The organism is Pseudoalteromonas porphyrae, assembly GCF_001298125.1.
GTDB lineage: Bacteria > Pseudomonadota > Gammaproteobacteria > Enterobacterales > Alteromonadaceae > Pseudoalteromonas > Pseudoalteromonas neustonica.
Window position 1 is genome coordinate 57672 of sequence record NZ_LHPH01000009.1, and the last position, 89784, is coordinate 147455.

Genomic DNA, 89784 nt, shown 5'->3' on the forward strand with positions numbered 1-89784 from the left:
GATTCAACGTATTTCTGAAGTAGGGCTTGACCAAGTTACTCGCGAACTGAGTAGTAAATAAGCACTTTTATCCCGCCTCCAACCAGAAGCGATAAGTTACGAAAGTGACTTGTCGCTTTATATTAATACCATTATTATTCTTTTAAAATCACACTCTTTGCGCTAGCGTGTCGATCAAGGTGTGCTAGAATAAGCGTCTATAAATTATTATATTAAGCGCAGTGTCAGTTTGGTGTTGTTAAACTCGCGAACTGACCTTTATACCTGAGTAAGATAGACACTGGAGTTATGTTTTTTTAATGGAAAATGTACTTATTTGGCCTAAAGAATACCCGTTGTTAGTCAAAGGACTTATTGAGCAAAACGGTGCATTCATTTTGGATGCTTTAGAAGCATGGCCAGCCTGTCGCTCTAATGAAGAAGACGATGGCGTTTGTACCACTGTATTACCTCCCATCTATTATTTAACTTGGTTAACGCCACTTGAGCCATTTGAAGAGTGTTATTTTCAGCATATTTGTGAATATGACGATTCAGCACAGCATTATATTAACGCTGCAAAAAATCATTATTATGATAATGAATATACCCCAGAAAGCTTAGTGCTTATGCTTTGTCAGCGTCTTGAAAAGTATGCGAGTGTTGCCGGACAAGCTGCAATTAAAACGCCAATATCGTTGATTTCTCAACTTTTTTCTAAACGCTATTTTACGGTTATTGAGCATGCTTTATCATCAGCAAGCAAAGTGAGTGCGCAAGATGCGTTAGCTTTATGGAAAGAAGTTGATTTTCGTGAGCGTTTTAGCTGTTTTATTCCTGACTCAATTGATTCTGTTTCGCAGCTAAGTGAATTGGCGGCTAAAAAAGTCGCAGGTGGTAAAGACTATTTTACTTTGCTGACTCAAGTTTCACCGGATGTTGATTCGGTCATGCTATTAGAGCAGGCCTTACTTGCTCATTTGAGTTTTAAAACTGCAAAACAGACAATGGCGATGCGCTTTATTGAACAAGGTGCAACGGGGACGTTAGCTGATGAGAATGGAAAAACGGCTTTTATGTGGGCTGTTGAGAAAGGGTATGTAAATTTGGTTCAAACGCTCTTGGAGCAACAAGATAAAAAGCAGCAAGATAGTTTAGGTAATACGGCACTACATTATGCCGTGTTTGCTAAAAATGAGCCTCTGATGGTGCTATTACTTAAATCAGGTTATGATTTTAGGACTAAAAATATTGACGGGTTAAGTTGTTATCGACTTGCTGTTAGTATAAAAGCGACACAATTAGTAAAATGCTTGGAACGTGATTTTGGTATTAAAGAGTTATCGCCAGATGGTCAGTTTACGCGAATAAAGAAAGTCCACGGGCTACATGCGATAGTTACTTTATTATTACCATTTCAGTTGTTTTTCTTCTTTGATGATTCTTTGTCAGGTAAAAGTGAAATAACGCTAACATTGACGATGTTTTCATTAGTGTGTTTTTTCTTTGCGATGAGCTTAAAGCGGTGTGCATTATATCCACATATTAAACATCCTTGGGGATTGTTTGTATTAAGGTGTTTTTCATTATTTAGCTTAGTAGGGCAGCTAGGTTTAGCGAGTATTGTCGCGCTAGCAACGTTAAGCGGGCTCGTTTAGTTAGGGCGTGTTGACCTTTGTGGATTGAAATTTGTTCAATCTAGGGGCGATTTAATCGCGGCGCGAGGTTTGTAACCTAGCGGGCTCGATAACTGCTCCTGCGTTATTCTACTGGCTCACATCCATGTGAGAATAAGTAAAAACCGAGCAAAGCTTCCGCGTCCTGCTCACGTCCCTTACCTACATCCGTGTAGGCAACAAAGAGTCAATCGCCCCTAGGAAGAACCCTTTGGGCAGCGCATGTTTGGCATTTATACTGCGTTATCGCCTATTTATGGGGAACAACCACACGACATAGGCTCTGCCTTGCCTAAATACCAAATAGACTGCTGCAAAATCAATCACGAAAGGTCAACACGCCCTAGCTTCTAAAATTAAAAACGCGCCAAATGGCGCGTTTTTAATGAGAGTATTCGAAATATATTTACTGATTTTTTCGATCGTATTCTTGCTCAGCTTTTTCTTGTGCTAATTCATCTTTTAGCTTTCTAATTTTCAATCCTAGCTCTTGGCCTCTGTGGCGTGCGTAGTAAGTGCAGCCTACAAACATCATACTTGCAAACAGCAATTCTAATAATACCCATAGCAGTTGATCTTGAGCAATCCACAGTAACGTGAGGCCATGAATGAAATACAGCATGACAATGAAATTTGCCCATGCATAAGTGTAGGGTTTATCCTGGATAATGCCTTTGAGTGGTAATAGGAGCGGTAAAATATAAACAACAAAAATAAACCCGTTGCTATAGCCTTCTCGTGGTGCAATTAGAAATAACCAAATAGGCATTAATACTAATAAGCCAATATAGCCGATAATAGCAGTGCGTTGAAAGCGTACTGTAATCACTTTTTTAGGTATGGTTTGAGGACTTAAATCGCTTTGCGATGTCATTGTAATTTTCTCGTTATTTTGACTAAGCGTTGACCAACACTTTGACAAATTTTTATTTCATCTTTGCTCAATTGAGCGCTATTTTGAGCACCAGCAACATGAGTTGCTCCATAAGGAGTGCCACCGGTTTGAGTTGCAAGCAGTTCCGGTACTTCATAAGGCACGCCCATTAGCATCATACCATGATGCAACAAGGGTAATGATAAGTTGAGCAACGTTGCCTCATTGCCACCATGCATACTACTGGATGATGAAAATACACAGGCTGGTTTATCAATTAATTGCCCTTTTAACCACAATTCGCTGGTGGTTTCCCAAAAAGCTTTCGCTTGTGAGGCCATCATACCGAATCGAGTCGGGGTACCAAAAGCTAGACCATCGCACTTAATCAAATCATCTTTACTGATCACGATATCGTGCGGGTCTCTTACTTCAAATGTTCGCAATAATGCTGTACCACCTTGAGATTCAATGGACTCAGCAATTTCATGAGCCATTGCTGCGACAGAGCCATGGCTTGAGTGGTACAAAACAACAATGGTTACACTCATTAAAGTATGCTTAGTACATGTTCTGGTGGACGACCAATCGCCGCTTTATCGTTATTGACGACAATAGGGCGCTCAATTAATTTTGGGTGCGCAACCATAGCAGCAATTAGAGTATCTTCATTTAGCTCATCTTTAAGGTTAAGTTCTTTATAAATATCTTCTTTGGTGCGCATTAGTTCACGTACAGAAGAAAAACCTAACTGTTTAATCAAAATGCAGATCTGCTCTTGGCTTAATGGAGTTTTAAGGTATTCAATAATATCTGGTTGAATCGATTTTTGTTCAAGTAGAGCAAGTGTTTCACGCGATTTTGAACAACGCGGATTATGAAAAATAGTAACAGGCATAGTAACAATCCAATGAGATAAAGTAGGGCTATTTTAAGGTAAGCGGCGCGAGACTTAAAGCCTCGCGAGTTCTTTTTGCATTTGTCGGTATTGCGTAAGTAATGCTTTGAGACGCTGCTGCTTATTTAATTCTTCAGGTTTTACAAAATTTAATGCTTTTTGGACTTCGTCAGCAGCTTTCAAATAAGCACCATATTGAACATATACGTCGGCATTTGCTTCATGGTAAGCGGCTAAATTGTCTTGTTTTTTAAATGTGTCAGTGATTAATTGCTTACCTAAGTTATGATTTGGTTTTTCTAATAAAAATGACTTTAATATTCGTTCGGCAACATCATATTGCTTAGCTTCTATTGCGGCATTGGCATAATTTAGTGTGATTACTTGGTTATTAGGACGATTTTGATGCAGCGGTGCTAAATATTTAACGGCATCAGCCGCTTTTTCTTGTGCAATAAGTAAGTCAGTATACGTATCAATGTAAAATAAATTCTTTGGATCGCTGGCTAGTAACTCATTTAAAATTGGTGCAGCTTCAGCAAGCTTTTTTTGATCGAGCAAACTAATACCTAAACCATAATTAAGTGCGGCAGTATTATAAAAACTGTTTTCACGAAGCAGTTTTCTAAATAAGTTTTCAGCTGCAACAGGTTCATATTGATAGCGGGCAATAGCGCGGCTTTTTGCAAGGTTGAAGTTTAAGCTATCAGGTAATTGACGTTTATCAAATTGTTGGGCTCGTAGGCGTACATCAGACACGCGACTTTCAGGTAAGGGGTGTGTAAGTAAAAAGGCTGGGGGTTTATATTTGTAACGAATTTGTGCTGCGAGCTTAGTTAAAAACTCACTTGAGGCGTAAGGGTCAAATCCCGCATTATTTAGCGTTTGCATACCAATACGATCGGCTTCTTGCTCGGCTGAGCGGCTATGAGTCAATTGGCTGAAGGCCGCTTGTGTTTGATTGGCTGAAATAATCGCTAGGCCAGCATCAGGAGACACGACAGTTGCAAGAATACCAGCGATCATCCCCGCTATTGTTAGGGCACTATTATCTTGTTGTTGCTGGATCCGACGTGCTAGATGGCGTTGGGTTACGTGGGCTATTTCGTGGCCAAGTACAGATGCAAACTGACTTTCGTTATCTGATTGTGCTATTAAACCTGTATGTACCCCGACATGACCACCATAAAAAGCAAAGGCATTTATTTCGGGGTTATTTATCCAAAAAAATGAAAATGGAAAACGTACATCACTGGCACTGGCAACTAATTTACGGCCAATTGTTGTTAAGTATTCATCTAAAACGGGATCACTTACTACCGGTGATGAACCACGAATTTGCATCATCATTACTGCACCGATTGCTTGTTCTTTTTCAAGCGGTAAAGCTTGCAGCGCTGATGTGCCAAGATCAGGAAGTTTAAAGCTGGTTTGCGCCTTTAATGGTTCACTGATCAGGATACTAAACGTTAAAAAGGCACTGAATAGTGTAATAAAGACTGATTTTAGCTGCATTTTATTCCTTGTTAAGATTTTCACCGAGCATGAGTTTAGCAATATCAATTTCATCACTGCATGCGCGACTGTCTTTTTCGCATAATTGGTATAACTCTTTTATTGTGACTCCATCAAGCTTTACTACGTTCAATTCTCGTTGTAAAAAATTAATAATTTTATGGACTACCTTATGCGCATGAAGGATGACGGCTTTATCGGCTTTGTCACCACGCTCAAAATAAAAACCAATAAATTTATGTAACTGGTTAATGCGGATCAGGTTTTTCATTGAATGGGGATCCCATACATTAAATTCCATAAAACGATTGTCTTTGACATATTGAACAATGGTCACATCTTTAGCATAGGGTAATGCCCATAATTCAAAACCACGATCTGTGAATACTTGATGTAATGCAATTCGAGGTTTTTTGTCGCAGTGAATTTCGCCAACAGAGTCCTCATGGCCATCGAGTAAATCGATATTCCAATTACGTTTATCAATTAACCTTTTCACCGCATTGTCAAAGCCGTGTTCAAGAATACCTTCCGCCTCACTCACCGAGGATGCCACAAGATGATAAAAAGGGGGAAGCTCTCCCCAGTTTATTTGTTTTTTATACCAGTTAATCTCTTTGAGAGTTGGATTACTGGGTAGTTGCGCTTTATTATGCGTGCCAGGCATTAACCTATCCTTACTACAAACTATGCTATAAGGATAAACCATTGTGATGTTTGTTTTAAGGAAAAGTTACTTTTGTTATTGTCAGCTATGGTATAAGGCGTGTGGTTACTTAAGTTATGGGACTAATTGTTTATTTCAGCAGGTATAATTATTCACTATGTTAAAGCAGGATTTACGTGTATTTAAATGCCCGCAGCAATTTATTCAGTTTAAATTAGGGTTACGGCAGGCATTATTAGCTCAGCAAACTATTGAATTTAGAATATTGGAACAACAACCGATTCAAGATATTGAACGGTTTTTACAGAAAAATAATTATCAATATAAATTAGAACAACAGCATGGGTTGTTAATCGTGGAGCCAAATTGTGTTTGAATATGTAAAAACGTGGTACGAAAGGAAGTTCTCAGATCCACACTCTGTTACCTTGCTATTTTTATTAATCGCTTTAATGGCGATGTTTTATTTTTTTGGCGCATTTATTGTTCCGGTGTTAGTGGCATTGGTAATTGCCTATTTACTTGATTGGCCAGCTGCACATTTAGAACGACTTGGCTTACGTCGCTTTACGGCCACGGTTATTGTAATGCTCATATTTACGGGCCTTATGCTAACTCTGATCATTGGTATTGGTCCTGTACTTTGGCAACAAACAAGTAACTTGGTACAAGAAACGCCGCATATGATTGAGCAAGGAAAGTCATTTTTGCTTCATTTACCACAGCAATACCCAAGTTTAATAAGCGAAGAACAGGTCAAATCAGTTGTAACAAGTGTTGAAGCAAAAGCAATCGATTTTGGGCAAGTGCTGCTCTCTTTTTCGCTGACGTCATTAAAAGATGTTGTTGCTTGGCTTATTTATTTAATTTTGGTGCCACTATTGGTCTTTTTTATGCTCAAAGATAAGCTTGAGCTAGTTAAAAGTGCAGAAAAATTAATCCCCAAACAGCGCCGTTTAATTTTGCAGGTTTGGCATGAAATGAACCAGCAAATCATGAATTATATTCGCGGTAAGGTATTTGAAATTCTTATAGTTGGTTCGGTATCGTTTGTTGCATTCACTATTTTTGATTTACGTTATGCAGCATTACTAGGTGTATTGGTGGGTTTTTCTGTGTTGATCCCGTTTGTGGGAGCTGCACTTGTGACTATTCCTGTCGCTGCTGTTGCGTTATTTCAATTTGGTTTAGAAACCCACTTTTGGACTATACTTATTGTGTACGGCATCATACAGGCACTTGATGGTAATGTTTTAGTGCCATTGTTGTTCTCTGAGGCTGTTGATTTAAATCCGGTGTTTATTATTGTAGCCGTATTATTTTTTGGTGGGTTATGGGGTTTTTGGGGCGTGTTTTTTGCTATTCCATTGGCATCGTTGGTAAAAGCGTTGCTCAATGCATGGTCAACTAAATATGAAGACCAAGAGAGCGAAAAAACTAATCAGCTTTAGTCTTAAATAGCATAGAAAACGCACTTGACTAACTAATTGATTCTTACGCGGCCCATTAATTTTAGGTAGAATGGGTTATAAGATATATCTTTTAGTAATATGGTGCGTTTTTAATGTCTGACTTATTATTACCTACTGACTCATCGTCACAAATTTACCTTGATGCAAACGCAACGACGCCGGTACTTCCGTGCATTGCAGAAGTCGTCTCACACACTATGCAAATTTGTTTTGGTAACCCCTCATCCTCACACATCACTGGTATTCAAGCTAAACACTTATTAGAGCAAACACGGCAAAAAGCGCGTGATGTTATAGGTGCTCAGCTAGGTGATATATTATTTACGTCAGGGGCTACGGAAGGTATTCAAACGGCCGTTGTATCTACCCTAATAGCGGCTAAACAGCATACTAAGAAAAACCCTGTTTTACTGTATGGGGCAACAGAACATAAAGCGGTACCAAATACCTTATTGCATTGGAATGCTGTTTTGGGTATTAACGCCACTTTGCTGGCAATCCCGGTATCGAGTGAGGGGATTTTAGATTTAGATTTTATTGCACAATACGCCAGTGATGCACTGATGATTTGTACTATGGCCGTTAACAATGAAACAGGCGTTTATCAAGATTTAAGCGCAATTGAAGCAGTGATACGTGCTCACAATACAGAAGTCGCTTGGATGGTCGATTGTGTCCAAGCTCTAGGTAAAACCGCCTTAGCACTGAGTGATACAACGATTGACTATGCACCTTTTTCAGGCCATAAACTATATGCTCCCAAAGGAATTGGCGTGTTATACATTCGCCAAGGCAGTGCATATACACCTTTTATTGCTGGTGGCGGACAAGAAAGTGGAATGCGCTCGGGTACAGAAAACTTACCTGGGATCGCCGGACTCAATAAACTTTTTTCGTTATTGCTCGACAAAGCAGACAATACATTTAAATCTATCGAGGTTTTAAATAGTTATCGTAAACAGCTGCATCAGGCATTGGTGGATACCTTTGGTAACTTAACCTTTAATCATGCTTTTGAATTGTCGGTGCCAACGACGTTAAACTTTTCCATTGACGAGCTCACGAGTAAAGAAATTATGGATTTATTTGATGCCGCAGGGATCCGTATTAGTGGTGGCTCCGCGTGCAGCTCTGGTGCAAATCGTAGTTTTGTGTTAGATGCTATGGGGGTAAGTGATTGGCGCAGTGAAAACGCAATTCGCTTATCATTTGGCCCAGCCACAACGGCGGCTGAAATTGATCTTGCGTGTGAGAGAATTCGATCATTAAAACCAATTCTTGAGGCCAACTGTTTAGTGGTTTCTGATTCAGCATTCCCGTTGCAAGAAGCATGTGCATTAGGGCTAACACAATTTAGACATCAAGGAGCGTGTTGCTGGCTTTACGTTAGCCAAGACAAGCAAGCGGTCATTATTGATCCTATTATTGAGCTTATTCCACGTCTTGAAAAAATAGTCCATACACAAAATTTAACGGTGGCAGCTATTTTAGATACCCATGCCCACCAAGAGCGCAGTGGTGCAATAACCTTACTCGCACAAGCGCTGAGATTCAGCCTTGAGGCTGAACATCAGCTAGGGTGGCCTGTGCATCAAACTGCCATAGAATTACCTGAGTGCACAATTGAACGAGTCGCGACACCAGGGCACAGTGTAGATAGTGTTAGTTATTTATTGCGATGTAATCAATCTAAGCAAGTACGTTTTTGTTTTTGCGGTGATTTACTGTTACCTGCGGGACTTGGTAATACCGCAATAGATGGTGGCGATGCCTTAGTAATGGCGTACTCTTTACGCCAATTATCACAACGTTTAGATAATGCGACGGTAATGTGTTCTGGTCATGATTATCAACAATGTTTTGCGATTAATTGGCAAGTTCAGCAACAGCAAACACCGCTATTGCATGCATTGTTAGTTAATGAATTAAGTGATGCTGAGTTTGCTAGTAAAAAAAGTCACAGCGATGAATCTAACTTATCGAAATTTGCAACCTTGTGTGGGTATGCTGATAGTTTGCAACATAGCACTGCGTATGAACTAAATGCGGCACAAGCAAAAGACATGTTAGCTACAAATGATGTTACCTTAATTGATACTCGTGAACCGTACGAACATGGTGCAAATAATATTCCTCAATTGTTTTCAATCAAGCCTGCGCGAGTGATGAATATACCGCTAAGCAGGATGGCAAACGCGTTAGTTGACGGGCAATTAAACCCACGAGGTAAATATATCTTACTGTGTCGCAGCGGTAATCGTTCAAAGCAAGCCGCCACTAACTTATCTCAGCTTGGTTTTACGGATGTTTATAATCTCAGCGGTGGGATGGCATTGCTATAAAATAGCAAAGTGTTAATAATTAAGACGCTTAAAAGCGTCTTAATTATAGTAGTGAAGGTTTATTGTTTTGGTCCAGAGCTTTCACGGATCACGATTGACGGTGTAAATGAGGTAATAATTTCTTTATCTTGATTACGTGCGCCACGCGTTTTAGTAAACAATAAACGCGCTGCGTGCTGCGAAATAACATCATTTGCTTGATGCGCAGTGGTGAGCTTTGGCCAAGTTTGACGTGAGAATGGCGAATCCTCAAATCCTGTGATAGATAGTTGCTCCGGGATTTGAATCCCCATTAGACGAGAAGCAAAGAGCGCGCCAGCGGCCACTTCATCATTGCCGCCTAAGATAGCAGTAATTGCTAATTCATTATTGTCTTTAAGTAATGCTTTAGCACCCTCGACCCCAGATTCAAAAGAATATTTTCCGTCATATAAAAAAGCAGCATTGAGCGGCGTATCAAAATCGACGAGTGCTGCTTTATAGCCTTCAAGGCGTTCACTGGTTGACTTATGTTCTTTATCACCACAGATAAAACCGATGTTTGTATGGCCATGCTTTAGAAGATGTGTCGTAATTTCATAAGCTGCTTTATAATCGTTTACATAGATACAGGTATCTTGATCATCATCCGTAGGGCGACCTGAAAGAACGCGCACATAATGAATTTTTAATTCATCTAATAAATTGGTAATTTTACTATGCTCAGAAAGCGGTGGTGTAAGTACGAGCCCTGCCAAACGAGAACGTTTGATCATCGTAATAAACTCTTCTTCCATTTGAGAATCTGTGTAGCTGCATGGATGGATAACTAATTCATACCCTTCTTCTTTACAACGTGAAAGTACACCATTTTGCATATCAATTACATAGTAAGCATTAGGGTTGTCATAAACTAACCCGACAGTAAACGACGAAGTACCCGCTAGGTTTCTTGCTGCTAGGTTAGGCTGATAATTAAGTTCTTTGACAGCATCCATGACTATATCGAAGGTTTTTTTACGAACAGAAGGTTCTTTATTAATTACTCGCGATACGGTTTTCATTGAAACCCCCGCGAGTTTTGCTACATCATTTATAGTTACTTTCATACAGTTGCTTATTAGGTTGTTGTTTTAATGTTGTCATGAACGCGAGAAGAAAGCAGATCGCGTATTTATACTCGTACGCGTCATCAATTCTTCATCAGAACCAGTTAGTGTATCTAAAGTTAGTAGAAAAGAGCAGTAAAATAATTGAGATAAATTATATGATACCGGTGTCAAAAGAGTAAAAGTACGTTATTATCTCGATTGTAAAATTTAAAAGTAGAATATTGACAGCGTTGTCATTTTAACTTATCGTTAACTTACTTTGTAGGTTAATACACTATCATTCTAGTCTTTCTATATAAAGATAGTTATAAATCAGATTGTTGCAAGTTTAAGGGGATGTTAAATATGAGTTGTCGTTCACAGTTAGCTAGTTGGCAAGCATTAAAGTTAAGTGCAAATAAGATGAAAGAAACACATCTTAAAGATTTATTTGCTAAAGACAGCACACGGTTCGAGCAATTTTCAACTCAGATCCCAGGTGTTTTGTTTGATTATTCAAAACAACAAATTGATAACAATGTTTTTGAACAGCTTATTACACTCGCAAAAGAGTGCGACATTACTCGCTGGCGCGAAAAAATGTTCAGCGGTGAAAAAATCAATATTACCGAAGGTCGTGCAGTCCTTCATACTGCACTGCGCAATCGTGCAGAATCATCATTAATTATAGATGATGAAAATGTCAGTTCAGTTGTCAATGCTGAATTACATAAAATTAAGTTGTTCGTTGAAAAAGTTCGCAACGGACAGTGGTTGGGTTATACAGGCAAAACAGTTAAAGATGTAGTGAGTATTGGCGTAGGTGGTTCAAACCTTGGGCCTCAAATGGCTACTGAAGCCTTAAAAAGCTATGCTGATGACACCTTAAAAGTACATTACATTTCAAATGTTGATGGTGTACAAATTGCTTCAGTGCTTAAAAACATCGATCCAGAAACCACATTGTTTGTAATATCATCTAAAACATTTACAACATCAGAAACGATGACCAACGCCAAAACGGCCGTTGAATGGTTTTTAGATTCAGCCAATGATAAACAAGCAATAGCCAAGCATTTTGTCGCAGTGAGCACAAATTTAGAGAAAACCGCTGCATTTGGTATTGCCAATGAAAACGTATTCACTATGTGGGATTGGGTAGGCGGTCGCTTTTCATTATGGAGTGCGATAGGATTACCCATTGCGTTATATTTAGGCTTTGATGCATTTGAAGCAATACTAGAAGGTGCGTTTGAAATTGATGAACACTTTCAGAGCGCAGCATTCGAAGAAAATATCCCCTTACTCATGGCGTTACTGAGCGTATGGAATACCAGCTTTTTAGGCTATGAGTCGCAGGCTATATTACCTTATGATCAGGCGTTACATATGTTGCCTGCATATTTGCAGCAAGGTGAAATGGAAAGTAATGGTAAACATGTAAATTTTGAAGGTAACAAAGTTGCATACACGACTGTGCCAATTATATGGGGTATGACAGGGATAAATGGCCAACATGCTTTTTATCAATGTTTGCATCAAGGTAACGTCGTTGTCCCAGCTGATTTTATTGCATCTGTAGAGCCTCAAGTAAGTGTTGGCGAGCACCATGATATATTATTATCTAACTTCTTCGCTCAAACAGAAGCGTTGATGATGGGTGTTGATGCACAACAAGTGCATTCAGATTTAACCGCAAAAGGTAAATCAGAAGCCGAAATAGCACAGTTATTAAACCACAAGATACATCAAGGTAATCGTCCATCGACATCGATGTTATTAGATAAAGTAGATGCTAAAGCGGTTGGCCGATTGATAGCCTTATACGAGCATAAGATTTTTTGCCAAGGCATCATATTAAATGTTTGTTCTTTTGATCAATGGGGTGTTGAACTCGGTAAAGGCCTAGCCTCAAAAATTGAAGCCGAGTTACTTGATGATCATATTAATCATCCACATGATAGTTCGACAAATGGCTTAATGGCGTATTACAAGCAACATCGAACGCAGTAGAAAATTCGCACAGTTCACAACTGTGCAACCAAATACCTTTGAACGGGTAGCGCTGGAGTTCTTAGGGCCTGTATATTTGTGAGAGGATATACAGAGCCCCTAAGACTCATTTTATAACAGCTATAATAACAAGCGAATTCAACAGGCTTTTTCTCGAATATGATGCTAAAAGCTGACATCACCTAAACAACAGAATATATGCCTGAACTGTTAAATGAGCAGTCGACAACAGGGCATAGCAAACGTAGAGAGTCAATTATGCTAAATCCTTTTGATATTGTAATTTTTGGGGGCGGCGGTGATCTTGCATTGCGCAAATTACTACCTGCAATGTATCGCGCATATCAAGAAGGCAACTTACCACAAGGTTCGCGTATTTTACCGACCGTTCGTGAAGAAAGTAAACGTGCAGAATATATAGAGACAGCGCACGAAGCGCTAAAAGAATTTTTGAGCAAAGGCGAGTTTAATGCTAAAGACTGGAAAGCATTTTCAGCGTGCTTAGTACCAGTTGTAACAAACGTTACAGAAGCGGATGATGACTGGGATAAGTTAAAAGCGATACTAGATGAGCACGATGTAAGTAAATCACGTGTATTTTATCTATCACTTCCACCTGCTGTGTATGGTAGCTGCTGTGAAATACTATCAAGTAAAGGTCTGATCACTGAGACGTCTCGTGTAGTTGTTGAAAAGCCAATCGGATATTGCGGTAATTCAGCAGAAGAGATCAACGCAAAAATTGCTGAATTTTTTAAAGAAGATCAAATTTTCCGCATCGATCATTATCTCGGTAAAGAAACAGTACAAAACTTAATGGCACTGCGTTTTTCAAATTCATTATTTGAAAATATGTGGGATGCTAAATCAATTGATAATATCCAAATTAGCTTATCAGAGACCGTTGGTCTTGAAAGCCGTGCAGGGTTTTATGATAAAGCTGGCGCTTTGCGTGATATGGTGCAAAATCACTTATTACAATTACTATGCTTGGTGGCTATGGAGTCACCAAATAAACTTAATGCGAATAGTATCCGTACTGAAAAGCTAAAAGTATTAGAGTCATTACGACCACTGATGTCTACGGATGTAGATGACAATATTGTTCGTGGCCAATATGTCCCAGGTGACTTGGATGGAAAAATTGTCCCAGGTTATTTAGAAGAGCTAAATGAAGGTTCAAGTAAAACAGAAACTTTCGTTGCCATTCGTGCGCATATTGATAATTGGCGTTGGGCTGGTGTGCCATTTTACCTGCGTACAGGTAAACGTATGGCAAAGCGTTGTGCCGAGATTGTGGTTGAATATAAAAAAGTATCACACAATGTATACGGTGATAATGTTGGCAAAATTGAACCTAATCGATTGGTTATTCGCTTGCAGCCAGAAGAGACTATTCAGCTAACTTTGATGTCGAAACGTCTTGATAACTTAGAGATGCAATTAGAGCCGGTAACGATGAACATTGAGCTTTCACAAGCTTATAGTAATGGCTTTCATTCTGATGCGTACAAACGTTTAATGCTTGATGCTGCAGCCAATAACCCATCGCTATTCATTCACCGTGATGAAGTTCGTCAAGCCTGGAAGTGGATTGATCCTATTGTTGAGCGTTGGCAAGAAAAAGGGAATCCATCATTATACCGTGCAGGTAGTTGGGGGCCTGATGATGCTGATGAATTATTAGCTGAAAAAAATCATGTTTGGTTTAACACTGGCGATAAGGCGTAAGTAATGGCGACTATTGTAGAGAAATTTTTTGATTCAAAAGATGCATTAACAGCAGAGCTCTCAGCAACGCTTGAACAAAGTTTGATCAGCGGAATTGAGGCTGATGGACGTGCTGTGCTTATGGTATCAGGGGGCTCATCACCTGCTCCTGCTTATAAGCACTTATCAAACCTAGAACTAGATTGGAAAAATATTGATGTTGCTATGGTTGATGAGCGTTGGGTTGATACAGAACATGACAAAAGCAATGAAGTGTTTATAAAAAGCACTTTATTACAAAACCATGGGGCAGCAGCTAACTTCGTGACTATGAAAAATAGCGCAGTAACTGCTGAGCAGGGCATCGCAAAATGTGAAGCGGCATACCAACAACTGAAACGCCCATTTGATGTAACTATTTTAGGAATGGGGCCGGATGGCCACACCGCGTCATTGTTTCCACATGCAGATGGTTTGCAAAATGGCCTGGAAACTCCACAATTAGTGTGTGCAATTAATGCCATAAAAAGTGATGTGACAGGTGATATTACACAGCGCATGACTTTAACGTTATCAGCAATTGCACAATCGAAAGTTGTTAAACTTTTGATTAGTGGTGAAGAGAAACTAGCAGTGTATAAAGCCGCGAAAGCAGGTGGTGATGTTAATGATATGCCACTTCGCGCTATTTTAAATCACCCAACAATTAATATTGAAGTTTATTGGGCCCCTTAACTTGCTGTATTACCCAAGCCACCGCAAGGTGCGAGTTCCAGTTGGAATTAAAAGCGATTTAGGCAAGGCATTGATTGCAAGTAATAGTGGCGCTATTGTTAAAATCAATCCCTTATAAAAGTAACGCAGTATAAATCGCTTTTAAACCAACCCGTTGGGCGTTTCACAGGTACTTACTCTCATCGTTGTTACTTCTTAAAAGGGATTGCCATTGTTGCTAAGTAACGCCCTGATATTAAGCCCCTGTGAAACGTTGAATTCTGCATCTTGAGGTGGCTTGGGTATATTAGCCTGAGCTAGATTAATTATTAAAAAGCAGACCCGCAGGTCTGCTTTTCTATTTTAGCGTTACAGTTCTTTTCTTTGTAGAAAACCCAAAGTGTTTCTGAATTATTTAAATTAACTACAATGGATAACCGTTCTCGTAGGTGTTTTTATTTAATTATTCGATACTACTCTAAAGTTTTAACAACAGTCGATCAACCGTCCAATAAGTAAACATCAAGTAGCCATACCCACTGAGCTGTAATTAACAGCTTTAATGCTGAGGTTTTATTTAGATTCAACCAGTTAAGTGTCCTTAAATTGGATAAAGTATCGTTATGTTAACGCCTATAAGCCTCTTGAGTATAACGAAAAGACAATTGCAGAAAAGGACCAACAAAAGGTTGTATTTTTTGTGGAAATAAAGGTAGACATAAGTCGAATAGGAACCTATAATTTAAAAATGACAACGCTGTCATTGGTAATGATAATTATTTGCACCCCTTGAGTTATTTTATTTGCCCTAATCTAACTATTTATCATATAACCATGAAGCAGTGGACTTTTTGAATGAAAGACACAGTTACACCCTTCCAACTAGTTAGTTGATGTTTCATTTTATGTGTGAAAGCACATCAAAATGGAACGTTTTTTTTACACTTTAGTCAGTTTTTCCTTGTTTATTACCTTAAATCACTCCATATATTTTCTCTTTTTGAACTTAATCATGGTATATTTGTCACGTTAAAATGTAACAAATCATAAATACTCTATTTTAAATTTATTTATTTTCAATTGGTTATGTTTTTTAGGTTGCTTTTTTTTCAAAAACTCACCAAAAAGATGTAGCACAATTGTAATTTAGAGTGTATGGTTTGTTACTAGATGACAACGCTGTCATCATCACTGGGCAGAAGTGATAAATAAAAAACCAACAAAATGATTCAAGGGGAATCCTGTGTTAGCTAAAAATTTTAAAAAAAGCTTATTAGCAGTAAATATCGGTCTTGTAATGAGTGCCGGATTCACTGGTGCTGCATTCGCAGATGAAGCGCAAGTTAAAGAAGGTGTTGAAGTAATCGAAGTGCGTGGTATTCGTGGTTCATTGAAAGCTTCAATTAATGGTAAGCGCTTCTCTGATGCGGTTGTTGATGTGGTATCAGCTGAAGACGTTGGTAAATTTCCAGATGGTGACGTGGGTGAGTCATTAGCTCGTATACCTGGTGTTACTGTTTCTCGCCAATTTGGTCAAGGCCAACAAGTATCTATTCGTGGTGCATCTTCTCAATTAACTCGCACACTACTAAATGGCCATACAGTTGCATCAACTGGTTGGTATGACCAACAAGCGATTGACCGTAGTTTCAACTACGCAATGTTGCCTTCAGAAATGGTAGGTGGTTTAGAAGTTTATAAATCATCACAAGCAAATCTTGTAGAAGGCGGTATTGGCGGTACAGTTATTGTTAAGTCACGTAAGCCATTAGATTTAGATTCTAACTCTGTCTTCGCAAGTGTTAAAGGTGCTTACGGTACAACCGCTGAAGAGCTTAATCCTGAAGTTTCTGGTTTATACAGCTGGAAAAATGATAGTGAATCATTTGGTGTGTTAGTTTCTGGTGCTTATTCAGCTACTGAATACCAACGTAATGGTGTAGAAACATCAAGAAACTGGAGTGGTGGTATGGCTCCAACAACATTCCAGCAAGATCGTGATCGTAAAGCATTGAATGTTGCTCTACAGTATCGTCCTACTGATCAATTAGAGTTTGGTTTAAATTTAATGTCTTTAGACTTAAATGCAAACAACGCTAATGGTCAGATTATCATGTTTCCAGGTGATGACTCGTGCGTTAAGGTCGATCCTACAAATGACAACTGTATTGTAAGAGAAGCAAACAACACAGGAGTTAGTTACGCCAATGGTAATGCTGGTACTAAGTATGCATACGCTTATCCAGATTTTGGTGCTGGTTATTTTCAAACTTGGGCTCGTGAAGCCTCAATGGATTCAAAAACAGTTGACCTAGACTGGAAATATGAAGCTGATAGTTTTACTTTTTCAGGTCGTGTAGGTAATACAAAATCTGAAGGTGGCGCCAGAACCGCACTAGTTGGTGAATATACAAATAATTTCGATGGACAAGTTGGTACTTGGGATATGACTGGAGACCAAGCGAAATTTGATGTTGTAAATAAAAATTACGATTCGAGTATCCTGCCTTCAATGATTGGTATTCAGACTTGGGCTTTAGGCGACTCACCAAATTCAGATGAAGAAACGTATGTAAATTTAGATTTTGATATTCCAGTTGACTTTGGTGTGATTACTGCCATCAAAACAGGTTTACGTTATGCTGATCACTCAGTTAAAAAGCAAGGTTTTAAAGGGCAGCTAGCCGATAATTATAATCATGAAAGCACTTTTAGAGCAGCAAGTGAATATTTCCCTGGAGTTGTTTCATCAGGTGCAGGCTTTACTATTCCAGAAGCGAATGGAGAACTAATTCTTTCTGACTCGCTTGCAGCAACAGATCACTATACAGAGAAAAAAGATGCGTATGGAACTGTTGAAGAAGAAAACTTTGCATTATACGCAATGGCTGATTTCAGTTCTGATGGTATTAGAGGTAACTTAGGTTTACGTTATATATCAACAGACGCATCTTCAGACTATTATGCTTTTAATTCAAAGGGTGAGTATGGGACAACGCTTTCAACTGATACTGCAAGCTATAACGAACTATTACCAAGCGTGAATGTAGTACTAGATTTGTCAGAAGATGTAATCTTACGTACTTCAGCAGCACAAGTAATTTCTCGTCCTAATTACTCTGATATGTTTGCGACAACTTCACTGTCTAACTTTGATAGCACACAACCAAATACCCAAGTCGCGAGTACTGGTAATGTTGCACTTAAGCCATTTAAAGCTTTCCAAGCTGATATTTCAGTAGAATGGTACTTCAGTGAAGACGGTATGGTTAGTATTGGTTATTTCATGAAAGATGTTAGCTCATTTATTTCAACACGTGATGCTAACAATCAACAAATTGGTCTTGAAATACCAATTTATAAAAGTACGCCTGAATCAAGCCCATGTGGTACAGAACAAGCAGATTGTTGGTCGGTAAGTCAATCAACAAATGTTAGTGGTGGTTCTATCGAAGGTATTGAGCTACAAATTCAAGATGCCTTTGATAATGGCTTTGGTTATAGTGTAAATTATACTTATGCTGATGCAACTTCGCCAGGCGAGAACTATCCTGATGGGAATAACGTTTTTTCTGATTCATCAGAGCATACAGTTAACACTGTTGGTTTCTATGAAAATGATTTCTTCTCGGCACGTCTTGCATATAACTGGCGTTCAGAATACATCATGCGTGAAGCCCCAGGTTGGTACTTAAACCGTACTCATAAAGATTTTGGGACATTAGACTTCAGTGCTACTTGGTCTGCAACAGACTACCTTGATGTTACATTTGAAGCTGCAAATATCTTAAAAGAGGATAGCTTGCAAACAGGTGTTTATCAATATGGCTCAGCGCCTTCTGACGATTTAGAAGGTGGTTTCCCTGCATGGAGCTTTGAAGGTGAAGCAACATATAAAATGGGTGTTGCCGTTCGTTTTTAATATGATTTAGATAAACCTTTTAATAAAAGCCCAGCAATTGCTGGGCTTTTTGATTCAAAGATTGTCTATTATACCAGCTGCACTAAATTAGTTGGAATGGTCACGTTTTTAATAAAATTTGTATTAGTAAAAAACAGTATTGTTGAGGGCTTATGGATATTAAAAAGGTTGCTATTATTGGTGGTGGTACCGCAGGGTGGTTGGCTGCAAACCATTTAGGTAAAGCACTATGTAATAAAGATGATATCTCGATAACATTAATTGAGTCACCTGATGTGCCTCCTATCGGTGTTGGAGAAGGCACAGTCCCAGATATAAAAAAGACGCTGCTTAGTTTTGGTATTAGTGAAACTGATTTTATCCGCGAGTGCGATGCTACATTTAAGCAATCAATTAAATTTGTTAATTGGATGGATAAAAAAGAACATGGAGAAAATAATTTTTTCCATCATTTATTTGATGTTCCCTTACGAAATGAAGCTAATCTTTTAACATCACATTGGTTGTCTGAGAAAAAAGACGTATGTTGCTATGCAGAGATGTTATCGTCACAACATAAGATATGTGAGGAAGGTTTAGCTCCAAAATCAATCACTACACCTGAATATCAAGGTGATTTAGCTTATGCATACCACCTCAATGCTGCGAAGTTTGCAAAACTATTAGCAAGCAACGCTAAAAGTAAGTATTTTGTAAAACACTTACTTGCTAATATTACGGGTGTAAATTTATCAGAAGATGGGAGTATTTTTTCACTGACTACAGATAGTCAAGGTGAACTTGAATTTGATTTCTATATTGATTGCTCAGGATTTGATTCAATATTGATCAATAAGGCACTAAAGGTACCTTTTAAAGATGTTTCTAAAACTCTACTAGTCAACCGAGCGTTAGTAGTCCAAGTGCCTACAGCAGCAGATGCAGAGATCCCTCCTTACACAGTTGCAACCGCCCACCAAGCTGGTTGGATATGGGATATTGCTTTATCTAGTAGACGCGGTGTCGGTTTGGTTTACTCAAGTAGTCATATGAGTGATGAGGAGGCAGAAGAAAAACTTGATAACTACTTAGGTGAAAGTAAACAAAATCTAACATATCGTACTATCCCAATGAAGATCGGTTACCGAGAAAAGTTTTGGCATAAAAACTGTGTTGCATTAGGTTTAGCACAAGGCTTTTTAGAGCCACTTGAGGCAACGTCGATTTTGTTGACTGATTTTTCGGCTGAAATACTAGCACAGCGTTTCCCTAGTTCAACAGCGCAGCTTGCGCAATTAGAGAAGCGTTTTAATCACTCTATGGTATATGCGTGGGATCGAGTGGTTGATTTCATTAAACTTCATTATTGTATATCTGATCGTACAGATTCAGAATTTTGGGTAGATAATAAAAAAAGCGCAACTATACCGATGTCATTACAGGAGAAACTGGCACTATGGGAAAGCTACATTCCAATAAGTGATGACTTTTTTAGCCATTTTGAAGTGTTTTTTTTGGAGAATTTTTTATTTGTACTTTATGGTATGGGTTTTAAAACCAAACTAAAAAATGATAGGCTCCCAGTATGTAAAACGTCTTTAGCTATGATAAATCAAAGAAAAGAGATTACAAATCATCTGCAAAAGATGCTGCCCCGCCATAGAGATCTTTTAGATAAAATCAAACAGTTTGGTTTGCAATCATTATAATAATTTAGAGAGGTGTTTTGATAAACTCAGTATTTTATGCTGGGTTTATTTTTTGCAGTTAAAAAACTACTGTGCTTTTTATCACCTTTTTATCACCTTTTTTAGCTTTTATAGATCCTAGTTATCGCATCATTTTTAAGAGCAAGTAGCTATTAAATTAGCCCTAAGGTCTCACTTCTGGTTATCTAATGTCCTTTAAAATGATGTCTACAGATCGTTCACATTAAGCTAGGTAGTAGCTGAGTTATTACCTAGATTACTCAAAACTCGATCCCGTTCTGACATTAAATTACCTGTTTTATTTAGATAGATAATGACTTTTAATTACTCTTAATACTAGCAAAAGATGCTATTGATAATCGGCCTTGCTTGGGGTTGTTACTGTAACTTTTTGTACATGTAATATTTGCACTATGCAGCAAGTTTCCTTGATAAATTATAAGACGATTGAATTTAGCTTTGATAGTTAAAACTTGTTCAAATAAGCTCGTTGTAGAATTAATATAACCATGATGTTCTTCTTGGCTATTTTCAACTTTTGGCATCATATGCTCTAGTAGATACCTATGCTCTTCTGAGAATTGAATTAAGTTTTCGGGAGTATATTTATATATGCTTGTCCCACCGAGTTCCGCTGGTGATAAATAATGGACGAAAGCATAATCATCTCCATCGCATGAGTCTATATGGGGTATTTTCTGCTCTAAAAGTAAACTTGAAGGCTCACAAGTAATTAATGATAGTAAGCACTTATGTACAGTCGCTGAGTAATCATTACCTAGCTCTAGTACGGGCAACATTGTATTTTGAAAAAAGGTTTGCAATAAGTCGAGATATGGCTGAGGCATGTTATCACGCTTACCAGGGTAGTATGAGTTATCAGAAAACATAGGATTAAAGTAAGCGATATTATATGCAAAATTTATTACACTCGCAGCATCTAATAAGAAATCATCAATAATATACACGCAAAGCGTAGTGCCAGGGATTAATTTCTTCTCTATACTCATTTTTGGGTTTAGCTTTAAGTCTCTCATTTACCGAATTCTACTTTATTGTGAATACGTATATTGCTACGATTACAGTTAGTTAATAATTAATATACTGATCTTGGACAGCGCTGTCAAAATCTAGTGTAGTAACTTTAATAGCTGTTACAAACAACCTAGCCGAATGAATAATAGGCGGTGTTCTTAAATCAATTTAATTATGTGCAAATTGCCACAAAATTTTCACTTCCTTTTTGCCGTCAAAACCTTTAGCCTTAGGTACTAACAGCAAAAAAATTAATTTATATATAACGGAGCAGTAACATGGCGGAGCAACAAGTACAGCCTTTACACAATGAAAAACATGCCAACACTAAAATTCAAAACGGCATTAACGTAGAATTTTTAAAAACTCAACACTTAGTGCCTGTAGTTGCACATGAGTTTGCGCGTGTTGCGAATGAATTCCCAATGTCTTTCGTTAAAAATAACGAAACAGGTCAATTTCAGGCCGTAGCTATGTTTGGTTTAGAGCCAGGCGAAAATCTTTTTGTGCAAGATGGTAAGTGGACTGCAGCGTTTGCACCTATGGCAACAACACGCTACCCACTGGGTCTAGTAAAACACCCAGAAGAAGATCAATACGGTATCGTTATTGATGAAGCTAGTCCTTTAGTGGGTGATGCTGAAGGTAATGCATTATTTGAAAACGGCGAAGAAACTGATTACTTAAAACGTCGTAAAGAAGCGCTAGTATCATTTATTGAATTTTCTCACGTAACTGAAGCATTCACTAAATACCTTGCGGATAAAGAGCTTTTAGTAGCACAAACACTAACAGTTGATATTAAAGGCGAGAAAAAAGACATCAACGGTATTTACCTGATTGATGAGAAAAAACTGAATGAGTTAAGTGATGAAGCTTTCTTAGAGCTTCGTAAACGTGGTTATTTAGCACCAATTTACTCATTTTTAACGTCTACTCACCAAGTAGCACGTTTAGCTCGTTTGAAAGCGCAACAAGCGTAATTTCACCGAAACTGAGAAAAAGCGCCTTTAGGCGCTTTTTTTGTGCCTTTTATCTAGTTAAGGTTGTAATTCATCGCCAATTTATTCACATTATAATTACTTATTTTAAATGTTACTGGCCAGTATGAAACTACCTCTCTTAAATGCTTTTATTAGTGTGGCAGCCATTGCTTTAAGCACTCACTCCATTAGTACAATTGCGAACACATCAACTCCATTTGCTATCGCTATTCATGGCGGCGCAGGCACAATTGAAAAAAGTCGTTTTACCCCAGAGCAAGAAAAGGCCTATCGAGCCAAACTACAAGAAGCGGTAGAAACAGGCTATAAGGTGCTTGAGCTGGGCGGTGAAAGCCTAGATGCGGTGACGGCAGCAATTAATGTGTTAGAAAACTCACCTTACTTTAATGCTGGGCGCGGTGCTGTTTATACATATGACGGTAGCCATGAACTTGATGCTTCTATTATGGATGGGCGGGGCCGTCAAGCGGGCGCTGTAGCGGGTGTAAAGCACATTGAAAACCCAATAAACCTAGCGCGTTTGGTGATGGAAAAGTCAGTTCATGTAATGCTTAGTGGTCAAGGTGCTGAAGAATTCGCGAAAGAACACGGTATTCCGTTGGTAGAGAATAACTTATTTGATACAGAGAACCGTTATAAGGCATTGCTAAAAGCAAAAGAAAAGTTAGATAAAGCCAAAGTAACGAGTAAAAATTATCAAGCCGCACATCATGCGTTACCTGTGAACTATAAAATGGGCACTGTTGGTGCAGTCGCACTTGATAAAAAGGGTAATTTAGCTGCAGGTACATCAACAGGCGGTATGACTGCTAAGCGTTTTGGTCGTATAGGAGATTCGCCAGTGATTGGTGCTGGTACTTTCGCTGAAAATGAGTCGTGTGCAGTATCTGCAACTGGGCATGGAGAGTATTTTATTCGCTACAATGTAGCTGCTGATATTTGTGCTCGGGTTAAATATCAAAATAAAACGATTGATCAAGCGGGTGATGAAGTAATTAATGATGTGTTAAAACCAATAGGTGGCACGGGGGGAGTGATCATCGTTGATACTAAAGGTAATATTAGTTTACCTTTTAATACAAGTGGTATGTACCGCGCTAGTAAATCAAACACCCAACCTACGTATGTTGCTATATTTAAAGGGGAGTAGGGCTAAGGAGGTGTTAGCCAGCTTAATGCTGGCTTATTGAATTAGTTTTTTTTCGTAGTCGTTTTTTATGATCTCAAGGGCTTTTAGTACATCTTCAGTTGCTACATTGTGCTCTTCTAGTAGCATGATTAAGTCGACTGCTAATTTTACATGTTCAGGTGCTTGGGTTAACTCTTTACTCATGCAGACTCTTTTTTTTTGCTATTTGTTCAATGGCAACGTTAATAGCAATGGCTACGCGTTCTTCCATTTGTATACGTTCGGCTTGCGGTAGATAAAACGCCATATCTACATCATAACGAATATATCGAGGTGGAAGCTGGTTTAGTACAGTGCAGCAAAAGTCGGCCATAACATCTTCGTTATACTGCTTATCGAGCTCGCGTTTGATTATTTCCTCTATAACTATCTTTTCATAAAAGTTATGAATATCGTCATGTAATCGCACTAGTGTTGCTCCAAATTTATATTTCAGCTACTTCAGTTTATACCACGCGACAGGATAAATCGACAAACGCTATATTATTAAGAGGGCTAAGGAACGGGTGCTAGGTCATGTTGACCTTTCGTGATTGATTTTGCAGCAGTCTATTTGGTATGTAGGCAAGGCTGCGCCTATGGTGTGTGTTGCTTCTCCTAGATTGAACAAATTTCAATCCACAAAGGCAACACGCTCTAGCGTAGTTGCTGTTTCTCTACGATTTGAATTTTTTCTTCGGTGGCTGATATGGCTTTGCGACAACGACCAAGGCGCGCGTGCAGAGCCAGTATCTCCAAGTTTATGGCTTTGGCTTTTACAGGGCCCATATTTTGCATTCGCAGCTTACACTCTTCGACCATCAGTACTAAGCGGCGCTCGAATTCGTGATTTTGTTTAAGCTCGTCGTATAACTCATGGGCAGGCTGCATAATTTGCTTTACAGCTTGCTGATAAGGTAGCGATTTACTCACAGGCTTATTGCGGGGCTTATACGTGCTTTTGTTTTCTTTTTCCCAAATAGGCGTAGATTTAATGACATTAAATACCGCTTGTACCTGATTGCCAATACGCTCTAATGCATAATTGTGAGCATGGCGACGTTCTAATGGCGGAAGGCTATTTACTTCATCTTCAATTTCCAGCACGTAATCAACTAATTTCATGCTTTTTGTAGTGAAAACACCCCGATCAAATAGGCTTGGTTGTGCCTGCATATACCTATTTTTAGCGAATAACTTAGCTTTATCAAATTGTTCAGCATGTTGCTTTAATGTTGTTACTTGCTGGCAAAGTTTATCAAAAGAGTCTGCACGCATTTATAAATACGCCTCATAAATTAGTTTTAGCGCTAGGATTATCACAACGGTATTAAATACCGGGCGAATAAATTTACTGCCAAAGCGTATGGCTGAATGAGCACCTATCCATGCACCTAACATTAAAAAGAAGCCCATGGTGATGCCCAATAAAAAGTTAACATGGCCAAGTGCTATAAAAGTAATGAGGGAGACAAAATTTGATACAAAATTCATTGAACGCGCTAAACCACAATTCAGCAGCAAGCTCATTTTATAGAGTAAGCTATTAGATGCTGTCCAAAAAGTCCCCGCTCCAGGACCGGCTAATCCATCAAAAAAACCTAAGCTTAGGCCTTGTAGCCATTGTTTGATTTTAGTCGCTCTATTTAGTGGCGGTAATTGGTTGTGTTCTACTGTGCTTAAACTACCAAATAGGCTGTAACAGGCTACCATAATGATCACAACAGGAAGTAACTTGTTTAAAAATTCAATACTGAGGTAATCAACAATCAGCGTACCAAGTAATGCACCGATAGCAGTTGCAACAATAGATGCGGCCCAAAATCGAGGGTTAAATAGTTGCTTCCGAAAATAAGTGACACTGGCGGTCAGTGAGCCAAAACTGGCAGCGAGTTTATTTGTGCCCAATGTTAAATGCGGAGGCAGGCCTGCGGTTAATAGTGCGGGTACAGTTAGCATACCGCCGCCGCCGGCAATTGCGTCTATAAAACCGGCGGCCAGAGCCACGGCGCAAAGGAGTGCCCAGGTTGTTGGGTCAAGTGCAAGTTCAAACATTAATAATCAATTTGTCTTTTAAAGGGTGGTAGTGTATCAAGCATGGCTTTACCGTAGCGCTTGGTCACTAAACGGCGATCTAGGATGGTGATCCGTCCCTGATCGTTCTCTTTACGCAGCAGTCTACCACAGCTTTGTACTAATTTCTTGGCTGCATCAGGCACGGTAATCGATAAAAATGGGTTCCCTCCTTTGCTTTGTACAAATTCAGCTTGTGCTTCTTCAATCGGGGAGGTGGGTACGGCGAATGGAATTTTAGTGATCACTAAATTCTCAAGGTATTTACCCGGCAAGTCGAGCCCTTCAGATAAGCTTTGCGTGCCAAACAAAATACTGCCTTTACCTGCGTCGATATTTTTAGTGTGTTGCTTTAATAGCGCTTCGCGCGACATTTCACCTTGGACTAAAATATCAAGATTTCTAGTGCGTAACTCTTTGACTACGTGATCCATTTGCCAATAAGACGCAAACAATACTAAGTTAGCTTGTTGTTTATTTAAATGATTGGGTAATACCTTAGCTAAATGATCACTAAACTCTTTATGAGTTGGCTCTATACTTGAGGTTGGAATATGTAACGTGGCTTGATTAGGGTAATCAAAAGGCGAAGGCACTTTTAAATATTTTACGCCTTCTTCTTTAGTTAATCCTGTTTCATAGGCAAAGTGATCAAATGATCCAAGCGCTGTCAGTGTCGCTGAGCATAAAACAGCGCCAGCGCATTGTCTCCATAATTTATCTTTTAAATAGTAGCCAACTTCAATGGGGCAGTCGCTTAATAAATGATCGTGATGGTTTTTGTACTCTAAGCGCTTTATCCAACGGGCATGCGGCGTGCTTTCACCTTTAGTGGCGTAGCTGTACCATAGTTTATTGAGTTGCTCTAAGCGATTTATGTAATGGCCGCTTTCACCTAAGATAGGATCGGCAACATAAGGTTTGATATCGCCATCACTGACATCTTGCACCAGGGTGTCGTGCATTTTATTTAAACAACGAAGGGCATCGAGCGTAGCTTCACTGATATCTTTGGCTTTAGTGTGTAATGACTCAGGAATTTCACCATGCTCAAAGCGGTATGTATCGTCTTTTGAATAGTTAAAATCGGCATTATCTAAAATATCACGCACGACTTTTAAGTCTTTATTGGCATCATTTATACTGTCGCACAGTTTAAAGTTTTGGCCAATGGCTTTTTGGCCCACGAGTACTTTGGCCATTTTACCACTGAACTTGGTGAGTTTATCAAGCCAGTCAATGGTGCCTTTAATTGTTGCAGCGGCAGATGAAAAGTCGCGAGTAATGTGTGCAAGGTGATGCGCTTCATCTATAACATAAATCGAACTATCAGGCTCAGGTAAAATTTTACCGCCCCCTAAATCTAGATCAGCCAATAGTAATGAATGATTAATTACTAACACATCCATTTGCATTAAGCGCTGGCGGGCGAGTTGAAATGGACAGGTTTGGTGCGCTTTCATTTGCCGTTGGCATGCATGTTTATCACAGGCAATTAATCCCCAAACGCGGTCGGGAATAGTATCAGCCCAGCTATCTCGATCGCCTTGCCACTTTTTCTTGGTGTAAGCATCGTATAATTGTTGCAAGCATCTAGTTTCCATTGCGCTCAGTGGCGAAGCAAGGGTTGGCATAAACTCCATTTGTGTTTGATTATCACCATTTATGGCGTTATGTAGTTTATGCGCACATATATAGCGCTGACGACCTTTCACTAAATCAAATTTAAAATCTAAGCCTGAATGCTTTTTAAAAAATGGCAGCTCTTTACTTATTAGCTGCTCTTGTAGTGCAACGGTGGCGGTAGAAATAATTAATTTCTTTTTTTGTGCAAGCGCCAGTGGTAATGCCCCTAAACAATACGCGAGGGATTTACCGGTACCCGTGCCGGCTTCAATAACACAAATGCGCTGTTTTTTGTGGTATTCACCCGCCAGTGTTTTGGCTATTTCGGCGACTAAATAATTTTGACTGCTTCGAGGGCGATAATCACTGAGGTTATCAGCCACATGCTTATGAATTTTTCTTATCGTCGTTTTTAATGCATCAGAAAGCATGGGGGAATAACCTAAAGTATGTATATAATTACAGTGCTGTATATTAATTGGGATCGAACATTGACACAAGCAATCTATCAAGGCTTTATACTTTCAAGGCAGCAATATGCTGCAGACAAGTATAGTCGCCATTGCGGGATCACACTGTGCTATTGGCTAAGCTCTGATCACGGACCGATAAAAGTGTTAGTACCAAATCAACACGCTGTATTTTTTATTCCTAGAAAGCAACACGCTTTAGCACAGCACTTGCTATTAAAACAAAATATAAGCGCCGAGTTTAAAGATGTTTCCATCAAACATTTCAGTGGTGAAGAATGCATAGCCTGTTATTTTTCAAGCTCACACGCGCTATATGAAGCAAAACAGCTGTTTGAAAGCCACACTTTAGATGAACACATCACAGTATATGAAGGCGATGTGCGCCACAGCGATCGCTTTTTAATGGAGCGTTTTATTCGTGGTGGAGTATGGGTTACCGGAGATGTGACTCAGCAAGCAGGTTTTATTCAAATTGATAACGCACAACTAAAAGCAGCTGATTCTTATACTCCACAGTTTAAAACGCTGTCACTGGATATTGAATGCAGTGGTGAAGGTGTATTGTTTTCAGTTGGCTTAGTGGGTCAGGGCATTGATTACGTGATTATGGTTGGTGAGCCACAACACAGTGAACAAACAATTTGTTGGTGCCATGATGAAATCGATTTATTAAATCAGTTAAAAAGCCTGATACAGCAAGTTGACCCTGATATTATTATTGGCTGGAATGTCATTGAGTTTGATTTTAATGTACTCAATAGGCGCGCGGATGCTCTTGGTGTTAAATTGTTGTTTGGTCGAGGTAATGGACAACTACAGATCAGAAAAGGGCATTTTACCCGCTTAACCTTGCCCGGTCGCTGCGTTATAGATGGTATTGATACTTTAAAAAATGCCACCTACCATTTTGATAGTTTTTCGTTAGCAAATGTAAGCCACAAAATACTGGGCGAAAAAAAATTAATTCAAAGCGATAACCGCCTGAGTGAAATTATTCGTCAATACAATGAAGATAAACTCTCACTCGCAGCCTATAACCGACAAGACTGCGTGCTCGTTAATCGTATCTTTGAAAAGTTAAAGCTTATTGAATTTGCTATTGTACGTACGCAACTAACAGGGCTTGAATTGGAGCGAATGGGCGGCTCTGTCGCTGCGTTTACTAATTTATATTTACCTTTATTACATCGCAGTGGGTACGTTGCACCGAACTTAGGTGATCATGGCTTATCGTTTGAAAGCCCTGGCGGGTTTGTAATGGAATCAATCCCTGGGCTTTATAAAAATGTGATTGTGCTGGACTTTAAAAGCCTGTATCCATCTATTATGCAAACCTTCTGTATTGACCCTCTGGGGTTAATTCGTGGTTTAGATGATCCTGATAACGCAATCGCGGGGTTTGAGGGGGCGTTATTTTCCCGCACAGAACACCATTTGCCAAACCTAATTAAAAAGTTAGCATCCTCAAGGCAACACGCAAAAAACACAGATCAACCCATGCTGTCACAAGCGATTAAAATTATCATGAACAGTTTATACGGTGTGCTAGGCTCCAAAGGTTGCCGGTTTTATGATCCACGCTTATCCAGCTCTATTACTTTGCGCGGTCATGAAATTATGCAAACTACCAGGCAATGGATTGAAGAGCTTGGTTACACGGTTATTTATGGTGATACGGATTCAACGTTTGTGAGTTTACCCGATGAACTTGATCCACAGGGTTGTAAAGCAATCGGCAAGCAACTCGCTATAACAATTAATGAAAAGTGGCAAAATACTATAAAACAACGCTTTGCAACGCAAAGTTATTTGGAAATAGAGTTTGAAACACTTTATAGCCCATTTTTTATGCCAACCATACGTGGTAAAACCACCGGTTCAAAAAAACGCTATGTTGGTCAAGTACAAACAGGCGACGAAAAAAAACTGGTGTTTAAAGGTATGGAAACCGTGCGCAGTGATTGGACACAATTAGCACATGAGTTCCAAACTGAGCTTTTTGAAACGTTATTCAGCGACACTTTTAACGTTGCAATGTTACACCCTATTATTGAAAGCTACATTAGCCGGTTATATGCCGGAGAATTTGACGATAAACTCGTATACAGGAAAAAACTCGGTCAGCATTTGGCTGATTACCAAAAAAACATCCCTCCCCAAGTACAAGCCGTTAAAAAGCACCAAGCAACTCACCCAGAGTTTGAGATAAGTAAAGGTCAAATAGTTGAATATGTATATACAACGTCAGGTGCTCAATTATATCTCGTTGACCATAAGTTTGATTATGCAATCTACGTAGAAAAACAGATCAAACCAATTGCTCAAATGATATTAACTCCCCTCAACCAAGACTTTATTAGTTTAAAAAAAGCGCAATTAAACCTTGGTATATAATATCAAATGTAGGGATAGTGTATCTTTTACGGTAACAAAATAAGAACATTTGGTTTGAGTCGGTTTGTTTATAGTCCCTAAAACAACATCATTTGTCCCGTTTTTGTTTATTATTTGGTGTTTATTTACAATTTAGTTTAAATAAAAGTAAACAGATGTTGGCAGTATTCGTTTTTTTGTTTAGTATCTTTGTGTGTTCGAAACCTAAATGTTTCGATAGTTCACAAAAACGAAACAAAAATAACCACAAGATAGTGGTCCCAGGGAGAATCAAATGTTAAATAATAAAATTTCAAAAGCTGTTCGCTTAGCGATTGCTTTTGGTGCTGCATCAACAGCTGTGTTTTCTGCAAGCTCAATTGCTGCTGAAGAAGGTGCAGAAAAAGTTGAACGTATTCAGGTAACAGGTTCACGTATCAAAAGAACAGATTTAGAAAGCGCTAGCCCTGTACTTGTACTTGATCGCTCAGATATTGCTGCAAGTGGTCAGATTAGTATTGGTAATATTTTACAGCAAATTCCAGCTGCGGGTGCTGCATTAAACACTGCTTTTAACAACGGCGGTAATGGTGCTACTAATATGGATTTACGTAACCTTGGTGCTCAACGCCTACTAGTTTTAGTAAACGGTAAGCGCTGGGTTTCATCTTTAGGTTCAACAGTTGATTTGAATACTATTCCTGCTGCTTCAATTGAGCGTATTGAAGTTGTAAAAGATGGAGCTTCAGCAATCTATGGTTCTGATGCAATTGCAGGCGTTGTAAATATTATCACACGAAAAGATTTTGATGGTGTAGAGCTTTCAGTTTATGGTGGCGAAAACTTAAAATATAATGATGGTCGTCAATATTCAGCTGATTTAACTATTGGCACCACCTCTGATAAAGGTGGATTAATGATGAATGTTAGTCACGTGACTCAAGCTGAAATTTGGGCTGGTGACCGTGATATTTCTTCGAAAGGTAATAGTTCAACAACAGATAAAGGTCGCCTTCGTTTAACCTCAAGTGCGATATCTTCCTCGCTTAGAGATGACTTACTAGCACAGGGATATACCGAGAATAATGCTGGAAAGTCTAATGCTGGATTTGACTTGGTTCCTAATGGAGCAGGTTCAACTGTAGGTATTGGTTCATTTAGAGATCGCGATGGTGATGTATACAACTACGCACCTGAAAACTATCTATCAACCCCACAAGTACGTAATAGTATGTATGTCCAAGCATTTTATGATTTATCTGATGATGTTAGGGTTGTTTCTGACTTTATGATGACGAACCGTGAATCAACTCAGTTATTAGCTGCTATGCCTCTTACTATTGGTGCATCTTTTGGTGCTGCTGCAAGCCGCGTTGATATTCATAAAAATAACATCTATAACCCTTTCGGTGAAACTTTATACGGTGATTCTGCACGTTCAGGCGTTGACGGATATGTACCTTATGCTGGGCAACGTCGATTTGTAGAAGCTGGTAATCGTATTTATAGACAAAATGATACAACATACCGTGCAATGGTTGGTTTAGAAGGCAGTGTTGGTGATACATCTTGGGTGTGGGATGCGTCATACATTTATGGTAAAAATAGCCAAGATGTTTTGACCACAGGTTTACTTAATTTAACACGTATCAACCAGGCGCTTGGAGATAACTGTAATGTGTCTACATCATGCGTGCCACTTAACTTATTTGGTGGTTTAGGGTCTATAACACCTGAAATGGTCGATTATGTAACCTTCGATAGTGTATCTCGTCAAGGTCTAGAACTAAAAGATTATACCGTAAACTTCGCAGGCGATGCATTTGAGTTACCAGCAGGTGTGGTTGGCATGGCTATTGGTCTAGAGCGTCGTGAGGAAAGCGGTTACGATACTCCAGATCCATTAACACAAAGTGGTGAATCATCAGGCAACCAGCGAGATGCTACTGGTGGAGGCTTCCGATTAGATGAAGCTTATATTGAGCTTTCAATACCTGTGCTTGAAGGGTTAACTATTTCACCAGCAATCCGTTTTTCAGACCACAGTGCATACGGTAGTAATTCTACAGCTAAAGTAGGTGTAGAATACCGCCCAATTGACGATATTTTATTACGTGGTACATGGGCTGAAGGTTATAGAGCACCATCGATTTCAAACTTATATGCAGGTAATGCTGATTCATATCCATCATTAACAGATCCATGTAATTCTGTAGAGGGTAAAGTACCAGCTCTACCTGGTTGTGCTGGCGTTCCAGATGGATATGCTCAAGCAAATACACAAATTCGTATTACAAATGTATCGTCACCAGATCTTAAACCAGAGGAATCTGAGTCAAAAACATTTGGCGTTGTATATAATCCAAGTTATATCGATGGTTTAGAATTCACAATTGATTACTATGATATTGAAGTTACAAATTCAATCGGACGTTATGGTGCATCAAGACTTTTAAATGAATGCTCAACGGGTGATAACGCTAAGTCTTGTGATTATATAGATCGTGATTCGAACGGTAATGTTGTTGACTTACGTAACTTCTTACAAAATTCAGGTGATTATAACGTTGAAGGTATTGATTTTTACACGGCATACAAATTTGATACTGAATTTGGTAGCTTTAAAACGTCTCTAGATTTGTCGTATGTGATGACAAATGAATTTGATGGTGATGATCAAGTTGGAATTCAATTTGGTAATGCTGGTTTTCCTGAATATAAAGGCACATTTGCAGTTGATTGGTCGATGGGAGACTTTGATGCTCATTGGCAAACTCGTTATGTAGATCGTTTACAAAACAATTACGATGTATTATATGGAGCAGAAAACTACCCAGGTATGGCTGCTGAAATTGGTTCTTACTTCATACATGATGTTTCTGTTGGTTACGCATTAGATGCTTACAATACCAAATTATCATTAGGTATTGAAAATTTATTTGCTAAAGAGCCATCACCAGAATATAGCAATAACGATATTGCTATTTCTACTAACAACTTCTCAGTTACTGAGTATGATGTAAATATGGACCGCTTCGTATACCTACGAGCAACTATAAAGTTTTAATATTTTAAAATACTAAAATACTAAAAGCCACTGTTGAGTGGCTTTTTTATTGAGTCAAAATAATTAAGTAAAAACTATAACTGGATTGGAGTACATGCAAAAGAAATATATAGAAAAGGTCATGCAAGGAAACAACTATAAACTCCACACTATTTCAAGGGTGCTGTACTACGCATCTGTGTTTCTATTTATTAGAGTTCGGATTAGTCAATCAGAACTCCTTCTTATTTTAAAACGACAAATATCATTATTTTTCTATCGCTTGCCGCTTGCCGCTTGGTGTACCTTATGATTGCATCGTGTTTATTCTATGCAATTGAGAATATTATCTAACCAAGGGTAACAGGTGTAACTATTTGGCAATTAATAGAGTACAACTTCAATTCTTTTTAAGATCTAATTAAGATCTAACCTATGGATTACCATTAGACCTTTTATACATAGCTTAAATAATATGATCTCAAATTTATAAAGTCAATTTAGTCATTGATTTTTATTGTTTTTTATTTCCCCCCGTATATGTTGCTTTCGTTAACAGGAACTCATAATTTATATCAATAAAAAGGGTGTAAGCAATACGTTGCAATAATCGTGTATTGTCCGCTTTTGTTTTTTTACTGTAAATTTTTTGATTTTAAAGTTAAATAACAGTTGACCATACACTGTCCCTGATATTAGTATCTCTTTCAGCAATTTCGGTACTTAGATATTATAAATAGTAATAAGTTCCTTTTTTGTTTGAATTTTATACTAATAATCATATGAAAAATATGACCAGGGAGAATCAAATGTTAAATAGTAAAGTTTCAAAGGCAGTTCGTATTGCGATCGCTTTTGGTGCTGCTTCAACAGCGGCATTTTCTGCAAGTTCGTTTGCAGCTGAAGATGAAAGTGTAGAAAAAGTTGAACGTATTCAAGTTACTGGCTCACGTATCAAGCGTACTGATCTTGAAGGTACAAGTCCTGTATTTTCTATCTCTCGCAGTGATATTGATGCATCAGGTGAGTTATCTGTTGCAGATGTATTAAGAGACACAAATTTCAACTCATTCGGTTCTTTCTCAGAATCTTCAGGTTTTGGTAGTGGTGCTCAGGGTACTGCAACTGTTTCATTACGCGGCATGGGTTCAGGTCGTACTTTAGTGCTTGTTGATGGTAAGCGTCTAGCTCCATCACCTGGTTCATCTGGCTCGACAGTTGATTTGAATACAATTCCATTTGCTGCGATTGAGCGTATGGATCTAGTAACTGATGGTGCATCAGCTATATATGGTTCTGACGCGGTAGGTGGTGTTATCAACATCATTCTTCGTAAAGACTTTGAAGGTTTTAATGTAACTGCTCAGGCTCAAAGACCTTCAAATGAAGGTGGCGATCAAGAGTCTGTATCTTTCACATTCGGTACATCAAACGAGAAAGGTAATATCATCATGAGCTTAGAGCATGATGTTAAAGACATCATCTATACTCGTGACAGAGATTATTTATCAGCTAACATCGCTGATAACTTTGAAGACTCGACTGGCGTAAGTATGAGTGCTCGTAATATTGAGTACACTGTTAAGAATGCTGCTGGAGAATTCCGTACAGAATACCGCCCGGCACAACTTGCAGGCGTTAGCTTATGTGATGACCGTTTTGTTGGTGTAATGCCACATGGTGGTGAGAGATATCCTGACTCTACAGTATGTCCATTCGATCATACTAAATTTTCAGCACAAACATCTAAACTTGAACGTACCAATCTATATACATTTGGTCGTTATAGCCTAACGGATGATATTGAACTTTCAATTTCATCATTAGCGACACGTAAAGCATCATTTGGACGTTTTGCTCCAGCCGCTGGTTCATTTAATGTAACAGGTACAGATCTTGCTGCAGATAGTATCCAACTAGCCGCAGGTGATGAAGTTACTGCTGCAAAAGCTAATTGGCGTTTTGCTGATAACGGTAATCGCGATGGCCGTACAGAAGAGTTAATGATTGACTTTAAAATTGGTCTCGACGGTATTACCGATTGGGGTAACTGGACTACAGGTTTCCAACGTAACCTTAACCGTATTAACCAACATGGTTCTGGCTATGTTAACAAGATTTTTGCAGAGCAATTTGCTAAAGAAGGTACTTTAACAGACCCGACTTCAATTGCTTTAATGCAGCATACAATCATCATTGATAATAAATCAGACTACACAAGCGCGTTTGCTGGTGTTGGTTTCGATAGCTTAGCTGAATTACCTGGTGGTGATTTAGGCTTATATATTCATGGTGAATTTATGAGCACAAACTTTAAGCGCACAGTTGATCCTCTAAGTGATGCTAATGCGGTTATTGGTTCGGCTGGTGGTTCAACTATCGGTGATAGAATAAGTAGAGCAGTAGCTGTTGAAGCTTCATTACCTGTGCTTGATAATTTAGATATTACTTTAGCTGCACGTTATGATAGTTACTCTGATTTCGGTTCAAAAGTGTCACCTCAAATCGGTGTGAAGTATGACTTCATGGAAGGTTGGGCTGTACGTTCTAGCTGGGGCAAAGGTTTTGCTGCACCGACATTTGGCGCATTATTCACAAAGAGTCAAGGTTTCCCATGGACTTATGTTGAAGGTGAAGGTTGGTCTCAAATTGAACAAAATTCAATTGGTAATAAAGACCTTGAAGCAGAAGAATCAGAAACATTCAATATTGGTTTGATTGGTGAAATTACTGATGGCGTTTCATTCACACTTGATTACTACAGTATTAAACTTGAGAATGAAGTAACATCTTACGATCGTTATAGAATCTTAGATGATATTGAAGACGGAAATGTTCCACCGGCACCAAATGGCGTAGAGTTTAATGCGTCAGGTTCACCAGAACGTTTCTTCGTCAGCTATGTAAATGATGGCCAAACAAAACAGACAGGTCTTGATTTTAATATCAATAGTCGTTTTGAAACTGATTTAGGTACATTCTCAGCTAAATTAGCTTATAGCCACATTTTTGAGTACTTGTCACCATATAATGGCGATGCAAATAACCTAGTAGACCTGATTGGTTTAAGAGACCGTCCTCAAGATCGTTGGACTGCAACATTTGGTTATAATATCTCAGATCATAACGTAACATTAGTTGCAAAATATATTGACTCACAGCTAAATGACTCTGAGTATAATGCAGATTGTAAGTGTTACACTGTAGATCCTGATGCTAGCGATACTGATAATGTTGCGACTTATGTAGATTCACATACAGAACTAGATCTATCATATGCTTACAATGTTAGCGATGATCTTAAAGTTTCTGTAGGTGTTCGTAACCTAACAGACGAAACACCTGAGTTCCAAGATCCAATCACACAGTCAAAATTCAGTGCTGATGTATATAGCATTCAAGGCCGTGTAGCTTATGCAGGCTTTAACTTTAACTTCTAATATTTTTAGATACTAAAGTTTAATTATATAATGGTTTGCTTGCTTTTTAATTAAAGCAAGCAAACCTTTTTATTAATATCCATTTATTTTTGACACTTCAAGTTAAGTAATAACATTAATTTATTCATAGCTTTATAATTACTCCCCCCCTTTTTTTGTTGATTTAAGTTGGTAAGTATTTTCTTAGCAAGAAAAATAACATTAGATACATTTATCTTTTTTACATATTATATTAGGCGTAATAAATTTTACTATCCTAAGTTAACCTAGCAAGTTACAACTATTTATTGATGAAACTAGATTTTCTTTATCCAAAAATACTAACGTTGTAAAAAATAGAATGCGTTTTTAGTTTATCGCTATATTTAATAGAATAGCCGATATTGCTAAGCGTCTTAAGTACTGTTGAATTAAGGGGTGAGTTCAAACTACGTTAAAAACCCTAGTGGGTTTTATTAATAAGCTCATAAAAAGTGCTTCAGCTGAGTTTACCCCCTTGCAACTGACGCGTACCTCATTATAAAAAATTATAAAGCACATGCGGAGGTGTTAGCGAGAAATATAAGGATATTCACTTGAGATTCAATTAAACACGAATAATCTCAAAGGAAAAACTTATGCATTAAGTAACCTTAAACAGCTTAACTAATATAAAGTGTGATGAGTCCACAGTTCTTAATCTTGAAGACACTGGTGTTTAGATAATTGTCTGTAATTACAAAGAAATACATGACTGAACGCCTTTATGATCTCAATTATGTATATCTAAATAAATTATTATTTCATTTAAATAAGATTTGAGTGCTAGGATTGTTAAAGGTATTTCAATTACGACTTCTTTTATAATATAAGTGACTTTAATGATTTTTAGTTTTTTACTAATATTGACCACCGCTGTGACCACTTACCTTATAGTTAAAAAAATAACGGTGAGAAAACTTCTATCTAGCAGTCAACATGAAGACCATAAGCAATTAAATCAGTTCAATAATACGCAAAAAATGATAGATGATATGCCGCTGATGATAGTTGTTGAAGATAAATATCATCAACGTTTAATGTGGAATGAGTCTTTTGAGAATACATTTAGTAAGCAGTGGGATGAAAATAATCGAGCTTATAATACTAACTCTTTAATTGCTGATGTTTTTATTACACAGAATAATGAGGTATTACACTCTCAAGTTTGCCGCGAATATAACATTCAGCTTATTGATAATAATAGTAAGTTGGTAAATATATTTTATGTAAAGCAACCATACCTTGATTTAGAGGGAGGTGTAACAGGAGTGATGACCTTAATAACACAGGTTTCTGAAGTTGAAGAAGCGTTTACTCAAAATGATCTCATTCATCAGTATTTACCTCAACTAGTTGAAAATATACCTGGTGGATTTTGTCAACTTGAATACTTTAATAACGCAGAGGGGAGGTTTACTTATCTTTCTCTAGGAGCCCAAAAAATATTAGGGCTCGCTGACGACTATATTAATCATCGAGGTGTTGTTGGGTGCATTTCACCTTCGGTTGTTGATCAAGACCGTGTAACAATTGCTAAAGCGTTTAAAGAAGGCGCGAGCAAGGGAGAAAATATCGATTGCCAGTTTCGTTATAAATCTAAGAATGAAATCCGTCGATGCCGTTTTATTGCAATTGTAAACCCTCAGTCACTACCTGAAGATGAAGGGGCTTCATGGCATGCAATACTATTTGATATCACAGAAAAATTACAACGGAAAAACAATGTAAATCTGAATGAAAATAAAGCTATTGATGAAAAAGGTGACCTATGGCATGTATTTTTAGATGATGAAAAATTAATTAATTTACTAGATATGTGCCAGGTTAGTTATCAACAACGAAATATAAAAGACTTTAAAGACGAATTTAAAAAGCCGGTATTTATTATAGTCTGTGAAGATGATTTAGATGTTTATTTAGGCTGTGATAAAGTAAGGAAATTAGCTGAATTTTCTGGTCGAATAATTGTAATTACTAAAAATAAAGATGATATTTATCATTTGCAAAATAATTTAATTAAAATATCTTATGAATCAATCAATGTAGTGACACTTAAAGAAGCATTTAAAATGCTTGCTCAGGGTATACAGAAAAAGAATAAAAAAGATCTTCCACGAAAACTCAGTGGCAATATTTTAGTTGCAGAGGATAATCAAGTTAATCAGTTATTAATACAAAAACAGTTCGAAAGTTTTGGTTTAAAAGTAACACTTGCAGATAACGGAAAGACCGCGTTTGAATTACTAAATACTAAACCATTCCAAATGGTAATCACTGATTGCAATATGCCGATTTTAGATGGCTTTCAATTAACCTCAAAAATTAGACAGCACCGCGACGTTGCAGTGAAGTGTATTCCAGTAATTGGGATGACCGCAGATGATTCAAAAGAGATAATTAATAAAGCGCTTACAGGTGGAATGGACTGTGTGATATTTAAGCCCTATTCACTAGCTCAACTGTACGAAACGCTTGTTGAATATCTACCACCATACGTATTATTAAACAGCCGTGAGGAACAGCTTAAAGACTCTCTCAGTGACGAGGTTTCATTGTCGCACTGGGTAACGGTATTTGGCAATAAGCAAGATGCACTTGCGATGGCACATGTTTTCCATGATACGTTGAAAAAGGATCTCATTGATTTAAACCATGCGTGTGCGATAAACGATGCCAAACAATATGAAAAAGTACTCCATCGAATAAAAGGCTCAATAGTGATGGTTAAAATAAAAACACTTGCGAGTAAGATAAAGGCATGTGAAATACAGCTAGCTGAAGAAGGTATTACTAAAAACAATAAATCTGTAACATTAATAAGTGAATTAACGATATTAAATAACATGGTTGCTAGTTGGTTAGACAAAGTGGATTAAATACTGGGTTCATCTTGGCCTAATATATAAAATAAGCTTATAATTTAATTGAATCATCTATCTAATTTTATAACTTAACAATTTAGTGAGTAAAAAATGAAAGAAGTTAAAGCATTTATTAAATCAGCTAGCCTTATTGAGCTAGAAAAAGCACAAGCATTACTAGGTGCTGCAATAGCAAAACATACTGAGCAACAACAAGCAAAACAAGACGTACTAGACCTGTTAAAAGAAAAAGGTTTAACTCTTGAGGATTTGCAAGATATCGTTGGCGATAAGCGTACCAAAGTATTACCGAAGTACCGTATTGAACATGAAGGTAAAATAGTTGAGTGGACCGGTAGAGGTAAGCGTCCTAAAGCATTTCAAGATGTTGATTTAACCAAACACCTAGCTTAATGTTTTGGGAGGCCGAGTGCCTCCCATATTAGTTTTCTTTCTTATTCATTAGTTGCAGTCATTAAATGAGTTATGTATTAAGGCCTTACCAACAAGAGGCTGTTGCACGTACTGTTGCCTTTTTTAGAAAGACAGATTCTCCTGCTTTAATTGTTCTCCCCACTGGTGCAGGCAAAAGTTTAGTCATTGCCGAGCTTGCTCGTATTGCTAAACAGAAAATACTCGTATTAGCGCATGTAAAAGAACTCGTTGAACAGAATGCGCAAAAGTATGAAAGCTTTGGCCTAGCAGCGAGTGTTTTTTCTGCTGGGTTAAAACAAAAATCCTTATCTGAGCAAGTTACTTTTGCAAGTATTCAATCGCTTTCTCGTAATTTAAATCAACTCAATGAACATTATTCATTAGTAATTATTGATGAATGTCACCGAGTCAGTGGTGATGATAAAAGCCAATATGCTAAAGTAATTGATGCGTTAAAACGTCATAATGCAAAGTTAAAAATATTAGGCTTAACCGCGACTCCTTATCGCTTGGGGATCGGGTGGGTGTATCATCGTCATTACCATGGTTTTGTGCGAGGGAATGCTGAGAGTCCATTTAAAGAGTGCATTTTTGAATTGCCGCTTCGTTACATGATTAAACACCAATTTTTAACACCACCGAAAGAGCTTGATGCGGCAATCAGTCATTATGATTTTTCGTCGTTATCGAGCAATGCATTTGGTCAATATAGTCAGCAAGATTTAAATCAATTATTGCAAGCGAATACTCGCGCTACACAAACGATCTGTGAAGATATAGTAAAGCACAGTGAAAACCGTGAAGGTGTCATGATTTTTGCTGCGACGGTTCGCCATGCGCAAGAAGTTGTTGGTTATTTACATGGACAAAGCTGTGCACTGATCACGGGAGATACCGGTCATAGTGAGCGAGATAAAATAATTGCAAAATTTAAGCAAAGACAATTGAAATTTTTAGTGAATGTGTCAGTGCTTACTACTGGTTTTGATGCCCCCCACGTTGACTTTATTGCTATTTTAAGGCCCACTGAATCGGTTAGCCTTTATCAGCAAATAGTTGGGAGGGGGCTGCGTTTATCATCAGGGAAAAGTGATTGCTTAGTTATTGATTATGCGGGTAATGGCTTTGATCTTTTTCATCCTGAAGTTGGCAGTAAAAAAGGTAATAGTGATAATGAGCCTGTGCAGGTACTTTGTCCTGGGTGTGGGTTTGCTAATATTTTTTGGGGCAAAATAGACGGCGCAGGAAAAGTCATTGAACATTTTGGTCGTCGCTGTAAAGGCTTGCTTGAAGATGAACATGGCTATAAAGAGCAATGCGATTATCGGTTTCGTTTTAAGGAATGCGACAACTGTGGAACACAAAATGATATTGCTGCCAGAGAATGCCATTCTTGCCATGCTATAATGGCAGATCCTGATGACAAGCTGCGAGCAGCACTGAACTTAAAAGATGCGCTAGTACTGCGTTGCAGTGGCTTAAGCGTATCTACTTTGGTAAACCATACGCAGATTATTAAGCTAACTTACTTTGACGAAGATGGTGCAAGTTGCGATGAAATATATGATTTTTCAAAACCGGGGGCGCGCTACATTTTTAATAAGCAATTTGGTAAACGTACTAATAATGGGCAAACACCGGTTGATTATAAACTGGCCGAACAAGTCATCGAAAATGAAACATTATTGGTAGCGCCCGATTTTGTGATTGCCCGAAAAAGTAAAAAATATGGCTGGAAAGTCGCAGATAAATTGTTTGATTATCAAGGCAGCTTTAGAAAAGCGAATCAGTTAAGTCGTTAATTCACTTAACTGATTTTATGACCGATCTAAGTTTACACTTGGAGGGGGTTATTCGTAATTATACTAACGTACTAATCATTACCATCCATTAATCCCCAACCATCCCCATAACCTTTATAGCCATTGGCGATACTTTCTAAATACTGCTCTGTTTGGCCTAGTAGAGTGTGATCTGGCACCATTTCAACTTGTGTAATTACTTCCCAAATACCCGTGTCTTCACACTGTACTAATTCGGTTGCAGGGGCGAGCTCATCTTCAGCTATGGCTGTGGCGAATGTTTCAGCATCGCTCTTTTGTTCAAATAAAATATAAAAATCAATTTTGTGCATGCGTGCTAAATCAATACCAGCAGCCGCTATTTCTGTTAAAAGTTGGCCATTGTCATCATCAGGAAAGTGCATTTAAAAACCCAGTAAAAATAATTCAAATTAGTTAGTGCCATTGTAACTAAAATTAAGCGCTTTAGCGTACTAATTTTCACATTTGAGTTACTGCGCCCAAGCATATCGATATGTTACTATTTCAACCTTGATGGTTGATTGTTTTTAAGTAGGGGTATTACTTGCCGATTCGGATCGTAACACGCATTGTTTTTATTGTTTGTTTTTGTATAACTACACATATTTTTGCGGCTTCATTAGTCGTTAATGATTATGAAATAAATGGGATCAATGGTGATCTTAAGAATAATGTAGCGCTTTATTTAAAGCAGTTAGAGGGCGAAAAGGCTAATCGTGCGCTGCTTAACCATGCAAAAAAACAAGTTGAGCGAAGCCTAAGAGCGCTTGGGTACTATAAGCCTGCGGTTAAATTAAACTTTGACCACGGGTCACAAAAACTCATTGCAACTATTGAGCGTGGCCCTGTTACTCGTATAAGTAATGTTAATATCACAATAAATGGAGCGGGTAGAACAGACCGCTTACTTGCAAGTACGATTGAAAGTATAAAAATAAAACAAGGCGATATTTTAAATCATAGCGATTACGATACTGCGCGTAAAACTCTAGAAGCACAACTTCTCGAACTTGGTTATTTTGATATGAAATGGCAAGCGCATAAACTCGCTATCTCGTTAAAAAGTAATAGTGCTGACGTCGTGCTAACAATCGATACCGGTGAGCGTTATCAATTTGGCGATCTGATAATTACAAAAAACACGCCTGCAGAAAAATACATTCGTTCACTTGCAAAATTTTCTCAAGGGGGCAGCTATAAAGCAACCAAGGTTGCAGATTATAACTTAGCCCTTTCAAGTACGCCATATTTTACCAGTGTCCGGGTTTATGCTGATATTGCTAACCGTGCAAATAACCAAGTGCCAATTAATGTGGATGTGTTACACAAACCAGCGAATAGTTATGAAATTGGTGGTGGCTTTAATACGGATTTTGGGCCTAAAGTTCGGTTTAAATGGTCAAAACCATGGATCACTGACGATGGCCATTTTTTAGAGAGCAATTTAAACCTTTCAGCAAAACAGCAAGACATATCTTTTAGTTATACGGTGCCGGTTGATGATCCTAATGATGATCTTTGGCGTTTTTCTGCGGGCTATAAATTAGAAGATGAAGTGACTGAAGACATCTACAGTAGGATTTTGACTGGTCAATTACAAAGGCAGTGGCTAACAGAGGATGATTGGGTACGTACAGTATTTCTTCGTCGAGATCATGAAACTTACCGAATTGGTGACGAACAGCAACAAAACTCAAAAATGTTTATGCCGGGTATTAGTTACGCAAAAAAAGAGACAAAAGGTGGAACAACACCTTATTGGGGTGAGCAATGGCTGGTATCAGCAGAGTTTGCGCTTGAGGATGTGTTGTCTACAACGAATATCGCTAGGGTGCAATTTCAAACTGCATGGTTACGTACTTACCTTAACAAACACCTTGTATATTTACGGGCAAATGTAGGGGCAATGCTTGTGGATGATATTAATAATGTACCCTTGTCGTTACGTTTTTTTGCTGGTGGCGATCAAAGCGTACGTGGTTTTTCATATCAATCAATATCACCAGAAGATGAAGAAGGGCGCTTGATTGGCGCCAAGTACTTACTCTCAAGCACCGTGGAATATAATTATCAATTTGCACAAAACTGGCGTGTAGCCTTATTTGTTGATAGCGGTACAGCTACGAATGACTTTTCTGATCGGGTAGAAGTGGGGGCTGGATTTGGTTTTCGTTATTTAACGCCAGTAGGGCCAATTCGAATTGACCACGCATGGGGACTTACGAAAGAAAGTAAAAGTACGCGTTTAAGTATTACTATAGGGCCAGAAATTTAATGTCAATTACGAAAAAAGTTACAGCCGTCTTAACCGCTCTTTTATGCACTCTTGTTGCAGTGGTTTTTTGTTTGCTTTTTACCGCGCCAGGTAACCAGTTAATTGCATATAGTGCAAACAACATGGTGGATGGATTAAAGATAGATATTAAAAAAGGTCGATTTTTATACAATGACCCATTCGATGTTAAATTTAAAAATGAAAGTATAGATTTCACAGCCAAGCAACTAAAACTGGATTTATACTGGTGGCGTTGTGAGGGGTTATGCATTGAAAATATCAGCGCGCAAACTATCAATGTTTCTTTAGCCGCAAGTACAGAGCCATTACCAAAAATCTCAGAAGACGTGCAGCTCGAGCAAAGCAACACCATTGAGCTACCCATTGATATTTACGTGAAGAGAATAGCTGTTCCTACATTTACATTAAAACACCCAAGTGCTGATGTAACGGTTAATAACTTTATATTGGCAGCTTCGGCGGCACAATCAACTGTTGTGTTAAATAACCTTAGTGTGGCGAAAGTAAAGGTTATATTAAAATCAGTGGAGCCAACACCCAGCGAACCTTTAGTTGCACTTGCAGCACTGCCGGATATTCACTTTACTTCAGCGTTGAATATGGTCGTTGAGCGGTTTGATGTAAGCAATGTCAATATTGTTCAAGAACAAAGCAGTCATGATATTAATAATATTAATGGAGCATTTTCAATTGATGGTCCACGTATTGAATTAACGTCTTTAAGTGCTGATTATTTACAGTGGCAACTCGCGAGTCAGTTAAATGCAACATTAACCGAAAAGACACCTATAACGGCTACAATTAGCCTAGATCATCCCGCACACCATATTGCATTGGATGTATCTGGCGATTTGCATAGTTTAGCACTGGATATACAAACTCAGGGTGAATACCCATTGAACGCACAGCTTGAAGCTGATTTAAAAACGGAGAACTTTCCATTTTCAATCAATGCAAGTATCCAACAATGGCTGCTTGATGTGGAACATAACACGTTAAAGATTAATGATGTGCAATTATCTGGTAAGGGTAACGCTGATGACTACGCTATTAATTTAATTGCACAAAGCCAATTGGCCGCCTATCCAAAAGTACAAATCAAGTCAGTTTTAAAAGGGGGGCTAACCCATATCAAAGTTGATGATTTAGCCCTGCTTGCAAATGATAGTAAAGCAACCATGACTGCATCAGCAAGCTGGAACGACGGCATTAAAGGACAGTTTACTGGCTATCTTAAAAACTTAAAGGCACAGTATCTTACTGATACGCTCACGAGTGATGTATCAGGGCAATTAAAAGGGGCATTTAATATAGAGCAAGAAAACTGGCAGTTGGTGATGAATGATACACAGCTCACTGGCACCTTGAATGATATGGCATTTACCTTTGCATCTGACTTTGACATAAATAACTCACTCCATGCCCGAATCAATAAGTTTGAACTCTCTAGCGGCGAAAACACACTGGCCTTAAGTGGCGATGTGACAAAGCGGTGGAATATTAAAGGGAAACTTCACTTAAATAATACGATCCCAGATAAATTACCAATCACAGGGGTGGGCGATGGTAGCTTAGTGATCGCTGGAGAGCGTTTAGAACCGATTGTTAATTTAAACATTGCAATGCGTGATTTAAATTTTTCAGACATAGCAATAGAGCAGTTAGTTTTAAAAACAGATTTTAATTACGCTGCTGATTGGCAAACTAATGCAAGTTTAAAGGTTGAAAACGCCAATGTGTTGGGGCATAAAATTCAAACCTTAGCGATAAATGCCGCGGGTGATAAAACTGACCACCAACTCCAACTTGATCTAGATGCTTTGCAAGGGAAGGCGCAGTTTGAACTTGCTGGAAAATTCATAAATAAAGAGTGGCAGGGTAATTTAAAGGATGTGCTATTAACCGATAATGTTCTACGCTTTCGTGCTAAACCTGCTATTGCAATTAATATTAATACCGACAATGGTGATTTTTTAGTAAAGCAGCACTGTTGGCAAAGTGAAAATAGTAAATTATGTATTGATGAGTTAAATCAAAAAAATCAACAAGGTAAACTAAGTGCGAAGTTGGTTAACTTTGATTTATCACAGATCAAATATTTATTACCAGAGAATGTAATTACACAAGGTGACTTGAATGGTCATATTAACGCTAACTGGCAAGGGCGTGAATTAAGCGCCTTAACAGCCACGATCAATTCTCATGATTTAGTAACTACATTGATCAATGAAGAAAACCGTTATCGTCTACCGCTAGAGACATTCACCATAAACGCAATTGCGGATGCACAGACTGCGCAGTTTAATGCACGTTTAAACTCAAGTGTGATTGGCAACATTAATGCAGACTTACAGGTAACCGATTTAACAGACGCGCAAAATATGTCGGGAACGTTAGATATCGATAAAGTCTTACTCACTGATTTACAGCCACTTATTGGGACGCTTGAACAGTTAAAAGGTGCTATTAGTGGTCAAGTTGCAATCGCTGGGACGACAAACTCACCGTTATTAAGTGGAGAGCTTGATGTAACTGGGGTTAATTTACAGGGGGAACAGCTACCTGTTTCGTTAGTTGATTCAAATGTAAATATAGCATTTGATAAAACGACTGCTGTGTTAAAAGGAAAATTAAAGGATGGTGATGGCGGCTCACTTGATTTAACGGGTGATATTGATTGGCAAGGAGAAAAACCAGCGGTTAATTTAAGTGTATTAGGCAAGCAATTTTATGTCCGCGCGCAGCAAGGTGTGTTATTTAAAGTATCGCCGGATTTAAAAATTAGCTTGGCAGATGATACTTTTAAACTAGCAGGTCAAGTTGTTGTACCCTATGGGCGTATAAAGATCGAAGAGTTACCCGAAGGGGCTGTGCAAGTTAGTGATGATGAAATAATTGTAGATAAGCAAGTTGAGCAAGCCGATGTTGTGCCCTTCAATTATGATATAAACTTGAAGTTGATTGTTGAAAATGATGTGCGGATTGATTCATTTGGCCTAGAATCAAAAATAGAAGGGGACTTAGCAATTAGTTTAAATCAACAAACGCCAATGATAGCAACGGGTGAGTTGAACTTACGCCAAGGCACTTATCGATCATTTGGCCAAGATTTGATCATTCGAACAGGGCAAATTGGTTTTAGCGGTTCGATTGAAAAGCCTTATCTTAATATTAAGGCAATACGTCATCCTGAAAACACAGCTAATGGCGTAATCGCAGGTGTGACGTTAACAGGGAATGTAGAGCATCCTTCTTTAAAGGTTTTCTCGGAACCTGCAATGGATCAAGCGCAATCATTAGCGTATCTACTAAATGGTCAGCCATTGGATGAAGGCAACAGCTCATCAGATGCAATGTTAGCTCAACTTTTGCTTTCACAAGGTGTAAGCCGAAGCGAAGGGGTTGTATCTAAAGTTGGTGAACGTTTTGGTTTTTCTGATGTTAGCTTAAGCTCAAAAGGCAGTGGAGATAACACTAAAGTTGAAATATCGGGGTATTTAGCACCCGATATTAAAGTTAAATACAGTGTTGGGATTTTTGACTCATTAAGTGAGGTTGCAATGCGTTATCAACTAATGTCACAGTTATATATTGAAATTACGAGCAATATAAACCAGAACGTTGATATTCTTTATAAGTTTGACTGGGAGTAAAAAGGCGCGATGCTAAAGCTGGTACTAGTATGCTTACTATTTACATTTAATGTTAGATCGAATACTGAGCAAACAGTGCGCTTTTCTGCGGGAAGCCATCCGTATCCGATTGAATTATTAAAGCTAGCATTGGGCAAGTCAGAAATAAAGATGTTACCTGAAGAGATCGGTAGTATTCCTACACAAACACGTGCAATACGTTTATTAGGTGAAAAAAATGGTATCGACGTATTTTGGGGCGCAACAAGTTCAACGTGGGAAAAGCAAGCAAAGGCAATTTTAATCCCGATAGATAAAGGGTTACTTGGTTATCGTATCCCTTTAGTTAATATTAAAGATAAAGAATTATTTGCTAATGTAACTCACTCAGGGCAATTACGAACTTTTCTATTTGGTTTGAGAGAAGACTGGCCAGATACCGCAATTTTTATTAATAACGAGTTACACACGCAAATTTATGGTCAAGGTGCAGATCCTATTGAAATGCTAAAAGCGAGGCGAATCGACGCATTACCTTATGATATTTTTGATTTAGCACAAAATTATGGTGATGATATTGTTCATGACAAATATATAGCAATACGTTACCCATCAGCGCTTTACTTTTTTGTTGCGAATAAAGATGCCATTTTATATGAGCAAATTAAATCGGGCTTATTAGCAGCGATTGCCGATGGATCCTTTGATGAGTTATTTAATCGTTATTTTGCTAAAACTATCGAACTGGCAGATCTGAAAAACCGCCGAATTATTGAACTTGCAAATCCTTTACTCCCGCTAAGTGCACCAATTCACCAACCACATTTTTGGCTTGATAAAAAAGCGTTAACCAAATAATGTAGCACCACAAAAAATAAAATAAGTTGTGGGATATGTTGAAAAAATCATGCTTAGCTGCAGTTGCACTAATACTAAGTCAAACCAGTGTTGCGAAAACAGCTGCGCAGCCAACAGCGAGTAGTGTTATAAACAGCGCCAGCGCACAAGAGTGGCGAATAGTTGATGCTGACAATATACTAAAAATCACGTTACCAACGGGATCTGCATATATCGAGCTCAACCCCTTACTTGCTCCTAAACATGCTGAGAATATAAAGCAACTTGCGCGTGATGGATTTTATAAAGGGCTAAGTGTTTATCGTTTTGTAGAAGGCTTTGTTGCGCAAGGTGGTGATGCAAGTGGTAAAAAAGCAATAAAAAATGCAAGCAAATCACTCCCTGCAGAATTTTACCTTACTACAGCAACGGCACTTAACATAACTGAACTTGATATCACCGATGGCTATGCGCCGCTAACCGGTTTTTTAAAAGGATTTGCTGTTGCGCAAAATGAGGCTCAAACACAAACTTGGCAAGTGCACTGTAATGGTGTATTCGCGATGGCTCGTGATAACAACATTAACAGTGGTGGAACAGAGTTTTATGTCACTATCGGTCATGGGCCGCGCTATTTAGATAGAAACATTACTGTGTTTGGACGCGTTCTTGAAGGAATGGAACACTTTAATCGTTTATCTCGAACACCAATAGAAGGTGAACTCTTTAACCCAATTGCAGATATACACGTTTTAGCTGACATTGCAAAACACGATACAAGTCAATTTAAAGTGTTAAAAACGGATTCGAATGCCTTTAAGTCACTTATTAAAGCGCGCCAAAATCGCAGTGAAGAATGGTTTGTTGAAACCCCAGATTATGTTGACGTATGTGGTATGCCAATTCCGACAAAACGATTGAAGAGCTAATTGAGGACACTAAACCCCGAACTAGCTCGGGGTTTAGGTTCTTGAATTCAAGTATTAAGTGCAATCATTATGCAGCCACCAGAACTTCTGATTGCCCCGTAAACATTACTGTCGGTTTATTTTCACTGCAAACGGCACATTATCGTGAGAAGTTGAGCGATATGGATTGATATCAAGACCTCCACGGCGTGTATAGCGAGCATACACTTCAAGTTCAGTGATGTTTAATTGCGCCATTAAATCACAATATATCCGCTCTACGCATTGCTCATGAAACTCATTGTGGGTTCGAAACGAAATCAAATAACGCAGCAAAGATTCTTTACATACTTGCTCACCAGTATAACGAATAATAATACTTGCCCAATCGGGTTGCGAAGTAATTAAGCAATTAGACTTAAGTAAATGGCTGTGCAATGTTTCACTCACCGTATTAGTGGAGGCTGGTTTAAGAGAATATGCATCCAAATGATAACTATCGATTTGAATATCTAACTCATCAATACATTCACCAGGTAATGGTGTGCACGGTAAGCAATTATAATCATTAGGGCTATACAAAACGACATCGATAGGCATTGAAACGCCAGCAGATAAATCGGCAATTAAAATAGCTTTTACGTCTTCAATCGAATCAAAGCGCGTTTGATTAAAGCTATTTAAATATAGTTTAAAAGACTTTGATTCAATGATATGACTGCTTTGACAAGGAAATATAAAGCTTGCGACTGCAACGACGGGTTTACCTTTAGTATTTAACCAAGAAAGCTCATATCCGGTCCAAATATCTTGGCCTTTAAATGGGAGAGCAGCTTCATTTATATCAAGTGCATCACGATTAAGTTTACGTGCAATAGGAAACAATAAACTAGGTGTGTAGGTATCTACATATTCTGTTGATTGGCCAAGTACACTGTCTTTTAATTCAGGTGAGTTGCTGTAATCTGTCATGTTAGCTCTTTTGTAGTTACAATAGCGCTATTATACCTAAAGCTTATGAGTTTCGCAGTATGTCTATCACCTCACAATTAGAGCAACTTCACCAATGTTTTGCTAAACGACAGTTAGAGCAGACGCAATTATTACCACGCATTGAACACGATAGTGATTGGCCAAGTCCGTGCGAGGTTGGTACTGCTGATGCAAAAGGGTTGATCCAATGGCAAGCGGTATGTCGTAGCCCCAAAGGCTCTTTAACTGATTTAGCTAATGCGCTTGATGTTAAATTTCCAGATGCGCTGAATGAGTATTATGGAACGTTTTTCGCGGGATGCATTACTGCAAAAATAGACGAACACGAAGTAGAGCTACTGCAAGCGTGGAGTATTGAAGATTTTGATCTACTTCAGCAAAATATTACCGGGCATGTATTGATGAAGCGCAAGCTTAAGCAAGACCCAACTGTATTTATAGGCTTAACAGATCAAGAGGATTTACTCGTCTCAGTGTTAATTACGACGGGTGAAGTATGCTTAGAATATGTAGGTAAAAAGCCACATCATATATTGGCTCCTAACCTAGCTGCATTTATTGAAGCACTTGTAGTTTAAAGTATAGATATTCGCGGAGTTAGATTTACTCCGCATTGTTTATACCCAAGCCACCTCAATATGTGAATTATGCATCTTGAGGTCGCTTGGGTATATTCGACTTTCAATGACCCTAATGTTATTGAAAATCCCACGATATATTAGAGACTAATCCACACGGCTCACATTTAAAATCAAATAAACCAAACCATGACTCAGGTAATTTCCAATCGCTGTTACAGCTAGGGCATTTACGCGCAAGTTCAGATGCTTTATCTGTGCCACCGACACGATATAAATAATAATACACTGGTTTTTTAGTTAAACAGGTGACCCGTTTTGCTATGTCTTTACCACGACGAGAAAGGTCGCTATCCAGATTTGATATTTCATCCAATGCAGGAAACTCACAGCGTGTTGCACCATTAATTTGAATTTGGTCACAGGCTTGCCAATCTTCTTGCCACTTGATTAGTGTTTTATAATCTCCGTTAGCAATAGCGGGGATCTTAAACAAGGGGACGGGTAAAAAATCATCACCACAATACAGCGGGCTACAAGTGTGAACATAGGTCGTGTATAAAATATAACTCGATGGCTCATGGCATTCATCAGCGCCATTAGAGTGGATATCTTGGCCTATCACTTTTACTTTTGGTGCAAGCAAGCCTGCGGCGTGTAATTTATCAATACTGTGTTTTACAAACGGACTATTATTGAGTGGATGCATTGCATCATTAGTAGGGCACATCACGCGCGTTATGAAATAACCGTCTTTTAAAACGGTTGGAAACTCTTCCCCCATTATTTGACCGTTAAAACGAAGTGCATTTACTAAGCGATTGATTGCTTGCTCAGCATTTTCAAGGGTCGTATCTTGGTAACAATCAAACGTTAAATCAACAACAAACATGGTGGGGTCTCAAATTATTTATTTTCTAGTAATGCCAGTAATCGGTCGAGCTTTGCTTCAAGGCGATCAAGTTGACTTGAATTATTTACAGCCTCTACTTTTTGTTGAGGTTGTTTTGCTAAATTATGAATAGACTCTGGGTTGTTTTTATATTGACTCACCGCGGCAATAATAACGGGTAAAGGGATCGTTTGTGTCAGTTTGCTTTTTGTCAAAGCAACAGTCGGGGTTTTTCCTTCATCTAGAAGGGCTTTAATCGCATCAAAAACAACAGCATTCATTCGGTTTATAAACTCTTTAAATAGGGCGTTACACAGTGCTGTGTAATACCGGACTATAATAACAGTAAGTTGGCTCTAGCCAAACAATTTACTGTTGGCGTAAACGTACATTTAGCTCATCAACCACTTCGCTCCAGTGAGCGTTTTGTTCTAAAGGTGTCGTCATAAAATAGTGGTGTGCTTCTTCCTAAAGTCGCTTTTGTAATGATATGTAGTGCCGTATCGTATTTATATCATACTCCTTGATGGTTACGTTAAACCAGTGATAGAACTTTATAATGAGTTATTAGAGTTTAACTCCCGCTGAATTTGCCTTTTAAAGCGCATAGGAATATACCTATAGTACTTAATGTATAAAAATTAAAATAAGCAAACGCTAATAAGGATTAACGATGACCGTCGAAACACAAAGTGAGACATTTCGAGTGCAATACATTGCTGCCGAAGATATCAGTATCGCAGCGAGCTTAATTTATCAAGCCTATCATGATGATCCTGTTTTACAGAAAATGCTTAATTACAGTGAAGCAGCCAAAGGGCCCTATGAGAAAAAACTACGTTCTTTAATTCGCGAAGAACTCAATACATTTTGGCAAGAAAAACAACCCTTGATAGGTTTATATAAAAATGAACGATTAAAAGCAGTAGCCAGTGTTTTTGAATCACAAAGCCAACTACAGGCGCAACGATATTGGCATTGGCGCTTAAAGTTAATGCTCAGTGCTGGCTATTTACAAACGAATCAGTTGATTGATAAAGAGCAAACGATTCGTGATGCCTTAGTTGAGCAAGGTAACTATTACTTTTTAGCCTTTATTGCGGTTGATCCGCATTTTCATGGTCAAGGGCTCGGCCGTTATTTACTGCGCGGTTTAGATGACCTTGTAAAAAGTAATAAAGAGTCAAGTGGAATGGCAGTGTTTGTAACGCAAGGAAAGCATACGGCTTTTTTCAAAAGTGAAGGCTTCACGTGTTTACAGACGCTTACCTTTAACAGCGTACAAGGTGAGCTGTTATTTAAATCGGCTCAATAACATTGACCCAATTAAAACGGCCATAATGGAAGTTTGCGTGTAGGATATATCTTACAGTGGTGTGCGCTTTATCAGTTAATTTTACGTATCTGTATTGTTTTTTTTATTTAATTCATTGTTTTTAATGTACTTTGTGTTTTTTGCAAAAATGTTACATGAAAATAATTATTATTTGCCACTATCGTTAAGTCCCGTTTGCTTTAAACTTTACTTCATCAAGACGATACAGACTCAATGATTGAGCTGGTGCCAAGGAAACGGATTACGGCAATTAAGCAAGATGCTTAGCAGGAAGCAAACGGACAAGTTAACACGGATGCAAGGATGAGTTAGGACACCGCGAGGATGCGGAACATTAGCGGAGCTAATGATAAGGATAACCCAAAGGATTATATTACAGGAAGTAATAGGAGCGTTTGGAGACGCAGGATGGCCAAGGTGGCAAGAGGATAACACTAGGATGTGTAGGATATTGCATTGATGCAACGTGAGGGTGTATGAGGATGTATACCCGTTCAGGGGAAAGATAAAAAGGGTGCTTCGGCTTAGGTATGGATGCCTTATTATGGATGAAGTAAGATTTAGGCGTAACTATATGTTACGCCTTAGTTTTTTGTGTTTCATGTCAAACTATTAAACCTCAAAATATTCCTGATTATTTTCTAACTAGATCTTGTGCGGTGGCACTAAAACGCTCTGCAGCATTTCGTTTTCCATAAATAAAACACCTTGATAAGCGTTTTCACCATCACTGGAGAATTCAAAAGTAAACTCGCTTTTGATCCCTGGTTTGCCGCTTTTTAAAAGCCCAAAGCGGCGTTTAGTACACGCGACACTCATTAATTGCACTTGGAGTTGCTCACTTTGACGTTTTGCATGCGCGTTAGCTGCTTCGGCTACTTTACGATTTAGCCAAAAGAAATAAATTACACTGCCAATAAGAATGAATGTCCACAAACTTGCCATTTAAGAAAATAACCTTCCAATTGCTCGCGCGAGGGTTTCGCTGCGATTTTCTTTACGTAGTAAACCTAGTAAGTGTGGTCTAACACTTGGTATTGCAACTAAATCAGCAAAAATACTTGGAAAAAGCTCTGCTATTTCTTGGTGGTGGGCGCAGTTGTCCATAAAAATATGTAAGCGCTCTGCGTCGGTAAGTAAATTAAAACAGCGTCCAGCAATAGTTAATAAAACATCCGACTCGGTGGAAATGTCTGATTGTAAAATGCTATCGACTAATTGTGCGGTGAGTGTTTGGGCTTGTGCTTTTGACATCGCACGTAATGCGCAGCATAACGCTAGAGTATCTTTTTGCGCAATAGCATGCTGAGCATAGCTCAGTAGTTGCTCGCTAAAAGCGGGTGGTATTTCTACGTGTTCAAGCATCGCGCTGAGTGGTTGTAATACATCGGCTGGCAGATGCTCCCATGCTTGTTGTAATGCAGCTTGGTTTTTACCGTCATTTAAACGCAGTGCAAAATCAGCAATACCTTGTATCGCAACACTTTGCCAATTTTCAAAACCTAATTTTCCACTAAAATAAAGTTGTGTATATTCGTAATATTGTGATGCAGGTTGTTTTAATAATACTTTTAACAGCGCATTGAACGCAGCAAGTTTATTCGCATTGGGTGTGAATACATAAGGGTTGTTATCAAGTTTGCCGTCAGCGTGTGCGCCTGTTAAGTCATTACCTAGTGCTTCTATGACCATATTGGCAAAATGATCGCGACTTGCGCAAACAAGTTTGCTTTGTTCATCAACTGGAAACTTTAAAAACCACACATAAGGTTCACTGCTGGCTTTACGATCCCAAAATTGAATGGCTAACCATGCATGGCCTGCCAATGGAAAAGGATAGGGGATCTGTGCTTGCTCAATAGCTAAAAATTGCTTTTTATCTAGTTTGGTAATATGTCTACCAATATCAAAAACGCGCCAATTTGTGCCTGCGCCATCAAGTAATTGCCCTAAGGTTGCGATCTGCTCGGTCATAATGATCCAATGATTTTTTACTGCAAAATTAGTTAAATTATACGTCATAGCAGGCCATGAGGGAACAGGGTATAATTAACCAATATTTATCAAAGAGGGTGGTTATGTACCAATTAACCCAAACCTATTTAACGCAACTTAAAGCTTTATTAAAGCAGCATCAACTTTGGCAAAATGAACCTATTGATGTTCAAGCGTTAGACTCAACAGTGCCTTTTTGTCACGATACAATGGCGTTTGAGCAGTGGTTACAATTTGTATTTATTGAAAAAATGCAAATGTTAGTCACTCATCAACATCCATTACCAAGTAATTTTTCAATTGCGCCGATGGCCGAGCTAATGCTGACAAAAAAAACCGGTGCGGCAGCCATCACTGCATTACTCTCTGAGCTTGATAACATTTTAGGAAGTGGTCATGAATGAACGCCCTGAGCCAATTGAATTTGGTGAATTAGAGGTTTTATATCGCGATGAAAACTATATTGCTATTAACAAACCATCAGGTCTGCTGGTTCATCGTTCATTTTTAGATAAGCATGAAACACAGTTTGCAATGCAAATGTTACGAGACCAAATAGGTCAGCATGTTTTTCCAGTGCATCGTTTAGATAGGCCTACCTCGGGTATATTGCTTTTTGCATTAAGCTCTGAAGCTGCGCGTGATATAAATCAGCTTTTTATTGATGGTCAAATATCTAAACGGTATTTAGCGTTAGTACGTGGTTTTGCACCAGAGTCGGTATTTTTAGACAAGCCACTTAAAGAAGAGCTTGATAAAATAGCTGATAAGTTTGCAGATCAAAATAAGGAGCCACAAGAGGCGCAAACCCAGTTTAACTGTTTACATCAAGCTACGTTGCCGATCCCGATTGGTAAATACCCCACTGTACGTTATTCGCTGGTGGAATGCTTTCCTAAAACGGGGCGAAAACATCAAATTCGCCGTCACTTAAAACACTTATCATTGCCAATTATTGGTGATGTAAATCACGGTGATAATCAGCATAACCAGTTTTTTAGAGAGCATTTTGAATTACGTCGATTAATGTTATTTGCAACGGAGCTTAATTTTGTGCACCCTTATACTCAACAACTGATCAATATTAAAGCGCCGTTAGGTGAGGCAATGCTTACTATTTGCCAACAACTTGGCTGGCCAAATACAGAAAAGGATTATTAATGGCACATATTAGTATTTTTGTAGGCAGTGTTAATGGCGGCGCAGAACGTTTAAGCGATGATATTGCAAAAACAATTGAGCAAGTGGGTCATACAGCCGTTGTAATTACTGAAGCATCACTTGATGATATAAAAAATGCCTCGCATATTTTAATTGTTACCTCAACTACAGGGCAAGGTGATGTGCCAAGTAATTTAGTGGGGTTATATTTTGCTATGAATAGCACTTCCCCTATGTTGACAGGCAAACCTTTTGGCGTGATAGCGATGGGAGATAGGTGCTATGGTGAAACATTTTGTGGAGCAGGGAGAAGCTTTGATGAGTTATTACGCGACTTACAAGCAAAGCCTGTTGGTAATCGCTTAGAAATAGATGCCAGTGAAAACTTTGAGCCATGGCCAGTAACAGAGCCTTGGCTAAAGCTGTGGTTAACGAAGCTTCCAGAGTAAGTAAAAAGAGCGCATGAGCGCTCTTTTTATTAGTTATGTTTTAGCTTACGTTATGTGCTTTTTACATCAACTTTTAGCTTTAACTTTTGCCCGGGTTGTAAGTATTTTTGCCCTGAGAGATCATTCCATTTAATAATATCGTTGATCGTTAGGTTAAACTTAGATGCAATGCGCGCGAGTGAGTCACCGCGACGGACTTTATAGATAATCGTACGGTTGGTGCTAATTAATGCTGTTTGGGTGTTCTTAGCACTTTTATACACAGTTAGCTTTTGGCCTAAACGTAATACGCTATTCTTTTTAAGTTTGTTCCATTTAGCGAGCTCATTAATGGTTACATCGTATTCTCGACTTATATCCCATAACGTATCACCACTTTTAACCGTGTGAGAGAGCTTCTTTTTCGTGCTTTTATTCACGGCCATGCGTACTTGTTTGGGTAAGTGCGCGCTATTAATCGCACCATCACTTAATGGCACGAGTAACTGTTGACCAACACGAATTGTATTTGATTTAAGTTTATTCAGTGACTTAATTGCAGCGGCGCTGGTTGAGAATTTATTAGCAATAACCGATAAGCTATCACCATTGGCGACAATATACTGCTGCCAGCGTAAGCGATCTTTTAAGTCAGTTTTTGCGAGTAACTGCTGAAATTGTTCTACTTTATCAGAGGGTAATAATAAAAAGTGTGGGCCATTAGGATCTGTTGCCCAGCGGTTAAAGCCCGGATTTAAACGATACAACTCAGTTAAGCTAATATCGGCCATATCTGCGGCGAGTGCTAAGTCAATTTGTGAGCCAATATCAACGACTTCGACAACTTGTGCATTAATGATCGGATCCCATTTAAGACCAAATTCTTCTTGACGTTTTAATAAGTCAGACAAGGCTAATAGCTTTGGTACATACGCAGTGGTTTCACTGGGTAAATCAAGAGACCAAAAGTCAGTTGGCAAATGCTTTTTACGGTTCTTTTTAATTGCGCGTAATAAGCGACCTTCACCTGAGTTGTATGCTGCTATAGCGTTGAGCCAGTCACCTTCAAGGGTTTTATGCAAATACGACAAATAATCAAGTGCCGCACGGGTTGATTGTACAATGTCACGACGGCCGTCGTACCACCAGTTTTGTTTTAAATCAAAACGTTCCCCTGTTTGTGGCATGAATTGCCAAATACCAGAAGCTGTACGGTGTGAGTAACCAAATGGGTCGAAAGCACTTTCAACAATGGGTAATAGCGCAATTTCAATTGGCATTTCACGTTTTTCAACTTCTTCAACAATAAAATGCAGGTACGGCTCGGCTCGTTTCGAAATGCGATCTAAATATGATTGATGACGGGCATAGTAATTACGCTCAGTAACAACAGGTCGATTTTGTGGCACTTCAATCGATAATTGGTAACGGATTCGTTCCCACACATCATCAAAAATAGGCGGCGCTTCATCAAGTTCGTTGACTTGTTGATATTGCGCATTAATCATTAATGCTTCGCTGATGTCGTTAGGGCTTGCGCCATTAAGCTGCTGCTCTTGTTGATTGACAATAACGTCATCAGATTGTGTTGATGTCAATGTCTGACAACCACTTAGCGTTAGTGCCAAGGCTAAAACGAGGGGGGATTTCTTCATAAATACCAATACATCAGGTAAAAAACTCGGCAAATACTACCCGTTATGACACGGTATTACCACTTTATGACCGTTTTAAATATGCAATAATGGGCTGTTTATCAGCTAACTAAATAATCTGTTTAGATTTTTTACACTAAAAATGATCTTTCCACGCTCTAAGACTTGCAAAGCGTTGCCAAGGTTCATTATTTTGTTTTAGTTGTGTTGCCATTACGCAAAATTTCTTTGGTAAGTACTCTGTTATTGATGACAAATCACTGCGCATAAATGGGTTTATTTTTCGCTCTTGTTTTAATGTGCTTGGCAGCGTGATTTCATTTTTCTGACGCTTTGCCCTCACCCAGTCATTGTAATAAATCAGATCTGGATTGTTAGGTTCTACAGCCAATGCAAATGCTAGGTTGGCTTGGGTGTATTCATGAGTGCAATAAATTTTACAGTCATCGGGTAGCGTTTTTAGTTTATCGAAAGAGTGATACATTTGCTGCGCCGTGCCTTCAAATAAGCGTCCACATCCACCACTAAATAACGTATCTCCAGTAAAAGCTAAAGTGGGATGGGTATAGCAAATATGATCCAGCGTATGTCCAGGTGTTGTCATAATAGTAAATTGAGTCCCCAGAACCGTTAAACTATCGTTATCCTTGAGCGGCTTAGTTATTCCTTTAAATGGACTGTTGTGTGGGCCATATACGTCAATATAATTAAATTCCTCGCACAAAGTGGCTATGCCATCAGTGTGATCATAATGATGATGCGTGATTAGAATTCCTGCGAGGGTTAAACCATGTTTTGCTAAATGTGCTAATACAGGCTCTGCTTGACCAGGATCGACAACCCAAACTTGATCACATTCAGCTCGACTTAGGCACCAAATATAATTATCAGAAAAGGCTTTAATTGCTTTGACTTGCACCATGTGGCATTGCTCTATAAAGTGACGATATTAAACATTATAACGAGCTTAGCGCATGAAACCAGCCCTTAGTTTTCAAGAAGGACCCAAACCACTGTCGTGGCAAGAGTTTCCTCATGGTGACTACTTACGTTGCGATATAGAGCGAAAAATGGGGAAGTGGTTGCCGCGTATGTTTGGCTATCACATGCTCAAGCTTGGTAATTTAAGTGGTGAACTCAATACCAGTGAAAGCACTATTAAACACCAAGTTTGCGTCGCTGAATCTGGACCATTTACAGGGGTGGTTGCTGATATAGATGAACTGCCATTTTATGAGCACAGCGTTGATGCATGTATTTTAAGCCATTGCTTAGAATATCATTCAGATCCACACCATATATTACGCGAAGCACATCGTACCTTGATCCCTGGTGGTTATATAGTTATCACCGGCTTTAACCCATTTAGTTTATGTGGGCTTGCGCAGTTATTACCTTTTAGTGGCCAAAAATTGCCATGGACTGGGCGCTTTTTTACACCTGCACGGGTAAAAGATTGGCTTAATCTACTGGGATTTGAAATTGTCAGCGATGAGCGTTTTATTTATTCTTCACTGGCGCGTGGTAATCGGTTGTCTCGGTTTGCACCATGGCGACGCTTTACAAAACAATACCTAAAGCCAATGGGGAGTGTTTATATGATCGTAGCACGCAAACGTGTTACACCACTGACCCCGATAAAACCTAAATGGCATGCACGGCCACAGTTTTCACCTGTAAAAGGAGCGGGCCTTCGCCAAACCTCAAAGCAGCACCGTGAGCGGGATCGTTAAATATCGTTGCCTATTTTGTTGAGGTTGCGGCAACTGGCCTGCGCGAATATTCATTTGTATTGCCGGATGTAGTAATTTTGGCGCGCTGAGTGTTGCATCACGGTTATTACGCGTTGCAATATAATCCTGTTCGGTGGTTTGTAAGTGTATATTGCTAATACGTTGCTCTTTTACAGATGTTTTATTAGCAAGTGCGCGGCCATTAGGTTGGTAGTCATGGCACATCCATAAAATCGTTTCATTTGGTAAAGCTAAAATGCGTTGCAACGACTGATATAGTTGCTCAGCACTGCCACCAGGGAAATCACATCGCGCCGTGCCACTATCTGGCATAAAAAAGGTATCGCCTACAAATAAATTACCGGCAATAAAAAAGCTGACGCTATCAGGTGTGTGACCAGGTGTTGCTAGTACTTGCACAGTATGCTCGCCCAGCGTAAAACAGTCGTTATCACTAAAAAGTAAGTTAAAAGGGACTCCATCGCATGGCATATCAATATTGTAAAGGCGGCTAAAGTGAGCTTGTACTTGGACTATATTTTTACCGGTAGCCAATTTGCAGGGATTATATGCACCTAAATGCTGTTTTATGTAACTTGCAGCAGTAATATGATCAGCATGAGCGTGTGTTTCTAATATCCATTCTAATGTCAGTTGTTTACGGTTGATGTGAGTAATAATGTCATCAGCAGTTTCAAAGCTTAATGTACCGTTCGCCGCGTCAAAATCAGCGGGGGCATCGATCAACATGGCTGTTTTAGTCGTTAGGCAATAGACTAAATACGTAAATGTAGCACTTTGTTGATGAAAAAAAGACTCGACTGAGATAGACATTTTACAACTCCACTATATGATATATCTAAATCTTATATCATATAACCAAGTTGTAAAATAGTGTGCGATGAATTACCACCTGGTATTATTCAGGGTTATAACCTTCATCGAGCAATAAATCTTTGCTGCCTGCGGCATCACGGGCTAAATCATCAACAATTTCATTGTATTTATTGCCACTATGGCCTTTTACCCACTTCCACGTAACGTTATGGCGGGCACAGGCCTCATCAAGACGTTTCCATAAATCAACATTTTTCACCGGCTTTTTGGCGGCAGTTTTCCAGCCACGCTTTTTCCAGTTTGCAACCCATGACTCAATACCTTGCTTTACGTATTGGCTATCGGTAGTAAGATTTATATCGCAAGGGCGGTTTAGACTTTCAAGTGCAACAATGGCTGCCAGCATTTCCATGCGATTATTGGTCGTGAGTGTGTAGCCTTGGCTTAATTTTTTTTCGTGGTCATTATAAAACATAAAAATACCATAACCGCCGGGGCCCGGATTACCTAAACATGAGCCATCGGTGTAAATCTCTACGGTTTTTTGCACTGTTTTCCCTTGATCTTATGTACAATAAAGTGATTATAGAAAGATACCAGAGTCAGGCTAAATTCGATATGGCACGTAGACAAATAGTTTTAGATACAGAAACCACCGGCATCGACCCTAAACAAGGGCACCGCATTATAGAAATAGGGTGCGTGGAATTAGTGAATCGCCGCCTTACGGGGAATAACTTTCATGTATATATTAACCCACAGCGAAAAAGTGAAGAAGAAGCTATTGATGTTCACGGTATCACCAATGAGTTTTTACGCGATAAACCGTTGTTTCATCAAATAGCTCAAGAATTTTTAGACTATATTAAAGGGGCTGAGCTAGTTATCCATAATGCACCGTTCGATGTTGGTCATATGGATAATGAATTTGCCTTGCTTAATCAGGGCTATCAAAAAACCCATGATTACTGCCAAGTTCTCGACACCCTCAAAATGGCGCGTGACTTGCATCCAGGACAGAAGAATAACCTAGATGCGTTATGTCGTCGTTATGATGTCGATAACGCTAAGCGTACGTTACACGGCGCGCTACTGGATTCTGAGATCTTAGCGGATGTTTATTTAGCGATGACGGGTGGGCAAGTAAAGCTCAACCTAAATCAAAATAAAAATCAGGGCAGCGAACAGCAGCAAAAAGAAATTCGTCGCTTAGACCCAAACCGAGCCCCTTTAGTTGTATTACACGCGACCCACGATGAGCAGCTCGCTCATAACGAGCGACTAGATATAGTCAATAAAGCTGGCGGCCAATGCGTATGGCGCGCCGAATAAGGCAAAACATGAGAAGTATACTGTTAGCTGTGTGTTTAGCATTCATGCTACCGAACACTGGTAATGCAACAAGTGAAGATAAAATTACGCTATTACAGCGCGATGGGCAGCAAAATGAAATTCCATTGCTTGAAAATCGTTTTCGCATTGATCACAAAATTGATGAAATAACATTATTGTTTTTTCGTAAGCCCGGCTCACCTGCTGTTGTACTAGTTAGACCCGATGGTAGTAAATACTATTCAACGTCGCCGCGCAATGACGCAAACCTAGAATGGTTTGATGAACTTAGCTATGATTTGATCACGATTAAGCAGCCAATGGCTGGGCCTTGGCAAGTGGTTGGCAGTATTTTACCTAATAGCCGTATAGTGGTGCTCGGTGAAATTGAGTTGCAGGTTGATCCATTACCGTCGCTGTTGTTTCGTGGTGAAACAGTCAAAGTCACAGGAAAGGTTCTCAATGATGGTGAACCTATTAAAGTTGGCCTGTTTCGTGATGTGGTTAGTTTACATGTAGACTTTATAAGTACTAATAATAGTGATTACGCAAATTTTGGTGCCGGAACACAAGCTGTTGCAGAATTTAAAGATGACGGGCGTGGTTTTGACGAACGCCCTAAAGATGGTATTTTTACTGGCGAATTCAAATTAGTATTTCCAGCAGGGCAATGGCAACCCGAGCTGTATATTGAAACCCCATTATTAAAACGCACCGTTGTACAAGATATGATAGAAGTAAAAGAGCCACCTTTTAACTATACAATCGCGTTAGCTGAAGATGATCTGCAAGAACATCAATTAACAATTACCCTTGATAACCAAATAGTGCAACCAGAGACGGTGTTGATCCAAGGGAAAATTTATTACCCCAATAATGAAGAGCAAATGTTCACGCTTGATGCCAATAAAACATTAACACGAGAGCTTGCAATAAAAAATTATGACTGGGGACGATACAGTGTTGAGCTTTCTGTTTTTGGTACAAATATTAATGGCCGAGAATTTATGGCGACTCTACCTACATATAAATTTGAAATAGAGCGACCAATTGAAGCCGTACCAGAAATTGAAAAGCCGGTTATGACAGCAGCCCAGCTACAAGAAATCGAAAAAGCGGCAAAAGAAGCCGAAGCAATGTCGACTATGACGCTAATTAGTTTAATTATTGGCGGGAATTTACTGGTTTTATTACTAGGCGGGTTAGCAATTCGTGTATTTGTACAGAAAAAATCAATTTTGCCAAAAATCAATTTACCGTTTTTGAAGAAAAAATCAGCAGTGGATCCAACGCCGCAAAGTAATGAAAAAAAAGAAGTTGGTGAAAATGGTTCAAAAAATGACAAATCAGGTGAAATTTTAAACCTTTCGATGTCGGATGACTAAAAAGGCTGTAAAAAAACAAAAAAGCCCTTGACGAAATAGGTGTTGGTTCGTATTATTCACGCCGCTGCCAAGGGAGACCTAGACAGCAACGAAAATAAGGAGTGGTAGTTCAGTTGGTTAGAATACCGGCCTGTCACGCCGGGGGTCGCGGGTTCGAGTCCCGTCCACTCCGCCAATTTTCGAAAACTTGTAAGTAAAGCTGGAGTGGTAGTTCAGTTGGTTAGAATACCGGCCTGTCACGCCGGGGGTCGCGGGTTCGAGTCCCGTCCACTCCGCCAACGCTTACACAACATATGGTTGTAAAACATATTCTTATTATGGAGTGGTAGTTCAGTTGGTTAGAATACCGGCCTGTCACGCCGGGGGTCGCGGGTTCGAGTCCCGTCCACTCCGCCAATAAGAAAAATAACAGTTTAAATATGCGCTGGAGTGGTAGTTCAGTTGGTTAGAATACCGGCCTGTCACGCCGGGGGTCGCGGGTTCGAGTCCCGTCCACTCCGCCAACTATTTAAACAATGTTATATTACAAAATTTGTATGCTGGAGTGGTAGTTCAGTTGGTTAGAATACCGGCCTGTCACGCCGGGGGTCGCGGGTTCGAGTCCCGTCCACTCCGCCAACAAATTAAGTAATAACAAGTATAATGATATCTCTGCGGAGTGGTAGTTCAGTTGGTTAGAATACCGGCCTGTCACGCCGGGGGTCGCGGGTTCGAGTCCCGTCCACTCCGCCACTTGATATCATGAATAAAATTAGTAAGTGCATTACCCCATGCACATACCACTGCGGAGTGGTAGTTCAGTTGGTTAGAATACCGGCCTGTCACGCCGGGGGTCGCGGGTTCGAGTCCCGTCCACTCCGCCACTTGTTATTTCCTCAATAACAAGTTTATAAAATCCTTGTATAAATCTTTTAATAAAACATACTTTGGCTATCAGCTATCAGCTATCAGCTATCAGCTATCAGCTATCAGCTATCAGCTATCAGCTATCAGCTATCAGCTATCAGCTATCAGCTATCAGCTATCAGCTATCAGCTATCAGATCGACTCTTTTATACTAACCTGTTAATATTCCTTATTATTCTTCATTATTCAGCTTCTTATATCTGTATGAATAGCTAAGAATCTAGTCTCACTTTAAAAAGGAAGCACTAAGATGAGCACATTAGGTCAACAACTAAAGCAGTTAAGAAATAATAAAAAATTGAGCCAACCTGAATTTGCAGAGCAAGTGGGTATAGAGCAAAGTTATCTATCAAAGCTTGAAAATGATAAATCCATCCCTTCTAATGAAATATTTAGATCTTTGCTTCGAGCATTAGATATGTCTATCGATGAGTTTATGAAACCGCTTATGACCAGTGATGACAAAGTAAGGTTAATTCAAATACCAGATGTGGAGCAGTGGATTAAAAGCCAAGCCATTAATACTGCGGTCAAACAACGGAAATTTATTTATTGTGCTATGTTTTTAATATCGTTTGGCTGTGCGTTGTTTTATGCAGGGCATAAAAACTACGTGTTTAATGAACAGTTTTATGAATATCAATCTATTGGTGTTATTAAACCGAATGAGCCATTAGAAATTTTTAATCATTGGCGAACGCTTATTGTAGATAAAACTAAAGTTGATGAAAAGCGCAGAGAGATGATAGCAAGACGTGTTGAATTGAGTCAGTTTATCTCTGTGTATAAAGGTGGATCATTCTCTGAAAATGTGGACGGTGGGACGCGAGTATATACTTTTAAAAGTAAATTGCAGCCTATTCCCCATTATGGCAATAACTGGCTTGAGTTTATTGGACTATTCGCAGCATTGTTTGGTATAGCACTGGCAGTATTTGAGCCAAAGTTAACACGCCACCAATAAAAAGCTGCATGCTAACAAGCACACAGCCTTTATTTTAAATTTAGCCCATACTTGTATGGGCTAACGCACTATTTTAAATAGGTATCTAAAAAGTTTAAGTAAGCGTTAGAAGCCGTAATACGGTTTTCTTTTTTACTAAAACCATGGCCTTCATCATCAAACAACACATATTCTACGGGTACGCCATTGGCTTTTACCGCAGCAACCAGTTCATCACTTTCTACTTGTAAAACGCGAGGATCGTTCGCACCTTGAATAACCATCAATGGTTTGGTGATATTCTTAGCGTGAAATAATGGCGAAATAGCACGATGACGTTCACCGTCAGTCGCTGGATCGCCCATTTCATCGTACAGTGACTTTTTAAAGCTTTCCCACCAAGGCGGAATAGAATTTAGGGTACGTACCCAGTTTGTAACGCCAAAAATATTAATGCCGACTTTAAATTCTTCCGGTTCAAAAGCCAGTGCTGCTGCGGTCATAAAGCCGCCATAGCTGCCGCCCATAATACCGATTCTATCAGCATCAACCCAATCCAGACCTTGTAAGTGCTGCTTACCAAATACAATATCTTGTAAGTCGTCGGTGCCGTGTTTTTTATCATCTAGGTGGAAAAATGTTTTACCATAGCCTGAGCTGCCACGGTTATTAACGGCAAAAATGGCGTAACCATGATTCACTAAATGTTGCTGCATAGCACTGTAACCGGTGCGGCTTTGCCCACCTGGTCCGCCGTGCACCCAAATAAGCGCAGGAACTTTATTTGTGCTGCTTGCTTGTTTTGGTTTGTATAAAACGCCAGGTATTTCAAGGCCATCAAAACTTTTAAAGCGAACGATTGTGCTTTCAACTAAGTCGTTTTGGTTAATTTCTTTACTTAGCGTATTTGTAAGCTGTTTTGCTTGATTGCTGCCAACTTGCCACACAAATAAATTACTTGGCGACGTATCTGAGTTTAGATAAAACGCCATCGTTTTTTCATCGCTTGAAAAGTTAACGCTGCGCAAGTTGCCTGCGGGTAATGTCGGCATCGCAATTTCTTTGCCTGTTTGGGTATCGATCACGGTTACTTTGGTGCTCGCGTCAGCATTTACACCACTTACTTGATAACGGCCTGATTTAGAGAAATAAATAAAACTCACATCCCAATCATCTTTTAATGCAGCGCTATGTTCACCGGTGGCTAAGTCATAACGCCATACCTGTGAAAACTCACCTTTAGCGTCTGTTGAGTAATATAAATATTTGCTGTCAACAGAGAAGGTGTCAGGGCTGTACTGTGCTGGTGTGTCATGCTTTGAAATTAATTGCGGTTTGAGTGACTTTTTATAGGTATCAAGAATAAAGGTATCGCTGTCTTTATTGGTATTACTTTTAGATAAAGCGATATAGCGACCGTCGGGGCTAATTGCACCTACGTTTAGGCCTAATGTGTTTTGATAAACAGGCGTTATTTTATATGTTTTGCTATCAACGCGGTACAAGTCCATAAACTTCGCGTCGCGTTTATTACTGGTGATAAAAAATTGGCTGCCATCTTTAGTAAAACCTGCAAAACTTGCGCGGGTTTCATCCCCTGGCGTTAAATCTTTGACTGTGCCATCAGCTTCGCGTACGTACACGTGGTAGCGTTCGTTACCGCCTGAATCTTTGGTAAATAATACCCGATCATCATTTGGGAAGTAACGCACAGGGTAGGTGCTGTCTTCAAAATTAGTTAAACGGGTTTTATCGCCAGTTGTAGCGTTTACTTCGTATAGGCTATAAATACCACTTTCATCACTACTAACTAAAATTTTGTCGCCTGTTGAGGAAAAACTATTGCCCCTGATTGAAGTCGTATCAAAAAAGGTGTCAGCATTATACGTTTTAATAGATTGAACTTGCGGAGCTTGTGTACTTACGGCGCTATTTGATGGAGTCGATTGACTACACCCGCCCAATGCAAGTGTTATTGCACAGGCAACCGTTGCGAATTTTAAAGATTGTTTCATGGTTACATTCCTTGATTTATTGTTATGACGTTTTTAGTCTTACCTGAACACTTTTTAAACGCAAGTGATTAATGATTGTTAACTGCAACAAAGTGTTACAAAGGTTGTATCGTTTTAAATACGGCTAGCGATATAATGCTTACTCATACAAAAGGAACTATTTATGATTGAAGTCATTGGCTTAAATAAACAATTTACAACCAACGCGCTATATAGTGACTACAGCATTACATTTACAGCCCCACGAGTGTGTATTGAAGCACCTAATGGACAAGGTAAAACCACGCTACTGATGATGTTAGCGGGGCTTGAGGGCAGGCAAAGTGGTGAGTTTTTATTTTCCGGAAATACGCTCAATGACCCTCATAATCAGGTTGCGATCGCCAGTGACAGAATTGCGTTACCTGACTTTTTAACAGCTAAACAGATTATTAATTTATCTGTGAGTGCACTGAGGTGTGATTGGCCTTCAGCACTTATTAGCGGTTTTAACTTCAATGAATTTTTAAATACTCGCTTTGATGTGTTGTCATCGGGTAACCAAAAAAAATGTCAGTTGATATTGGCTTTAATGCGTGGCGCACCTTATTTATTACTCGATGAGCCCAGTGCAGCGCTTGACCAAACGAGTATCCATTATTTATTAACTTTACTTGATGATTATTTACTCGATAAACCAGATGGGCAAATAATTATTACCTGCCATGAACCCGAAGTGTTTATCGAACATGGCTTTGAGTGTATGTCTTTATGAGTAGCATAACTATTAAGCAAACAATTACTCAATATCACGCATTTATGGATTATCGCTATCAGGCCTATAAAAATGAACTTGCGCAATTGTTAGTGCAACTTAAAAATTTTGGCTTATTATTTTTTGTGGTGTTGGGATCGGCCATGCTTGGTATGATACTGCTACTATTTTTAGGACTGGGCAAAATCATCGACAGTGCTGATGCGCCGCAACACGGTGCACAAATGGCGTGGCTGTACTTACTATTGCAAAGTGTGATGCTTAGTGCGATGAAATCCGCTATTAAAAATAGTCAACAACGGCTATTTCAGCGAACGATTGTAAAGCCTGGCTGGCTTAAGTTAATGGATATTAAGTTATTACTATTAAGTAATGGGTGGTTGGTAGCAAGCGCGGTTATTGCGTTTGATTTAACCCTTACACAGTGGTTAAAAGCCCCGCACTTCATACTGTTTATGTCGCTACAATTTGGTTTAGGGATTTTATGCTTATATAACTCTCGGGCATTGACGATCGGTTTTTTATTGAGTGCTATTTTAGTATGTGTTCCTGTTGAAATACAGCCACTGATTTATCATCTCGGGTTTGTTTTACTATTTACGTTGAGTTTATTTATCCCTCAGGTAGCGCTAGGAGCTCGGTTATCTGTCAGTTCATTACTGAGCTTTTGGGTGATGTTCTTTGTTAACCATACATGGGTTTTAGTATGGCGATGTGCGCTTTTACTGTGTGTATTTATGTCATCAAGTACATTATTGCATGAGCGGCCTGATTTAGCGGAGATATTCACTATTCTAGCTCTGGCTTTTATTGTGTTATTTACCAGTTCTTTGCAATTTGATTGCGGTAAACTGCATGAAAAGTACCAGCTATTTTTTAAAGCGAATAACCAAGCAAGGCGTTTCTTTATAAGCCAGTTCGTTCCTGGCATGATATTTTTTAGCATAGCGCTGGCTGGGTTTATGGCTTTATCTAAGCAAGAAAATTATGTATTGCTGATTATGAGTTTAATATGGTGTGGCTTGCAGCTCTTTGCAGCGAAAAAAAAACCAGCGCATTATGCGCTGGTTTGGATATGTGTAACTGCGTTACTACTTGCTTTTTAATTTAAAAGGTTAAGCAGCATCTGCTTTTTTAGCGGCACTGTTACGTGCCGCTTTACCTGCAAGTAAATCAGCAGGGTCAAAGTCATCAACGTTAATAACATCTAAGCGCGCTTTTTCAACGCTTGCCAGCTTGTCAGCTTCGGCTTGCGTTAAAATACCGGCTTCAAGTCCCATTTGTGCAACTTTATCAAGTTGGAAGAATGGCAGTTTAAGGCCTTTTTCACGACATACTTTGTCAAATAACGGCTCAACTGCAAGTACGTCTTTAAGCGTTTGTTCTTGACGCCCTACTAAGTTAAGCGGCTCATTTTTCAAGTATACGTAGCTTGCTAAACGATTACGCGTTTCGCTTGGTACTTGGAGTATTTGTGCCAATTTATGCTCCAGTTTGTCGGTAGGTTTACGAACCGGGCGACCAAACGGGAATAACAGAAGCTTAAGTGCCGCGCGTAGCGGGGCAGATGGCATGTTATTAATTAAATCAGCCAGCGCACGTTGGCAGTGGTAAAGATGATCTTGACAGCTCCATTGTACAAGCGGTAAGTCTTCTTTTTTACGGCCTTCGTCGTTATAACGTTTAAGCGTTGCAGACACTAAATATAAGTAACTAAGTAAATCACCTAAACGAGCAGAGATACGTTCTTTACGTTTTAATGAGCCACCAAATACAGCCATACTGATATCAGACATTAGTGCAAGTGATGCACTAAAGCGTGACGCGGTACGATAAAACTCAGCTGTTTCGTCTTTAAATGGTGTAGTTGCAAAGCGTGCACCAGTAAAGGTCATCCACTTAGTACGTACTAGGTTAGACAGTGTAAAGCCAATATGACCCATTAATGCTTTATCAAATACCGCAAGTGCTTCTTCACGATCTTCAATTGCGCAGGCACCCAATTCAGTCAGAACAAATGGGTGACAGCGGATAGCCCCTTGACCATAAATAATCATATTACGGGTCAAGATATTTGCACCTTCAACGGTAATGGCAATCGGTGCACCTTGATAGCCACGACCTAAATAGTTATTTGGCCCAAGCATAATACCTTTACCGCCGTGAACATCCATCGCATAGTTGGTAGAGTCACGCATTTGTTCGGTTAAATGGTATTTAATGATTGCAGATACAACCGATGGTTTTTCACCTAAATCAACAGCACCGGTAGACATGCTAACGGCAGCATCGGAGCTGTACGCATATCCTGCAAGTTTAGCAAGTGACTCTTCAACACCTTCCATTTGGCCAATAGGTAAACGGAATTGACGACGAATACGACTATAAGCGCCACTGGCAAGCGCAATTGTTTTAATACCACCGGTTGAGTTTGATGGTAATGTAATTGCACGGCCAACCGATAAACACTCAACGAGCATACGCCAGCCTTGGCCTGCCATTTCTGGGCCACCAATAATGTAATCAAGCGGTACAAAAATGTCTTTGCCTTGAGTCGGGCCATTTTGAAACGGCACGTTCAGTGGAAAGTGGCGACGGCCAATTTCAACACCCGGCATATCCGTTGGGATCAATGCACAGGTAATGCCTAAATCTTTAGTGTCGCCTAATAAACCGTCGGGATCTTGCATTTTAAATGCAAGCCCAAGTACTGTCGCAACAGGCGCAAGGGTGATATAACGTTTATTCCACGTTAAGCTCAAGCCAATGACTTCCTCGCCTTCCCACATACCTTTACAGACAACGCCATAATCTGGAATTGCACTGGCATCAGAGCCGGCTTCTGGTGACGTTAGGGCAAAACATGGGATCTCTTTACCACTTGCAAGACGTGGTAAGTAATGATCTTTTTGTTCTTTTGTACCATAGTGCTGTAATAACTCGCCTGGGCCTAATGAATTAGGGACACCAACAATAGACGAAAGTAGAGTCGATTTACTGGTTAGCTTTTGTAATACACATGACTGTGCAAACGCAGAAAATTGTAAACCGCCATATTCTTTTTTGATGATCATGGCAAAGAATTTATTATCTTTAAGGTATTGCCATACATCTTGCGGTAAGTCGGTTAACTCGTGAGTTGCTTCCCAATCGTCCAACATGCCACATACCACTTCAACTGGGCCATCGATAAAGGCTTGCTCTTCGATAGTTAGTTTTGGCATTGGATATTGGTGTAACTTATCCCAGTCTGGGCGACCGCAAAAAAGATCGGCTTCCCACCATGTAGTACCTGCATCAATGGCTGACTTTTCAGTTTCAGACATTGTAGGGGTTACTTTTTTGAACATGGCAAAAACAGGTTTAATAATATATTGCTGACGAATGCCAGTAACAGATAATGGCACTGCGATGATCAAAAAGATCAACCAGCTAATTGCGCCAAACGCACCTGCAAAGGTACCAATGACAAGTGTTGCGATAGAAACGCCAAGGGCAGTATTCCAGCTCGCTCTGTGGTAACTCGCAATGCTAAGCAGCACGATTAAACCAAGTGTAAATATGAGTGTCATGTATTCAATCCTTAATAGAGGTCAGACCACCTCTGTTAGAGTAGCGTTAGATTAGTTAATTATCAAGTGGCTAAATGAGAATAATGTGAGTTTAGTCACATGTTTGTAACGAGTATAACTCAAGGCCTCAAACATAAGCTTGCCTTGCACTTGCTAATGCTTAACAATACTTAGTGTTACAGTGTGAGCCGATTGTGAGTGTACTTTTTAATTTCTAAAATAATCGGATGTACAGCTTAGATCTATAAGCTATTAACAAGTTAATTTTAAAGGTTAATTTATTTTATGTGTGAGTTGCTTGGGATGTCGGCAAATGTGCCTACGGACATTTGTTTTAGTTTTTCAGGCTTGTTAGAGCGTGGTGGAAATACAGGTCCTCATCGGGATGGGTGGGGAATTACATTTTACGAAGGGAAGGGATGTCGTACGTTTAAAGATCCTGAGCCAAGCTATCGATCTGAAATTGCAAAACTCGTTAAAGCGTATCCGATCAAAAGTGTGTCGGTGATAAGTCATATTCGCCAAGGTAACCGGGGCGAAGTGTGCCTTGAAAATACGCATCCATTTACACGTGAACTGTGGGGTAGAGAGATCACCTATGCACACAACGGCCAGCTTTCTAACTATCATGATTTGAAACCTGACTTTTATCGTCCTGTGGGTGATACCGACAGTGAGCTGGCATTTTGCTGGTTATTGGATAAAATTCGTGAAAAATACCCTCAGTGTCCAGAAAATATGGCCGTTGTGTTTCGCTATGCGGCAGAGCTAGCACATACGCTGCGTGAAAAAGGGGTATTTAATATGCTCCTTACAGATGGTGTATATGTACTGGCGTATTGTACTAATAATTTACATTGGATCACTCGCCGTGCACCCTTTGGAAAGGCTACGTTAATTGATGCCGATATGGTGGTGGATTTTCAAAAAGAAACTACGCCAAATGATGTTGTGACAGTTATTGCGACTCGCCCTTTAACAAACGATGAGCGGTGGCAAAAGATGGAGCCTGGTGAGTCTGCATTATTCAAAATGGGTGAGTTAATTTAGCCGTCAGTTCAAACGTTTGAATTTAACTCATGTGGGTATAAGATGAAATGCTCAAGTTATAATTATCATACTTGAGCGTTTCATCTTGGATAGAGAAACAAATTTACTCTGGTGCTATTTCGCTTTTACTTCTTCAGGTAAAGCAACAGGGCTGGTTACAGTAAACGATTTAAGCTGCACTTCGAATTGTTCTACACCTTTTTCGCCTTTCCACATTCTTACCAGCATGTAATCCATTTCAGGGGCAAACCAAGCAAGAGCTTGGCGTTTATCGTTATCGTATAAACGTTTCACTTTAATTGCTTCAATATTGCCGATAGGTAATGAAATAGTTTCTTTACCTACAACTTCAAAGTTGTAGTCTCTACGGTTGCCTTTTTTATCAATTAGCGGGTATGAAAAGCTGGTTTTACCCATTTTTAGTTCTTCACGCACTTGTACTTGATATGACAACGAATCTTGAAATTCATCGGTCCATTCGCAATCGAGAGGGTATTTGCTTTGACTGCTGTTAACTATCTTTTTTTCATTATCAAATTCGATAGCGTAATCTTTATCAGGCCCTGTGCCTTTGCGTTCCATCGTGTAGTTGAGCGGTGTGATTTTCGTATTACCGTAAATGAAACGAGAGGTTTCTTTACGTGAATCGGAAAAAATCATCCATTCAATATCACTGTGATACGTGACTTCATAGGTGTCATCATCGAGTTTTTTGAGAGTACGAATTGCTTTGCCATGATTTTCGCCTTTTCTGAGGACATCATAACTTGCTTCATATTGAGTAAGGTCACCAGCAATTAAACTAGTAGGAAGTAATAAAGTGCCCGCACATAATAGCAAGGCACTTAGTTTTTTATTCTGGGTAGTGCGCGCCGTGTGCAGGAAGTTGTTTTTCGTCAAGAACTGCATAATCTGCTTCCATAGTAAGTCGTTGTTCACTGAACCACTTGACCACCAAAGGATAGATTATATGCTCTTGTGCATGCACGCGTTTTGCTAATGTGTCAGCAGTATCATCTGCCAGCACTGGAACTTTGGCTTGAAGAATGACTGGACCGCCGTCTAATTCTTCAGTAACAAAGTGCACACTTACGCCATGAACGTCATCTTTTGCATCAATAGCTCTTTGGTGGGTATTCAGCCCCTGGTACTTAGGCAACAAAGAAGGATGAATGTTCAACATTTTTCCTTTAAATTTTTGCACTAAGCTAGGAGTAAGAATACGCATAAAACCAGCTAATACAACTAGATTTGGTGCGAAAGTATCTATAACGTTCATTAATTGCGCATCGTAGGCTTCGCGCGAGTCAAAATCTTTATGGCTAAGCACAGCTGTTGCTATGCCCGCTTGTTTCGCTCGCTCAAGGCCATAAGCGTCTGCTTTATTGCTAATAACAGCCGCTATGTTTGCGTTTATCTCGCCACTATTACAGGCGTCAATGATGGCTTGTAAATTAGAGCCACTGCCTGAAATTAAGACTACTAGACGAGAAGGGACCATTAATCACGGCCGCCTAGGATTTCTACTTGCTCTTCGCCTTCTTTAGCATCGTGGATTTCACCAAGGTGCCATGCGTTTTCGCCAAGATCTTTTAAAATCGTTAAGCTTTGCTCAAGCTTGTCAGCCGGAACAACTAATACCATGCCTACGCCACAGTTAAATGTACGGTACATTTCATGGGTAGTGATGTTACCGTTTTCTTGTAACCAGTTGAAAATACCAGGCCACTGCCAGCTATCACCTTTGACAACTGCTTTTGCAGATTCTGGTAATACGCGTGGGATATTTTCCCAAAAACCGCCACCAGTAATATGCGAAAGGGCATGTACGTCTACTTGTTTGAATAACTCAAGCAATGGTTTAACGTATATGCGTGTAGGTTCAAGTAGTGTTTCACCTAATGTTTTGCCTTCAAATTCTGCACTTGTATCTGCGTTAGATACTTCAAGTACTTTACGAATTAAAGAAAAGCCATTTGAATGAGGGCCACTAGATGCAAGAGCGATAAGCTGATCGCCTGCAGCTACTTTAGTACCGTCGATAATATTTGCTTTTTCAACTACGCCAGTACAAAAACCAGCCATGTCGTAATCTTCGCCTTCGTACATACCCGGCATTTCAGCAGTCTCACCACCAATTAATGCACAGCCTGAGATCTCACAGCCTTTACCGATGCCTGTTACTACATCTGCTGCAGTATCTACATCAAGTTTGCCTGTTGCGTAGTAATCTAAGAAGAATAACGGCTCAGCACCTTGAACGATAAGGTCATTTACACACATAGCAACTAAATCGATACCAACAGTATCGTGCTTTTTAAGGTCGATCGCTAAACGTAATTTAGTACCAACACCATCTGTGCCTGCAACAAGTACTGGCTGTTTATAGCCAGCTGGGATTTCGCAAAGTGCGCCAAAACCACCGATTCCGCCCATAACTTCTGGACGACGCGTTTTTTTAACTACGCCTTTAATACGCTCAACAAGTGCATTACCGGCATCGATATCTACGCCCGCGTCTTTATAACTTAGAGACTGTTTTTGTTCGCTCACAGGTTTTCCTCAAAAAAGTTGCATGTGGTTGCTTAGAAACGCGCGTATTTTACAACAATTGCAAGGGCGCGGCTAGTTCAAATAGTAAGTTTACTATTATTGACAAGGACAGTTGTCCGTATAATGACACAATAGATTTAGCTAACAGGTGCTAGGTAGTTCCTAGCACCTAAAACTTAGTCCCTTTTGTATTAAGCCTTTGCAGTCAGAATTGCACGTAAGGGGGCTGGGTAGCCTTCAATGGTTTTAGTGGTATCATTTGGATCGAGAAAATCGATAAGCGATTCGTTTTCCATCCAATCTGATTTACGTTGTTCTTCAAGTGTTGTAATTGCACAGTCTTTAATTTTCACATCTTTGAAGCCAACACGCTCCATCCATAGCTTAAGAGCCGCCGTGCTTGGAATAAACCACACGTTACGCATTTTTGCATAACGGTCAGTCGGTACTAATACTGTATTTTCATCGCCTTCAATAACTAAGGTCTCAAGTACTAATTCACCACCTGGGCGAAGTTGTGCCTTTAGTTGGGCTAAAAAATCAATGGGTGAACGACGGTGATAAAGTACACCCATTGAAAATACAGTATCAAAGGCTTTTAATTCAGGGAGAGCTTCAACGCCAAGTGGCAATAAATGGACGTTTTCATCAGGGTTAAAATGTTTGATAGCTTGAAACTGACATAAAAATAAATCAGAAGGGTCAATGCCGACCACAAACTCAGCGCCTTCACCACGCATACGCCATAAGTGATAGCCCGAGCCACAGCCAATATCTAATACTGTACGCCCTTTAAGAGGCTCAATATGTGGCAGTAAACGATCCCATTTCCAGTCACTGCGCCATTCAGTATCAATCTCAATGCCGTGTAGGCTAAAAGGACCTTTACGCCACGGCATCATGCGTTTTAATAAATGGATTGTTTGCTTTTGTTCGCCGTCGGTCATTTCGCCGGGTGCGCCAATCTGCACTTTATCAGTGATATTTACATGTTTGGTCGTTACTTCTGGCAGGTTTTTTAACACTTTTTGCCATTTAGGCAAGTCACCGTGACTGGCCTCGTTTTGCCAATGTTTTAATTGACTAGGCAATGTCTCGAGCCAATGGCTAAGAGGGCTTTGCGCAATGGCAGCATAAAATTGATTAAACCATGAAGACATTAAATATTTCCTAAATTACTTAATTGCTACTAATGAGCAAAAATTAAAACATTGATACCATACTTGAGTTTGGCTAAAACCAATATCACTGAGCCGTGTAAGGTGTGCGTTTAGCGTATCTGGACGCATTACATTTTCAATTGCCGTGCGCTTTTGGCTTATTTCTAATTCAGAATAGCCATTGTGGCGTTTAAAGTCATGATGTAAATCAATCAACAAATTATCGCATTGCTCATTTTCACCTTTAACTTTTTCGCTTAACAATAATACGCCACCGGGTTTTAAATTTGCGTATATTTTTTCAAGTACCGCTTGGCGTTGTGCTGGTGGTATAAATTGCAGCGTAAAATTCATTGCGACGACTGATGCATTTTCGATATTTAACTCGTTAATATCGCCAAGCGTTACTGTAACAGGGACTTCTGAGCGAAAGCCGTGTAAATGCAGTTTACACCGTTCAACCATGGCCTCTGAATTGTCGACCGCAATAATCTGGCAGTTATCGGTACGAATATTACGGCGTATACTCAATGTAACCGCACCAAGCGAGCAGCCTAAATCATATAAGTTTGAATTACTCTGTGCGTATTGACCCGCTAATTTGCCCATGGTGCTTACAATAGTGGCGTAACCCGGCACAGAGCGCTGGATCATATCTGGGAAAACTTCTACTACATGTTGGTCAAAGCTAAAATCTTTAACGGCTTGCTCAGAGGCATAAATACTGTCTTTTATGTTCACACAAACAGTCTCTTGAAAAATAATAGGGCTATTTTAGCATTTTATACTGGATAGTCAGTGATAATTTCAGTAGCTTGGCTAGAATAATGAATAACAAGTATAAAAAGAGAAGTTTATGAGTAAAAGTAAAGTAATAAGCACAGATGATATATTGGCCACTCTTTGTCACTCCGTAACGGGAGTACTTTCTTCAGCCAGCGGCAACAGCATTAGTTACTCAGCAATGGTACAAAAAATAACGCGTACCTGTATGCGTCCAGACATTGGCTGTTTTGTATTGTTCGATGGTGGGTTTACTGGTTTAGTTATTACAAACTTCACTTCGCAAGCTGCGATGGAAATTTATCACGATTATATGCGTAATATGGGTATGCCTGAAAATGAGATTGCCCACAGTCATTTATCTGATGATGTATCAAATGTACTTGGTGAATTAATGAACCAAATTGTGGGTGACTTTACGTCAAAAGTGCGTGAGCAACTACATACTTCTATCACCCAAAATCAACCTAAAATGATGGCCATCAACAAGCAAGTGCAAATATCTGTTGATACCACTATGGATAGACCACAAGCACGGCGAGTGACATTTACCACCGCTAAGCAAAATATCTTTTATTTAGAATTAGCGATGGATAAAACTGAATTTATCAAATTGCATGATTTTGATATCGTAGAGGCTATAGATCCTGACGATATTATTGAAAATGAGGCAAAGCAAAAAGCTGAAAAAGCGAAAGCTGCGGATGATGCAAAAGCAATCGACGCTGATGACGATTTTATGGCAGAGCTTGGGCTGTAAAGTCACGGAGTTTTAAAGCTGTAAGTATAAAAACAAGAGCGCGAGTGTACCTTGCGCTTTTAGATTTAAGTATGAATCCACTTTTTAATTAATCTGGATCCAAGACTTTAGTAATATGGGTTTCTAAATGAAACCCATTTATACATATTAGCGAATAATCATTTGCTCACGCTCTGGGCCCACAGACACCATACTTACAGGTACCCCCATCAGTGTTTCGATGCGTTCTACATAGTGCTGCGCTGCAGTAGGCAGACTGTCGAAGGTACGACAACCAGTAATATCTTCATCCCACGCTGGCATGCTTTCATAGATTGGCGTTAAGGCTGCTGTTTGTGGCCAAATAGGGTTTTCGCTGTGATCGCCGGCATAACCAACACATATTCTTAAATCTTTCATGCCAGATAGGCAATCAATTTTAGTTAATGCAATTTCAGTGGCAGCTTGTAATTCAACTCCGTTACGGGTGGCAACTGCGTCAAAATAACCCATATCACGTGGGCGGCCAGTCACTGCGCCATATTCGTTCGCGCTTTCACGAAAATTGTCTTGCTCTGCCATGGCGGTAACTAATGTGCCTGTACCGACAGATGAGCTAAATGATTTAGCCACAGCGATAACACGCTCAGGGTGCAAAGCTGGCAGCCCACTGCCAATTCCTGCATAGGCGGCAGTAACGTTTGATGATGTAGTATACGGGTATTCGCCGTAAACTAAATCGCGGCCTGCGCCTAATTGTGCTTCAAACAATAAATTGGCATTTTGCTTTTGCAGGGCTTTTAAAGGCTCTGTTACATTACAAATAAACTCACGCCACGGGGTAGTGACGTCTAACAGCCACTGAGTTATTTGTTCTGCTGTTTGTGAATAATCACAACTTGGGTATAGGGCTTTTAGCTGCGGCATTTTCCAATCCAGCATAAACCGAATGCGCTCTAATAAAACCTCAGGTTGATTTAGCCAACCAACTAAAATGCCTTTTTTCATTACGCGATCGCCGTATGCGGGTGCAATTCCTTGACGAGTAGAGCCGTAAGCGGCGTCACCTAGACGTACTTCTTCGAGGGTGTCTTCAAGGGCGTGTAACGGCAAGCAAAGGGTTGCACGATCAGAAATACTCAGCTTTACCTCAACGCCAGCGGTTTTAACTTCAGCGATTTCTTCGCTTAATGCAGCAGGGCTTATCACCATACCTGGGCCTAATACGGCAATACAATCTGGATTAAAAATGCCGCTTGGTAATTGGTGTAGTTTAAACGTGCCAAACTCATTTACAACGGTATGACCGGCGTTGTTACCACCTTGAAAGCGAATGCTTGCAGATGCGTTCTCTGCTAAAAAATCGACGATACGGCCTTTGCCTTCATCACCCCAGTTTGCACCTACAACAACAATTGACGGCATAATTTAATCTCCAAATTGATTGAATGAATATGGTATGCTCACTATCTAAATAAGAGAAATTAATTATAATTATTATCCTGATAAGAATTTCATATCGATTTTAGATAATTAAGGTCATCAAGATGTTAGATATTCATTGGTTAAAAACCTTTGTCACATTAGCGGAACTAAAACATTTTGGTAAAACCGCCAACGCACTGCATATGACACAGCCCAATGTTAGTTTGCATATTAAGCAACTAGAAAAAATGACACGGGTAAAATTGATAGAACGTAATCCCTTTAGTTTGACCCAAGCAGGTTTACGGCTATTAGAGTCTGGACAAAAAACCTTATGGGAATTACAAGTTTGCCAATCTGACTTAAATGCGATTAATGAACTACGCCAAGGCACACTGACAATTGCCGCCAGTGATATAATTTCTCGTTTATTGTTGATTGAGCCTTTTCAGTTGTTTAAATGCCAGTTTCCGGGCATTGACTTTACTTTGCTCAATACAACGTCTTCGCAAGCGTCAGCATTGGTTAAAAGTGCTGAGGCAGATTTAGGGTTTGTTATTGCCCAAAAAGAAAGTGAGCCGCTGCATTTTACGAAATTACAGCAGATAAAATGGTGTGCATTAGGTAATCATCTAAAGTTATGGCAACAAACCAAAAACGATAACAATATTACACTGACTGAGCCGCCAACATTAATCTTACTAGGCCATGATACGCGAACCCGAGACTTGCTCGATAGTGCTTTGCCATCTTTAAATTTACCAAATTATCGGGTGATGGAAGTGGGCAGTGTGGATGCACAAATTGATTGGGCTGAAGCGGGCTTTGGAGTTGCAATCGTGCCGGAGTTTTCACTGCTAAGTAAAGCAAATTTAACCACCACCGTCACCGCCTTACCACAGTTTCCAACTACGAGTTTAGGTTACATTGTGCGGCAAAACCAGGTGCTTTCAAAAGCAATAAAACAATTGCTGCATTGGGTGAGTGAAGAGATCTCACGTAGTTATCGTTAACAAGCTTGATAGCAATAGTTATTTCTTCGTTAATTTTAACAACAAAAAATGTAATACTTTCATGTATATATTAAGATGTGGTGCTAGCTGAAATTATACAGACTTATGCGGATCCTCTATTAAATGAGTTATTTTAAAAATTTAATCACAAAATTTATTATGATGATGCAAAAGCGGCCGGGTTTATTGGCGGTATTTGCGTTTTGTAGTGGTGTAGCAAGTTATGTGTTGGTTGAGCGTAAAGAGTCATTCTCGCAAATTATAGCCATACTACTGCTAGTTAGTTGGATATGGTTGATTGTAGATAACTGGCTGCGGGATAAAGTGGAGCAGCGCTTTGGCGTAGCAGTTTCTCCTAATTTTATGCGTTTTGCTTTGCAAATGGTGCAACAAGAAAGTTTGTTTTTTGCTTTACCCTTTTTTCTTGCTGTTACTTCTTGGAATCATCCGCAAGCTATTTTTACATCACTAATCATACTCTGTGCGTTTATATCAGTTGTTGATCCGCTTTATTATAGAAAATTAGCTAAACACAGCATTTTCTTTACGGTATTTCATAACTTTGCATTGTTTGTGGTTATTTTAGTCACTTTGCCAATATTACTTAATCTCACTACAAGCCAAAGCTTAGGAGTCGCATTAATAACCGCAATTATTTTTACTCTACCTAGTTTAGGTAACTTGATGCCTAATGCTCGATGGTGGCGTTTTCCTTTGTTAGTTTTACTGCTTTGCATTTTAAGTGCGGGTTTATGGCAGTTACGCAGTTGGGTGCCGCCAGCGGCTTTGCGATTAACCGATATCACTTTATCTCACCAAGTTGATGTGGAACAGCGCAAACCTGTGGGGAGTATCAAGCAACTAGATACTTACTCATTGCATGAGCTTGGTTTGTATAGCTGGACCGCGGTTAAAGCGCCGAGAGGGCTAAATGAAAAAGTATTTCATGTTTGGCTACTTAACAATAATGTTGTTGACCGTATTGCATTAAATATTACAGGCGGACGAGAGCAAGGTTATAGAGCATGGACACATAAAGTAAACTTCCCAGCAAACTCAGTTGGTAAGTGGCAAGTACAGGTTGTTACCGAATCTGGGCAATTGATTGGTTTAACTAAATTTACGGTTACTCAGTAGATTTGTTTGTTAGCAAAATCAATGGAGTTGCCACTTTTTGTCGTGGGCAATAATGTTTACTTTAAATATGGATTCTTTCCTTGCGTTACTAACACACAAAATATTCGTAAATCGAGCTCTAGCTGGTGGTATAGGGGTTCCATGTGACAGCAAAGGGCATAAAAGCTTTTGTTATGGTCTTTTTCCTTAAAGTGGGCTAGTTCGTGTACAACTAGGGCTTTTAGTAATTCCTCGGGCGCGCGCAGTAAGTCACTGTTTATGGCCAAATCATGTTTACGGGTTTTGCCTTGCATACGATAGGTGTGAGTACCGAGTGCATTAGTGACCATATCGCCTTGCTTTTTAAATGCGGCGCGGCCAAACGGGGGCGCGTTTTTTAAATAGCGCTTTTTAAGTTCGGTGGCATAAGCATATAACGATTTATCGCTAGTGATGGTGTGAGGGCGAGGGTATTTCTTGGTTAAATATGCGCCGTGTTTATCATTGTCAATAAGCTCCATGACTTGGTTGACAATTTGCTCTGGGTAGCCGGTAAAATAGCGTTTAAAATCACTCATTCAATACTTCTTTATTGTTAATTATATTTTAGCGGAATTTAAAATAAACTTGCTTGACTGGCTTCTTTTTCACCAATGAAAGGGGTTAGTACCGGGTGTTCATAAGCCAAATCTTTACAAAACTCGCGGGCTAATAATGGCGCTTGACGGTTATCTGCAGTATGAAAAAATACATACGGGTGTTTGCCTTCATCAAGCCATTGTTGCACTTTTTTCAGCCACGGTCGGTAATAGCTTTTATAGTCGTGTTCTAAATCGGCAATCACAAAACGAGCCATAGGTTGACTGCCAGTCGCAATGGCATGCACAGGTAAATGTGGCTTTTTTTGCTGGGCATCAATGAGCGCATCGGTATTTGGTTTGACTGCAAATAATGCGCGGGTATCCATAGCGATACGATTGATGTTATTTGCTATTAATAGCTGATTAAGGGCAATTTCGGCTGCGCCTTTTTTAAAAAATTCAGGATGACGAACTTCAACGCCGTAGCTTAAGCCTTTAGGGAGTTTGGTAATAAATTGCGCTAATAGGGGGAGCTGTTGAGGGCTAAAGCTACTTGGCAATTGCAGCATTATTTGCCCAATGTGGGGCAATATTGGTTCAAATAAGGTAAACCATGCGCTGAGCGCGTCATCTATATGAGTAAGCTGTAACTCATGACTAAAACGTCGGTGAAATTTAAAGGTAAATTTAAAATCACTGTCCACTGATTCAATCCAACGTGTCAGTGACTCGGCACTTGGATCGGCATAAAAGCTGGTATTACCCTCAACTGAATTAAATGTACGCGCGTATTCTCGCAGCATATCAGCATTTTTACAGTGACTAGATAACAAATTGCCTTTCCACGCGGTACTTGACCACTGCGGACACCCTAAATACAACATAAAATGGCTATAAAATTGTGTGTTTTAGCAAGTATATCAAATCTGTAAACTCAAAGCATAGAAGTGGTTTTTTAGGTCGCATTGATACAGGTTAGATCAAATGACAAAATGCAGCGTTTCATGTAAGTTTAATTCCAACGACACTCGCATCTTGAGGTAACTTGGGTATAATACCCAGCCTAAAATGATTTATAAATAGTGGCTTATCTCCCTCCAAAACAGCAATTTTTAGGGGAAGCGGCTATTGGTCTTTACACTGACAGGAATACTATGCGCTCTATATACTGCGGACAACTAAATAAAACACACGTAGATCAAGAAGTTGAATTATGTGGTTGGATCAATAAACGACGTGACCTTGGTGGACTTATCTTTGTCGATTTACGCGATAGAGAAGGTTTAGTACAAGTTGTATTCGATCCTGAAGTTGAAGGCTTAATGGATACAGCGAATACGTTACGTCAAGAATTTTGCGTACAGTTAAAAGGGGTTGTTCGTGCACGCCCAGAGAGCCAAATCAATAAAGATATGGCAACGGGTGAAGTTGAAATTTTAGGCACCGGCTTAACTATCATCAACCGCTCAGAGCCATTACCGCTTGATTTTAATCAGGTAAACTCTGAAGAGCGTCGTTTAAAATACCGTTACCTAGACCTTCGTCGTTTAGAAATGAGTGACCGTATTAAATTACGTGCAAAGGCAAGTAGCTTTGTGCGTCGCTTCCTTGATGAAAATAACTTTTTAGACATCGAAACACCAGTACTGACTAAAGCAACACCAGAAGGTGCGCGTGATTACTTAGTACCAAGTCGCGTTCATAAAGGCAGCTTTTACGCATTACCGCAGTCTCCACAATTGTTTAAACAATTATTGATGATGTCTGGTTTTGACCGTTATTATCAAATCGTTAAATGTTTCCGTGATGAAGATTTACGTGCTGATCGTCAACCTGAATTTACCCAAATAGATATAGAGACCTCGTTCATGAGCTCTGATCAAGTACGTGGTATGACAGAGAAAATGATCCGCGAAATGTGGCAGCAGTTGCTAGATGTCGATTTGGGTGAGTTCCCAATCATGCCATACTCTGAGGCAATGAGCTTATATGGCTCTGATAAGCCAGATTTACGTAACCCAATGAAACTGATTGACGTTGCTGATTTAGTAAAAGATGTTGAGTTTAAAGTATTCTCTGGCCCTGCAAATGATGAAAAAGGCCGTGTTGCAGTATTAACTGTACCAGGTGGCGCTTCGCTTTCACGTAAGCAACTTGATGATTACACTAAGTTCATCGGTATTTACGGTGCGAAAGGTCTTGCTTGGATGAAAGTAAACGATCGCGGTGCAGGCGCTGAAGGCGTACAATCACCAATCGCTAAGTTCTTAAATGAAGACGTTATCAACGAACTACTTGCGCGTACTAACGCACAAACTGGCGACATCATTTTATTTGGTGCTGATAAACGCAACACAGTAAATGAAGCAATGGGCGCACTACGCATTAAGATTGGCCTTGATTTAGAAATCACAAATCTTAATAGCTGGGCACCACTTTGGGTTGTTGACTTCCCAATGTTTGAAGAAGATGACGAAGGCACATTACATGCCGTTCATCACCCATTTACTGCGCCGAAAGATGTGAACGCAAGCGAACTTGAAGCAAACCCTGCAGCGGCTATTTCAGATGCATACGATATGGTATTAAATGGCTACGAAGTAGGTGGTGGTTCGGTACGTATTCACAACGCCGATATGCAAGAAGCGGCATTTAGAATCTTAGGCATTGATGCACAAGAGCAACAAGATAAGTTTGGTTTCTTACTTGAAGCACTAAAATACGGTACGCCACCGCATGCCGGTCTTGCGTTTGGTTTAGACCGTTTAGCAATGCTACTGTGCGGCACTGATAACATTCGTGACGTGATTGCTTTCCCTAAAACCACACAAGCATCGTGTTTATTAACCAACGCACCAAGCAAAGCCAATGTAGACTCATTGTCAGAGTTGGCAATTAGTGTTGTTGAAAAAGCTGAAAAGTCAGCAGAATAAGTTATTAATTAGCACTTAACCGCGCAATTGATTAAAAACCCTTAAGTGTTGGCTTAAGGGTTTTTTTATGGTGTAATAAAATTTGTTTAATCTCTTTGGGTTCAATTTCCCGGCGTAACAGTTTTTGACTTTCGGCTAATTTAGATACTCTACTCTGCTTCTCGAAGCGAAAAGCCTTAGCGCGGGGTAATTCATTAAGAAATATATTAAGGACAGTAAATGAATATTAATGCGACGTTGCTTGGTGAATTTTTGGTTTTTGTATTTATAGTATGCATCCCATTATTTGCATGGATAAGTTATCGCCTTGGTAAAAGAAAAACAACAACACCGGTTATCGTTGCTGTAATTGGCGGGCTATTATCAATTATTCCTCTTTTTGGGTTGATTTATATTGCGGTTCTTGCTTTAAAAAACGATTTAGAGGTTAAGCCTTCTAGTGTTTAAAGAGTTAGACTATTACGATCAGCAATTTTCAAAATGTGCTGTCAACGCACAACGTTTTAGTAACATAGAATTTGAGCAGTGCCAGTTTATTGAATGTGATTTCAGTGACAGCCAGTTTAGTAATTGTCGTTTTATTGAGTGCGAATTTATTAACTGTAACTTGAGCGATTTGAATTGGGGTTATAGCGCGCTTGAAGACGTAAGCTTTGTTGATTGTAAACTCAATAGTATTCAATGGGTGCAGGTAAATTGGCCGCAACTAGCACTTACATCATCGGTGAGTTTTAAAAATTGCCAGCTCAGTCATAGCTCGTTTTATGAGTTAGTGTTAAAAGAGCTGACTATGACAGGCTGTTTTGCGAAAGATGTTGATTTTAGACACGCTAATTTAGCGGCTAGTAATTTTAGTGACACTGATTTTAGAGATAGTCTGTTTCATCAAACACATTTGAATAAAGCAAACTTTGTCGGCGCGACGAATTTTAATATTGATATAAAAAATAATAATGTTAGTAATGCGAAGTTTGAGCGTTTTGAAGCGTTAAATTTACTCAGTGGACTGGATATCGAGCTGGTAGATTAGCCGTTATTACACGGCTAATTTAGAGCTGAATTAGCAGGCAGGGCCATTTTTATTTCGTGCGCTGGCAAGTGCTCTGGCGATATCAAGTAGTGCAGGGGTAATATCACTTGCACCATCTTTAATTAGTTTTGATACATCACCTGACGAATACAAGCTATCACGCGGCGATTTAATACCTAACTCACGTACAAAATCTTTAGTTTTACCTGTACTACCTGTTTCAATAAATTTAAAAATAATACGCTCGTTATTATTTTTTGGCTCTGTTTCTAGCGTTTCGATTTCAGCTTTATACGCTTCAATTCTGCTTTGTAAAATATCGATACGTTCTTCGATGCTATTGTATGATTTCATGGATAGGTTCTTTTCTAAATAAACGTTAGGACAATGGCACTATTATCGCATAAATTTAAAATAATTATTTCTTTCTTTAAGACTGTTAATTGTTCTTAGCACTTCGTTTTATTGCAATTAATATTCAAAGCCTTAAAGTACTTTGTAATTTAAATAAAATAAGCTAGGCAAATTAATGCCACTACCTTTTAAGTACTTTGTGAGCTTCTGTTTTCTCATAGTCAGTGTAACCGCGAGTTCCGCAACAAACAGCGAAGTGATTGTTGATAAAGCGCGTGCTCGCGTCATCCCGATCAGTATTTCATTACCAGCATATAACGAGCACTGCAGCCAACAAACAAAATGCCCAGTGGCATTTATTAGTGCTGGCTATGGGATTGCGCATACTGACTATCAGTTTGCGGTAGATGTTTTTACAGCTAAGGGTTATTTAAGCATTGCTGTAGCTCATGAACTAAAAAATGATCCTGCGCTTAACTCTAATCCTCCCTACATGGCAACGCGAATAGAAAATTGGCATCGTGGTGTAGTCACTCTGAAATTCTTAGTTGAGAAATTATCCGCTAAATATCCGGCGTATGATTTTAGCCACCTGACTTTATTTGGTCACTCAAATGGTGGTGATATATCTGCACTCTACGCAGCTATCTACCCAAATGAGGTGAGTAATGTGATCACCTTAGATCATCGCCGTATGTTATTACCTCGCAATAAAAACATTCGGGTTTTAACGCTGCGCGGCAGTGATTATCCTGCTGATACGGGGGTATTATACACCGCAGACGAACTTACAAGTTTCCCTGTGGATCAGTTTTTTTTACCTAATGCACGCCATAATGATATGTTCGATGCAGGGCCTATTAAATTGCTCAATAAGATGAAAAGGCATTTAAACGAATTTTTGGTACATCAAATATCTAATGAATAGATAAACGTTATTTATAAGGAATTAATTTACAATGAAGTGTTTTTTGCAAGGAAGCATAATTTTATTGCTTTTTTTTACGTCGCTATTTTGCATGCAAGTCAAAGCATTAGACTCAACACAAGGGCTTTATGTAACGATAGATGTTAAACCTAATGGCGATCTTGTAATTACAGAGCAGTTTGATTTAATCGCAGGCGGTTATATTTTTGAACACGGTATTTATAGAGCAGTCCCATTAGTATTAGAAGGTCAATATGGTGGCCAGTATCTAGCTGGTTTTAAAATGTTAAGCGCTCACTTAAATGATAAACCCACCCCTTATTTAGTGACGTTTTCAGAAGGTCAGGCCATTATTAAAGTGGGAGATCCAACTAAAAAATTAGCTTTAGGGCAAGCTAAGTTTGTTATTTCTTATCAGCTATCAGATAAAATTAGGTTTTTTCAAAATCATGATGAGCTTTTATTTCATGCGATACCTTATCAATGGGCAACCTCAATAGAGCAGTCAAAGGTTGTAGTTAATCTACCTGAAAAGTCACGTGCATTGCAGTGGCTTGCGTATACAGGTTCTTATCGGGAAAAAGGCAGCGATTACTTTGCCCAGAATCCAAAACAAAACGAGTTTAGGTTTACTGCTAAGACTGTTCTAGGTCAGAGTCAGGGAATGACTATTGTGATTGCGTTACCTAAAGGTGTAATAGAACAACCATCGCTGTTTTATCTTATATTTTTATTGGAGTTTATCGAGTGGGTTATAGCCATAATATTTTTAGGTGCAGTCGGTAGCTTTATTTATTGGTCTTGGCGTAAATTCGGCCAATATCCTGATGAAAATGTTGAACTTTTAGAAGTAGTAAAAATACCAAATGAACTTTCCCCGGCGCTGATCCGAGGTATCACCAAGCATGGATTTTCTATGAAATGCTCAATCGAAGAGTTTACATCAACCTGTGTAAGCTTGGGAGTTAAAGGTTATTTAGACTTAAAATACACTCAAGAGTTGAGTACTGAGACGGTAGTTGTTGGCCGATATTACTCACATTCATTGTTACTAACGGTTAAACCCAACTTTCCTAATAAGGCCCTGCCAAAAAATGAGCAATGTGTACTTGATTGGGTTATCAATGAAGGTGGTTGTTACGTTATTAGTAGCGATAATAGAGAACCAAACCGTCAGCTTTTTAAGTTGTTTAGTACAGCGTTGAGAGCTGAGGCAAAAGACGCAAAAATTTTTACCTGGAATTTCAAGTACACACTCATTACTGTTGGTTTATCGAGTATGTTTGTCGGCGTTCAATCGGTTTTAGGCGTATCAGATTGGATTGATATACTGTGGGGGCCGCTGGTGATAGTGATGACTTTTCCCATATTTATTTTATGGTTTGCCATTTACGAAAGCATTTTTGATAAAGATAAAGATAAAGATAAAGATAAAGATAAGCCTGCGTCACAAATAAAAAATAAAGCGCTGATGATTGGTGCTGTATGGATCCCATGGGTTGGTTTACTGTGCTACTTTTTACCATTATTGTCGTTATCGAGCGCTTTTTTAATACTTTTTTGTCTGTCAGCAGCGCACTTAAATTACGCTCCCACCCATTATGGCCGACAATTATTAATCAGTGCGTTACAGATAAAAAAATATATAGAGGCCGAAAAAGAACCTGAGGATGATTTTTTACTCGATGCATCGGAATATGAAACGTTGTTACCATATGCTATTTCATTAGAGCTTCAAAAAGTGTGGTGTAGTCGATTTGATAATGTTCAGAAAATGAAAAGAAAACAATTTAGAAAACTGAAAGCACGTAAGAAACGATCATCTTCTGATAACCTTAATCCATTCAGGTACAAGCCTATTTGGTTTTTGGGTAGCTTTTCAGCTCAGTCAGAATTTGTTAATTCGTTAGAGAGCATTAGTTATTCGGCCACTGGTAATTTAGGCGCTTCATCTTCTACGACTAGTTCGGGGTTCTCCAGTGGTAGTGGTTTTTCTGGAGGCGGCGGTGGAGG

General features: G+C 39.2%; 75 protein-coding genes and 7 tRNA genes (1 of these 82 cut by a window edge). 49 read left to right on the top strand and 33 right to left on the bottom strand.

The annotated features are described in order from the left end of the window. Together ADS77_RS09850 and ADS77_RS09855 are read left to right on the top strand one after the other, a co-directional pair. Nucleotides 1–61: the final stretch of a phospholipid-binding protein MlaC gene (locus tag ADS77_RS09850; protein ID WP_054454170.1), read on the top strand. It extends 542 nt beyond the left edge of the window; only the last 61 of its 603 coding nucleotides appear in the window; its start codon lies off the left edge, out of view; it ends in the stop codon at nt 59–61. A gap of 238 nt (nt 62–299) precedes the next feature. Then, nucleotides 300–1637 (top strand): ankyrin repeat domain-containing protein, encoded by a 1338-nt coding sequence (locus tag ADS77_RS09855; protein ID WP_054454173.1) that lies wholly within the window; start codon nt 300–302, stop codon nt 1635–1637. 424 nt (nt 1638–2061) lie between these two features. On the opposite strand, the gene ADS77_RS09860 is transcribed toward ADS77_RS09855, so the two are convergent. From ADS77_RS09860 to ADS77_RS09880, 5 genes are read right to left on the bottom strand one after another with little or no spacing between them, the layout of a single operon-like run. Further along, nucleotides 2062–2529 carry a DUF2069 domain-containing protein gene (locus tag ADS77_RS09860; RefSeq protein WP_054454175.1) on the bottom strand — a complete coding sequence of 156 codons (468 nt, stop codon included), beginning with the start codon at nt 2527–2529 and terminating at the stop codon, nt 2062–2064. Beyond that, nucleotides 2526–3080 carry an NAD(P)H:quinone oxidoreductase gene (wrbA, locus tag ADS77_RS09865; protein ID WP_054205478.1) on the bottom strand — a complete coding sequence of 185 codons (555 nt, stop codon included), beginning with the start codon at nt 3078–3080 and terminating at the stop codon, nt 2526–2528. The genes ADS77_RS09860 and wrbA overlap by 4 nt, the downstream gene beginning before the upstream one ends. Then, a complete protein-coding gene (arsC, locus tag ADS77_RS09870; protein ID WP_054205477.1) occupies nt 3080–3427 on the bottom strand; it encodes an arsenate reductase (glutaredoxin) in 348 nt (115 codons plus the stop codon). The genes wrbA and arsC overlap by 1 nt, the downstream gene beginning before the upstream one ends. Nucleotides 3428–3481: 54 nt before the next feature. Then, nucleotides 3482–4942: a M48 family metalloprotease gene (locus ADS77_RS09875; RefSeq protein WP_054205476.1), complete on the bottom strand. Its 1461-nt coding sequence runs from the start codon at nt 4940–4942 to the stop codon at nt 3482–3484. 1 nt (nt 4943) lies between these two features. Then, a complete protein-coding gene (locus tag ADS77_RS09880) occupies nt 4944–5609 on the bottom strand; it encodes a hypothetical protein (protein WP_054454177.1) in 666 nt (221 codons plus the stop codon). 157 nt (nt 5610–5766) lie between these two features. On the opposite strand from ADS77_RS09880, the gene ADS77_RS09885 reads away from it, so the two are divergent. The 3 genes from ADS77_RS09885 to ADS77_RS09895 all read left to right on the top strand — a co-directional run bounded on the left by ADS77_RS09885 (nt 5767) and on the right by ADS77_RS09895 (nt 9423). Next, nucleotides 5767–5985: a hypothetical protein gene (locus ADS77_RS09885; RefSeq protein ID WP_054205474.1), complete on the top strand. Its 219-nt coding sequence runs from the start codon at nt 5767–5769 to the stop codon at nt 5983–5985. Further along, nucleotides 5978–7060, top strand: coding sequence for an AI-2E family transporter (locus ADS77_RS09890; protein ID WP_054205473.1), 1083 nt, complete (start codon nt 5978–5980; stop codon nt 7058–7060). The genes ADS77_RS09885 and ADS77_RS09890 overlap by 8 nt, the downstream gene beginning before the upstream one ends. 113 nt (nt 7061–7173) lie before the next feature. Beyond that, nucleotides 7174–9423, top strand: coding sequence for an aminotransferase class V-fold PLP-dependent enzyme (locus tag ADS77_RS09895; protein ID WP_054205472.1), 2250 nt, complete (start codon nt 7174–7176; stop codon nt 9421–9423). A gap of 59 nt (nt 9424–9482) precedes the next feature. On the opposite strand, the gene ADS77_RS09900 is transcribed toward ADS77_RS09895, so the two are convergent. Beyond that, nucleotides 9483–10511 carry a LacI family DNA-binding transcriptional regulator gene (locus tag ADS77_RS09900; protein ID WP_054205471.1) on the bottom strand — a complete coding sequence of 343 codons (1029 nt, stop codon included), beginning with the start codon at nt 10509–10511 and terminating at the stop codon, nt 9483–9485. Nucleotides 10512–10859: 348 nt separating this feature from the next. Between ADS77_RS09900 and pgi the strand changes: the two genes are divergently transcribed. From pgi to ADS77_RS09925, 5 genes are all read left to right on the top strand, one after another. Beyond that, nucleotides 10860–12506, top strand: coding sequence for a glucose-6-phosphate isomerase (gene pgi / locus ADS77_RS09905; protein ID WP_054205470.1), 1647 nt, complete (start codon nt 10860–10862; stop codon nt 12504–12506). A 258-nt stretch (nt 12507–12764) separates the two neighbouring features. Continuing rightward, nucleotides 12765–14237, top strand: a complete 1473-nt coding sequence (gene zwf / locus ADS77_RS09910) for a glucose-6-phosphate dehydrogenase (protein WP_054205529.1) — start codon at nt 12765–12767, stop codon at nt 14235–14237. Nucleotides 14238–14240: 3 nt separating this feature from the next. After that, nucleotides 14241–14951, top strand: a complete 711-nt coding sequence (pgl, locus tag ADS77_RS09915; RefSeq protein ID WP_054205469.1) for a 6-phosphogluconolactonase — start codon at nt 14241–14243, stop codon at nt 14949–14951. 1222 nt (nt 14952–16173) lie between these two features. Beyond that, complete coding sequence (locus ADS77_RS09920) at nt 16174–18852, top strand: TonB-dependent receptor (protein ID WP_054454179.1); 2679 nt, start codon at nt 16174–16176, stop codon at nt 18850–18852. A 152-nt stretch (nt 18853–19004) separates the two neighbouring features. Continuing rightward, nucleotides 19005–20540 (top strand): tryptophan halogenase family protein, encoded by a 1536-nt coding sequence (locus tag ADS77_RS09925; protein ID WP_054454181.1) that lies wholly within the window; start codon nt 19005–19007, stop codon nt 20538–20540. Nucleotides 20541–20860: 320 nt separating this feature from the next. On the opposite strand, the gene ADS77_RS09930 is transcribed toward ADS77_RS09925, so the two are convergent. Then, the gene (locus ADS77_RS09930; protein WP_054454183.1) at nt 20861–21577 is read right to left on the bottom strand and encodes a DUF6445 family protein; all 717 of its coding nucleotides are present in this window, start codon (nt 21575–21577) and stop codon (nt 20861–20863) included. A 276-nt stretch (nt 21578–21853) separates the two neighbouring features. Between ADS77_RS09930 and ADS77_RS09935 the strand changes: the two genes are divergently transcribed. Together ADS77_RS09935 and ADS77_RS09940 are read left to right on the top strand one after the other, a co-directional pair. Then, the gene (locus ADS77_RS09935) at nt 21854–22558 is read left to right on the top strand and encodes a SapC family protein (RefSeq protein ID WP_054454186.1); all 705 of its coding nucleotides are present in this window, start codon (nt 21854–21856) and stop codon (nt 22556–22558) included. Between the two features lie 124 nt (nt 22559–22682). After that, nucleotides 22683–23729 (top strand): isoaspartyl peptidase/L-asparaginase family protein, encoded by a 1047-nt coding sequence (locus tag ADS77_RS09940; protein WP_054454187.1) that lies wholly within the window; start codon nt 22683–22685, stop codon nt 23727–23729. A gap of 33 nt (nt 23730–23762) precedes the next feature. Here ADS77_RS09940 and ADS77_RS21645 read toward each other — a convergent pair whose 3' ends face one another. The 5 genes from ADS77_RS21645 to dinG form a co-directional block, all read right to left on the bottom strand. Next, complete coding sequence (locus ADS77_RS21645; RefSeq protein ID WP_082355653.1) at nt 23763–23912, bottom strand: DUF2496 domain-containing protein; 150 nt, start codon at nt 23910–23912, stop codon at nt 23763–23765. Continuing rightward, nucleotides 23905–24177, bottom strand: a complete 273-nt coding sequence (locus ADS77_RS09945; RefSeq protein WP_054205463.1) for a late competence development ComFB family protein — start codon at nt 24175–24177, stop codon at nt 23905–23907. Before ADS77_RS09945 ends, ADS77_RS21645 begins: the two co-directional genes overlap by 8 nt. Nucleotides 24178–24404: 227 nt before the next feature. Further along, the gene (locus ADS77_RS09950) at nt 24405–25025 is read right to left on the bottom strand and encodes a primosomal replication protein (protein ID WP_054454189.1); all 621 of its coding nucleotides are present in this window, start codon (nt 25023–25025) and stop codon (nt 24405–24407) included. Next, nucleotides 25026–25802 (bottom strand): TSUP family transporter, encoded by a 777-nt coding sequence (locus ADS77_RS09955; protein ID WP_054454191.1) that lies wholly within the window; start codon nt 25800–25802, stop codon nt 25026–25028. Next, nucleotides 25802–27877: an ATP-dependent DNA helicase DinG gene (gene dinG, locus ADS77_RS09960; RefSeq protein WP_054454193.1), complete on the bottom strand. Its 2076-nt coding sequence runs from the start codon at nt 27875–27877 to the stop codon at nt 25802–25804. The genes ADS77_RS09955 and dinG overlap by 1 nt, the downstream gene beginning before the upstream one ends. An 18-nt stretch (nt 27878–27895) precedes the next feature. Between dinG and ADS77_RS09965 the strand changes: the two genes are divergently transcribed. The 6 genes from ADS77_RS09965 to ADS77_RS09990 all read left to right on the top strand — a co-directional run bounded on the left by ADS77_RS09965 (nt 27896) and on the right by ADS77_RS09990 (nt 41897). After that, nucleotides 27896–30313 carry a DNA polymerase II gene (locus ADS77_RS09965; protein WP_410054814.1) on the top strand — a complete coding sequence of 806 codons (2418 nt, stop codon included), beginning with the start codon at nt 27896–27898 and terminating at the stop codon, nt 30311–30313. A 274-nt stretch (nt 30314–30587) separates the two neighbouring features. Further along, nucleotides 30588–33359, top strand: coding sequence for a TonB-dependent receptor plug domain-containing protein (locus ADS77_RS09970; protein ID WP_054454194.1), 2772 nt, complete (start codon nt 30588–30590; stop codon nt 33357–33359). A gap of 788 nt (nt 33360–34147) precedes the next feature. Then, nucleotides 34148–36778: a TonB-dependent receptor plug domain-containing protein gene (locus ADS77_RS09975; protein ID WP_054205458.1), complete on the top strand. Its 2631-nt coding sequence runs from the start codon at nt 34148–34150 to the stop codon at nt 36776–36778. 860 nt (nt 36779–37638) lie between these two features. Next, nucleotides 37639–39675: a response regulator gene (locus tag ADS77_RS09980; protein ID WP_054454196.1), complete on the top strand. Its 2037-nt coding sequence runs from the start codon at nt 37639–37641 to the stop codon at nt 39673–39675. 96 nt (nt 39676–39771) lie between these two features. Beyond that, nucleotides 39772–40074 (top strand): H-NS family nucleoid-associated regulatory protein, encoded by a 303-nt coding sequence (locus ADS77_RS09985; protein ID WP_054205456.1) that lies wholly within the window; start codon nt 39772–39774, stop codon nt 40072–40074. 65 nt (nt 40075–40139) lie between these two features. Then, on the top strand, nt 40140–41897 hold the full coding sequence (locus tag ADS77_RS09990; protein ID WP_054205455.1) for a DEAD/DEAH box helicase: 1758 nt from the start codon (nt 40140–40142) through the stop codon (nt 41895–41897). A 71-nt stretch (nt 41898–41968) separates the two neighbouring features. Here ADS77_RS09990 and ADS77_RS09995 read toward each other — a convergent pair whose 3' ends face one another. Further along, nucleotides 41969–42301, bottom strand: a complete 333-nt coding sequence (locus ADS77_RS09995; protein ID WP_054205454.1) for a ribonuclease E inhibitor RraB — start codon at nt 42299–42301, stop codon at nt 41969–41971. 161 nt (nt 42302–42462) lie between these two features. Between ADS77_RS09995 and ADS77_RS10000 the strand changes: the two genes are divergently transcribed. From ADS77_RS10000 to ADS77_RS10015, 4 genes are read left to right on the top strand one after another with little or no spacing between them, the layout of a single operon-like run. Then, entirely contained in the window at nt 42463–44193 is a 1731-nt protein-coding gene (locus ADS77_RS10000) for an autotransporter assembly complex protein TamA (protein ID WP_082355655.1), read from the top strand. Then, a complete protein-coding gene (locus tag ADS77_RS10005) occupies nt 44193–47867 on the top strand; it encodes a translocation/assembly module TamB domain-containing protein (protein ID WP_054454199.1) in 3675 nt (1224 codons plus the stop codon). The genes ADS77_RS10000 and ADS77_RS10005 overlap by 1 nt, the downstream gene beginning before the upstream one ends. Before the next feature lie 9 nt (nt 47868–47876). Continuing rightward, nucleotides 47877–48704 (top strand): transporter substrate-binding domain-containing protein, encoded by an 828-nt coding sequence (locus ADS77_RS10010; protein WP_054205452.1) that lies wholly within the window; start codon nt 47877–47879, stop codon nt 48702–48704. A gap of 35 nt (nt 48705–48739) precedes the next feature. Next, on the top strand, nt 48740–49612 hold the full coding sequence (locus ADS77_RS10015) for a peptidylprolyl isomerase (protein ID WP_082355656.1): 873 nt from the start codon (nt 48740–48742) through the stop codon (nt 49610–49612). A 105-nt stretch (nt 49613–49717) separates the two neighbouring features. On the opposite strand, the gene queF is transcribed toward ADS77_RS10015, so the two are convergent. Beyond that, the gene (gene queF, locus ADS77_RS10020) at nt 49718–50563 is read right to left on the bottom strand and encodes an NADPH-dependent 7-cyano-7-deazaguanine reductase QueF (protein WP_054205451.1); all 846 of its coding nucleotides are present in this window, start codon (nt 50561–50563) and stop codon (nt 49718–49720) included. Between the two features lie 59 nt (nt 50564–50622). Between queF and syd the strand changes: the two genes are divergently transcribed. After that, nucleotides 50623–51162: a SecY-interacting protein gene (gene syd / locus ADS77_RS10025; RefSeq protein ID WP_054205450.1), complete on the top strand. Its 540-nt coding sequence runs from the start codon at nt 50623–50625 to the stop codon at nt 51160–51162. Nucleotides 51163–51280: 118 nt separating this feature from the next. On the opposite strand, the gene ADS77_RS10030 is transcribed toward syd, so the two are convergent. Together ADS77_RS10030 and ADS77_RS10035 are read right to left on the bottom strand one after the other, a co-directional pair. Next, nucleotides 51281–52054: a Zn-ribbon-containing protein gene (locus tag ADS77_RS10030; RefSeq protein ID WP_054205449.1), complete on the bottom strand. Its 774-nt coding sequence runs from the start codon at nt 52052–52054 to the stop codon at nt 51281–51283. 14 nt (nt 52055–52068) lie between these two features. Then, the gene (locus ADS77_RS10035) at nt 52069–52335 is read right to left on the bottom strand and encodes a hypothetical protein (protein ID WP_054205448.1); all 267 of its coding nucleotides are present in this window, start codon (nt 52333–52335) and stop codon (nt 52069–52071) included. A 392-nt stretch (nt 52336–52727) separates the two neighbouring features. On the opposite strand from ADS77_RS10035, the gene ADS77_RS10040 reads away from it, so the two are divergent. Next, complete coding sequence (locus ADS77_RS10040; RefSeq protein ID WP_054205447.1) at nt 52728–53369, top strand: GNAT family N-acetyltransferase; 642 nt, start codon at nt 52728–52730, stop codon at nt 53367–53369. A gap of 666 nt (nt 53370–54035) precedes the next feature. On the opposite strand, the gene ADS77_RS10045 is transcribed toward ADS77_RS10040, so the two are convergent. Beyond that, nucleotides 54036–54335 (bottom strand): DUF3301 domain-containing protein, encoded by a 300-nt coding sequence (locus ADS77_RS10045; RefSeq protein ID WP_054205446.1) that lies wholly within the window; start codon nt 54333–54335, stop codon nt 54036–54038. Then, nucleotides 54336–55364: a DUF3549 family protein gene (locus tag ADS77_RS10050; protein ID WP_054205525.1), complete on the bottom strand. Its 1029-nt coding sequence runs from the start codon at nt 55362–55364 to the stop codon at nt 54336–54338. A 104-nt stretch (nt 55365–55468) separates the two neighbouring features. On the opposite strand from ADS77_RS10050, the gene ADS77_RS10055 reads away from it, so the two are divergent. From ADS77_RS10055 to ADS77_RS10065, 3 genes are read left to right on the top strand one after another with little or no spacing between them, the layout of a single operon-like run. Continuing rightward, nucleotides 55469–55789, top strand: a complete 321-nt coding sequence (locus ADS77_RS10055) for a YqcC family protein (RefSeq protein WP_054454201.1) — start codon at nt 55469–55471, stop codon at nt 55787–55789. Further along, nucleotides 55782–56546 carry a tRNA pseudouridine(65) synthase TruC gene (truC, locus tag ADS77_RS10060; protein WP_054205444.1) on the top strand — a complete coding sequence of 255 codons (765 nt, stop codon included), beginning with the start codon at nt 55782–55784 and terminating at the stop codon, nt 56544–56546. Before ADS77_RS10055 ends, truC begins: the two co-directional genes overlap by 8 nt. After that, a complete protein-coding gene (locus tag ADS77_RS10065; RefSeq protein WP_054454203.1) occupies nt 56546–56995 on the top strand; it encodes a flavodoxin in 450 nt (149 codons plus the stop codon). The genes truC and ADS77_RS10065 overlap by 1 nt, the downstream gene beginning before the upstream one ends. A 50-nt stretch (nt 56996–57045) precedes the next feature. Here ADS77_RS10065 and ADS77_RS10070 read toward each other — a convergent pair whose 3' ends face one another. Together ADS77_RS10070 and gloB are read right to left on the bottom strand one after the other, a co-directional pair. Then, on the bottom strand, nt 57046–58629 hold the full coding sequence (locus ADS77_RS10070; protein ID WP_054454206.1) for a LysM peptidoglycan-binding domain-containing protein: 1584 nt from the start codon (nt 58627–58629) through the stop codon (nt 57046–57048). Between the two features lie 136 nt (nt 58630–58765). After that, nucleotides 58766–59551, bottom strand: coding sequence for a hydroxyacylglutathione hydrolase (gene gloB / locus ADS77_RS10075; protein WP_054454208.1), 786 nt, complete (start codon nt 59549–59551; stop codon nt 58766–58768). Nucleotides 59552–59603: 52 nt separating this feature from the next. On the opposite strand from gloB, the gene ADS77_RS10080 reads away from it, so the two are divergent. After that, nucleotides 59604–60362, top strand: a complete 759-nt coding sequence (locus tag ADS77_RS10080) for a class I SAM-dependent methyltransferase (protein ID WP_054454210.1) — start codon at nt 59604–59606, stop codon at nt 60360–60362. Here the strand turns inward: ADS77_RS10080 and ADS77_RS10085 are convergent. Both ADS77_RS10085 and rnhA read right to left on the bottom strand, forming a co-directional pair. Continuing rightward, nucleotides 60333–61196 carry an MBL fold metallo-hydrolase gene (locus ADS77_RS10085; protein ID WP_054454212.1) on the bottom strand — a complete coding sequence of 288 codons (864 nt, stop codon included), beginning with the start codon at nt 61194–61196 and terminating at the stop codon, nt 60333–60335. The two genes, ADS77_RS10080 and ADS77_RS10085, sit on opposite strands and share 30 nt — an antisense overlap. Before the next feature lie 85 nt (nt 61197–61281). Continuing rightward, on the bottom strand, nt 61282–61749 hold the full coding sequence (gene rnhA, locus ADS77_RS10090) for a ribonuclease HI (protein ID WP_054454215.1): 468 nt from the start codon (nt 61747–61749) through the stop codon (nt 61282–61284). 68 nt (nt 61750–61817) lie between these two features. On the opposite strand from rnhA, the gene dnaQ reads away from it, so the two are divergent. The 10 genes from dnaQ (at nt 61818) to ADS77_RS10140 (ending at nt 65786) form a co-directional block, all read left to right on the top strand. Next, nucleotides 61818–62531, top strand: coding sequence for a DNA polymerase III subunit epsilon (dnaQ, locus tag ADS77_RS10095; RefSeq protein ID WP_054205437.1), 714 nt, complete (start codon nt 61818–61820; stop codon nt 62529–62531). Nucleotides 62532–62539: 8 nt separating this feature from the next. After that, nucleotides 62540–63916: a TIGR03503 family protein gene (locus ADS77_RS10100; protein ID WP_054454217.1), complete on the top strand. Its 1377-nt coding sequence runs from the start codon at nt 62540–62542 to the stop codon at nt 63914–63916. A 98-nt stretch (nt 63917–64014) separates the two neighbouring features. Then, nucleotides 64015–64091 (top strand) — tRNA-Asp (locus tag ADS77_RS10105). 26 nt (nt 64092–64117) lie between these two features. Next, nucleotides 64118–64194, top strand: a tRNA-Asp gene (locus ADS77_RS10110). Between the two features lie 41 nt (nt 64195–64235). Continuing rightward, nucleotides 64236–64312 (top strand) — tRNA-Asp (locus ADS77_RS10115). A 30-nt stretch (nt 64313–64342) separates the two neighbouring features. After that, nucleotides 64343–64419, top strand: a tRNA-Asp gene (locus tag ADS77_RS10120). Between the two features lie 38 nt (nt 64420–64457). Beyond that, a tRNA-Asp gene (locus ADS77_RS10125) sits at nt 64458–64534 on the top strand. 37 nt (nt 64535–64571) lie between these two features. Further along, nucleotides 64572–64648: transfer RNA gene (locus tag ADS77_RS10130), tRNA-Asp, on the top strand. Between the two features lie 54 nt (nt 64649–64702). After that, nucleotides 64703–64779 (top strand) — tRNA-Asp (locus ADS77_RS10135). Nucleotides 64780–65072: 293 nt separating this feature from the next. After that, a complete protein-coding gene (locus ADS77_RS10140) occupies nt 65073–65786 on the top strand; it encodes a helix-turn-helix domain-containing protein (protein WP_054454220.1) in 714 nt (237 codons plus the stop codon). A 68-nt stretch (nt 65787–65854) separates the two neighbouring features. Here ADS77_RS10140 and ADS77_RS10145 read toward each other — a convergent pair whose 3' ends face one another. Beyond that, nucleotides 65855–67780, bottom strand: a complete 1926-nt coding sequence (locus ADS77_RS10145; protein WP_054205621.1) for an alpha/beta hydrolase family protein — start codon at nt 67778–67780, stop codon at nt 65855–65857. A 163-nt stretch (nt 67781–67943) separates the two neighbouring features. On the opposite strand from ADS77_RS10145, the gene ADS77_RS10150 reads away from it, so the two are divergent. Together ADS77_RS10150 and ADS77_RS10155 are read left to right on the top strand one after the other, a co-directional pair. Continuing rightward, nucleotides 67944–68534 carry an ATP-binding cassette domain-containing protein gene (locus tag ADS77_RS10150; protein WP_054205622.1) on the top strand — a complete coding sequence of 197 codons (591 nt, stop codon included), beginning with the start codon at nt 67944–67946 and terminating at the stop codon, nt 68532–68534. Beyond that, a complete protein-coding gene (locus tag ADS77_RS10155) occupies nt 68531–69640 on the top strand; it encodes a DUF6136 family protein (protein ID WP_054454222.1) in 1110 nt (369 codons plus the stop codon). The genes ADS77_RS10150 and ADS77_RS10155 overlap by 4 nt, the downstream gene beginning before the upstream one ends. Before the next feature lie 9 nt (nt 69641–69649). Here the strand turns inward: ADS77_RS10155 and fadE are convergent, their stop codons facing one another. Further along, nucleotides 69650–72106 carry an acyl-CoA dehydrogenase FadE gene (fadE, locus tag ADS77_RS10160; RefSeq protein ID WP_054454223.1) on the bottom strand — a complete coding sequence of 819 codons (2457 nt, stop codon included), beginning with the start codon at nt 72104–72106 and terminating at the stop codon, nt 69650–69652. 285 nt (nt 72107–72391) lie between these two features. On the opposite strand from fadE, the gene ADS77_RS10165 reads away from it, so the two are divergent. Continuing rightward, entirely contained in the window at nt 72392–73156 is a 765-nt protein-coding gene (locus ADS77_RS10165) for a class II glutamine amidotransferase (protein WP_054205625.1), read from the top strand. 114 nt (nt 73157–73270) lie between these two features. On the opposite strand, the gene ADS77_RS10170 is transcribed toward ADS77_RS10165, so the two are convergent. The 5 genes from ADS77_RS10170 to cmoA form a co-directional block, all read right to left on the bottom strand. Then, on the bottom strand, nt 73271–74056 hold the full coding sequence (locus tag ADS77_RS10170) for a DUF3108 domain-containing protein (protein WP_405632573.1): 786 nt from the start codon (nt 74054–74056) through the stop codon (nt 73271–73273). Next, nucleotides 74010–74657, bottom strand: coding sequence for a phosphoribosylglycinamide formyltransferase (gene purN, locus ADS77_RS10175; RefSeq protein ID WP_054454225.1), 648 nt, complete (start codon nt 74655–74657; stop codon nt 74010–74012). The genes ADS77_RS10170 and purN overlap by 47 nt, the downstream gene beginning before the upstream one ends. After that, on the bottom strand, nt 74657–75709 hold the full coding sequence (purM, locus tag ADS77_RS10180; RefSeq protein WP_054205628.1) for a phosphoribosylformylglycinamidine cyclo-ligase: 1053 nt from the start codon (nt 75707–75709) through the stop codon (nt 74657–74659). The genes purN and purM overlap by 1 nt, the downstream gene beginning before the upstream one ends. Nucleotides 75710–75900: 191 nt before the next feature. Continuing rightward, nucleotides 75901–76869 (bottom strand): tRNA 5-methoxyuridine(34)/uridine 5-oxyacetic acid(34) synthase CmoB, encoded by a 969-nt coding sequence (cmoB, locus tag ADS77_RS10185; RefSeq protein ID WP_054205629.1) that lies wholly within the window; start codon nt 76867–76869, stop codon nt 75901–75903. Between the two features lie 15 nt (nt 76870–76884). Next, nucleotides 76885–77610: a carboxy-S-adenosyl-L-methionine synthase CmoA gene (cmoA, locus tag ADS77_RS10190; protein ID WP_054454227.1), complete on the bottom strand. Its 726-nt coding sequence runs from the start codon at nt 77608–77610 to the stop codon at nt 76885–76887. 115 nt (nt 77611–77725) lie between these two features. Here cmoA and ADS77_RS10195 point away from each other — a divergent pair, with 115 nt between their 5' ends. After that, on the top strand, nt 77726–78412 hold the full coding sequence (locus tag ADS77_RS10195; protein ID WP_054205631.1) for a DUF3334 family protein: 687 nt from the start codon (nt 77726–77728) through the stop codon (nt 78410–78412). Between the two features lie 147 nt (nt 78413–78559). Here ADS77_RS10195 and ADS77_RS10200 read toward each other — a convergent pair whose 3' ends face one another. Then, the gene (locus ADS77_RS10200) at nt 78560–79816 is read right to left on the bottom strand and encodes an adenylosuccinate synthase (RefSeq protein ID WP_054205632.1); all 1257 of its coding nucleotides are present in this window, start codon (nt 79814–79816) and stop codon (nt 78560–78562) included. A 122-nt stretch (nt 79817–79938) separates the two neighbouring features. Here ADS77_RS10200 and ADS77_RS10205 point away from each other — a divergent pair, with 122 nt between their 5' ends. Beyond that, nucleotides 79939–80829 (top strand): LysR family transcriptional regulator, encoded by an 891-nt coding sequence (locus ADS77_RS10205; protein ID WP_054454230.1) that lies wholly within the window; start codon nt 79939–79941, stop codon nt 80827–80829. 123 nt (nt 80830–80952) lie between these two features. Further along, the gene (locus ADS77_RS10210; protein WP_054454232.1) at nt 80953–81966 is read left to right on the top strand and encodes a DUF5924 family protein; all 1014 of its coding nucleotides are present in this window, start codon (nt 80953–80955) and stop codon (nt 81964–81966) included. 56 nt (nt 81967–82022) lie between these two features. On the opposite strand, the gene ADS77_RS10215 is transcribed toward ADS77_RS10210, so the two are convergent. Further along, nucleotides 82023–82523: a M48 family metallopeptidase gene (locus tag ADS77_RS10215; protein ID WP_054454234.1), complete on the bottom strand. Its 501-nt coding sequence runs from the start codon at nt 82521–82523 to the stop codon at nt 82023–82025. A 38-nt stretch (nt 82524–82561) separates the two neighbouring features. Beyond that, nucleotides 82562–83410 (bottom strand): DUF72 domain-containing protein, encoded by an 849-nt coding sequence (locus ADS77_RS10220; protein ID WP_054454236.1) that lies wholly within the window; start codon nt 83408–83410, stop codon nt 82562–82564. Nucleotides 83411–83680: 270 nt separating this feature from the next. Here ADS77_RS10220 and aspS point away from each other — a divergent pair, with 270 nt between their 5' ends. The 3 genes from aspS (at nt 83681) to ADS77_RS10235 (ending at nt 86489) form a co-directional block, all read left to right on the top strand. Continuing rightward, complete coding sequence (gene aspS / locus ADS77_RS10225; RefSeq protein WP_054454238.1) at nt 83681–85459, top strand: aspartate--tRNA ligase; 1779 nt, start codon at nt 83681–83683, stop codon at nt 85457–85459. A gap of 219 nt (nt 85460–85678) precedes the next feature. Further along, nucleotides 85679–85906, top strand: a complete 228-nt coding sequence (locus ADS77_RS10230; RefSeq protein WP_054205638.1) for a hypothetical protein — start codon at nt 85679–85681, stop codon at nt 85904–85906. Beyond that, complete coding sequence (locus ADS77_RS10235; protein ID WP_054454240.1) at nt 85899–86489, top strand: pentapeptide repeat-containing protein; 591 nt, start codon at nt 85899–85901, stop codon at nt 86487–86489. Before ADS77_RS10230 ends, ADS77_RS10235 begins: the two co-directional genes overlap by 8 nt. 30 nt (nt 86490–86519) lie before the next feature. Here ADS77_RS10235 and ADS77_RS10240 read toward each other — a convergent pair whose 3' ends face one another. Next, nucleotides 86520–86843 carry a hypothetical protein gene (locus tag ADS77_RS10240; protein ID WP_054205640.1) on the bottom strand — a complete coding sequence of 108 codons (324 nt, stop codon included), beginning with the start codon at nt 86841–86843 and terminating at the stop codon, nt 86520–86522. A gap of 175 nt (nt 86844–87018) precedes the next feature. On the opposite strand from ADS77_RS10240, the gene ADS77_RS10245 reads away from it, so the two are divergent. Together ADS77_RS10245 and ADS77_RS10250 are read left to right on the top strand one after the other, a co-directional pair. Next, the gene (locus ADS77_RS10245) at nt 87019–87771 is read left to right on the top strand and encodes an alpha/beta hydrolase (protein WP_054205641.1); all 753 of its coding nucleotides are present in this window, start codon (nt 87019–87021) and stop codon (nt 87769–87771) included. Nucleotides 87772–87802: 31 nt separating this feature from the next. After that, nucleotides 87803–89784, top strand: a 1982-nt coding sequence (locus ADS77_RS10250; protein WP_054454243.1) for a DUF2207 domain-containing protein, incomplete at its 3' end; no start/stop codon positions are given.

What these genes read in the sequence shown, in the direction of transcription:
- ADS77_RS09855 (WP_054454173.1), top strand. Translation starts at nt 300, where the DNA reads ATGGAAAATGTACTTATTTGGCCTAAAGAATACCCGTTGTTAGTCAAA.
- ADS77_RS09860 (WP_054454175.1), bottom strand. Translation starts at nt 2,529, where the DNA reads ATGACATCGCAAAGCGATTTAAGTCCTCAAACCATACCTAAAAAAGTG.
- wrbA (WP_054205478.1), bottom strand. Translation starts at nt 3,080, where the DNA reads ATGAGTGTAACCATTGTTGTTTTGTACCACTCAAGCCATGGCTCTGTC.
- arsC (WP_054205477.1), bottom strand. Translation starts at nt 3,427, where the DNA reads ATGCCTGTTACTATTTTTCATAATCCGCGTTGTTCAAAATCGCGTGAA.
- ADS77_RS09875 (WP_054205476.1), bottom strand. Translation starts at nt 4,942, where the DNA reads ATGCAGCTAAAATCAGTCTTTATTACACTATTCAGTGCCTTTTTAACG.
- ADS77_RS09880 (WP_054454177.1), bottom strand. Translation starts at nt 5,609, where the DNA reads ATGCCTGGCACGCATAATAAAGCGCAACTACCCAGTAATCCAACTCTC.
- ADS77_RS09885 (WP_054205474.1), top strand. Translation starts at nt 5,767, where the DNA reads ATGTTAAAGCAGGATTTACGTGTATTTAAATGCCCGCAGCAATTTATT.
- ADS77_RS09895 (WP_054205472.1), top strand. Translation starts at nt 7,174, where the DNA reads ATGTCTGACTTATTATTACCTACTGACTCATCGTCACAAATTTACCTT.
- ADS77_RS09900 (WP_054205471.1), bottom strand. Translation starts at nt 10,511, where the DNA reads ATGAAAGTAACTATAAATGATGTAGCAAAACTCGCGGGGGTTTCAATG.
- pgi (WP_054205470.1), top strand. Translation starts at nt 10,860, where the DNA reads ATGAGTTGTCGTTCACAGTTAGCTAGTTGGCAAGCATTAAAGTTAAGT.
- zwf (WP_054205529.1), top strand. Translation starts at nt 12,765, where the DNA reads ATGCTAAATCCTTTTGATATTGTAATTTTTGGGGGCGGCGGTGATCTT.
- pgl (WP_054205469.1), top strand. Translation starts at nt 14,241, where the DNA reads ATGGCGACTATTGTAGAGAAATTTTTTGATTCAAAAGATGCATTAACA.
- ADS77_RS09925 (WP_054454181.1), top strand. Translation starts at nt 19,005, where the DNA reads ATGGATATTAAAAAGGTTGCTATTATTGGTGGTGGTACCGCAGGGTGG.
- ADS77_RS09930 (WP_054454183.1), bottom strand. Translation starts at nt 21,577, where the DNA reads ATGAGAGACTTAAAGCTAAACCCAAAAATGAGTATAGAGAAGAAATTA.
- ADS77_RS09935 (WP_054454186.1), top strand. Translation starts at nt 21,854, where the DNA reads ATGGCGGAGCAACAAGTACAGCCTTTACACAATGAAAAACATGCCAAC.
- ADS77_RS09940 (WP_054454187.1), top strand. Translation starts at nt 22,683, where the DNA reads ATGAAACTACCTCTCTTAAATGCTTTTATTAGTGTGGCAGCCATTGCT.
- ADS77_RS21645 (WP_082355653.1), bottom strand. Translation starts at nt 23,912, where the DNA reads ATGAGTAAAGAGTTAACCCAAGCACCTGAACATGTAAAATTAGCAGTC.
- ADS77_RS09950 (WP_054454189.1), bottom strand. Translation starts at nt 25,025, where the DNA reads ATGCGTGCAGACTCTTTTGATAAACTTTGCCAGCAAGTAACAACATTA.
- ADS77_RS09955 (WP_054454191.1), bottom strand. Translation starts at nt 25,802, where the DNA reads ATGTTTGAACTTGCACTTGACCCAACAACCTGGGCACTCCTTTGCGCC.
- dinG (WP_054454193.1), bottom strand. Translation starts at nt 27,877, where the DNA reads ATGCTTTCTGATGCATTAAAAACGACGATAAGAAAAATTCATAAGCAT.
- ADS77_RS09965 (WP_410054814.1), top strand. Translation starts at nt 27,896, where the DNA reads ATGTATATAATTACAGTGCTGTATATTAATTGGGATCGAACATTGACA.
- ADS77_RS09970 (WP_054454194.1), top strand. Translation starts at nt 30,588, where the DNA reads ATGTTAAATAATAAAATTTCAAAAGCTGTTCGCTTAGCGATTGCTTTT.
- ADS77_RS09975 (WP_054205458.1), top strand. Translation starts at nt 34,148, where the DNA reads ATGTTAAATAGTAAAGTTTCAAAGGCAGTTCGTATTGCGATCGCTTTT.
- ADS77_RS09980 (WP_054454196.1), top strand. Translation starts at nt 37,639, where the DNA reads ATGATTTTTAGTTTTTTACTAATATTGACCACCGCTGTGACCACTTAC.
- ADS77_RS09985 (WP_054205456.1), top strand. Translation starts at nt 39,772, where the DNA reads ATGAAAGAAGTTAAAGCATTTATTAAATCAGCTAGCCTTATTGAGCTA.
- ADS77_RS09990 (WP_054205455.1), top strand. Translation starts at nt 40,140, where the DNA reads ATGAGTTATGTATTAAGGCCTTACCAACAAGAGGCTGTTGCACGTACT.
- ADS77_RS09995 (WP_054205454.1), bottom strand. Translation starts at nt 42,301, where the DNA reads ATGCACTTTCCTGATGATGACAATGGCCAACTTTTAACAGAAATAGCG.
- ADS77_RS10005 (WP_054454199.1), top strand. Translation starts at nt 44,193, where the DNA reads ATGTCAATTACGAAAAAAGTTACAGCCGTCTTAACCGCTCTTTTATGC.
- ADS77_RS10010 (WP_054205452.1), top strand. Translation starts at nt 47,877, where the DNA reads ATGCTAAAGCTGGTACTAGTATGCTTACTATTTACATTTAATGTTAGA.
- ADS77_RS10015 (WP_082355656.1), top strand. Translation starts at nt 48,740, where the DNA reads ATGTTGAAAAAATCATGCTTAGCTGCAGTTGCACTAATACTAAGTCAA.
- queF (WP_054205451.1), bottom strand. Translation starts at nt 50,563, where the DNA reads ATGACAGATTACAGCAACTCACCTGAATTAAAAGACAGTGTACTTGGC.
- syd (WP_054205450.1), top strand. Translation starts at nt 50,623, where the DNA reads ATGTCTATCACCTCACAATTAGAGCAACTTCACCAATGTTTTGCTAAA.
- ADS77_RS10030 (WP_054205449.1), bottom strand. Translation starts at nt 52,054, where the DNA reads ATGTTTGTTGTTGATTTAACGTTTGATTGTTACCAAGATACGACCCTT.
- ADS77_RS10035 (WP_054205448.1), bottom strand. Translation starts at nt 52,335, where the DNA reads ATGAATGCTGTTGTTTTTGATGCGATTAAAGCCCTTCTAGATGAAGGA.
- ADS77_RS10040 (WP_054205447.1), top strand. Translation starts at nt 52,728, where the DNA reads ATGACCGTCGAAACACAAAGTGAGACATTTCGAGTGCAATACATTGCT.
- ADS77_RS10045 (WP_054205446.1), bottom strand. Translation starts at nt 54,335, where the DNA reads ATGGCAAGTTTGTGGACATTCATTCTTATTGGCAGTGTAATTTATTTC.
- ADS77_RS10050 (WP_054205525.1), bottom strand. Translation starts at nt 55,364, where the DNA reads ATGACCGAGCAGATCGCAACCTTAGGGCAATTACTTGATGGCGCAGGC.
- ADS77_RS10055 (WP_054454201.1), top strand. Translation starts at nt 55,469, where the DNA reads ATGTACCAATTAACCCAAACCTATTTAACGCAACTTAAAGCTTTATTA.
- truC (WP_054205444.1), top strand. Translation starts at nt 55,782, where the DNA reads ATGAATGAACGCCCTGAGCCAATTGAATTTGGTGAATTAGAGGTTTTA.
- ADS77_RS10065 (WP_054454203.1), top strand. Translation starts at nt 56,546, where the DNA reads ATGGCACATATTAGTATTTTTGTAGGCAGTGTTAATGGCGGCGCAGAA.
- ADS77_RS10070 (WP_054454206.1), bottom strand. Translation starts at nt 58,629, where the DNA reads ATGAAGAAATCCCCCCTCGTTTTAGCCTTGGCACTAACGCTAAGTGGT.
- gloB (WP_054454208.1), bottom strand. Translation starts at nt 59,551, where the DNA reads ATGGTGCAAGTCAAAGCAATTAAAGCCTTTTCTGATAATTATATTTGG.
- ADS77_RS10080 (WP_054454210.1), top strand. Translation starts at nt 59,604, where the DNA reads ATGAAACCAGCCCTTAGTTTTCAAGAAGGACCCAAACCACTGTCGTGG.
- ADS77_RS10085 (WP_054454212.1), bottom strand. Translation starts at nt 61,196, where the DNA reads ATGTCTATCTCAGTCGAGTCTTTTTTTCATCAACAAAGTGCTACATTT.
- dnaQ (WP_054205437.1), top strand. Translation starts at nt 61,818, where the DNA reads ATGGCACGTAGACAAATAGTTTTAGATACAGAAACCACCGGCATCGAC.
- ADS77_RS10100 (WP_054454217.1), top strand. Translation starts at nt 62,540, where the DNA reads ATGAGAAGTATACTGTTAGCTGTGTGTTTAGCATTCATGCTACCGAAC.
- ADS77_RS10140 (WP_054454220.1), top strand. Translation starts at nt 65,073, where the DNA reads ATGAGCACATTAGGTCAACAACTAAAGCAGTTAAGAAATAATAAAAAA.
- ADS77_RS10145 (WP_054205621.1), bottom strand. Translation starts at nt 67,780, where the DNA reads ATGAAACAATCTTTAAAATTCGCAACGGTTGCCTGTGCAATAACACTT.
- ADS77_RS10150 (WP_054205622.1), top strand. Translation starts at nt 67,944, where the DNA reads ATGATTGAAGTCATTGGCTTAAATAAACAATTTACAACCAACGCGCTA.
- ADS77_RS10155 (WP_054454222.1), top strand. Translation starts at nt 68,531, where the DNA reads ATGAGTAGCATAACTATTAAGCAAACAATTACTCAATATCACGCATTT.
- fadE (WP_054454223.1), bottom strand. Translation starts at nt 72,106, where the DNA reads ATGACACTCATATTTACACTTGGTTTAATCGTGCTGCTTAGCATTGCG.
- ADS77_RS10165 (WP_054205625.1), top strand. Translation starts at nt 72,392, where the DNA reads ATGTGTGAGTTGCTTGGGATGTCGGCAAATGTGCCTACGGACATTTGT.
- purN (WP_054454225.1), bottom strand. Translation starts at nt 74,657, where the DNA reads ATGGTCCCTTCTCGTCTAGTAGTCTTAATTTCAGGCAGTGGCTCTAAT.
- cmoB (WP_054205629.1), bottom strand. Translation starts at nt 76,869, where the DNA reads ATGTCTTCATGGTTTAATCAATTTTATGCTGCCATTGCGCAAAGCCCT.
- ADS77_RS10195 (WP_054205631.1), top strand. Translation starts at nt 77,726, where the DNA reads ATGAGTAAAAGTAAAGTAATAAGCACAGATGATATATTGGCCACTCTT.
- ADS77_RS10200 (WP_054205632.1), bottom strand. Translation starts at nt 79,816, where the DNA reads ATGCCGTCAATTGTTGTTGTAGGTGCAAACTGGGGTGATGAAGGCAAA.
- ADS77_RS10205 (WP_054454230.1), top strand. Translation starts at nt 79,939, where the DNA reads ATGTTAGATATTCATTGGTTAAAAACCTTTGTCACATTAGCGGAACTA.
- ADS77_RS10210 (WP_054454232.1), top strand. Translation starts at nt 80,953, where the DNA reads ATGAGTTATTTTAAAAATTTAATCACAAAATTTATTATGATGATGCAA.
- ADS77_RS10215 (WP_054454234.1), bottom strand. Translation starts at nt 82,523, where the DNA reads ATGAGTGATTTTAAACGCTATTTTACCGGCTACCCAGAGCAAATTGTC.
- ADS77_RS10220 (WP_054454236.1), bottom strand. Translation starts at nt 83,410, where the DNA reads ATGTTGTATTTAGGGTGTCCGCAGTGGTCAAGTACCGCGTGGAAAGGC.
- aspS (WP_054454238.1), top strand. Translation starts at nt 83,681, where the DNA reads ATGCGCTCTATATACTGCGGACAACTAAATAAAACACACGTAGATCAA.
- ADS77_RS10230 (WP_054205638.1), top strand. Translation starts at nt 85,679, where the DNA reads ATGAATATTAATGCGACGTTGCTTGGTGAATTTTTGGTTTTTGTATTT.
- ADS77_RS10240 (WP_054205640.1), bottom strand. Translation starts at nt 86,843, where the DNA reads ATGAAATCATACAATAGCATCGAAGAACGTATCGATATTTTACAAAGC.
- ADS77_RS10245 (WP_054205641.1), top strand. Translation starts at nt 87,019, where the DNA reads ATGCCACTACCTTTTAAGTACTTTGTGAGCTTCTGTTTTCTCATAGTC.